The following is an 81,559-nucleotide window of genomic DNA, read 5'->3' on the forward strand; positions in this document are numbered from 1 at the left end:
CCCGCTACGACAAACGCGCCCGCCACTACCAAGCCCTGGTCACCCTCGCCTGCCTACGACTGTGGCTACCCTGACTTTGCGGACACGCCCTAGGGGCCTGCCGCCCCTCAGACCCCGGGGCGAGGGGCGCGGCGCGCCCCTCAGAACCGCCGCGACGGCGCGCGACCACGACGGCGCGGACCGGCGGTGCCGAACCCACCGCACCCCCGACGACACGCCAAAATCAAGCACCGCACGCGGCCGAAGATCGCGGAAGCGATCACACGTGCTGGTAGGCCACCAGCGAGATCCCCACGTAGTGCACGGCGAACGCCACCAGCGTGAACGAGTGGAAGACCTCGTGGAAGCCGAACCACCGCGGCGACGGATTCGGCCGTTTGATGCCGTAGACCACGCCGCCCGCGCTGTAGAGCAGCCCGCCCACGACCACGCAGACCAGCACGGCGATACCGCCCGCCCGCAGGAAGTCGGGGAGGAAGAAGACGGCCGCCCACCCCATCGCGATGTAGCAGGGGGTGTAGAGCCAGCGCGGCGCACCCACCCAGAACACCCGGAACACGATCCCGGCCGCGGCGGCGCCCCATATGCCCCACAGCAGCCAGGTGCCCTTGGAGTTCGGCAGCAGCAGCATCGTCAGCGGCGTGTAGGTGCCCGCGATGATCAGGAAGATATTGGCGTGGTCGAGCCGGCGCAGGATGCCGTTGGCCCGCGGCGACCAGTTCCCCCGGTGGTATATCGCGCTCACGCCGAACAGCAGACAGGCCGTCAGCACGTAGATCCCACAGGCTATGCGCCCGCGCGGGGAGTCGGCGAGTGCGGTGAGCATCAGCCCCGCGGCGAGCACGGCAGGGAACATCCCGGCGTGCAGCCACCCGCGGAGCTTCGGTTTGACATGCGGCAGCACACGTGCGGCGGCGGCGAGCGGCTGGCCGGGCAGTGCACGGCCCGCGTCGGCCGTGACGGAGGACGGCTCCGGGGACGCCATGGCGTCCGGGGGTACGTCGGGGACGGGCGCGGTCATGGGCGGCATGGTAGCGGCGTACTGATAAGCCACAGATCAGAGCGGCCGCACCACACCGCCCCCGCCCCATGAACCACACCACCCCCACCCACGAGAGACCGGCACCGGCACCGGAGACACCAGCCCCAGGAACACGGCTCGCGCTGCCCGGCAGCGTGCTCACGGCCGCGTTCCGCGACCGGCTCCACGTCGGCGGGCTGCCCGCGGCGCTCGCCGGGCGGGCGACCCCGATGCCTCGGCGCCCGAGGCCACGGCACATCCGGGCGGCGGCGTCCGAGCCGGGCGGCGCGGAAACATGCCCCGTACAACCGGTGTGGTCGCGGACATGGCCCGGGCGTGTGCCGGTGGCGGACAATGAACCGTATGACGTCCCCGCGTACCCCCGCTCCCGCGCCCGCCCCGGGGCGCGACCAACCCGTCGGCCTGCGTGAACGCAAGAAGATCAAGACCAGGATCGCGATCCGCGACGCGACCTACCGGCTGATCGACGAGCAGGGCTACGAGGCCACCACCGTCGAGCGGATCGCCGAGCTGGCGGAGGTCTCCCCGAGCACCGTCTTCCGCTACTTCCCCACCAAGGAGGACATCGTCATCTCGGACGAGTTCGACCCGCTGCTCGAAGAGCAGTTGTTGAACCGGCCCTCCGACGAGTCCGTCTTCGACTCGCTGCGCGCCGTGATGCGCCAGGCGCTCCCCCTCGGCTTCCACGAGGAACCCGAGATCACCAAGCTGCGCACCCAGCTCATGCTGGAGGTCGCCTCCGTGCGCTCCAGGATGCTGGAGAGCATGTCGCTGACCGGCCGCATGATCTGCCGGGCGCTGGCCGAGCGCACCGGCCGCGCGGAGGACGACCTGGAGGTCAGGGCGTTCGCGATGGGCATCGTCGCCGGCCTCCTGGAGACCACCCTCTACTGGGCGGAGCGCGGGCACCGCGACGACCTGACAGACCTGGTCGAGCGCACCCTGACCGCCTTCGAGAACGGCCTCGGCCTCTAGGAAACGGGCCCCGGAACCGTGCGGCGCCCACCCGCCCGGCGCGGCGGGCCGTCCGACGCGTGGACGCCGCGCACGAGGCCACGGACACACGAGGCCACGGACATCGGACGACCCGGCGCTCGCCATGCGCCCGTACGACGTGTTCGCCCAGTGCAGGGCCCTGCGGACGGGTGTACTGGCGGGGCGCGCACCAGGCCAGTCCCGACCGGATCGTGGCCCGGGCCGTGGCGGAGTCTCGGCCCCGCGACGGGGTGACCCGCCGCACGCCGGGGCGACCGGCCCCGCCACCGGGGGTGCAAGGCCGCCCCGCCGCTCCCCCGGTGGGGCCCCTCACTCCATCCGGCTGCCCGCCTTCGCCGCGAGGTCGGCGGGGTCCGTGGTCGGCGCGTCGCAGACGAAACCGCGGCAGACGTACGCCGTGGCACGGCCGTCCCTGAGCGGGCGGTCGGCGAGCAGCGGCAGCTCGCCCGAGCCCTCCGTGCCGAGCGCGAGGACCGCGCCGGGCGCGGTGGCCAGCAGCGCGGTGCGCCGCAGGGGGTCGTCCGCCGTGCCGTCGGCGGGTGTGACGACGGCGATCTCGCGGGGCCCGTCGAGCGCGGCCTCCGCGACCGCGAGGCCCCAGCCGACGAACCGCGGCACCCGCGGGCCCAGCGCCTTCACCACCCCGAGCGCCTCCTCGGCGGCCGTGCGGTGCTCGGCGCTCCCGGTGGCCGCGGCGTAGGAGAGCAGGGCGCCCGCCGCCGCGTTCCAGCCGGAGGGGGTGGCGTTGTCCGCGGGGTCCTGGGGGCGGCGGATAAGGCGCTCCGCGTCGGACGCGGTGTCGTACAGCGTGCCGCCCGGGCCCCTGAAGCGGGTCATCACATGCCCGAGGAGCAGCCCGGCGAAGTCCAGCCACGCGCCCTCGCCGGTGACCGAGGCCAGCGCGAGGAAGCCCTCGGCGACATCGGCGTAGTCCTCAAGGACGCCGGGGTTGGCGCCGGGCACGGCGTCGCGCGAGGTGCGGGTGAGGCCGCCCCCGGCCCGCTCCGCCGGCTCTTCCAGGTGGACACGGACCAGCAGGTCGGCCGCGGCGACCGCGGCGTCCAGCAGGTCGGGCCGTTCGAAGAGGGCGCCGATCTCGGCGAGCGCGGCGACGGCGAGGCCGTTCCACGCGGCGACGACCTTGTCGTCCCTGTCGGGCGCGGCACGCCCGCCGCGGGCCGCGAGCAGCCGCCGCCGCACGTCCGCGAACCGTTCGGCCTCGGGGCCCTCGGGGGTGCGCGGGAGCTGGAGCACGGAGGCGCCCTCCTCGAAGGTGCCCTCGTCGGTCACGGCCAGCAGCCCGGCCGCGAACTCGCCGTCGTCCTCGCCGAGGACGGCGGCGAGCTGCCGCGGCGTCCAGACGTAGTACGCGCCCTCGACGTGCCGCCCGGTGCCGTCGGCGTGCTCGGGGCTGTCGGCGTCGAGCGCGGAGGCGAAGCCGCCGTCCGCGGTGCCGAGGTCGCGCACCAGGAACTCGGCGGTCTCCAGCGCGACCCGGCGCGCCTCCGGTGAACCGGTGGCCCGCCAGAGGTGCGCGTAGACCCGGGCGAGAAGGGCGTTGTCGTAGAGCATCTTCTCGAAGTGCGGGACCAGGGGCCCGCCGGGGCGCTGGCGCAGGACGTAGCGGTGGAAGCCGCCGCCGAGCTGGTCGTAGAGGCTGGAGCGCGCCATGGCGGCGCAGATGCCCTCCGCCATGTCGAGGGCGCCCTGGGAGGCGGTGCGTGCGTGGTGCCGCAGCAGGAACTCGACGGCCATACTGGGCGGGAAGAGGGTGTCGCCGCCGCCGAGCCAGCCGGTCGCGGGGTCGTAGTCACGGGTGAGGCCGAGCAGCGCCTGCGCGAGTTCCGCCTCGCCCGGCATACCGCCCTCGCCCCGGTCGAGTTCGCGGGCGGCCAGATCCCGGGTGATCTTCGAGGCGACCTCGCCGACCTCGCCGCGCCGGTCCGCCCACGCCGCCCGTACGCCGTCGAGGACCTGGCGGAACGAGGGCATGCCCTGGCGGGGCGCGGGCGGGAAGTACGTGCCGAAGTAGAACGGCTCACCCTCCGGTGTCATGAACACCGACATGGGCCAGCCGCCGCGCCCGGTGGCGGCCTGCACCGCCTCCATGTAGACGGCGTCGACGTCGGGCCGCTCCTCCCGGTCGACCTTCACGGAGACGAAGTGCTCGTTCATGAACGCCGCGGTCTCCTCGTCCTCGAAACTCTCGTGGGCGAGAACGTGGCACCAGTGAATTCACGGAAGCCATAAGTGGCAGGACGCATAGCCCACACTCAAGAAAATGGGCACGTCCCGCCGCTCGGCTTCCTTCATCGCCTCCTCTCCCCATGGCCACCAGTCCACAGGATTGGAGGCGTGCTGGAGGAGGTAGGGCGACTGCTCATCGGCAAGTCGGTTCATGTCGACATCGTCGCACGTTCCTGGCCCGCCCCCGCCGAGGGCCCCGCGCCCTCGGCGGCCGGTCGGCGCGGCCTGGTCCCGCTCCCGCGCCCGGGCCGGAGGGTGCGGGGCTACTGGGTGACCTGCACCATCTTGCGGTTGAGGAACTCTCCGATGCCGAGTTCGGCCAGTTCGCGGCCGTATCCGGAGTTCTTGACGCCGCCGAAGGGCAGGCTCGGCGAGTCGGCGAAGCAGGAGTTGATGTACACCATCCCGGACTCGATACGGGCGGCCACCTGCCGGGCGTGGTCGACGTCGGCGTCGAAGACGTAGCCGCCCAGGCCGAAGCGGGTGGCGTTGGCGAGCCGGACGGCCTCCTCCTCGCTGTCCACGACGTAGAAGGACAGCACGGGCCCGAAGGCTTCCTCGTGGAAGAGCGGGTTGGCCTCGGTGAGGTCGGTGATGATCGTGGGTTCGAGGTAGAAGCCGGGCCGGTCGACCCGGTTGCCGCCGTGCACGATGCGGCCGCCGGCCTCCTCGGCCTCCTGGATCTGCCGGAGCAGTCCGTCCAGGGCGCGCTCGCTCGACAGCGGGCCGACCTGGGTCTCCTCGTCCTTGGGGTCGCCGACCTTGATCCCGGCGAAGCGCTCCTTCAGCGCGGCGAGCATCCGCTCGCCCCGTTCCCTGCCGACCACGATGACGCGCTTGATGTTGACGCAGCCCTGGCCCGAGTTGTAAGTGCGGCCCATGACGACCTGCTCGACCGCGTGGTCGAGCGGCGCGCCCTCCAGGATCAGCGCCGGGTCGCTGCCGCCCAGCTCCAGGACCACCTTCTTGAGGTTGCGTCCCGCGCGCTCGGCGACCGAGGCGCCCGCCCGCTCGCTGCCGGTGAGGGTGACGCCCCGTACCCGGAAGTCGTCGATCAGCGCGCCGATCTGCTCGATGCCGCAGAAGAGGTTCGTGTACGCGCCCTCGGGGGCGCCGGCCTCCTCGAAGAGCCTGGCGAAGGCCAGGGCGGACTGCGGGACGCTCTCGGCGTGCTTCATCAGGACCACGTTGCCCGCGACGAGTTGGGACGCGGCGACCCTGGCGAGCTGGTAGTAGGGGAAGTTCCACGGCTCGATCGCCAGGATGACGCCGATCGGTTCGGTGATCAGCCGGGCGCCGGGCTCGCCCGGCAGTTCCTGTTCCGCGAGGAACCGCTCCCCGTGCTCGGCGTAGTAGTCGAGGATGTCGGCGACGAGATCGACCTCGAAGTAGCCGAAGCGGGTGACCTTGCCCATTTCGAGGGTCAGGTACTCCGTGTACTCGTCCCGCTTCTCGCGCAGGATCTGCGCCGCGCGGGCGACGATACGGGCGCGTTCCGCGACCGGCCGGAACTTCCAGTCCTCGCGGTAGCGCCGGTCCGCGGTCTCCAGGGCCGCGAAGACCTCGTCGTCCGACTGGAGCGGGAATTCCTTCACCAGTTCACCGGTGGCCGGATTGATCGTCTGAAAACTCATGGGGCCCTGCCTTCTTGTGCGTGGCTTTTCTGTACGTGGATTTCTTGTGCGTGGGGAAATCGCGCCTGTCGGGGGCGGGGTTCCCGTGGGCGCTGCCCCTACTTCGCGTCGCCGGGGAACTGTGCGCGCCCCTCGCCCGGCTTGACCCAGTCCTGGGCGCGGCGCCGCCACACCTCGGCGGAGGGTTCGAGGCCCGTGGTGTCGTCGAGGGTGCCGGCCTTCACGATCATGAGATCGGGCCGCTCGTGCAGGACGGTGAGGATCGGCGTGCCGCAGTCCCCGCAGAAGAGCCGGTCGCGCAGGTCGCCGTTCTCCGCCCCCGTGGTCCGGTACGACCTCGGCGCTCCCTCGATGTCCAGGGAGTCGCGCGCCACCAGGACGTTCGCGGAGAACGCGGACCCGGTGTGGCGCTGGCAGTGGCCGCAGTGACACAGGACGACCGCCTCGGGCTGCGCGTCGAAGCGGTAGCTGATCGCGCCGCACAGGCAGTGGCCGGTTCGGGTGCGGGGGGTGGATGCCGGGTCGGTGGTGCTCATGCCGTGTGTCACTTTCGTTTGCTTGCCGGGTTTGTTCGTATCGAGGCGGTGTGTGTCGCGGCGTCAGCCGTTCGGCGGGAAGGCGTGCCGCCTGCCGCCGATGACGGTGGCGGCAGCGGCGACGAGGAGTGCCAGGGCCGCCCAGGTCAGCGAGGCGGTGCCCGGGCCGGCGAGCAGCAGCCCGCCGAGGAGGCTGCCCGCGGCGATGGAGGCGGAGAAGACGGTGATGGTGATCGACTGGGCGACGTCGGCGGCGTCCCTGGTGGCGTCGATGGCCGCCCCCACGAACAGGCTCGGGGAGCCGCCGAACGCGAAGCCCCACCCGGCGACCGCGGCGTACACCAGGACCGGCGCCCCGGACGGCGCGCCGAGGACGAGGACCCCGGCGCCGAACAGCACGGTGCTGCCCACCGTGAGCCCGCGCAGGTGCCGGTCGATGTGCGCGCCGACGCCCAGCACGCCGAGCACGGAGGTGACGCCGAAGGTGAACAGGACCCGGCCCGTCCGGGCGGCCATCCCCACGGAGGAGAGCAGGTCCGTGACGAAGCGGAGCACCATGGTCAGCGTGTAGTCACCGGACAGCGCGGTGAGCGCGTTCGTGACGGCGACGACGGCCAGCGCGAGCTGGAGGACGTGCTTGCGCCGCCAGGTGGCCGTCGCCCTGGCCAGCGGAATCGCGCCCAGGGCCGTGGCGAGCGCGTAGAGGGTGACGGTCTGGCCGGTCAGCGAGACGCTGGTGCCGAGCGTCTCGCTCATCTTCGGCAGCAGACCGGCCGGAAGGCACCCGGTGAGGATGCTGACGAACCCGGCCAGGAAAAGGCCGACAAGGGCCCTGACCGGGAGGCGGTCCTGGCGCGCGGGTGTGGGGAGGGATTCCGGGGCCTGGGAGGTGCTGACGGTGACGGTCATGGCGTTTTCCAAAGGCGGTGTGGGAGCCCTGCCGGGCGGTGTGGTGCCTGAGGGGTGGGGAAGTCGCCGATCAGGACGGTTCGAGAGTCCGCCGGGCGCGCGGGGTTAGCCAGACACCCACTTCTTCTATGTCCGGTGGAGCTATCACCGGCAGGGAGAGGCACCGCTGTGGGGACCGGGCAATACTCGGCATACGCCAAGGCCGGGGACGTGGTGGGGCAACTGCGGCTGTCCGCGGGCCTGCACCCGGACGACGCGGAGCCCGCCTCGCTGGGCGGCGAACTCTCCATGAAGAGCGGGGAGTTCCGCACGCCAGGGGCCGCGCACGACGTCAGGAGGCCGACGCGGCCCGGGACCGCTCCCCCGCCGGACTTTGCGGCGCCCCCAATGCAGGTCAACCCCGGTCAACCCAGGGCAGCGCGGGTCAGCCCGGCGTCCCCGCCCCCACCGCGGGCAGCAGTTGCAGCTTCTCGTGGCTCTCGCTGCCGGGGACGGCCGTGTAGACGAGCAGGAAGTGGGGCTGGTCCGGGTCGAGCAGGGTCTGGCAGGCCAGTTCCAGGGCGCCGAGTTCCGGGTGGACGAAGTGCTTCATCTCGCGGGGCCTGACGCCGATCTCGTGCTCGTCCCACACCCGGCGGAACTCCTCGCTCCGCGCGAGCAGCAGATCGGCGTACTGGGCCGCGCGGGAACCGGGGCCCCGCAGCGTCGCCGCCCCACGCAGCCCCGAGACGAACACGCGGGAGAGGAACGCATGGTCGTCGGGGGCGTAGCGCCGCCGGGTGGCGGGGTCGGTGAACCAGCGGTAGCCGAGGCTGCGGGCCGGACCGCTGAAGCCGGTCAGGTCGCCGGTGAGCGCGGTGCCGAGCGGGGTCTGCCGCAGCGTCTCGCCGAGTTCCGTGACGACCTCCGCGGGGGTGTCGTGCAGCCGGTCGAGGATGCGCAGCAGCCCCGGGCTGATGTGCTCGCTGTCCGCGCCGCGCGGCGGCGGGCTCTGCCCGGCCAGTCTGAAGAGGTGGTCGCGCTCGTCGAGGGAGAGGTGGAGGCCCTGCGCGATGGAGGCGATCATCTGCTCGGACGGCCGGGGGCCACGCTCCCTTTCGAGCCGCGCGTAGTAGTCGGCCGACATATGGCACAGCGCGGCCACCTCCTCCCGCCGCAACCCGCTCGTCCTGCGGCGCTGCCCGCGCGGGAGGCCGACGTCCTCGGGTTGCAGCGACTCCCTGCGGTGCCGGAGGAACGCCGCGAGTCCCGGCCTGTCGAGCGTCGTACGCGCCTTCGTCACCGTGCGTGGTTCTGGGACTGCGCGTGGTTCCGTCACCGTGCGTACCTCCTTCTCCGCCCCTTTGTACCGCCGGGGCGGCGCGGCAGCCACGGATCGTCGATCCGCCCCTGAGGGCCGCACCGGCCGCCGCCCCGACGACACGGGCCATGGCACGGTGCCGGTGGGTCCCTAAGCCGGGCCCCGGAGCCAGGACCTCCCGATCAGTGGATCGAGCGGCCCTGAACGGCGCCGCCGTACTCCCCGAGGGTGGTGGGGACGATCCGACCCGGGAGTGAGCACATGCCACGCAAACCCATCGACATCACCCTCCCCGACCTGTCCGGCAGGCGCGCCCTCGTCACCGGGGCGAGCGACGGCATCGGGCTCGGCCTCGCGACGAGGCTCGCCGCGGCGGGGGCCGACGTGCTGCTGCCCGTCCGCAACCTGCGCAAGGGCAAGGCCGCGCTCGCCGCGATCCGCCGGGCGGCCCCGCAGGCGAGGGTGTCGCTCCACGACCTCGACCTGGCCTCGCTCGCCTCCGTCAGGGCCCTCGGCGGGACCCTGCGCGAGGCGGGCCTGCCGATCCACCTCCTCGTCAACAACGCCGGGGTGATGACCCCGCCGGCCCGGCAGACGACCGCGGACGGCTTCGAGCTTCAGTTCGGCACCAACCACCTCGGCCACTTCGCGCTGGTGGCCCAACTGCTGCCGCTGCTGCGCGCCGGGCACGCGCGCGTGACCTCACAGCTCAGCGTCGCGGCCAACCAGGGCGCCGTCAACTGGGACGACCTCCAGTGGGAGCGCTCGTACGACGGCATGAAGGCGTACAGCCAGTCGAAGATCGCGTTCGGGCTCTTCGGCCTCGAACTCGACCGGCGCAGCAGGGCCCACGGCTGGGGCGTCACGAGCAACCTCTCCCACCCGGGGGTCGCGCCGACGAGCCTGCTCGCCGCCCGCCCCGAGGTCGGACGCGACCGGGACACCAGGAGCGTGCGCCTCATCCGGGCGCTGTCGGCACGCGGCATCCTCGTCGGGACGGTCCACACCGCCCAGCTCCCCGCCCTCTACGCCGCCACCTCCCCCGACGCCGAGCGCGGCGCCTTCTACGGGCCACGCGGCCCGGGACACACGGGCGGCCCTCCCGGCCGGCAGAAGCTCTACTCACGCCTCCGCGACCCCGAGCAGGCCCGCCGCATCTGGCACGTCTCGCAGGAGCTGACGGGGGCGGCTTTCCCCGAGAGCTGAGGGGTCGGGGCGCTGAGGGGCCGAGGGGGCCGCGAGGCCCCCTCATTTCCGCCGCGACGGCGCCCGACCACAAGGCACCGATCCGGCGGTGCCGAGCCCACCCCGGCCCCGGCGACACGACGCACCCGCCCCGAGGCCCGTAACGAAGCTCAAGCCCACCCCGGGGCGACGGCCCCGAACGCGCCCGCGGCCCGGGGACAGCACCCAGCCACCCCCGGCCGCACCGGGACCCGGAATCCGCGGCTCACCCCCCAGAAAACCCGCAGGCGCTACCGCCTGCCCCCCGATCCCCCCTTCCCGGCGGCAGCCGCAGCCCCACCGGAGCCTTCAACACCCCCGGCACCCCCGCCGTCCCCGGCACCTGAGGCGCCTTCGGCGCCCTCACGGCTCTCCGCCGGGGCGTCCTTCTCCTTGAACTCCACCCTGCCCATATGCCGGTTCATCGACTTCATCAGGGCCCACACGGCCACCGCCATCACCGCGAAGACGATGAAGCCGAGGACCCCGGGGGTCACCTTGTTCTCGTCGACCTCCTTGGCCAGCGGGGCCAGAGGGGCGAGGTGCGTCAGTGCCAGGCTTGCGGTCATGTCATGCATTGTCGCGGACGCCCGCGAAGAGGTCGTCCTCGGGGATGCTCGTCTCGACCAGGGAGCGCGCCAGTTCGTACTCCTCGGTGGGCCAGACCTCCTTCTGGATGTCCATCGGCACCCGGAACCAGCCCCCGTCGGGGTCGATCTGGGTGGCGTGCGCGATCAGCGCCTTGTCACGGATCTCGTAGAAGTCGGCGCACGGCACGTGCGTGGTGAGCGTGCGCTCCATGCGCTCGAACTCGTCCCACCGCTTCAGCCAGTCCGCGTACGGCGACTCAAGGCCGCGCGCGAGCAGCGCCTCGTGCAGCGCCTCCGTGCGGGGGCGGTTGAAACCCTGGTTGTAGTAGAGCTTCTGCGGCTGGTACGCGGGGCCGTACTCGGCCTCCGGGTACTTCTCGGTGTCCGCGGCACCCTCGAAGGCCACGATGCTGATCTTGTGGGTCATGATGTGGTCGGGATGCGGATAGCCCCCGTTCTCGTCGTAGGTCGTGATGACCTGCGGCCTGAAGGAGCGGATGGAGCGCACCAGACGGCCCGCCGCCTTGTCCAGGTCCTCCAGCGCGAAGCAGCCCTCGGGCAGCGGCGGCAGCGGGTCGCCCTCGGGCAGCCCGGAGTCGACGAACCCCAGCCATTCCTGCTGCACACCGAGGATCTCGCGCGCCTCGTCCATCTCCTTCTTGCGCACCTCGTGGATGTGCTCCTGCACATACGGGTCGCCCTGGAGCTTGGGGTTGAGGATGGAGCCGCGCTCGCCACCCGTGCAGGTCACGACCAGCACGTCCACCCCCTCGGACACGTACTTGGCCATCGTGGCCGCGCCCTTGCTCGACTCGTCGTCGGGGTGGGCGTGAACGGCCATCAGTCGTAGCTGCTCAGTCAAGGTCGATCCTCATTGATTCGTCGCGGAAAGCGGCTTCTATAGTGACCGAATCGGGGGGCGAATTAATCCCGGGACCGGGTCCCGGACTCCGGCCGGGAGGCGATCATGAGCGCGGTGCGCGAGGAGGTGCCCAAGGACCGTTACGGACGGTCCCGGGACCGCCACGCCGATCGGCGGCTGCGGGCGGTGGGCGCGGTGCTCGGGGTCGCGCTCCTCGCCCTGGTGGGCTGGCTCGGCTACCACTACGTGGCGGGCCAGAAGGTGTCGGGCGAGGTGATCGCCTTCAAGGTCACCTCGGACAGCGCCGTCGACGTCCACCTGGAGGTCCGCAAGGACGCGGACACGCACGGTTACTGCACGCTGCGTTCGCGCTCGGCGGACGGCACCGAGGTCGGCCGCGCCGACTTCCGCTTCGACCAGGACTCCGGGCGGGTGGACAAGGTGGTGACCCTGCGCACGACGGCGCGCGGCACCAGCGCCGAGCTGGTCGGCTGCCACGCCGACTGAGCCGCCGCGCGCCCGCTCGCACCCCCCTCGCACTCCGCCCCCGTTCCCCGCACGCCCCGCGCACGCCGCGCTCACGCCCCTCACGCCCCATTCTTCGAGCCCCACGGTCAGTGCCAGGCCGTGGCCAGGAACACCGGCCTGGGCTGGGCTGACGCAATTCTGATCGGTTATGTCCTCCCCCTTCGGCTTCGCAATTGTTAGGCTCGTGGTTTCGCCCACCCGTGAGGGAACATGCTTCCGGGTAGGGCGATGCTTTGTATTCCCAGTACCTACGAGGAGCACCTGTGACCCAGACCAGCGAGAACGTCACCTGGCTGACCCAGGAGGCGTACAACCAGCTCAAGGCGGAGCTGGAGTACCTGTCTGGTCCCGCGCGCATCGAGATCGCCAAGAAGATCGAGGCGGCGCGCGAGGAGGGCGACCTGCGCGAGAACGGCGGGTACCACGCGGCCAAGGAGGAGCAGGGCAAGCAGGAGCTACGGGTGCGCCAGCTCACTCAGCTCCTGGAGAACGCGAAGGTCGGCGAGCCCCCCGCGGACGACGGTGTGGTGGAGCCCGGCATGGTCGTCACCATCGCCTTCGACGGCGACGAGGACGACACCCTGACGTTCCTCATGGCCTCCCGCGAGTACGCCAGCTCCGAGATCGACACGTACTCACCGCAGTCCCCGCTGGGGGTCGGTGTGAACGGCAAGAAGGTCGGCCAGGACGCCGAGTACGAGCTGCCGAACGGCAAGACCGCCTCGGTGCGCATCCTGGCGGCCAAGCCGTACACCGGCTGAGCCGTACACCGGCCGACCGCCCTCAGGACGGCACCTCCCGCACCCGGGCCGCCGGGCCCGCCCCGCAGCCGCGGAACGGACCCGGCGGCCGTGTCATGCCCCGGCCCCGCGCGCCGCGCGTCCCCCCGCGGCCCGCGTCACCCCTCGGCCCTGCGGTACTTGCGGACCGCGAGGGTGCGGAAGACGACGAGGATCAACAGCGAGTAGAGCAGCGACGCCCACACCGGGTGCTGCATCGGCCAGGCGCTCGACGGGGACACCCCGGGGTCGCCGAAGAGCGTGCGGCACGCCTGCACAGTGGCGCTGAACGGGTTCCACTCGGCGATGTGGCGCAGCCAGGGCGTCATCTGGCTGGAGTCGACGAACGCGTTCGAGATGAACGTCACCGGGAAGAGCCAGACCAGGCCGCCCGAGGTCGCCGCCTCCGGGGTGCGCACGGAGAGCCCGATGAGCGCGCCGATCCAGGTGAAGGCGTAGCCGAGCAGCAGCAGGAGCCCGAAGCCGCCCAGAATCTCGCCGATGTTGACCGACTTCGCCGACCCCGGGCGCCAGCCCACGAGCAGCGCGACGACCGCGAGGACCAGCAGCGTGAGGGCCGTCTGCACGAGGTCCGCGACGGTGCGCCCGGTGAGGACCGCGCCCCTGGTCATGGGCAGCGAGCGGAAGCGGTCCACGAGGCCCTTGTGCATGTCCTCGGCGATACCGGCGCTCGCGCCCGCGGTCGCGAAGGTGACGGTCTGGGCGAAGATCCCGGCCATCAGGAAGTTCTTGTACACCCCCGCGCTCGTGGTGCCGCCGACCTGGATGGACCCGCCGAAGACGTAGGTGAACAGGATGACGAACATGACCGGCTGGATCAGGCCGAACAGCACGACCTCGGGAATCCTGGTCATCCGCAGCAGGTTGCGCCGGGCGATGACGAGGGAGTCCCGCACGGACTGGGCGAGCCGCCCGCCCTGCGCCCTGGGGGCCCCGGTGCCCGCGGTCTCGGTGGCGGCGCTCACTGGTCGTTCTCCTTGTCGTCACGCGTTCCGCTGTCGCTGTGCGTCCCGCTGTCGCTGTGCGTTCCGCCGATGGCGTCTTCTCCGCCGTCCGGGCCGTCCGGGCCGTCCGGGTCGTCGGCCGCGCCCGCGGTGGTGCCGTCCTCGGCGGCGTGGCCGGTCAGGGAGATGAACACGTCGTCGAGGGTGGGGCGGCGAAGGCCGATGTCGTCGATCTCGATGCCCCGGGCGTCGAGGTCCCTGATGATCTCCGCGAGCAGCTTGGCGCCGCCGGTGACGGGGACCGTGAGCCTGCGGGTGTGGGTGTCCACCGTGGTGTCGCCCTTGCCGTAGCCGCGCAGCAGTTCGTCGGCGGTGGGGATGTGCTCGCTCTCGTGCACCACGACCTCGACGCGCTCGCCCCCGATACGGGCCTTGAGCTGGTCGGAGGTGCCGCGGGCGATGACGCGCCCGTGGTCGACGACGGCGATGTCGTGCGCGAGGCGGTCGGCCTCCTCCAGGTACTGCGTGGTCAGCAGCAGGGTGGTGCCGGAGGCGACCAGCTCCTGGATGACCTCCCAGAGGGCCTGCCTGTTGCGCGGGTCGAGCCCTGTGGTGGGCTCGTCCATGAACATGACGGGCGGCGAGACCACGAGGGCCGCCGCCAGGTCGAGCCTGCGGCGCATGCCGCCCGAGTAGGTCTTGGCCGTACGGTCGGCGGCGTCGGCGAGCCCGAAACGTTCCAGCAGCTCGTCGGCGCGGGCCTTGGCCGCCTTCGAACGCATCTGGTAGAGCTGGCCGACCATGTGCAGGTTCTCCCGGCCCGTCAGGTACTCGTCGACGGCCGCGAACTGGCCGGAGAGGCCGATGGAGCGGCGCACCTCGGTCGGGTTGGCGAGGACGTCGACGCCCGCGACGAACGCCTTGCCGCTGTCGGGACGCAGCAGGGTCGTCAGGCAGCGCACTGCGGTGGTCTTCCCGGCGCCGTTGGGGCCGAGCAGGCCGAGGACGGTGCCCTCGGGGACGTCGAGATCGACTCCGTCCAGCGCTCTGACGTCGCCGAAGGTCTTCACCAGAGCCTCGGCGTAGATGGCGCCTGGCATGAGTTCTCCAAGTGTTCGGGTCGCCCCGCGTGGGGTGACTTCCTACGAAACCGCGGACATGCGGGACTCGCCCGCGGTGGGGGGCCGAGCGAGCCGAGAGGGCACAGAGTATCGCGATGTATCGCGTTTCCTCAATGCGGTGGGGCGCGTGGGCGCCAGGGTGTTCCCGTGGGGGTGGGACGGCGCCGCGGAACCCGCCGTGCGGGCAGCCCCGAGGGGCCGGCAGGTGGTCCTTTCGTACCTTGGAGGGGGCGCAAGCCCGCTCCTAGCATGGCGTTCATGACGGAAATCGAGCCCTTTCCTGTGCGCCTGCCCGAGAGCGATCTTGAGGACCTGAGGGAGCGGCTCGCCCGCGTGCGGCTTCCGGAAGCGGAGACGGTGCGCGACGGTACGCAGGGCATCGATGCCGAACGGCTGCGGAGCCTGCTGGACGCCTGGCGGCAGCACGACTGGCGCTCCCTGGAGGCGCGCTGGAACGCGATACCGCACTTCCGCACCGAACTCGACGGCCTGGACATCGCGTTCTGGCATGTGCGCTCGCCCGAGCCCGACGCCTTTCCGCTCGTGCTGACCCACGGCTGGCCCGGCTCGGTGCTGGAGTTCGAGACGGTGGTCGGGCCGCTGACCGACCCGGTGGCGCACGGCGGCTCCGCCGCAGACGCCTTCGACGTCGTCGTACCGGCGCTGCCCGGCTTCGGCTTCAGCGGGCGGCCGGGGGAGCGCGGCTGGAACCCGGGCCGCACCGCACGCGCCTGGGCCGAGCTGATGACCAGGCTCGGCTACGAGCGCTTCGGGGCGCACGGCGGCGACTGGGGCGCGTTCATCGGCACGGAGCTGGCGCGCCTCGCGCCCGACAGGGTCGCCGCCCTGCATCTGACCATGCCGATCGCGTCGCCGTTGCCCGAGGACCTGGCCACCGCCGACGAGGCCGAGAAACGCATGATCGCCAGGCGGGACGCGTTCATGCGGACGGGACCCACCCATGTGATCGCCCAGGGGATGCTCCCCCAGACGCTGGGCTACTCGCTGCTCGACTCCCCCGCGGGGCTCGCCGCCTGGCTGGCCCAGGCGCTGGTCGGCTTCTCGGACACCCGTCCGGAGGCGGGCGGCGGCGTCACCCTGGAACAGCAGGTGGACGACATCGCCCTGTACTGGTTCACCCGTACCGGCGCCTCCGCCGCCCGCTGGTACTGGGAGGCCCTGCGCTGGACGCCACGCGGTGCCGAGGCGGAGAACGCGCTGCCGGTGACCGTGCCCACGGCCTGCACGCTCTTTCCCGGCGAGCCCTTCCCCGTCGCCCGGCGCTGGGCGGAGCGCCGCTACCGCGACCTCATCGGCTGGCACGAGATGGAGTACGGCGGGCACTACCCGGGCCTTGAGCAGCCAGGCCCGCTGGTCGACGAGGTCAGGAACGCCTTCCGGCAGGCCCGCGCCGACTGACCGCCAGGACGCGGGGCAGCGCTGCCGCCGCGCCGCGGGTCCGTGCGGCTGTCGGGTCGTCTCCATGCCGCCGGAACCTAACACCGACCTCTGACAACGGCGGGAACGCCGGCCGTCGCGCCGAGGCGGAGGACAGCGCTCCGGCCCCCGCCGACAGGGCGCAGGAACGGGGGGCCTATCCGGTGACCCGGTACCCGGCCGCCCGCAGCGCCCCGCCGACCTCCGCGCAGTGCTCGGGTCCCTTGGTCTCCAGATGGACCTCCACCTCCGCCTCCGTCAGGCCGAGCCTGGGGTCGGTCCTGACGTGGCTGACGTCCAGGACGTTGGCGTCCGTCGCCGAGAGCACCGCGAGCAGCGTGGCGAGGGCGCCCGGACGGTCGGTGAGGCGGAGCCTGACCGCCAGGTAGCGGCCCGCCGCCGACATGCCGTGCCGCAGGATGCGCTGGAGCAGCAGCGGGTCGACGTTGCCGCCGGAGAGCAGCGCCACCACCGGGCCCTCGAACGCGCCGGGGTCGCCGAGCAGCGCCGCGACGGGGCTCGCACCGGCCGGCTCCACGACGAGCTTGCCGCGCTCCAGGCAGTGCAGCAGGGCGCTGGAGAGTTCGTCCTCGGTGACCGTGCGCACCTCGTCGAGCAGGTCGGCGATGATCCGGAACGGCGCCTCGCCAGGACGCCCCACCTTGATCCCGTCCGCCATGGTCGCCCCGGCCTCCACCGACACCGGACGCCCGGCGCGCAGCGACGGCGGGTACGCCGCGGCTGCGGCCGCCTGCACCCCCACGATCCGCACGTCGGGCCGCAGGGTCTTGACCGCGATGGCGACCCCCGCGGCGAGCCCCCCGCCGCCGACCCCGACGACGATGGTGCGCACCTCGGGGCACTGCTCCAGGATCTCCAGGCCGACCGTGCCCTGCCCCGCGATGATGTCGGGGTGGTCGAAGGGGTGGATGAAGACCGCGCCGGTGCGCTCCGCGTACTCCTGCGCGGCGGCCAGGGTCTCGTCCACCACCTGCCCGTGCAGCCGTACGTCCGCGCCGTACTCGCGGGTGGCCGCGACCTTGGGCAGCGGGGCGCCGACCGGCATGAAGACGGTGGAGCGCACCCCGAGCAGCGAGGAGGCGTGCGCGACGCCCTGCGCGTGGTTGCCCGCGCTGGCCGCGACGACGCCCGCGGCGCGCTGCTCGGGCAGCAGCCCCGCGATGCGCACGTACGCGCCGCGTACCTTGAAGGAGCCGGTCCGCTGGAGGTTCTCGCACTTGAAGTGGACCGGGGCGCCGACGAGGGCGGACAGGTGCCTGCTGCCTTCGAGGGCGGTGACCCTGGCCACCCCCGAGAGCATCTTCCTGGCGCCGCGTACGTCGTCGAGGGTGACCTGGGAAGGCGATCCGGCGAGGCGGTAGTTCATGGCGACCAGTCTGGCAGCTCGCCGCGGCCGCGGCCCGCGGCGGCCTCCCGGCCGCGGCCGCCGGGCGGCGCCCGCGTACCCGTCCGGGTTTGCACCGGTCCGGTACACCCCGCACCGCGGCCGCGTACCCTGTCCTGCAACCATCAGGCACCATCAGTCTTCGCACGAAGTGAGCCCCGGCCATGCCCACAACACAGGAAATGTCGATGGACATGACGACTGCCGGAGACACCGGCCTTCTCGACACCCTCCAGCACCAGGTGGCGCTGTTCGCGCGCCGCGCGGAACAGACCCGGCTCGGCGGGGTGGGACAACTGCGGGGCACCATGGACCGCGCCGCGTACCTGCTGCTCAACCGACTCGACAACGAGGGCCCCATGGGGGTCAAGGCGCTCGCCGCGAGCATGGGCATCGACTCCTCGACGGTGACCCGCCAGGTGGCGCCGCTGGTCGACGCGGGGCTGGTGAAGCGGACCTCGCACCCCGAGGACGGCAGGGCGGTCGTGCTCGAACTGTCGCCGCGCGGCCTGGAGCGCCTGGAAGAGGTGCGCTCCTCGCGGCGCACCCTGATGGCGCAGCTCACCGAGGACTGGGAGCAGGAGGAGCGCGCCCAGTTCTGCGCGCTGCTCACCCGCTTCAACGCCGCCCTCTCCGCCCGCCAGGGCGCCGCCGCGCCGCCCCAGCAGGACGCGACGGACACGGCAGGCGCGGCGGGCACCACGGGAGAAGCGGGCTCGTCGCGGCAGCAGGTGGCGCCGTCCGGCTCCTGACCGCGACCGGCCTCGTACGGACGCCTCGTACGGACCCCGGCGTCCGGCCCCCCGACGCCCCTCGGGGCCGAACCCCGCGTCCGTCCCGCCGACTTGTGCCGCGCCCCTTGACCGGACGTCCCCTTCTGGCCTGAGATTGCGGGAAGTTTCTGTACGTTGCCTCTCCCCCGGTGCCCCGAGCGTCCCGGGCGGAGAAGTTCCCCCGTACGGGCGACGGAGGCGTGGTGAGCGGACGGCGCGCGTCCCAGGACGCCCGCCGGGCCCGGGAGTTCGAGGCGTACGTCGCGGGCGCGGCAGGGCGGCTGCTGCATGCCGCCACGCTGCTCACGGCGGAGGTGCCGGGCCGGGCGCCGCGCGCGACCGCGCTGCTGACGGGCGCGCTCGCCGCCACCATGGCGGCCTGGGACCGGCTGCGCGGCGAGGACCCGTACGACCACACCAGGCGGCAGCTCACGCAGCGCTACACGCGCGGCGCCTGGCGCGACCTGCTGCCCGCGCCGCGCGGCGCCGACGGCGCGGGGCGCGGCGTGCTCTTCCGGCTCGGCCCACGGCAGCGGCTGATCCTGGTGCTGCGGCTCTACGAGGGCGTGGCGGAGGAGCAGACCGCGGCCCTGGTGGGCCTGGCGCCCGAGCGCGTACGGGCGCTGTACGAGCGGGCGCTCACGACGGTGCTCGACCCGCCCGCCGCCGCCCCCGGGCTCGCGAAGGTGGTGCCGTCGTGAGCCGCGCGGAGCGGCGGGAGGCGGCGGTGCGGACGCTGCTTGACGCGGGCGGGCCCGCGGCGGTGCCGCCGGGGCTCGGCGACGCGGCGGCGCGCCGCGGCGAGCGGCTGCTGCGCCGTCGCAGGGCCGCCCGCCGGGTGCTGTTCGCGCTGCTGTGCCTCGCGGCGGTGGCGTTCGCCGTGTGGGCGCTGTGGGCGCGCCCCTGGGAGGGACCGCCGCCGTCCGACGTCACGCCGCCGCTGACCGGCTGGTGAGGCACCGGCCGGGCGGCATCGGCCGGTGCGCGGCTCAGTCGAGGGCCTGCTTGAGGTCGGCCATCAGGTCGTCGGCGGACTCGATGCCCACCGAGAGCCGCACCAGGTCCGCGGGGACTTCGAGGGCGGAGCCGCTGACGGAGGCGTGCGTCATCCGTCCCGGGTGCTCGATCAGCGACTCGACGCCGCCGAGCGACTCGCCGAGGGTGAAGACACGGGCCCGGTCGCAGACCCGCACCGCCGCCTCCTCGCCGCCCTCGACCTGGAACGACACCATCCCCCCGAAGCCCTTCATCTGCTTGGCGGCGGTCTCGTGCCCCGGGTGCTCGGGCAGGCCGGGGTACAGGACGCGGGTGACGCGCGGGTGGCGGGTCAGCATGTCGGCGACGCGCGACGCGTTCTCGCCGTGCCGGTCCATGCGCACCGGCAGGGTCTTGATGCCGCGCAGCACCAGCCAGGAGTCGAAGGGCCCGGCGACGGCGCCCATCGCGTTCTGGTGGTAGGCGAGTTCGTCCCCGAGCGCGGTGTCCGCGACGACGAGGGCGCCGCCGACCACGTCGGAGTGGCCGCCCATGTACTTCGTCATGGAGTGCACGACGATGTCGGCGCCGAGCGCCAGCGGCTGCTGGAGGTAGGGGCTCGCGAAGGTGTTGTCCACCACGAGGCGCACCCCGGCGGAGCGCGCGACCTCGGCGAGCGCCGCGATGTCGGTGATGCCGAGGAGCGGGTTCGACGGCGTCTCCACCCAGATCAGCCGGGTGCGCTCGGTGATCGAGGCGCGCACGGCGGCCGGGTCCGAGGTGTCGGCGACCGACCACTCGACGCCCCAGCGCGAGACGACCTTCGCGAAGAGCCTGAAGGTGCCGCCGTACGCGTCGTTGGGGATGACGACGTGGTCGCCGGGGGCCAGCAGGGTGCGCAGCAGGCAGTCCTCGGCGGCGAGCCCCGAGGCGAAGGCCACGGCCCTGCGGCCGCCTTCGAGCGCGGCGAGGTTGGTCTCAAGGGCGGTGCGCGTGGGGTTGCCGCTGCGGCTGTACTCGTAGCCCTCGCGGAGCCCGCCCACGCCGTCCTGCTTGTACGTGGAGACCTGGTAGATCGGCGGGACCACCGCCCCGGTGCGCGGGTCGGCGGTGTTGCCCGCGTGGATCGCCACGGTCTCGAAGCCGTGCCCGGTGTGGATGTCGGTCATGGGGCCGAGGGTACTTGCTGTGACACGGTGCGCAGCGACGGGTGAGGCCGTCGCGGGGCGGGCGGTTCGCCAATTGTCGGACCGGTCTGGTTCGCTGGTGTCATGGAGATTGTGTGGGTGCTGATCGCGTTCGTGATGCTGGGAGCGGTCCTCACGCCGGTGCTGCGGCGCGGCCGGGGCGGAATCCGGCTCGCGGTCCCCGGCTCGCCCGACGCCGCGGACCCCGCGGACTACGGCTTCGCCCGCCAGGAGGAGCTTGACATCCGGGTGCCGGGCCCCGACCAGGACCTGATGGACACGCTCGACCTGGTGCAGCGCACTGGCGACTACCGCGGCGCCGCCCAGTTGCTCGCGGGCACCGACGCGGGGAGCGAGACCCGCTGGCAGCGGGTGCAGGCGTTCGCGGGCGCCGCCTCGCTCGAACTGGCCGGGCGGCCCGGCGGGGTCAGCGAGACCCCGGGCGGCCAGTGGCTGCGGGTGTGGCGCCTCGAAGCGCCGAAGGACGCGGGCGCCGCGGCGGTGCACGCGGAGTTCCTGGTCCAGCAGGCGTGGCGGTCGGGCTCCGCCGGTACGGACGAGTTCCGCATCACGCTGGAGGAGGCGGCGCGGGCGTGCGGCGAGGCGGCGCTGCTCGCGCCGGGGGACCCGGTGCCGTATCTCGTCGAGCTGTCGGTGGCGCGCGGGCTCGGGTATCCGCGCGAGCGGTTCGAGCAGCTCTGGCTGAAGATCCTGGACCGTGCGCCCGCCCACATGGGGGCGCATCTCGCGGCGCTGCACTACTGGTGCGAGAAGTGGCACGGCTCCAAGCAGCTCGCCGACTCCTTCGCGCAGGCCGCCGCGGCGCGCGCGCCGCGCGGCTCGCTGCTGGCCGCGCTCCCGCTGTTCGCGGTGCACGAGCATCTGCCGGACGTGAACCTGGTGCGCACGTTCTACCGGAGCGAGGACGTCACCAAGGCCGTCGAGGGCGCCCTGTACGCGGTGCACTCGGCACGCTCCGACGACCCGATGCTGGCGCACGTCCGCCATATGCTGCTGTTCTTCCTGGTCCGCTCGGAGCGCTGGAGCGAGGCGATGGACCAGGTCATCCACATCGACGGCCACGTGGGCGCCCTCCCCTGGACCCTCGACGAGGACCCGGCCGCAAGCTACGCGGTCTACCGCGCCCTGGCGGTCGCGGGCTACGAGGCCAACGGCGGAAGCCCGGCGACGCTGCCGCGGTAGGGGGCGAGGGGGGCCGCGCCCCCCTCGATCGCCGCAACGGCGAGCAACCACGACGCCGAGGGCCCGGCGGAATCAACGACTCCCCGGCCCAGGACGGGGTGCAGGGCAGGGGGCCGAAGGCCCCCACCCGAAAACACACCCCTGTCAGATCGTCGCCACGTCAATGACGAACCGATACCGCACATCACTGGCCAACACCCGGTCATAAGCCTCATTGATCTGCGAGGCCCCGATCACCTCGATCTCCGAACCGAGCCCGCGCTCCGCACAGAAATCAAGCATCTCCTGGGTCTCCGCGATCCCCCCGATCGCCGACCCCGCCAGGGTCTTGCGGCCGCCGAGCAGCGAGAACAGGTTGAGCGACACGGGCTCCTCCGGCGCCCCCACGTTCACCAGCGCCCCGTCCGTCTTCAGCATCCCGAGGAACGCCCCGAGGTCGAGCGGCGCCGAGACGGTGGAGACGATCAGGTCGAAGGTGCCACGAAGCTGCTCGAAGGTGGCCTCGTCACCGGTGGCGTAGTAGTGGTCGGCGCCGAGCCGCAGCCCGTCGTCCTTCTTGCGCAGCGACTGGCTGAGCACGGTCACCTCGGCGCCGAGCGCGTGGGCGGTCTTGACGGCCATGTGCCCGAGGCCGCCGAGGCCGATCACGGCGACCTTCTTGCCGGGGCCCGCGTTCCAGTGCCGCAGCGGGGAGTACGTGGTGATGCCCGCGCACAGCAGCGGTGCGGCCACGTCGAGTGAGAGGCCGTCCGGAATGCGCACGACGAAGTTCTCGTCGACGACGATGTGGGTGGAGTAGCCGCCGTAGGTGACGTCGCCGTTGCGGTCGACGGCGTTGTAGGTGGCGGTGTTGCCCCTGAGGCAGTACTGCTCGTGGCCGGCCAGGCAGTTCTCGCACTCGCGGCAGGAGTCGACCATGCAGCCGACGCCCACCCGGTCGCCGACCCGGTGGCGGGTGACGCCGGGGCCGGCCTCGGTGACGATGCCGGTGATCTCGTGGCCAGGCACCAGGGGGAAGATGCTGCCGCCCCAGCCGTCGTGCGCCTGGTGGATGTCGGAGTGGCAGATGCCGGCGTACTTGATGTCGATCAGCACGTCGAACTCGCCCGTCGCCCGGCGCTCGATGGTGGTGCGCTCCAGCGGGGCCTTCGCTGCGGGTGCGGCGTAAGCCGCGACGGTGGTCATGGAGAGGGGTCTCCTCGGAACTGGGAGTAGCTGGATCGGGCCCCCGGCCGGCTCCGGCCGGGCACCGTCCTCACGGTCCCTCGCCTCCCGACGGCCACCAAGACCCCCGTTTCGCCTACGAACGCCGTGCGTACCACCGCCGGGGTCAGGCTGGTACGCGTACCACGGCGGATACTGGAAGCATGAGCGACCACCCCGACCTGCCCCTCGACCGGCGTGCCGAGCTGGGCGAGTTCCTGCGCACCCGCCGGGCCAGGCTGAAGCCGTCGGACGTGGGCCTGACCGAGTACGGACGCATCCGCAGGGTGCCGGGGCTGCGCAGGGAGGAGCTGGCCCGGCTCGCCGGGGTGTCGGTGGCGTACTACACCCGGCTCGAACAGGGCAACGGGAACAACGTCTCGGCCGAGGTGCTCGAAGCGATCTCCCGGGCGCTGCGACTGACCGACGCCGAGCGCGCGCATCTGACGCATCTGGCGCAGCCGACCCGGCACAAGAAGCAGCGCGTCCCGCAGCGTGAGCACGTACGGCCGTCGCTCCAGCAGTTGCTCGACACGCTGACGGGCGTGCCCGCGTACGTGGTCGGCAGGCGCTCCGACGTGCTGGCGTGGAACCGTCCTGCCGCCGCGCTGTTCTGCGACTGGGCGTCGAAGCCGCCGCGGGACCGCAACTGGGCGCGGATGGTCTTCCTCTGCGACGGCTCGCGCGACCTGTTCGTCGAGTGGGAGCAGAAGGCCGCCGACGTGGTGGGGCACCTGCGGATGGACGCGGGCCGGCACGAGAACGATCCGGTACTGAACGCGCTCATCGGGGAGCTGTCGGTGAAGAGCCCCGACTTCCGTCGGCTGTGGGCGGCGCACGACGTGCGGGAGAAGGCGTACGGCACGAAGGCGCTGCGGCATCCGCTGGTCGGTGAGATGACGCTGCACTACGAGACGTTCTGGCTGTCGACGGACGAGGGGCAGGCGCTGGTGACGTACCAGGCGGAGCCGGACACCGCGTCGGCGGAGGCGCTGCGGTTGCTCATCAGTTGGGGCGCTGACGCCGCTTCGGCGCTCGACAGCAAGTCGCTCTGAGGGGCGGTGGGGCGTGTCCTGAAGGGCCTGCGGCCCTTCGACCCGCCGGGGAGTATCCGGCAAAGTCCGGCACCGCCGGAACGCACCGCGGTGGTTTCTCGCCGTTGCGGCGGAGAGTGAAGGGCCTGCCGGCCCTCCGACCGGGCGGAGGAAAGTTCGGCACCGCCGGAACGCACCGCGGTGGTTTCTCGCCGTTGCGGCGGAAATGGAGGGCCAGGCCCAGCGGCCCTCCCCTCCCCTGCCCTCCCCTCAACCGGGGGCCGAGGGGGCCGCGCCCCTCGGAACCGCCGCGACGGCGCGCAACCGCCACGGACCTGCTCGGCGGTGCCGAACCCCCCTCAGCCCCCTGAAGCAACAAACTCCCGCGTAACTCGCCGTAACGGCGAAAACCCGCCCCAGCCAGGCCCGGCGACGTACACCGGGCCCCGCCGGAGCGGGTGGAAGGGCCGCAGGCCCTTCACGGAAGTGGTCGGGTGCGGCCGTCAGGCCGCGGAGCCGGCGACCCAGTCCTGCCAGCTCAGGTTCCAGCCGTTCAGCCCGTTGTCGGGCTGCACGGTCTTGTCGCCGGTGTTCTGGACGACGACCACGTCACCGGTCAGCGAGTGGTTGTAGAACCAGGCGGCGGGGGTGTCGGGGTCGTTCGCCCCCTTGGCGTCCTGGAGGCCGACACAGCCGTGGCTGGTGTTGACGCTGCCGAAGATGCCGGAGCCGCCCCAGTAGTTGCCGTGGATGAAGGTGCCGGAGCTGGAAAGACGCATGGCGTGCGGCACGTCCTTGATGTCGTACTCGCCCTTGCCGTCGTCATCGGTGAAACCGACCGTCGCCCCGTCCATCCGGGTCTCCTTGAACTTCTCGGAGATCACCATCTGGCCCTCGTACGTCTTGTTGTCGGGCGAGCCCGCCGAGATCGGGATGGTCTTGATGACCTTGCCGTCCTGGGTGACGTTCATGGTCTTCTTCTTGGCGTCGACAAACGACACCTGATTACGACCGATCTTGAACGTCACCGTCTTCTGCTGCACGCCGTAGACGCCCTTGGCGCCCTCCACCCCGTCCAGGGCGAGCTTGAGGGTGACCGTGGAGCCGGACTTCCAGTAGTCCTTGGGGCGGAAGTCGAGGCGGTTGCCGCCGAACCAGTGGCCGACGACCTCCTGGCCGCTGCTCGACGAGACCGTGATGCCCTTCTGCACGGCGGCCTTGTCGGTGATCGCCTTGTCGAAGTTGATCGACACCGGCATGCCCACGCCGACGGTCGAGTTGGCCTCGGGGGTGAAGTTGCCGATGAAGCTGTTGCTCTGCGAGACCGTGGTGAAGGACGCGTTCTCGTGCGCGGCGCGGCCCGCGGAGTCCTCCGCGGTGGCCGTGAGCTTGTAGGCGGTGGCGCGCTCAAGCTGTGCGCTGGGCGCCCAGCTCTTCTTGTCGGCCGATATCTGCCCCGCCACGGAGTCGCCGTCGGAGCTGGTCAGCTTGACGTCGGTGAGCGTGCCCTTGGCCACGCTCACCTTGGCGGCGTTGTTGATGCTGGCGTTGGTGGAGCCGTTCTTGGGGCTGACGGTGATCTGCGCCTCGGACGCCTTCTTGGCCGCCGCGTCGTCGGCCTGCGCCTGCGAGCTGTCACCGCCGGGGTGGCCGGAGCCCTTGCCGTCGTCGTCGCCTCCGCTACAGGCGGAGAGGACGAGCACCCCGCCGAGCAGTGCGGACACGACGGTGAGCCGCCTGCGCCGCTTGCTGTCCGTCATCACACGCTTCTCCATCGTTGCCGAATCCCCAGAAAGCCCGAAGTCCCGTACGCCTCTGCGCCTGTTCACCGTGCCGGCCGTCCGCCGCCATCATCCCCGGCCGGACCCCGCGGAGGCGAATCGCCCCGCGCTCGTGGGGCGCGGGCTCGGTGTGCTCCGGTCGAGTACGTCATGGGCGGGCAGGTCCCGGACACCGTGGCGCACACGAGAAACACCAAAAATTCATGATATCTCCTGCTGGTACGACCATAGGTCTCGGGTTCCCCCGCACACAAAGAGGATGCGGAGGGGCCGCCGCCGGTTCCCGTGACTATCCCGAGACCCGTCGCGTTCATTAGCATCGGTCTCGATTCGCACGCCAATTCGCCCGCACCCCAAGGGGATCGATAGTCCGTGACCACCGCACGCCGCACGCTGCTGACCGCCGCCATCGCGGGGGTGCTCCTGGGTGCCCTGTGGTTCGTCCCCACCGTGAAGGCGAACGCCGCCGCGACGTCCGCCGCCTCCCACGGCGCCCCCATCACCCCCGGCGACCAGGGGACTTCCGGCGTACGCGGCCCGGCGCCCGCGGCGTACTCGGACGGCACGGGCGAGCTGCCGGAGACCGGCGCCTTCAACACCAAGCCGTATCTGATCGGCGGCGCGGTGTTCCTCGTACTGGGCGCGGGCATCGTGGCGTACTCGCTGTACCGCGGGCGCGAGGAGCTGTACGAGGGCCCGGAGGAGGAGTCCTGAACTCCCCTCCGCACGCCCGCCATCGGCCCCACCACCACCCCGCAGCCCTCCTCACGGCCGCCCCGCGGCCACCGTCGCGGTCCCGTACGGGCGCCGGGGACGCTTCGTCTCAGCCGCCCCACCCGAAGTGACACATCTCACACGCCCCGGCCCGTCACGCCGCCCCGCGCGGGCGGACCTCAGGCGAGCGGCCCCGTGACGGTCTCGACGGCACGCACCAGCGACCCGTCCCGTACGAACTCCTCGGCCGCCGCGAGGTCGGGCGCGAGGAAGCGGTCGGGGCCCGCCCCGGCGACGCCCGCGGCCCGCACCGCGTCCAGTACGGCGCGGGTGGCGGGGGCCGGCTCAAGGCCGGTGCGCAGCTCGACGGCGCGGGTCGCCGCGTACATCTCGACGGCCACGACGCGCGTGAGGTGGCCGACGGCGGTGCGCAGCTTGCGCGCGGCCGACCAGCCCATGGAGACGTGGTCCTCCTGCATCGCGGACGACGGGATGGAGTCCACGGAGGCCGGGACGGCGAGCCGCTTCATCTCGCTGACCAGGGCGGCCTGGGTGTACTGGGCGATCATCAGACCGGAGTCGACGCCGGGGTCGTCGGCGAGGAACGGGGGCAGCCCGTGCGAGCGGTTCTTGTCGAGCAGCCGGTCGGTGCGGCGCTCGGCGATGGAGGCGAGGTCGGCGGCGGCGATGGCGAGGAAGTCCAGTACGTAACCGACGGGGGCGCCATGGAAGTTCCCGTTGGACTCGACCCGTCCCCGGCCGCCCTCGACGCCGCCCGGTTCGGCGAAGAGCAGTACCGGGTTGTCGACGGCGGCGGCGAGTTCGCGCTCGGCGACCGTCCTGGCGTGCGCCACGGTGTCCCGGCCCGCGCCCGCCACCTGCGGCGCGCAGCGCACCGAGTACGCGTCCTGGACCCGGGGCGCGTCGTCCTGGTGGTGCCCGGTGAGCCCGGAGCCCTTCAGCACCGCGAGCATGTTGGCGGCGGCGGCCGCCTGGCCCGGGTGGGGGCGGATGGCGTGCAGTTCTGGCGCGAGCACCCGGTCGCTGCCGAGCAGCGCCTCCAGGGTGAGCGCGGCGGTGATGTCGGCGGCCCGGTGCAGCGCCTCCAGGTCGTCGATGGCCATGATCAGCATGCCGAGCATCCCGTCGGTGCCGTTGAGCAGCGCGAGGCCCTCCTTCTCGCGCAGCTCCACCGGCTCGATGCCCTGCTCGGCGAGCAGTTCGGCGGCGGGGCGCACGGTGCCGTCGGGGCCCTCCGCCTCGCCCTCCCCCATGAGCGCCAGGGCGCAGTGGCTGAGCGGGGCCAGGTCGCCCGAGCAGCCGAGGGAGCCGTGCTCGTGGACGACGGGGGTGATGCCCGCGTTCAGCACGGCGGCCATGGTCTCGGCGACGGAGGGGCGTACGCCGGTGTGCCCCGAGCAGACGGTCTTCAGCCGCAGGAACATCAGCGCCCGCACCACCTCACGCTCCACCCGCGGCCCCATGCCCGCGGCGTGCGAGCGGACGATGTTGCGCTGGAGCGCGGTGCGCAGGCCGGGGCCGATGTGGCGGGTGGCGAGCGCCCCGAAGCCGGTGGTGACGCCGTACACCGGCTCGGGCGAGGCGGCGAGGGCGTCGACGGTGTCCCGCGCCGCCGCCAGGGTGGTGACGGCCTCCGGCGCCAGCACCACCGCGGCACCGTGCCGTGCGACGGCGACAACCTCGGCGGTGGTGGCACCCCTGGTCCCCACCGTCACGCTGTGCATATTCATATTCAAGACCCTACGCACTGAATCATTCAGTGTCACGGGGGGTTGGGGGGCGGGGACCGGGGGCGGGGTCCTGGTGAGCCGAGGGGGCGGGGTCCGTGGGCCACGCTGCGCGGCGGCTTCGAGTGGGGGGCTGGCGGCTTCGCCTGTCGACAGGGCGGCCTGGACGTGTGCACCGGATTCTTCGGGACGACCGAGTTCGCGGGAGACACGGGCCAGGTTCAGGAGCCCGCCGCATTCGAGTCGGGTGTCTCCCCCGGCCGCGCGCAGGGCATGCCCGCCTCGTGAGACGAGCAGGACAAGAAAGACGAGTCAACCGAAGCCTTCACACCGGCTGGTAGTCACCGTGCGGAAGCGCAAGTGGCCATACGGCTTCGAAGGATTCACGGCACATCTTGATCACTTCGGGCTCCGTAGAGGCCAGTTGGTCCGACGCGAGCCCGTTCCCCGTACAGGTCAGGAACACCACGAGGCGATCGTCGAACACGTAGTAGTCATTTCCCGGGAATACCAGGGAGGAGACCGGTCGACGAGGCGCCCGGCGGATGTCTTCGCCGGCCCGCACCATGGGATGGGCGATGCTGTGGGACCAGATGGCCTCACGCTCGAAACCGGTCAGCAGCTCGCCGAATTCGTCCGCGGCGATCGACCTCGTTGACTTCCCTGCTCGAAGAGCCCACCCCTGCACCACCCACGTTCCACGGTCCGTGCGGTAAATCGTCGGGGGGCCGACTGTGGCGCCGGTTACTGCTTCCTGGCTGTCGGCGGCGTGCGGCGGCATGCCTCAGTTGGTGATGCGGCCGCCGCTGACGTCCACCGTGAGGCCGGTCAGCCAGGCGGCGGCGTCGGATGCCAGGAACAGGGCCGTCTGGGCGACGTCCTCTGTCGTACCCATGCGGCCGAGCGGATGCATGGCCGCGACCTTCTGCTGGATGTCGCCGGCATAGTGACTTCGACCTTCTCGGTGCGGATGGACGACGGCGCGATGGAGTTGACGCGGACTCCGCGGGGGCCGATCTCGGCGGCCAGGTGCCGGGTGAGCATGACCAGTCCGGCATTGGCGACGCCGTAGGCGAGGTTGGCCCGGCTGGGCCGGCGCCCGGCGGCCGAGGACATGGTGATGATCGAGCCGCGGCCGCGTTCGAGCATGCCCGGCAGGAACGCCTGGATGGTCAGGAACGCGGAGGTGAGGTCGGAGTCGAGGACCTCGTGCCAGCGCTGTTCGGTCAGTTCCGTGGAGGCGGTGGGGCGCCCCTGGCCTCCGGCGAAGGCGGCGAGGATATCGACCGGGCCGAGGTGGGACTCGGCCTGTCGGCGCACGCGGTCGAGCGCTGCCGAGTCGGTGACGTCGGCGACGACGGAGAGGGCCGTTCCGCCCTGGTCGGTGATGTCGGCGACGACCGCGTCCAGGGCCTCTTGGTCTCGTCCGACCGCGCAGATCGTGGCGCCCTGGGCAGCGAAGGCCCGCGCGGTACGCGCGCCGATGCCGCGTGACGCGCCGGTGACGACGGCGGTCTTGCCCTGTAGGTCCGGGTAGGTGCTGAGCATGTGAGGGGCTCCTTGTAGGCGGGCGGCGGCAGGGGCCCGTGCGGGTCTTTACCGGTGCGGCGTGCGTCGGGTCCGCGGCATCAGGACCGCGACGACCACCAGCCACACGGTGCCGCCGAAGCGCACGACGGGAAGGAGATAGCTGAAGCCGAACGCCAGCAGGGTGAGCGTGGAGACCATCCCGACGGCGGCGAGCACCAGTCCGCTCCACGCCACGGCACGCGGCAGCAGGCCGACCAGCAGGCCCGGCACCGAGACTCCGGCGATGAGCAAGGCGAACATCACCACGTACGCGGGGCCGCCGGACAGGAACGACAGGTCGGCCAGGGCGCGTGCGAGACCGGAACTCGCGTCCGCGGGCAGTCGGCCTGTGGTCCAGGCGAACATGGCGCTGGCCGTCAGTGAGCCCGCCGCCAATACCCCTCCGACCAGGGTGATCGCCGAACCTGGCGCGGCGATGCCCAGCGCGCGCAGTCGGCGGTAGAGCACCGCTGCCGAGATCGCCAGGGGCACCGCGGAGGAGAACAGCAGGAAGGCACCGGCCTTGATTGTGGTGCCGTGCGCCTGGGCGTGGTCCAGGACCGCGAGGCCCGAAGCCTCGGGGTGCGGAGTGGAGCGGTTGGCGACGACGTACGCGACGGTCAGCACGGCGAATGCCAGGACGGGGACCAGCAGGGGTGGGCCTGACTGCCGGCGGCGTGCGGCGGTTTCGGGGGGCTGCGGGGCAGGGGCGGTGGTCATGGGGTGCTCCTCGATCGTTTCTATACCCACGATAATGATTACAAAGCGAAATGATTGTCAAGGAGCTATGGTGTCACCATGAGTGCGAATCGTGAGGATGGCGGGTCCAGGCCCGAGGGAGGCGCGGCCTTCCTACTGGCCCAGCTCGGAGCGCACGCGGCCGCCCGGTTCGCGGAACGGATTGCCGGGCTAGATCTGACCCCCGCACAGGCAGGGGTCTTGCGCCTGCTGGCCGGCGCTCCAGGGCGCAGCCAGCGCGAACTCGCCGACCAGCTCGGGATGCCGCCAAGCCGGTTCGTCTCGTTCGCCGACGAGCTGGAGGAACGCGGGTTGATCGAGCGCCGCAGGAATCCCAGCGACCGGCGCTTGCACGCACTGCACCTGACCGACGCGGGCGTCACGCTGTTGTCCGAGCTGAGAGAGGTCGCCACAGCTCACGAGCAGCAGACCTGCCAGGCACTGACCCCCGACGAGCACAAGCAGTTGCGCGCGCTGCTCCATCGCCTGGCGGCGCAGCAGGGACTCAGCCCCGGAATCCACCCCGGCTACCGATGGATCAAGCCCGACCGCATGCCCCGCTCTCGCGTACAGCTCCCCCCCGAGGAATCACCCACCCCGGGCCAGAGCGGAACCGACTGAAACCGGCCGGATGTGAGGAAGCCGCTTCGGGAAACGGCCGCCCCCACATGCAATCGCGTTCGACGAACCAGGAAGCTCGACATGTCAGAAATCACCCAGCGCACCCTCATGGTCAACGGCATCGGCATGCATCTGGCGGAGGCCGGGGAGGGGCCTGCGGTCGTGCTGCTGCACGGCTTTCCGGAGCTCGCGTACTCCTGGCGGCATCAACTGACTGCCCTGGCGGCAGCCGGGTATCGGGCCATCGCCCCCGATATCCGCGGTCACGGACGCACCGACGCCCCCGCGGAGGTGGAGGCGTACGGCATGCGCACGATGATGGCCGACATCACCGGCCTGATGGACGCGCTGGAGGTGGCCGAAGCAGTAGTCGCCGGTCACGATCAAGGCGCACTGCTGGCATGGGCGCTGGCCGAGGCGCACCCGGAGCGGGTGAGGGCCATCGCCGCGCTCGGTGTGCCGTACCACCCAAGGCCGCCGATGCCGCTCACGCGGGCGCTGGCCGCCCACCGCCAGGGCACATTCAACGTCGTGACCTACTTCCAGCAGCCGCACATCCCGGAACGGGAGCTGGAGGCGGATGTGCGCGACACGCTGCTGCGGGTGTTCGCCGCACAGTCCGGCGACGCCGACCCGGATCTGGTGCCGACCTGGCTCACGGGCACCCCGGAGGGTGCGGGATTCCTCGACGTGCTTCCGAAGCCGGACCGGCTGCCGTACTGGCTGAGCGAGGCCGACTTGAGCCATTACACGGCGGAGTACGGGCGCACCGGCTTCACCGGCACCCTCAACCGCTACCGCAGCGTCGACGCCGACTGGTCGGACGTGCCCGAACTCGGCACCGGCACCCTCACCCAGCCCGCCGTCTACATCACCGGCGACATGGACTCCGCCTACCGGCTCGGCACGCTGGAACCGATGAAGGCCCGGCTCACGGAGCTACGCGCGATCGTCATCCTGCCCGGCTGCGGCCACTGGACCCAACAAGAGCGGCCCCACGAGGTGAACGATCAGCTGATCGCCTTCCTCAACGGCCTGAACCGGACGCGGTAGCCCCCCCCCGGCCCACAGCTTCCCCAGGAGAGCCCCGCAGACAACAGGCGAGACGAGTTGACCGGCCGAACGCAGGCCGCATCGAACAAGAGGAGCAGTCGATGTCGTACCCGCCCGCTCGATATCACGGTACCGGTGGCAGGATCAGCGCCGCCTACCGAGTCGCCCGGCAACCGCCTGAGCTGCCGATGAAGGCAGGCACCGCGAGCTACCTGTATTGACCACGAGCGTTATTGACAGGGATGGGTGCCCGTGACGCAGCTGAAGCATGGACTCAGAAGCGGGGCGGCTTGGAACCGCCCCCTATCGCCTACCGCCGTCCTGGCGCGCGATGTTGAGAAGCGAAAGCTTGCGGTCGAGATGTTGCGGTGGGCACCCGTGGGGCCGTGCCGCAGGATCAGCCGGCACGAAGACCCGCAAGATGGATGCGGACGAAACGGCGCCAGGGGCCGTCATCTCCGTCCGGTGAAGCGGCGACCACCCCGCGTATCGCCAGGATGAGGTCCTTGATGTCATCCGCTGTCACAGCCTGCGCCAGATACCCCGACTCGACCGCATTCTGCGTCAGCTGCCGGACGCGGTCCGCGGTTCGCGCGCTCACGTCGTCGTCACGGGGCACGCGGTCGGTCAGGGAGGTCGCGTAGCGGCGCTTCTCCGCGTTGAAGGTCCCTACGAAGTCCAGAAACCGCTCAAGGCCGGCTGCGGGATCGGGATCTTCAAGCGCAGTCGCTGCGGCCCGGTCCATTTCCTCGACGAAGAGCCGCGCGATGGCATCGAGGAGAGCGTCCTTGCCCGCGAACCGCCGGTAGATCGTGCCGACGCCCAGACCGGCACGGGCGGCAATGGCCTCCATGCTCGCCTGCGGTCCCTGCTCGGCAAAGACCGCACGTGCGGCGTTGACGACGATCGCATCGTTGCGCAGCGCGTCCCGGCGGGGGCTGCGAGGGGTGGCCGAAGGGCTGGTTCGTGGGCTCACCGGCCCGAGTGTACTCAAAACGGAATCAGGATTCCGACCCGTGTTAAAGTGAATATAGATTCCGTTTTGATGAGGAGAACCTGCTCATGAGGACCACGACCGGCTGGCAGAGCCTTGACCCGACCAGCAACGCACTGACCCGCGTCACCTTTGAGCGGCGTGATCTGCGCTCGGATGACATCGCCGTGCGGATCGACCACTGCGGCGTCTGCCACAGCGACCTGCACCGCATTCACGGGATGCTCGGCGAGAAGGACCTCATCCCCGGCCACGAAGCCACCGGTGTCGTCGTCGCCGTGGGCCAGGCCGTCACCGGATTCGCCGTGGGCGATCGGCTCGCCATCGGCACGATCGTCGACTCGTGCGGCGAGTGCACCATGTGCGAGACCGGGCAGGAGAACTACTGCTACAACCGCCCGACCACCACCTACGGCGGCACCGACCGCATCGACGGCACCCCGACCAAGGGCGCCTACAGCCGCGAGTACGTCCTGCGCGAGAAGTTCGCCTTCCATCTGCCCGACGCGCTCGACCCCGCCGCCGCGGCGCCGCTCTTGTGCGCCGGCGTCAGCGTCTGGGAGCCGCTGCGGGCCGCTGGTGTCGGCCCCGGCAGCCGGGTAGCTGTCGCCGGGCTCGGCGGGCTCGGCCACATCGCGGTCAAGCTCGCCGCCGCGCTGGGAGCCGAAGTCACCGTCCTCAGCCGCAGCACGGCCAAGGAGCAGGACGCTCGGAGCCTGGGGGCCGGCGGACTGCTCGTGACCGCCGACGAGGCACGGGTCGCCGCCGCCCGAGGCCGTTTCGATTTCATCCTCGACACCATCTCGGCCGACCATGAGCTCTCACCGCTCATCGGCATGCTGGGCCTCGACGGAACCCTGTGCGTCCTCGGAAACCCCCTGCTGGCCGGGCCGAAGCTCTGGGAACTGGGAGCGGGCCGCAAGAAGCTCACCTCCTCCGGCACGGCAGGGCTGCGGCAGACCGTGGAGATGCTCGGGTTCTGTGCCGAGCACGGCATCACAGCTGACGTCGAAACCCTTCCCTCAAGCGAGATCGAAACCGCCCTGGACCGCCTTGCCGCCGGCGATGTCCGCTACCGGTTCGTGCTGGACATGTCCGACCTCGACAAGTAGGCGACCCCCGTGAGGCCAGAGCCCGAGGCAGAGTACGGCCTGGCTCTGGCCTCGCCTTTTGCTCCCCAAGAGATGCTGCATGTGTCCCATCCCAATGCACGGTTGACCGTCTATGGCAGACGCCTCTTGATCAAGCGAGTCCGCGCCGGCAGGCCCGTCGCCCATGTCGCCGACGAGATGGGCCTCTCCCGCACCACCGCTCACAAGTGGGTCCGGCGCTGGCGAGCCGAGGGCGACGCGGGCTTGTATGACCGCTCCAGTCGCCCCCTGTCGACACCCCACCGCACCCCCACCGACGTTGAGACACGGATCTGCGAGCTGCGGTGCGAGCGCAAGCTCGGCCCCGCACGCATCGGTCCGATCCTGGCCATGCCTGCCTCGACGGTCCATCGCGTTCTGGCCCGCCACCAGCTGAACCGACTGCGATGGATGGACCGGCCCACCGGCCAGGTCATTCGCCGTCACGAACGCGAGCATCCGGGCGAACTGGTCCACGTCGACATCAAGAAGCCCGGCAACATCCCCGACGGCGGCGGCCACCGGATCATGTCCCGCCCGCAGGCCGCCACAAACCGGCAGGTCACGACCGGCGCACGCAGGGGCGGCAGCCCCGTCATCGGCTACAGCTTCGTCCACACCGCCATCGACGATCACTCCCGGCTCGCCTACAGCGAGGTTCTGACCGACGAACGCAAGGAGACCGCGGCGTCCTTCTGGGAACGAGCGAACGCCTTCTTCTCCGCGCACGGCATCACTGTCGAGCGTGTCCTCACCGATAACGGCTCCTGCTACCGATCCCAGATGTTCGCCCAGACTCTCAACGCCGCTGGGATCGCCCATAAGCGCACGCGACCCTCTCGCCCGCAGACCAACGGCAAGGTCGAGCGCCTGAATCGCACTCTGCTCGACGAATGGGCGTACGTGCGCCCCTACTCCAGCAACGCCGAACGCACCGAGGCTCTGGCGGCCTTCCTGCACACCTACAACTACCACCGGTGCCACACCGCACTCGAAGGCCAGCCACCGATCAGCCGTGTGAACAACCCTGCGGGTCAATACAGCCACCTCGCCACCGGCGCCAGCAGCCATGGCCAATTCGGCCTGTACCGATGGGACTTCACCGATGCCCCCAGCGGCCCGGCACCGCACTACCACCGATCCATCTCGGAGTCGTTCTTCATACTCGCCGGCACGGTACGGCTGTTCGACGGCAACCACTGGATCGACGCGACACCAGGCGACTTCCTCTACGTACCCGAGGGCGGCGTGCACGCCTTCCGAAACGATTCCGGTCAGCCCGCCTCCATGCTTCTGCTGTTCGCGCCTGGAGCGCCGCGCGAGGCGTACTTCGAGGGCCTCGCCGGCCTCGGCGAGTTGACGGAGGACGAGAAGGCCGAGTTCTTCCTGCGCCACGACACCCACTGGCTCTGACTCGCCGGGACGATCCGCGCCACCGAGCCCCCGGAACCGCCCGCGCGGGCCCCACAGCCATCGACCGGCTGCTGACCCGCACGATCACCGTCTTGTCCTCGGAGAAGAAGGAGGTGTGGCCGAAGCTGGTCGCTACAAGCGCCTCCTCAAGTTGACTCGGCGGGCTTCGCGGGTGCCCGTTCCCCCGCCCGTGGAGCCCGCGTGCCGGCGCGCACCGCCGTCACCCCCCACGTCGTATAGCGCACAGTGGCCGTGCCGCCCTGGGTGGTGACCATGGTGGTCAGGGGGGTGAGGACTTCTGTTGCCCTGTCAGGGGGGAGGCTGGTGAGGCCGCCCGAGGTGCGCAGGAGGTCGAGCAGATGGGAGGCGGTGTAGGTGTGTTGCCAGTCGTGGCGCCACACTTCGGGCTCCTCGAAGCCGCCCGCCTCGCGGATTCCGTCGGCGGCCCTGTCGTAGAGCCCCCGGTAGGCGTCGAGGATCGAGGTGTCGGACCCGTGCCCGCCCGCCGCGGGGGAGTCGGGGGCGGCCTTGCGCACGGCCGCGGCGAGGGCCTTCGCCAGCGGCGGCGGCAGCTCGAAGACATGTCCGAACGGGGCCAGTACGCCGCCCGGCCGCAGCACCCGTGCCGCCTTGGCCGCGCCTGCGACCGGGTCGACCCAGTGCCAGGCCGTGCCGGAGACGACCGCGTCGAAGGTGCGCCCTGCCGGGTCCCACTCCTCGAAGGTGGCGGTCTCGGCCTCGACGCCGCCGCGCCGCGCGAAGTCGGCCATCCGCGGATCGGGCTCGACGCCGAGCACCGTGCGCCCCGCCGCAAGGAACTGGCGGGCCACGATGCCGGTGCCGCAGCCGACGTCGAGGATGCGGGTGCCGCGGGCGGCCGCCAGGACGCGGTCGACCACGGCCTGGGGGTACGGGGCCCTCGCCCGGTCGTACCGTGCGGGGTCGACGCCGAAGGACTCCGCCATGCGGCGGTGGAGGTGGGGTTCCGGGGCTGGTGACGACGGTATAGTGACCATGCGCCCACTCTAGTGGGCAGGCGCCCACTAAAACCCGCGGCGTTCGCTCGCGGCGAAAGGAGAGGATGCGCGGTGCCCACCGGCGTAGCGCTCCGCGACCCGCGTCGGCAGCTCTTCGACGCGGCGGAACGCGTCCTGGCCCGGGACGGGGCCACCGGCCTGACCAGCAGGACGGTCACCACGGAGGCGGGTGTCGCGAAGGGCGTCCTGCACCGGCACTTCGCCGACTTCGACGCCTTCCTCACCGAGTTGGTGCTCGACCGCATCGCGGGGGTCGAGGCGAGCGCTGCGGTGCTGCGGGAGCGCGCCGGGACCGGCAGTGTCACAGGCAACGTGACCGACGCGCTGGTCACCGGCTTCGGGCCCGCCATGGTGTCGATCGTGACCCTCGTCATCGCCCGCGACGAGCTGCGCAGACGGCTGCGTGCGGCGGGCACCGCCCGGTTCCCGCTGGTCGGGGAGGGCGCGGCCGTGATCTCCGGGTACCTGACCGCGGAGCGCGACCTCGGCAGGCTCGCGCCCGACGCCGACGTCGACACCCTCGCGCCCACCGTGATCGGCGCGGTGCACCTGCTGTTCACCGAGCGGAAGGACGCCCCGCCGGACCCGGAGGCGGTACGGAAGGTCGTGGCCACGGTGCTGGCAGGCGCCCTGCTCTGACCGGGGGCGGAGGGGCGGGAGCCGCGCCGGTGCGGGGCGGAAACGACAAAGGCGAGGAGTCGGTTCTCCTCGCCACTCTCAACGTATAGCGCACCCGGGGGCTTGCCACAAGGCCCCCTCGGCGAGGGAGTATCTGCCGCCGGTACACCGCTGAGCTGGAAGAACGGGGTTGCGAAGGTGCGTGTTGTGTTGACGACCTACGGGTCGCGGGGGGATGTCGAGCCGGTGGCGGCGCTTGCGGCGGCGGTGCGGGGGCTCGGGGGCGAGGCGCGGGTGTGCGCGCCGCCCGACGAGGAGTTCGCGGCGCTGCTCGATCGGGCGGGGGTGCCGCTCGTGCCGCTCGGGCCCCCGGTGCGCTCGGTGGTGAGCGGGCCGAAGCCGCCGGACGCGCGGGACGCGTTCCGGCTGGCCCCGGCGCTCGTCGCCGCGCGGTTCGAGACGCTGATGGCGGCGGCCGAGGGCTGTGACGCGCTGCTGGCGACCGGGCTGATGCCCGCGGGCGCCAGGGACGTGGCCGAGAAGCTGGGCATCCGCTATGTGCTGGCGTGCTTCCATGTCTTCGGGCTGCCCTCGCGGCACTTCCCGCCGGGCGCGCGCCCCGGCGCGCAGTCCCCGGCGGACGAGAAGGACAACCGGGTGCTGTGGCGGCACGACGCCGAGCGGGTGAACGCGCTGTATGGCGAGGCGGTCAACAGCGGTCGCGCGGCGATCGGTCTGCCGCCGGTGGAGAACGTCCGTGACCACGTCCTGACGGACCGGCCGTGGCTCGCGGCGGACGAGACGCTGTGCCCGGGGCGCGGCATGACGGACCTGGACGTGGTGCAGACCGGCGCCTGGCTCCTGCCCGACGAACGCCCGCTTCCGGCCGGTCTCGAAGCGTTCCTCGGCGCGGGCGAGCCGCCGGTGTACGTGGGCTTCGGCAGCATGGCCGCGTACGCGCCGAGGGACGTCGCCAGGGTCGCGGTCGAGACGGCGCGGGCGCTCGGCCGCCGGGTGGTCCTCGCCCGCGGCTGGGCGGGGCTGACCCCGGTCGACGGCGCCGACGACTGCTTCGCCGTCGGCGAGGTCAACCAGCAGGCGCTGTTTCGCCGGGTGGCGGCGGTCGTGCACCACGGCGGCGCGGGCACCACGACGGCGGCGGCGCGCGCCGGGGCGCCGCAGGTGGTGGTCCCGCAGATCGCGGACCAGCCGTACTGGGCCCGCCGGATGGCCGAGTTGGGCGTCGGCGCCGCGCACGACGGCAGGACGCCCACCGTCGAATCCCTGACCGCCGCGCTCGCCACCGCCCTGGCCCCCGCGACCCGCGAACGTGCCGCAGCCGTGGCCGCCCGGGTACGCCCCGACGGCGCCACGGTGGCCGCGAAGCTGCTCCTCGACGGGGCGTGAGGGGCGGGCAGGCAGCGGTGCCCCTCGTTCCCTGCGCCTCCGGCCCGGCGACCGGCGCCCCCGCCCGCGCAACCGGCCCGGCGCCCGGCGGCCACGTGAGCGGTCCGTCGGGAGAGCCCGTCTAGGGCCTGACCATGCGGTCCTGGTCCCGCGGTGGTGTGCCGCCGTGCCAGTCGAGCGGCTCGCCGAAGCGGACCAGTTGGCCGTACAGGGCGGGGTCGACATGCTCGGCGAGGATCAGGTCGAGCAGTGGCCCGGCGGCCTCGGCCGGTGGCTTCGCGCCGCTGTAGTCGCTGAACCAGGGCCGTGAGGTGGGGGTGTCGACCATGCCGGGGCAGACGGCCGCGACCAGGGTGCCGTCGGCGAGGTCGGCGGCGCGGCGGCGGGCGGCGACGGCGCGCACGGCCGCGACCTGGGCCACCTTGGAGGGCACGTTCAGCCAGAGCGGCCAGCCCGCCTCGCGCGCCGTGCCGTCGTGCACGGCGCGGCGCCACGAGGCGACGGCGTCCTCGACCTGGTCGAGGCTCGCGCCGTCGAACAGGGAGTGCAGCCGGGGGTCGAGACGGCCGAGGGTGCCCAGGCTGCTGGCCACGACGAGCAGCCGCCCGCCGGGGCGCAGCACGGGCCCGAAGGAGCGCAGGACGGCGTGGGTCGCGGTGTTCGAGACGTCGATGAACTCGTCGGCCCGCTCGGCCTGCGAGTCCTCGGGCAGCAGCCGCGCGACCGCGTTGGACACGACGACGTCGACGCCGCCGTACCGGGCGCGCAGGTCGGCGGCGAAGCGCGCGATGGCGCCGGTGTCCGTGACGTCGAGGACCGCGGCCTCGACACGGGCGCGCGTCCCGGGCAGCCGCGCGGCCTCGTCGGCCGCGCGCGCCACCCGCTCCTTGTCGCGCCCGGTGACCAGGACCAGGTCGTCCTCGTTCATACGGGCCGCGAGCCCCTCGGCGACGGCGCGTCCGAGCCCCTGGTTGGCCCCGGTCACCAGGGCGATGCGTGAGACGTTCATGGGGACCACGCTAGGAACGCCCGTATCCATGAGTCCAACGAAAGTCACACATGGGTGGTATGCGTAAACGTCATGGACTTCACGGATGTGTCGCTGACCGCGCTGCGGGTCTTCCGGGCGGTGGCCGAGCAGGGGACGTTCACCGCTGCCGCCGGGTCGCTGGGCTATACGCAGTCGGCGGTCTCCCGGCAGATCGCGGCCGTCGAGCGGGTGGCGGGCGCGGAGCTGCTGGAGCGACGGCGCGACGGGGTGCGTCTTACGGCGGCCGGGCGGGTCGTGATGCGCAGGGCGACGGTCGTGCTCGACGAGATCGAGGCGGCCGCGAGGGAGCTGTCCGGGCTGCCGGGGCAGGCGGGGACGGTCCGCCTCGGCTGGTTCCCCAGCGCGGGCGCCATCCTCGTCCCCCGCGCCCTGGAAGCGCTGCGCCGTACGGACCCGGGTCTGCGGGTCGTCGGCCGCGAGGGCGGCACCCCCGCGCTGGTGCGCGCCCTGCGCGCGGGCAGCCTCGACATCGCCCTGCTCGCCTCGGCGCCGCCGTTTCGCGCGCCGGACACGGAGTCGCCGCCGCTGGCGGTGCGGACGCTCACCGAGCGCGCCCTGTGTCTGGCGCTGCCCGCCGCGCACCCGCTGGCCAGGGGCGACTTCGTGGACGTGGCCGATCTGCGCGGACAGCGCTGGATCGCCGGGTCCACCTCGGGCGAGGACGGTCTGATGGGGGTGTGGCCGGGCCTCGACGAGCGGCCCGAGATCGTCTGCACCGCCCGCGACTGGCTCGCCAAGCTCCGCCTCGTCGCCGCCGGGTACGGGCTGACCACCGTGCCCTCCGTCCTCGCGTCCGAGGCGCCGCCGGGCGTGCGCATCCTGCCGGTGCGCGGCGGCCCCCAGGAACAGCGGCGGCTGCTGCTGGCCCGGCTCCCCCACCCGCCGGCCGAGCCGGTACTGCGGGTGGCGGCCGCCCTGCGGGACGTCGCCGTCGAGACGGCGGGCGCCCCGGGCGGCGCGCCGGAACCCGTCACGCCGGGGCCGCCGCCAGGCTGAGGAAGCAGGGGCGGAGCAGGTCGATGACGTCGTCGGGGGCGGCGTCCGCGAGGTGGGTGAGGCGCAGCAGGTACCGCTCGGCGACGACGCCGTGGACGATCGCGCCGAGCAGGCTCGCGCGCAGGTCGGCGACCGGGGCGCCCCTGCACCAGCGGGTCATCGCCGTGCTCCGGGTCAGGGACGGCCTCGTCGTCTCGTACCGCGACTACATCGACCCCCTGGTACTTGCCGAGGCCCTGGAAGGGGTCGGCGGGACGCCCGGGTAGCGCGCCCGCGCCCCTCCCACGGGCCGCCGCCCCCCTCGCGCGCGGGGGCGGCGGCGGGTCCGGGCCCGTTCAGACGCCGAGCAGCCGGGCCGGGTTGGTCGCGGCGGCCAGGCGCACGTCGTCCTCCGACAGTCCCGCGTCGTGGAGCACGCCGAGGAACACCCGCAGCAGGTCGGCGGGCAGCGGGTTGTTCCCTCCGAAGAAGTCGCTGGTCAGGACGGTGCGTGCGGCGCCGACCTCTTGGATCAGGGAGACGACCTCGGCCGGGTCGTGCCTGCCGGGCGACACGGTGGGCCAGCAGAACTCGACGAACGCGCCGAGCCCGGCCGCCCTGTGCACCAACTCCCTGGACGCTCCCACGGAGTTCGACAGCGGATGGCCGAACACGACTCGTTCGTATCCGATCCGGTGCGCTTCCTCCGCGACGGCGAGCGCTTCGCGTGGCGAGCTGTGACCGGTGCTGAGCATGACGTCGTGGTGCCGGGCCAGCCGCAGGATCTCGTGGGCCGGTGCTGTGAGCCCGCCGTCGTCGTCGACCAGCGACAGGGTGCCGAGGCGGGCGCCGTCGAAGTGCTCGAAGGCCGCGTCGAGGCGGCGGCCGAAACCTCCCCGTACGTAGTCGTTGCGGGAGCCCCAGGTGGGCAGGAAGACGGCGCGCGCCCCCATGTGGACGGCCGCCTCGACGGCGAAGGGGTCGAGGCCCCCGGCGAGCGGGTTGAGGGTGATGCTGCCGTGCACCTGGACGGGGCCCTTGTACAGCTCCTTGATGAAGGGCAGCGCCGAGACGGTCGGCCACAGGTGGGACTTGAGCGAGACGGCCCTCATTCCGGCCCGTTCCGCGTGCGGCAGCCACTCCCACTCGGGCGCGGCCTTGCGGAAGAGGGTCGTGGAGAACTCGACGTCGATATGGCAGTGCAGGTCGACGGCGCCCCGGACGAGTCGGTCGTAGACGGTTTCCATCGCCACCTCAGTGCATGTGCGTGCCGCCATCAACGACCAGGGTCTGGCCGGTGATGAAGTCACTGTCGGGAGAGAGGAAGAAGGAGACGGCACCTGCCAGGTCGGCGGGGAGCTGGACGCGCGGCAGCGCCCGGTCGGTGACCCGCGACTGGCGGTACTCGATCGTCTTCTCGTCCGGGTCCTCCTCGCTCAGCGTGCTGCCGGGCGCGACACAGTTCACACGGACGCCCTTGGCCCCCACCTCCTTGGCGAGGGTCTTGGTGAAGCTGACGATGGCGCCCTTGGACGAGACGTAGTGGATGCGGCTCGCGGAGCCCTTCAGCGCGGTGCCCGAGCTGATGTTGACGATCTTCCCGTAGCCGTTCTCTGCCATGTGCGGGACGACGGCCTTGCACACCTGCCAGGTGCCCCGCACGTTCACCCGGAACATCAGGTCCCACTCGTCGAGTTCGATGTCGCCGAAGGGGGCGCGCGACATCGGCACGACGGAGAACACCGCGGCGTTGTTCACCAGTCCCGCGATCGTGCCGAACGTCTTCAGCGTGGCGTCGACCATCGCCGCGATCTCGTCCTCCTTGGAGATGTCGACGCGCACCGCAAGCGCCCTGCCGCCGTCCGCGGTGAGCTGCTGGACCTTCTTGTGCGCCGCCTCGTAGTCGAGGTCGGCGACGACGACGCTCCAGCCGTCCCGCACGAGGCGGTCCGCGTACTCGGCGCCGATGCCGTGGGCGGCTCCGGTGACGATGACCGCGCCGGGCTTCTCGCTGCTCATTCGGGTGTGCTCCTCACTGCTCTGGCGTGATGTGCGGGTTGCGTCATTCAGTCGAGCGTGACGGTGACGGACTGCTCCCGGCCGTAGCTGAGGAGTTCGTCGAGCCCGCTCTCCTTGCCGATGCCGCTGCTCTTGAAGCCGCCGAAGGGCGATCCCGTGGGCCGCTTGCCGGCGCTGTTGACCGAGATGTAGCCGGACTCGATGCGGCGGGCGGTGCGCAGCGCGAGGCTGATGTCCTTCGTCCACACGTTGCCGGTGAGCCCGAACGGCAGCATGTTGACCTCGTCGATCATGGTCTCGTAGTCGTCCCAGTCGAGGATCGACATGACGGGCCCGAAGATCTCCTCCCGGGCGATGGTCATGTCCATGGACACGTCCGCGAAGACGGTCGGCTCGACGAAGAAGCCCTTGTCGAGGCCGGTGGGGCGGCCGCCGCCGAAGAGGAGGTCCGCGCCCTCCTTCCTGCCGGTCTCGATATAGCCGGTCACCTTCTCGTAGTGGGCGCGGAAGGCGATCGGGCCCATGTCGGTGCGCTCGTCGAGCGGGTCGCCGACGCGCAGCTCGCCGACCCGCGTGACGAGCGCGGCCAGGAACTCCTCCTTCACGTCCCGGTGGACGAACACCCGCGAGGACGAGCCGCAGGACTGCCCCATGGAGCGTGCGAGGTTCATCGCGGCGACCGAGGCGCGCGCGGCCCTCACGGGGTCGGCGTCGGGGAAGACGATCAGCGGGTTCTTGCCGCCCAGTTCGAGCGAGTGGTGCTTGATCGTGGGGGCGCCCGCGGCCATGATGCGCGCGCCCGTGGGGACGCTGCCCGTGAAGGCGACCCGTGGCACGTCCGGGTGGCTGGACAGGGCGTGCCCGGCGCGCGCGCCGGAGCCCGTGACGATGTTGAGCACCCCGGCGGGGAACACGTCGCGTACCAGCTCGGCGAGGCGGAGCGCGGACAGCGACGTCTGCTCCCCCGGCTTGGCGACGACGGGCGCGCCCGCCGCGAGCGCGGCGGAGACCTTCGCCGCGATGAACTTGACGGGGTGGTTGAACGGGACGATGCGCGCGACCACGGGGTAGGGCACGAACTCCGTGTACGTCAGCGCGTCGGGGCCGCTCGGGATCGTCCTGCCCTTGGTCTCCCCCGCGATGCCCGCGAAGTAGCGGATCTCGCCCGCCGCGCCGCGGACGTCGGCGCGCATGCTGGTCAGGGGCAGGCCGCCGTCGATCGCGTCCAGCCTGGCGAGTTCTTCAAGGTTGTCCTCAAGGACGGCGGCGTAGGCGTGGAGGACCTTGGCGCGTTCGGCCCAGGGGGTCGCCGCCCACGCGGGGCCCGCCCGCCGTGCGGCCTTGACCGCGCGGTCGACGTCCTCGGGTGTGGCGTCGGGGAGTTCGCCGGCGGTCTCCTCGGTCGTGGGGTTCTCCGCAGGCAGGACGGCCCCGTCCGACGCGGGCACCAGTTCGCCGTCGATCAGCATGCCCCGCGGGGGCACGGTCGGGTTCTCAGCCACAGCACGATCACCTTTCTGGAAAGGGACACAGGGAGAGGAGGCGGGAGGAGGCGGGAGGAGGCGCGGGGAGGGACACGGAAGGGGGGCGGGCGCCCGTCGGACGGCGGTCGGCCGCGTCAGATTTCGAGGCTCCGGCCTCGTCGGGCGTTGAACCAGATGAGGCCGCCCATGACGACGAGCAGCACCCCGACCCAGAGCACACCGATGGTGGCGACCTGTGTGGTCTGGCCGTTGGTCCACAACTGGTACATCTCGACGGACATGGTTTCCTGCCCTGGCGCGGCGAGCATGACGGCCATCGCGAGTTCCTTGCTCGCCATCAGGAAGACGAAGACGGCGCCCGACACCAGCGAGGGGCGGACCAGCGGGAGGACGACCCTGCGGAAGGTGGTCCAGCGCGGCGCGCCGCTGATGTCCGCGGCCTCTTCGAGGCTCGCGTGGATCTGGAGCATGCCCGCGGAGGCGTAGCGGACGCCGTAGGGCATATAGCGGACCGCGTAGCCGATCATCAGGATCGTCAGGGTGCCGTAGATCGGGAGCGGGACGTTCAGATAGAACGCGACCAGCGAGAACCCGAGGATCGCGCCGGGGATGACCAGCGGCATCATCGCCAGTTGCTCGAAGACCCAGCCGCCGGAGACTCTGACCCGCAGGTGCAGCCAGATGCCGACGGCCGAGATCGCCATGATCGCGACGGCGGCCACCGCGCCGACGATGACGGTGTGCTCCACCGACGGCAGGAAGGACTTGAGGCCGAGCACATGCGCGTAGTTGCTGCCGGTGAGCAGCTTGAGCTTGCTCCAGCTCGGCGCGGAGTAGTACGGGACGAGCGAGGCCCACAGGATGATCCCGACCGGGGCGATGAGCGCCACCACGCCGTAGACGGCGATCGCCGCGGTGCCGAGCCACCGCCTGGCCCCCAGGTCGGCCCTGCGCGGCCTGGTCAGCTTGCCGCCGATCCCGGCGAACGCGGCGGCGCGCCTGTTGACGCGGTGGGTCAGGTAGAGGAGGACGACGACCCCGAGCATGAGGACGATCGCGTAGGCGCCCGCCATCCCGTAGTCGGGCGGGAAGCCCTGGGTGTCGAGGAAGATCGACGTGGTCATGACACGTACACGTCCCGGCAGGCCGATCAGGGCCGGGATCTCGAACGCCTCCAGTGTGCGGACGAAGATCAGCAGGGCCACCCCCACGACCGCGGGCATCGCGAGCGGGCCCGTCACCTTCCTGAAGACCTGGAAGGTGCTCGCGCCGGAGACGGCCGCGGACTCCTCAAGGGAGGCGTCCTGGGTGCGCAGGACCGCGCCGAGGAAGAGGAAGGCGAGCGGGGCGCCGATCAGGCCCTCGACCAGGATCATCGCCGTGAGGCTGTGGGCGTCGATCAGATGGCCGACCCCGAGCAGTGTCCGCCCTGCCGAGTTCACCGGGCCGTCGGGCCCGAGGAGCATGATCCAGGCGATGGAGTAGAGGATGTACGGGATCGCCAGCGAGAGCAGCATCACCACCCGGCACAGCGCGGCGCCCGGGGCGTTGGTCCGCTCGACCACCCAGGCCAGTACGCCGCCGATCACCAGCGCGACCGCCGTGGCCCCCGCGGTACTGATCAGCGTGTTCCTGACAACGGTCAGCAGTTCGTTCTGGCCGAAGAGGTCGGTGTAGTTCGCCAGGGTCGCGGCGCCCGGCTCGCCGAGCGGCGTCGTGCTCGTGAAGCTCCGTACGATCACGCTGTACAGCGAGGGCAGGACCAGCACGGCCACCAGCAGGCAGAGCAGGATCAGCGGTATCCGGCCACCGCCGGCGGCCGGCTTCCCCGCCTCGGCCGTGACGGGTGCGGTCGGCCGCGTCGTCTCACGCGTTGCGAGGGCCATCGCGTCACCCGACGAAGTTCTGCTTGTAGATCTCGGACCACTGGGTGGTCTGCTTGAAGGTCGTGTCCGGGTCCATGTACTGGGCCTTGAAGCCGCCCTTCTCGGGCTTCAGCTTCGGCACCTCGGCGTCGACCCCGGGCTTGCCGGGAATGCCGCCACCGGCCTGGATGATCTTCTGTCCCGCCTCGCTGAACATGAAGTCGAGGAAGAGCATGGCGGCGTTCGGGTGCGGGGGCTGCTTCACGAGGGAGATCCGGGAGAGCTGCGCCGTCACCGGGTTGAGCGGTACCCAGTCGACGGGGGCTCCCTTGGCCTTGCTCACCTCGACCTGGTCGTTGAAGACTTCGAGCGCGATCGGCTGCTGTCCGCTGACGACCTGGTCGATCACCGCGCGGCCCGAGGAGTCCAGGTTGGCGATCTTCTGTCCGGCGAGCTTGTGGATATAGGCGTCGGCCTTGGTCTTGCCCCAGGCGTCGATGAGGTTGCCGAGGAAGAGCGGCCCGCCCGAGGTGTCGCTGGTGCTCCAGGCCATCTTGCCCTTCCAGCGCGGGTCGAGCAGGTCCTCGTAGGTCTTGGGCGCCTCGCTCGGCTTGACGCTCTTCGTGTTGTACGCGAGCGCCATGAAGTACTGGAGTTCGGTGCCCCAGTAGCCGTCGGACGCCTTGAGGTCGGCGGGGTAGTCGGCGAGCTGCGGCGACTTGAAGGGCTGGAGGACCCCGGCCTCCTTCAGCAGCGACGACGTCCCGGTGCCGTCGACGAGGTCGACCTTGTAGCGGCGGGACTTGTACTCCTGGACGGTCTTCTGGGCGACGTCCGTGGAGTTGCCGCGGTAGTAGTCGACCTTGATGTACGGGTACTTCGCCTCGAACGCCTTGACCAGCGGTTCCACGAGCTGGTCGGGGATCATCGTGGTGTACCAGAGGAGGTGCTTCTCCTTCTTGGCACCGGCCGTGAGCGCCTTCGTGCGGTCGGACCCGGTCTGCATGGCGATCTTCGCGCTGTCCCCGGAGTTACCCGTTCCGCCGGCGCCGCCGCATCCGGCGAGAGCGAGGGTGGCCATCGCGACGCCCGCCGCCGTGACTCTCGATCGATACTTCATCCATCGGCTCCTCATCGTTGGTGACCACGTCAGGGCCCACGTGTGAGTGGCGTCACGGACCGTAGCTCACTTTGGTATAACCATTCAATGGAATGGCATGGATTTACCTTTTGCATATTCAAGGTGACGTACCGGCCACATCCATGGGCAGCACTCCTGGGCGCCCCCACGGCTGTGTGCGGACGCGAACATCGGCACCGCGCCCCACAGGTCGGTTTCACGCCACCGAGTTAGGCTCTTCGCGCCGGTTGGCGAGGAAGCGCGCCTTCTTCTGGCGATTCCCGCACGTACCCATGTCGCACCATTTGCGAGTGCGACTCCGACTGGTGTCGAAGAAGGCGGCCCGGCAGGTCGGCGAGGCACACAGGGCCAGCCTTCCGTCCCGCTCGCCCGCGAGGACGGCGATCGCGTCGGCGGCGATCACACCGAGGGCGTCCTCCACTCCGGAAGCCGACCCGAGCCGCCACCGCCGCTCGCCCTCGGGCGTCAGGAGCGCCGCGGCCCGCCCCTCGGCGCTGCGGTCGTTGATGACGCGGACGGCGGAGGCGGGCAGCGCTTCCCCCATCGCGGCCGCCGTCGCGGCGGCATGGATGGACTCCCTCAGCTCCCGGGCGAGATCGAGCTGGGCCGGGGTGCAGGAGTCCACGGCGAGGCCGTTCACCGCCAGCCAGTCGACGAGCCGCCGCGGCGCCGGGATGCGCTCCACGGCGTTGCCGTGACGCTCCGAAAGGGTCCCCGTGAAGCTCGTCGCCAGCACGCTGCCGAGGCGGAAGTCGGGGAACGCGGTGCGCATGGAACCACCTTAGCCGGTTGCAAGGCGGCTCTGGGAGCTGCTAGAACCGTCTTAGCCGGTTCACGGCAGGTCGTGGCCGGTCCCGCGAAGGCCAGGAGGTCCCATGCCAGGTCCGACCAGCGACGTACAGGACGTACAGGAGTTCGAAGCTCACGCCACGGACGCCGACCTCGACGAGCTGCGCGCGCGACTGGCGGCGGCGCGGCTGCCGGAGGCCGAGACGGTCCGTGGCGCCGCGCCCGGCCCCCGCCGGTGGGAACAGGGCGTTCCGCTCGCCGACCTCGTCGACCTCGTGCACTACTGGCGCACCGCGTACGACTGGCGGTCGTTCGAAGCGCGGCTCAACCGGATCGGCCAGTTCCGTACGACCATTGACGACTTGGGAATCCACTTCCTGCACCGCCGTTCCGCGCGCGCGGACGCCACTCCCCTGGTCCTGACGCACGGCTGGCCGGACAGCGTCGCCCGGTTCGTGGACGTGGTGGACGAGCTGGCAGATCCGAAGGACGCGGACGCACCGGCGTTCCACGTCGTGGTCCCCTCGCTGCCGGGCTTCGGCTACAGCGACAGGCCGACCACCACCGGGTGGGGGACCGAGAAGATCGCGGCCGCCTGGGTGGAGCTGATGGGAAGGCTCGGCTACCACAGGTTCGCAGCCCACGGCGGCGACTGGGGAGGCAATATCACCACGGTCCTCGGCGGCAGGTTCCCGGCGCACGTCCTCGGCATCCACACGACGTTCGCCGAGGGGCCGCCCGGGCTGACGACGGACGGGCTGACGCCGGTCGAGCGCGAATGGGTCGAGGAGACCCGCCGTTTCTGGAGTCACCGCGCGGCCTACGCGAAACAGCAGGCGACCCGCCCGCAGACCATCGGCTATGCGCTCGTCGACTCGCCGGTCGGGCTACTCGCCTGGATACTCGACAAGTTCGCCGAGTGGTCGGACACCGGGGACAGCCCGTTCGAGACGATGTCCAGGGACCGCGTTCTCGACGACGTCACCCTGTACTGGCTGACGCGGACCGGCGCGTCGGCGGCCCGTATCTACTACGAGAGCCACAACGCACTGGACCCGGAACTCCGGGTCGACGTCCCGTCCGCCATCAGCGCCTATCCCCACGACACCGAGAAGTGCCCGCGCCCCTGGGCACGGGAGCGGTACCGGCGGATCGTCCGGTGGAGCGTGGCAGAGGCCGGGGGCCATTTCCCGTCGCTCGAAGTGCCCGGGTATTTCGTCAAAGACCTGCGAGAGGGGCTCGCGGCGGTACTGGCGGCCGCCCGGTGAACGCGGCCGGGAGCCGACCGGACACCGCTTTCCGGGAAAGTTCCCCTCTTGCCATAATCACCGGCGTGCACCATGACCGTTCCGACCATGCCGACCGGCCCTTTCGTTCTGACTGGCCCGCGTACGCCGCCTTCTGGGTCGGGCTGCTCTACGCGGCCGTCAGCGCGTACTGGGGGGCGGGCGGCACCGCGGGGCTCGGGACCGTCGGCGGTGAGATCGCCAGGTCGGCGCGGGAACGCGACCCGGGGATGTTCGTGGTGCTGTGGCTCACCGTCGGGCTGAAAATCGTCGGCGCCCTGCTGGGCCCCGCGCTCGTGCCCCACCGGCGGCTGCGACGGCTGCCGCGCCGTCCCGTGCTGGTCCTCTCCTGGGTCGCCGCCGCCGTACTCACCCTGTACGGAGGCGCGTTGGTCGTCGGGCAGGCGCTGGTGAAGGCGGGGGCCGTGGCGGCGTCGGCCGACATGGACCGGAGGGCCTTCGACTGGCACCTGTTCCTGTGGGACCCGTGGTTCCTCGTCTGGGGCCTGCTGCTGGGCGCGGCGGTCCTGCGCACCCGCGGAGCGCGGCCGAAGCCGTGAGGTGAACGGGCCGCGGGGCGGGGCGGGTTGATGCCGGGGTTCCGCGTCGGCCGACGTGGCCTCAGATGCGGCGCCCCCGTACATGGCGGCGGTCCGTGGGGCTCTGGGCGGGGGCGTCCGCGAGCCTGAGCACCGGGTCGTCGGGGCCCTCGCGGCCCGCGACGACCGGGCCCGTGGCGCGGGCCGCCTTCGCGCGGTACTGGGCCGCGTCCGCGAGCCTGAACAGCCGCCTCGCCGACCTGAGCGGGCCGATCGGATCGTCCGTGGACGCCACCCCGCAGGCCACACCGTCGCCGATGCGCAGTTCGAGCGCGCGGCGGCAGACCTCGGCCGCGACCCGCACCACGTCGTCCGCGGGCGGCCCCACCGCGAGCAGACAGAACTCGTCCCCGCCGAGCCGCGCCACCAGCGCCCCCGGCAGCCGGGCGCCGCACACCGAGAGCACCGTGCCGAAGCGCTCAAGCAGGCGGTCGCCCGCCGCGTGGCCCTGGCTGTCGTTGACCCGCTTGAGGCCGTTGAGGTCGCAGACCGCGAGGCTGACCACGGCGCCCTCCGCACGGTGCCGCTCCACCGCCTCGTCGAGCCGCATGTCGACCGCGCGGCGGTTGGCAAGCCCGGTCAGCGGGTCGGTGAACGCCAGCCGCCTGGCCTCCTCAAGCCGCTCCGTCTGGGCGAGGCCCGCCGCGACCACGCTGGCGAGCACCGTCGCGAACGCCGCCTCCCGGTGGTCGAAGACGGGGGCGCCGACCGGGCGCGCCACATACAGCTCGCCCCACGCCCGGCGGTCGAGCACGATCGGCGCCACCACACAGCAGCCGCGCCCCCTGCGGCGCAGCGCCGCGGTCCTGGCCAGGGCCGCGGCGCGCGGGGCGCCCGGGTGGCAGTAGCCCGCCAGGCCCTCGGGCACGGCGTCGGCGGTGGCCACCCAGGCGCCGGGGGCGCCGCCACCGGCCCAGCGGTCGTGCAGGAACTCGGTGATCTCGGGGAAATCGTCGACCGGATACGCCTCGTCCTCGGGGAACGCGCTCTCCTCGCCCGCGTACTCGCCGACGTTCGCCAGCACCCGCAGCCGGCCGCGCTCGCGCTCCCACACCGAGAGCGCGGCGAAGGACGCGGAGAGCGCCCGGCGCGCGCCGTCCGCCGCCGCGCTCCAGGACTCACGCGGTGTCGACGCGGCGGCCATGCCCCGCGCAAGCTCCACCACGGCCCGCAGCCGCACGTCCTCGCCCATTGGTCCAGATTATGGAGATACGTTCGGCTCGCGCGCCGGGGCGCACACTCCGGCACACACCGGGCACGGCTCCCCGGAGGCACCGGGAGGCACCGGGAGGGGCGGCGGGGGCTAGAGCCCGGGCCAGCGGGGCGCCCGCTTCTCGTTGAAGGCGGCCACGCCCTCCGCCCGGTCGCCCGAGAAGGCCACCGTGCGCCAGGCCGCGTCCTCGATGTCGAGCCCGGTGCGCAGGTCGAGGCCGTGCCCGAGGCGCAGCGCCCGCTTCGCGGCGCGCAGCCCGACAGGCGAGTTCGCGGCGATCCTGGCGGCCAGCGCCAGCGCCTCCGCGCGGTCCTCGCCCTCCGGTACGAGGATGTCGACGAGGCCCTTCTCCGCGGCCTCGGCGGCGGGCACCCGGGCCGCCGTGAAGATCAGCTCGGCGGCGCGCGCCGCGCCCACCCTGCGGGGCAGCAACTGCGTACCGCCGCCGCCCGGCACCACCCCCACCGACACCTCGGGCAGCCCCACCACGGCGGTGGCGTCGGCCAGGATCAGATCGCAGGAGAGGGCCAGCTCGTAGCCGCCGCCGAGGGCGAAGCCGTGCACGGCGGCCACGGTGGGCATCGGCAGTTCGAGCACGGCGGTGTAGGCGGCTCGGGTGACGGGGCGCTGGCGGCCCAGCTCGGCGTCGCCGAGGGAGCCCCGCTCCTTCAGGTCGGCGCCGACACAGAACGCCCGCTCGTGCGTGGAGGTCAGCACCGTGGCCCTGACGTCCGCGCCGTCCCCTCCGTCCGCGCCCGCGAGCGCCGCACACGCGGCGGTCAGGGAGCGCGCCACCTCGGTGGAGATGGCGTTCATGGCCGCGGGCCTGTCCAGCACCAGCTCGGCCACATGCCCCTCGCGCCGCACGCGGACGAAGTCGCCGTACCGCGTCTCGGCCGTCCGGCCCGTCCCGCCGGTCCCGTCCGTCCTGCCGGTCTCGCCCGTCTCGTCCGTCTCGCCCATGGCCCGTGCCTCCCTGGCTCCCGGTGTCACACGTCCCCGCGTCCCTGCCCGCACGCCACACGGCGCACACGCGGCGGACACCGTCCCGGATCATCCCAGCGGCAGCGGGGCACCGGGCTCCGGGGGGGCGGGGCCGCGGTTGCGCGGGGGCGCCGGGGTCAGCCGCGGCGGGTGAGGAGCCAGGGCTCCACCACGCCGAGCCCCCGCACCGGGCGCTGCCACATCGGCTGGAGCGCGAAGCGGTACACCGGCGGCTCCCGGCCCTCCTTCTCCGCCTCGGCCTCGGCGCGCGCCGCCTCCTCCTCGGACTCGGGGGCCTGGCCCGTCCTGGTCAGCTCGGCGGCGAAGGCGCCGTCCACCAGGACCGCGTCCCGGGGCGCGATCGAGGTGAGGCGGCTTGCCAGGTTGACCGTGGTGCCGAAGACATCGCCCATCCGGGTGGTGACGGTGCCGAAGGCGATGCCGACCCGCAGCTCCGGCATCGTCTGGTCGTTCGCCATGGTCTCTATCAGCAGCAGCGCGATGTCCGCCGCCGTACCGGCGTCGTCGGCCGCGTACAGGACCTCGTCGCCGAGGGTCTTGATCAGCCGCCCGCCGCGGGCCGCGACCAGGTCGGCCGCGGTCGTCTCGAACGCCTCGACCAGCTCGCCCAGCTCCTCCTCCTCCATCCGGCGGGTCAGCCGGGTGAAGCCCACGAGGTCGGCGAAGCCGACGGCCAGCCTGCGGTCGACCATCTCGTCGTCGTCGGCGGCCTGCACCACCCGCCCGGTGGCCGCCGCGAGCTGCCGCCGCCACACGTAGACGAGGAACTCCTCAAGCTCCGGCAGCAACAGCTCGACCAGCGGATACGTGACCTCGGTACGGGTCATGCCGGGCTCGGGCGGCTCGGTGAGACCTTCGAGGAACGAGTCGATCTGCCACTCGGCGAGCCGCGCGGTGGTCTGCCCCGTGGAGCGCGCCACCTGCACCGCCATCGCCTCGCTGAGCAGCCCGGCCTCCACGAGGCCCGCGAGCCGCCGCAGCGCCAGTACGTCCGCCTCGGTCAGCGCCCTGGCCTGGCCGATGTCGGCGAAGCCCATGGCGCGCCAGAAGCGGGACGCCAGCTCCATCGAGACCCCGGCGCTGCGGGCCGCCTGGAAGGGCGTGTAACGGCGCTCGGCGCCCAGGATGAGCCCTTCGAGGCGCAGCGCCAGGGGGTCGTCGCCCTCCTCGGGGTCGCCCGCGCCCGGCCCGTCGATCCGGTCGGCGGCGGGCTCACCCGCGTGACCGCCCCCGTGCCCACCGGTCGGCGCGGGGCGCCGGGAGGCACCGGGGGACGGGGTCGCACCGGGGGACGGAGCCGTGCCCGGGGCCGGGTCCGGGGTCTCACCGGGAGACGGGGCGTCATCGGGGGCCGGGGTTTCACCGGAGGGATCGGCCTCGCCAGGAGACGGGGTCTCACCGGGGGCCGGGGTTTCACCGGAAGGCGCGGCTTCGCCGGGAGACGGGGTCTCACCGGGCTCCCGCCCCCGCGGCGTGAAACCGCCCGGATCAGGGCCCTCCGCTTCGCCGTCGCGCGGCGCCGGGCGCTCCCCGCCCCGGCCCTCGCCACCGGCCCCCACGGGACCTTCGGGGGTCCCCCGCCCGTCGCCGGGTACGGGGGTTCCCGCGCCCGAGCCCGAGTCGTCGACGGTCACGCCAGTTGCCCTTCCGATCTGCCGGGGTGGGGGGTGGTGCTGGAGCCCCAACCCTACTGAGACACCTCCGGGGGTCGGCGACGGACCCGCGTCCTACCTGCTCTTTCCGGCCGCGCCCCCGCTGCGTGGCCACCCGGCCGCACCGGGCCGCCGCCCGGGAGCCGCCCGGGAAATACAGTACGACAGGTGTGCCCTGGGTCACTTCCGCGTCGGCGCAAGGCCACCCGTAACTCCCACGGGCCCCCCTCCCTCCGAGGGGGCGCACCCCGCCCGCACGGGCCATGCGGGCATGCCGAAACCGCGCCCCGGCCGCCGCCGGGAGCCGCGCGGGCGGGGCGTGACTACTCGGCGGCGCCGCGCAGATGCACGATGTCGCCCGCCGACACCGGCTGCTGCACCCCGTCCGCGGTGGCCAGAACCAGTCGCCCCTCGCCGTCGAGCGCGACGGCCTCCCCGGTCGTCGAGCCGCCGCCGGGCAGTTCGGCGCGCACGGTGCGGCCGAGGGTGGCGCAGCCCGCCGCGTACGTCTCCTGGAGCCGGGAGACCGCCGCGTCGCCGTCGGCCGCGCCCCAGTCCCCGTACCAGTCCTCGACCGCGCGCAGCACGGCACGCAGCAGCACCTCGCGGTCGGTGGCGCGGGCCCCGGCGAGGGCGAGGGAACCTGCGGTGGGCACGGGCAGTTCGGCCTCGCGCAGGGTCACGTTGAGCCCGATGCCGACGATGACGGCGTCCCCCGCGCGCTCGGCGAGGATGCCGCCGGTCTTGCGCTCCTCGCCCCCGATAGTCACCAGGATGTCGTTGGGCCACTTCAGCGCGGTGTCCACGCCCGCCTCCCTGGAGAGCGCGGAGGCGGTCGCGACCCCGGCGAGCAGCGGGAGCCAGCCCCAGTGCCGCTCCGGCACGTCGGGCCTGAGCAGCACCGAGAAGAAGAGCCCGGAGCGCGGGGGCGCCGTCCACTGCCGGTCGAGCCTGCCGCGGCCCGCGGTCTGCTCCTCGGCCACGAGGACGGCGCCCTCCGGCAGGTCCGCGGCGCGTGCCCTGAGGTCGGAGTTGGTGGACCCGGTGGCGGTGACCACGTCGAGGGAGGTCCACAGCGCGCCGGGCCGCACCAGCGCGCGGCGCAGCGAGTCGGCGTGGAGCGGCGGCCGGTCGAGGTCGGACCAGCGGCTTCCGGAAGGATCGGACGTCATGGTCGCCACCCTAGGTCGGAAATTGCCCCCGCCCCAGGGCCCCCGACGTCCGTCGGGCGGCCGTGTGGTCAACACCGCACCGCCGGGCAGAAGGGGCGCCGATACCCTACGTTCGAGTAACCGCCCGTCCCGCACGTTCCAGCAGTCACGCCCGCCCGCAGGGAGCCGCGCCACGATGTCCGAGCAGTCCCAGCAGCAGCAAGACCCCGCCGAGCCCGCCCAGCCGCCCGCGGCGCACACCACGGCGGGCAGGCTCGACGACCTGCGCCGCCGTATCGACGAGGCGGTGCACGCCGGTTCTGCGCGCGCGGTGGAGAAGCAGCACGCCAAGGGGAAACTGACGGCGCGTGAGCGGGTGCTGATGCTGCTCGACGAGGACTCCTTCGTGGAACTCGACGAGTTCGCCAGGCACCGCTCGACCAACTTCGGCCTCGACGCCAACCGCCCGTACGGCGACGGCGTGGTGACCGGGTACGGCACCGTCGACGGCCGCCCCGTCGCGGTGTTCTCGCAGGACTTCACCGTGTTCGGCGGGGCGCTCGGCGAGGTGTACGGGCAGAAGATCATCAAGGTGATGGACTTCGCGCTGAAGACCGGCTGCCCCGTCATCGGCATCAACGACTCGGGCGGCGCCCGCATCCAGGAGGGCGTCAGCGCGCTCGGGATGTACGGCGAGATCTTCCGCCGCAACACCCACGCCTCCGGGGTGATCCCCCAGATCAGCCTGGTCGTCGGGCCCTGCGCGGGCGGCGCGGTGTACTCCCCCGCGATCACCGACTTCACCGTGATGGTGGACCAGACCTCGCACATGTTCATCACGGGCCCCGACGTCATCAAGACGGTGACGGGCGAGGACGTCGGCTTCGAGGAACTGGGCGGCGCCCGCACCCACAACGCCACCTCGGGCGTGGCCCACCACATGGCGGGCGGCGAGAAGGACGCCGTCGAGTACGTGAAGTCGCTGCTGTCCTACCTGCCGTCGAACAACCTCAGCGACCCGCCCGCCTTCCCCGAGGAGGCCGACCTCGCCGTCACCGACGAGGACCGCGAACTCGACACGCTGGTGCCGGACAGCGCGGGACAGCCATACGACATGCACACCGTCGTCGAACACATCCTGGACGACGCCGAGTTCTTCGAGACCCAGCCGCTGTTCGCGCCGAACATCCTCACCGGCTTCGGCCGGGTCGAGGGCCACCCGGTGGGCATCGTCGCCAACCAGCCCCTCCAGTTCGCCGGCTGCCTCGACATCGCCGCGAGCGAGAAGGCCGCCCGCTTCGTGCGGACCTGCGACGCGTTCAACGTGCCGGTGCTCACCTTCGTCGACGTGCCAGGATTCCTGCCCGGAGTGGATCAGGAGCACTCCGGGATCATCAGGCGCGGCGCCAAGCTGATCTACGCGTACGCGGAGGCGACGGTGCCGCTGATCACCGTGATCACCCGCAAGGCGTTCGGCGGCGCGTACGACGTGATGGGCTCCAAGCACCTCGGCGCCGACCTCAACCTCGCCTGGCCCACCGCCCAGATCGCCGTCATGGGCGCCCAGGGCGCGGTGAACATCCTGCACCGCAGGACCATCGCGGGCACCCCCGAGGACGCGCGCGAGCCGCTGCGCGAACGGCTCATCCAGGAGTACGAGGACGCCCTGCTCAACCCCTACACGGCCGCAGAGCGCGGCTATGTCGACGCGGTGGTGCTGCCCTCCGACACCCGCCGCCATATCGTCCGCGGGCTGCGGCAGCTCCGCACCAAGCGGGAGAGCCTGCCGCCGAAGAAGCACGGGAACATTCCCCTGTAGCCGCCGCGCGCGCGTCCGTGGGCGCGGCGCGCGCGTCGCACGCGTTGCCGAGCGAGTTGCCGAGCGAGGAGCCGAGTGGTGATCAAGGTGGTGCGGGGCAATCCGACCCCGGAGGAGCTGGCGGCCGCGGTCACGGTGGTACGGGCCGCGGCGGCGCGGCGCGCTCCCGCGCGGGAGCGGGCCGCGGCGCCCGGCGCCTGGTCGGACCCGGCGCGCGTCGCCCGCGGCACCCTCCCGGCGCCCGGGCCGGGGGCCTGGGGGCGCACGTACTGGCCCGTGTGACACCCCGGCGCCGCCGGTGCGGGAGCGGGTGACGGCCGGTGCGCCGCCCGCGCCTCCAGATGAGTACGCGTACTCAGGCCAGGCGCGGCCGGGGGCCGCAGGATCGTAGGCATGCTGTGGTCGGACCCCGCGGACGAGCCGCCGCGCGAACTGCGAGACGCGCAGCGCAAACTGCGCCGCGGCGGGGTCCTGGTGGCCGTGTGCATGGTGCTGATGATGCTGTTGATCGGGGTGCTGTAGCCCGCCGCCCGATCGGTGCGGCGTGGCGTCCGATGGCGGACCGCACGGGGGTCCCGCGGTGGGCGGGTCGCCCGGACGGCAGGCCCTAAGCTGCGCGTATGAGTGAATCCCGGCGGCGCCTCGTGCTGGCCTCACAGTCCCCTGCCCGGCTCGGGCTGCTGCGGTCCGCGGGCTTCGCGCCCGAGGTCGTCGTCAGCGGCTTCGACGAGGACACGGTCAGCGCCCCGACCCCGGCGGAGCTGGCGCTGAAGCTCGCCGAGGCGAAGGCGTCCGTGGTGGCCGCGCGGCCCGACGTGGTACGCGGCGGCGCGCTCGTCGTCGGCTGCGACTCGGTGCTCGACATCGAGGGGCGGGCGTACGGCAAGCCCGCGGACGCGGAGGAGGCCACGGCACGCTGGAAGGCGATGCGGGGCCGCTCGGGCACGCTCCAGACCGGGCACTGCGTGTACGACACCGCGAGCGGACGGCACGCCCGCGCCACCGCGTCCACGGTGGTCCACTTCGGGGAGCCCACCGACGCGGAGATCGCCGCCTACGTCGCCTCCGGCGAACCCCTGCGGGTGGCGGGCGCGTTCACGCTCGACGGCCGCTCCGCCCCGTTCGTCGACGGCATCGAGGGCGACCACGGCAACGTCATCGGCCTGTCCCTGCCCCTGCTGCGCACCCTCCTGCGCGACCTGGGCGTCAGCGTCACGGAGCTGTGGGCCTGACCCCGCCCCTGGCGCGCCGGGCCCGCACCCCGGCCTGACGGGACGGCAGCCTCCGTACTCTCCACCACTCTCCGCCCGCCAAAGCCCCTCGGGCACTCCCGCCCGCCGGAGCCCCTCAGCCCGCGGGCGCGGCGGCCGGTGGCTCGCCGGGGCCCGGCTCGGCCTCGCGCGGTCCGCGCGGCTCGCGCGCCGCCGGCGGGTACGCCACCAGGACCAGCACCACGAGGCCGAGCACCACCACCATCGCGGCGAACGCGCCCCAGCCCACAATGCCCACGCAGAACGCGCCGAGCACCCCGTGCACCACCGCCACGCTGATCAGCAGCAGCCTGGCCACCCGGCCTGGCGGCAGGTTCCGTATCGCTATCCGTATCAGCAGCGCGGCGCACAGCAGCAGATAGAGCGCGGCGAGGACGCCCGCCGCCCAGGACGACACCTTCATCACGTCCGGGTCGAGCCCGGCGAGCGACATCCGCTGCTCGTCGACGACGAGCCCGAGGAACCAGTTGAGCAGCCCCGCGCCGACCGCCTCGACGAGCAGCACGATCGCGGCCACCCAGGCCACAGGTCGCCCGGCCATGGCGCCCACCCCCTCTGTCTGCTTCTCGCCTGTCTCGCCTGTCTCGCCGGTCTCCCCGGCTCGCCCGCCTTGTTACCGAAGGTACGTTCGGCCTGGCGAGCAGGCTACTCAGGCGTAAACGCCGGGACAAGAGCCCGCGCACCCCTGGTCGGCACCGCCTGTAAAGGGGGAAAAGGGACACATGGCGCCTGTAAAAATCCGGGGGTTCCCTAGTGGGAACCCCACAAAGAAAGTCGACGAGGCGCAGCGCCCCATTACAGAGACCACAGCCGTGTCAGCGGGCTAAAGTGCGGTGAGGGGGGTCCGCATACCAGGCAGGACAAGGGCTTTCGAGCATCGAGTGTTACCCGCTGCACGCTCTGAGTGGGCAAGCTCACCCTTGGGGATGAGTCCTAGACCCGTGTCGGCAGTCCCTAAACTCAGCTTGTTTCAAGGAGGAAGCCATCGTGCGCAAGGTGCTGATCGCCAACCGGGGCGAGATCGCGGTCCGGGTGGCCCGGGCGTGCCGGGACGCGGGCCTGACGAGTGTCGCCGTCTACGCGGAGCCCGACAGGGACGCGCTGCACGTGCGGGCCGCGGACGAGGCGTTCGCCCTGGGCGGTGACACCCCGGCCGCGAGCTATCTCGACATGGCGAAGGTGCTGCGCGCCGCGGCGGACTCGGGCGCGGACGCCGTGCACCCCGGCTACGGGTTCCTCTCGGAGAACGCGGAGTTCGCCCAGGCCGTGCTCGACGCGGGCCTCACCTGGATCGGCCCGCCGCCGCACGCGATCAGGGACCTCGGCGACAAGGTGGCGGCGCGGCACATCGCGCAGCGCGCCGGCGCCCCGCTGGTGGCCGGCACGCCCGACCCGGTGGCGGACGCGGACGAGGTCGTCGAGTTCGCCCGTGAGCACGGCCTGCCGGTGGCGATCAAGGCGGCGTTCGGCGGCGGCGGCCGCGGCCTGAAGGTGGCAAGGACGCTGGAGGAGATCCCGGGTCTCTACGAGTCCGCGGTGCGCGAGGCGGTCGCCGCCTTCGGCCGCGGCGAGTGCTTCGTCGAGCGCTACCTCGACCAGCCGCGGCACGTGGAGACGCAGTGCCTCGCGGACCGGCACGGGCATGTCGTGGTGGTCTCCACCCGTGACTGCTCGCTCCAGCGCCGCCACCAGAAGCTGGTCGAGGAGGCCCCGGCGCCCTTCCTCTCCGACGAGCAGAACGCCCGGCTCTACGCCGCGTCCAAGGCCATCCTGAAGGAGGCCGGCTATGTGGGCGCGGGCACGGTCGAGTTCCTGGTGGGCAAGGACGGCACGATCTCCTTCCTCGAAGTGAACACCAGGCTCCAGGTCGAGCACCCGGTCACCGAGGAGGTCTCGGGCATCGACCTGGTGCGCGAGATGTTCCGTATCGCCGAGGGCGAAGAACTGGGCTACGACGACCCGAAGTTGCGCGGGCACGCCTTCGAGTTCCGGATCAACGGCGAGGACCCGGGCCGCAACTTCCTGCCCGCCCCCGGCACCGTGACCACCTTCGCGCCGCCCTCGGGCCCCGGTGTCCGGCTCGACGCGGGCGTGGAGTCGGGCTCCGTCATCGGCCCCGCGTGGGACTCGTTGCTGGCGAAGCTGATCGTGGTCGGCGCCACCCGCAGGCAGGCCCTGGAGCGGGCCGCGCGGGCGCTGGACGAGTTCCGTGTCGAGGGGATGGCGACGGCGCTGCCGTTCCACCGCGTCGTGGTACGGGACCAGGCGTTCGCGCCCGAGCTGTCCGGCTCCGCCGACCCGTTCACCGTCCATACCCGGTGGATCGAGACCGGGTTCAAGAACGAGATCCCCCCGTTCACCGCCCCCGGCGCCGAGGCCGACAGCGACGACGACTCCAACCGCGAGACCGTCGTCGTCGAGGTCGGCGGCAAGCGCCTCGAAGTGTCGCTGCCCGCGAGCCTCGGCATGTCGCTGGCGCGCACCGGCCTCGCGGCGGGCGCCAAGCCCAAGCGGCGCGCGGTGAAGAAGTCGGGCCCCGCCGTCACCGGCGACTCGCTGGCCTCCCCGATGCAGGGCACCATCGTCAAGGTCGCCGTCGAGGAGGGCCAGGAGGTCAAGGAGGGCGACCTCGTGGTGGTCCTGGAGGCCATGAAGATGGAGCAGCCGCTCAACGCGCACCGCGGCGGCACCATCAAGGCCCTCAGCGCCGAGATCGGCGCCTCGGTCAGCTCCGGCGCGGTCATCTGCGAGATCAAGGACTGACCGCGCGCGCAGGACCCCACGGGCACCGTCACCCGGCCCGGCCGAATCGCTCGGCCGGGCCCCCGCGCGTTGCGGGCGCGCTACCGTGAACACGGGAGCGACCGCTCGAACACCCGCGCCGCCTCCCGCCGCGCGCGCTCACCCGCGCGAGACCCCTTCGACCGAGGAACCCCACGGTGAACGACCAGCGCCGCGCCGATGACACCACCGGAGCGGTGAGCCACGCCCCCGCCCCGGCTCACGGCACCGGTGGCGCGCGCCGCTGCGGCTGCCGCTCCGAGGCCGAAGGAGGCACCGCCGCGACCGCCGTGCTCGACGGCGCCGGGGACTCGGCCGTGCCCGGCGGTACGGACCTGGGCGGGCAGCCCGAGGTGCCCGCGCCGCGGCGCCGCGCGGACGCCCGCCGCAACTATGGGCGGCTGCTCTCGGAGGCCCGCCGCACCTTCGCGGAACAGGGCACCGACGCGCCCCTCGAAGAGGTGGCGCGCCGCGCCGGGGTCGGCATCGGCACGCTCTACCGGCACTTCCCCAACCGGGAGGCGCTGATGAGCGCGGTGTTCGCGGACGCCGTCAGCGATCTGCTGGAGCGCTCGGGCGCACTGCGCGAGTCCCCCGAGCCCTGCACGGCGCTCGTTACCTGGCTGCGCGCCCTTATCACCCATGCGAGTGAATATCGGGGGCTGTCCCGGAGCCTTATGACGGCGTGCCACGACAGTACGTCGGCGCTCGCCCGGTGCAGCGACCCCATCCACGCGGCGGGGGCCGCGCTGCTGGAACGGGCCCAGGAGGCGGGCGCCGTACGGCAGGAGGTGTCGATCACCGACCTGATGCAGCTCACCAACGCGATCGCGCTGGCCGCGGAGGAGACCCCCTGCGAGCCCGACCTGGCGGACCGCCTGCTCCGGCTCACCCTGCGGGGCCTGAAGGGCGCGTGAGCGCAGCCTGACGGCGGCCGTGGTCCGCCAGGGCCGGAAGACCCTGAACACCGCAGGTCCCGGCGGACCCGGCAAACTCCGGCACGGCGGGCCCGGCGCGGACACCGTCCTTCAAGGCAGGACGCCTACCGCCCGCAAGACCCGCAGAGGTCCACCCGCCCCGCGGCGCGCCCCAGCGGCGCTCCCGTGGCACGGCTCCAGGGCCCGGCCCTCCGGCGGCCCCGAGGCGTATCCCCGGGCCCGCCCCGGCGGAGCGCCCGGCGCCCTACCGGCGGCGCAGGTCCGCGACTCTCGCGCGTTCCCCTGGCCCCTCGCCCGCCAGTATGGCGGCGCCTCTGAGCGCGGGCCCCGCGACCTGGCGGCGCGGCCCCGGCAGCGGCATCTCCCGGCGGCCGGGCGGCTCCACGGACGCGGGCGCGTCGTCGGAGCCGCCGCTGACGGTGATCTGGACGCCCTGGTCGGCCAGTGCCTGAAGCTCGGCGCCCGCACGGTCGTCGTGCCCGGGCGGGGCGTCGGTGACGAGGCGGGAGATCACGTCGGTCGGCACCGTCTGGAACATGGTGTCGGAGCCCAGCTTGGTGTGGTCGGCGAGCACCACCACCTCGGCGGCCGCCTGCACCAGCGCCCGGTCCACGCTCGCGGAGAGCATGTTGGACGTGGACAGGCCGCGCTCGGCGGTCAGACCACTGCCGGAGAGGAAGGCGCGGGACACCCTGAGGCCCTGGAGCGACTGCTCGGCACCGCTGCCGACCAGCGCGTAGTTGGAACCGCGCAGGGTGCCGCCGGTCATGACGACCTCCACGCGGTTGGCGTGGGCGAGCGCCTGGGCCACCAGCAGTGAGTTGGTGACGACGGTGAGCCCTGGCACCCGGGCGAGGCGGCGGGCCAGCTCCTGGGTGGTGGTGCCCGCGCCCACCACGATGGCCTCCCCCTCCTCCACGAGGCCCGCGGCGACATCGGCGATGGCGGTCTTCTCCGCGGTGGCCAGGTGCGACTTCTGCGGGAACCCGGACTCCCGGGTGAACCCGCCCGGCAGCACCGCACCGCCGTGCCTGCGGTCGAGGAGTCCTTCTGCCTCCAGCGCGCGCACGTCCCGCCGTACGGTCACTTCGGAGGTCTGGACGACGCGGGCGAGCTCCCGGAGCGACACGGCTCCGTTGGCCCGCACCATTTCAAGGATCAATTGGCGACGTTCTGCAGCGAACACGGAACCGACAGTAATGCCGTCGACCGTCAGCTTTCAGCAGTTTGCGCCGAAAAACAGAAGTTGTACGCAGCGGGCGTCAGAAGGTGGTATACGCGGTGCACGGGCCACCGTGGTGCCTCGGCCGCGCCCCCGCCACGCCCCGGTCAGGCCCCCGGCGGCACCCCGGCCGCGCCCTCGCGCGGCCGGGCCACGCGCCCGCTCAGACCGCGGCGTCCTTGCGGGTGTGGAGCTGGCGCGCCACCTCCGCGAGTGAACCGGAGAGCGACGGATAGACGGTGAAGGCGTTGGCGATCTGCTCCACCGTCAGGTTGTTGTCCACCGCGAGCGAGATCGGGTGGATCAGCTCGGAGGCGCGCGGCGACACCACCACCCCGCCGACGACCGTGCCCATCCCGGGGCGGCACAGCAGCTTCACGAAGCCGTCCCTGATGCCCTGCATCTTGGCGCGCGGGTTGCGCAGCAGCGGCAGCTTGACGACCCGGGCGTCGATACGGCCCGCGTCGATGTCGGCCTGGGTGTAGCCGACGGTGGCGATCTCCGGGTCGGTGAAGACGTTCGACGAGACCGTCTTCAGGTTGAGCGGCGCCACCGCGTCGCCCAGGAAGTGATACATCGCGATGCGGCCCTGCATCGCCGCGACGGACGCGAGCGCGAAGATCCCGGTGACGTCCCCGGCCGCGTACACCCCGGGCGCGGAGGTGCGCGACACCTTGTCGGTCTTGATGTGCCCGGAGTCCGTCAGCCGTACCCCGGCCTCCTCAAGACCCATCCCCGAGGTGTTGGGGATGGCGCCGACCGCCATCAGGCAGTGTGTGCCGGAGATGACGCGGCCGTCGGCGAGCGTCACCTCCACCCGGTCGCCGGCCCGCTCGGCCGACTGGGCGCGGGAGCGGGCCATCACGTTCATGCCGCGGCGCCTGAACACGTCCTCGAGCACGCCCGCCGCGTCCGGGTCCTCGCCCGGCAGCACCCGGTCCCGGCTGGAGACCAGCGTCACCCGGGAGCCGAGCGCCTGGTACGCGCCCGCGAACTCGGCGCCCGTGACGCCGGAGCCGACCACGATCAGCTCGCTGGGCAGCTCGTCCAGTTCGTAGACCTGCGTCCAGTTGAGGATGCGCTCGCCGTCGGGGCGGGCGTCGGGCAGCTCCCTCGGGTGGCCGCCGGTGGCGATCAGCACCGCGTCGGCGGTGAGGGTCTTCTCCTCGCCCTCCTGGTCGCGCACGACGACCTCGCGCGAGCCGTCGAGCGCCTGGCCGCCGCAGAGCCGGGCGAAGCCGCGCAGCACCCGGGCGCCCGCGCGGGTGACGGAGGCGGCGATGTCGTGGGACTGGGCGAGCGCGAGGCGCTTCACCCTGCGGTTCACCTTGCCGAGGTCGACGCCGACCACCCGGGCCGCCTGCTCAAGCGGCGGGGTGTCGTCGGCGACGATGATGCCCAGCTCCTCGTACGAGGAGTCGAACGTGGTCATCACCTCCGCGGTGGCGATCAGCGTCTTCGACGGTACGCAGTCGGTCAGCACCGATGCCCCGCCGAGACCGTCGCGGTCCACGACGGTCACCTCCGCCCCCAGTTGCGCGGCGACCAGGGCCGCCTCGTATCCGCCGGGTCCGCCACCGATGATCACGATCCTCGTCACACGCCCCATTGTCCCGTACTCCTCGGGCCGCGCCGCCCCGGGGGGCGAACGCCCGTGCCACTGCGCACGCGCGCAGCGCCGGGCGCACCGCCCAGGCCGCCCGGGCGGCGGACGAAGTCCCGGCACGAGTCACTGCCGTACCCTCGACCCCATGTCGCTCTACGCCGCGTACGCGGGCAATCTCGACGCCCGGCTCATGTCCCGCCGCGCACCGCACTCGCCGCTGCGCGCCACCGGATGGCTGAACGGCTGGCGGCTGACCTTCGGCGGCGAACACATGGGCTGGGAGGGCGCACTTGCCACCCTGGTCGAGGACATCGACCCGAGCGGGCAGGTGTTCGTCGCGCTGTACGACCTCGCGCCCATGGACGAGGACTCCATGGACCGCTGGGAGGGCGTCGGGCTCGGCATCTACCGCAGGACCAGGGTGCGGGTGCACACGCTCGACGGCGAGGAGACGGCGTGGACGTACGTGCTCGACGGGTACGAGGGCGGACTGCCCTCGGCCCGCTATCTGGGTGAGATCGCGGACGCGGCGGAGTCCGCGGGCGCTCCGTACGACTATGTGATGGAACTGCGCAAAAGGCCCTGCTGACGGGGCACGCCAAGGAGCACAACAAGACAGCGCAGGAGACAACAAGACAACAATCACACTTCTGCGCCTGTTCCATCTACGCGCGTAGGCGTATACGGGCTACCCTCGGGCACGTGAACGCATCTCTTCTTCCGGACGACATCCAGGGCGATCCGGGCGCCGCCGCCGACGCGGCCGCCACGCGCCTGCGCGGCCTCACCGGCGCCGGTACCCACGACGTCGCCCTCGTGATGGGCTCCGGCTGGGCGCCGGCGTCCGACGCCCTGGGCGAGGCAGAGTACGACTTTCCCGTCACCGAACTGCCCGGCTTCACGCCGCCGGGGGTCGCGGGCCACGGCGGCCGGGTCCGCTCGTACCGCCTCGGCGGGAAACGCGCGCTCGTCTTCCTCGGCCGCACGCACTACTACGAGGGCCGCGGCGTCGCCGCCGTCGCCCACGGCGTGCGCACCGCGGCCGCGGCGGGCTGCAAGACGGTCGTGCTCACCAACGGCTGCGGGGGCCTGCGCGAAGGGATGCGCCCGGGACAGGCCGTGCTGATCAGCGACCACCTGAACCTGACCGCCGCCTCCCCTCTGGTCGGCCCGCGCTTCGTCGACCTCACCGACCTCTACTCCCCGCGGCTGCGCGCCCTGTGCAGGGAGATCGACCCCACCCTCGAAGAGGGCGTGTACGCCCAGTTCCCCGGGCCGCACTACGAGACCCCGGCGGAGATCCGCATGGCCCGGGTCCTCGGCGCCGACCTGGTCGGCATGTCCACTGTCCTGGAAGCGATCGCCGCCCGCGACGTGGGCGCGGAGGTACTCGGCATCTCCCTGGTGACCAACCTGGCCGCGGGCATGACGGGTGAGCCCCTGAGCCACGAGGAGGTCCTGCAGGCGGGCCGCGACGCGGCGACCCGCATGGGCGGCCTGCTCGGAAAGGTCCTGCCGAGACTGTGAGCAAGCCGCGCACCGCGCGGAAGCAGCCGCCCCCGAGCCACCCACGACGCACCCCGAGCCGAACCCCCGCCACCGCACCCCCGAGGGCCCCCGTGACAAACCCCCTCCTCACCCAGGCCCGAGCCTGGGCCGCAGAAGACCCCGACCCCGAGACCCGCGCCGAACTCACCACCCTGATCACCACAGCCGACACGGAAGAGTTGGCGTCCCGCTTCTCCGGCCCGCTCCAGTTCGGCACGGCGGGCCTCAGGGCCCGCCTCGGCGCGGGCCCCGCCCGTATGAACCGCTCCGTGGTCATCCGCGCGGCCTCCGGCCTCGCCACGTACCTCCGCCAGGACCCCGCCACCCGCGACGGCCTCGTCGTCATCGGCTACGACGCCCGCCACAAGTCCGACGTCTTCGCCACGGACACCGCGGCCGTCATGACGGGCGCGGGCCTGCGCGCGGCCGTGCTGCCAGGGCCCCTGCCGACCCCCGTGCTCGCCTTCGCCATCCGCAGCCTCGGCGCGGTCGCGGGCGTCATGGTGACGGCCAGCCACAACCCCCCGCAGGACAACGGCTACAAGGTCTACCTGGGCGACGGCGCCCAGATCGTGTCCCCGGTCGACCAGGACATCGCGGCGCTGATCGCGGCCGTCGGACCGCTCGCTGACGTACCGCGCCCGGACGGCGGCTGGCAGACGCTCGACGGGTCGATCGTCGAGGCGTACCTGGAGCGCACGGACGCGGCACTCCCGTCCGGGTCCGGAGGCCCCCGCACCGCCCGTACGGTGTACACCGCGATGCACGGCGTCGGCACCAGCACCCTGCTCGCCGCGTTCGCGCGCGCGGGCTTCCCCACGCCCGCGCTGGTGGCGGAACAGGCCGCGCCCGACCCGGACTTCCCCACGGTCGCGTTCCCCAACCCGGAGGAGCCGGGCGCGATGGACCTGGCGTTCGCTGCCGCGCGCGAGCACTCCCCCGACCTGGTCATCGCCAACGACCCGGACGCCGACCGGCTGGCCGTCGGGGTGCCGGACGCAGCGGCGGACGGCGGCTGGCGGATGCTGCGCGGCGACGAGGTGGGCGCCCTGCTCGCGGCGCACCTGGTGCGCGGCGGCGTACGCGCCGGAGCGGACGGGGGCGCGGACGCCGTGTTCGCCACGTCCATCGTGTCCTCGTCGCTGCTCGCCAGGATCGCCGCTGCGGCCGGGGTGGGGCACGAGGAGACGCTGACCGGCTTCAAGTGGCTGGCCCGGGTGAAGGGGCTGCGCTACGGCTACGAGGAGGCGCTCGGCTACTGCGTGGACCCGGAGGGGGTGCGCGACAAGGACGGGATCACGGCAGCGCTGCTGATGGCGGAGCTTGCGTCGGCGCTGAAGGCGCAGGGGCGCGGCGCGGCGGACCTGCTTGACGACCTCGCCATGGAGCACGGGCTGCACGCGACCGACCAGTTGTCGGTGCGGGTGGAGGACCTTGCGGTGATCGCGCACGCGATGCGGCGGCTGCGCGAGGCGCCGCCGGAAGCGCTCGGCGGGCTGCGGGTGACCGGCACGGAGGACCTGGCGGACGGCGCGGGGGGCCTGCCGCCGACGGAGGGGCTGCGGTACGCGCTGGAGGGCGAGGCGGCCCGCGGCCGGGTCGTCGTACGGCCGAGCGGTACGGAGCCCAAGCTGAAGTGCTACCTGGAGGTGGTCACGGAGGTCCCGTCGAGGGACCGGCTCGACGGGGCACGCGCGCGGGCCGCGGACCTGCTCGGGGCCCTCAAGCGGGACCTCGCGCGCAGCGCGGGCCTGTGAGTCGGCCGCGGGAAGGGGGCGACCGGTAGAGTGGTGCGGCGCGGGGGCCCGTACCCCAGCAGGCTAGAGGGCGCCGGTTTAGGTCCGGTGTGTCGTGGGTTCGAGTCCCACCGGGCCCACTCAAGAGATGCGCTCGAAGAACGCTCGGTCGGCGATGCGGCGCAGGGAGTCATCGCGGCCAGGTAGATGGCGTGGGCGTGGTCGGCCGAGGCCAAGCAGTCCTCCTGGTGCGCCTCGGCCCGGTCGGTCGCGCCGCAGGCCCCGGGTTCACGCCGTGGCGGTCTGTTCCAGTTCGTCGATGAAGGACTGCCAGCCGGCGAGCAAGCCTTCTTTCTGCTCCGGGGAGAAGCCGGGGGCCTCCTGGGTGAAGTGCATGCGGGTGCCGTCGGCGGTGGCCGTCAGTTCGACGACGATCCTGGCCCGGCCCGGCTCGGCCGGGCGGTCCGTCATCGTGAACACGAGCCGCTCGTCGGGGGTGACCTCGATGAACTCTCCGGTCCAGTCGATGGTGTTGCCGTCGGGCAGGACCATGCGGGCGCTCCAGGTGCGTCCGGGCTCCGCGATGAATTCGAGACTGTCCAGCGGCACCTGGACGTCTTTCCCGCCGAACCACCGCGCGAAGTGCTGCGGCGTCGTCCAGGCGGCGAACACCGCGGCAGGCGGCGCGGCGAAGCTGCGGTCCAGCTCGATGCCGTCGGCGGTGATTCCGGTCATTGCTGCTCCTTGCTCAGTGTGGTCAGGTGCTCGTCCAGGGCGGCGAAGCTGTCCGTCCAGAAACGCTCGTAGTCGTCGATCCAGGCCGCTGCCGCGCGAAGGGGACGCGCGTCCAAGGCTGCCGGACGATATTGAGCGTTGCGCTGCCGACGGACGAGCCCGGCAGCCTCCAGAACTCGCAGGTGCTTGGACACGGCGGCGAACGTCATCGCGAACGGCTCGGCCAGCTCACCCACGGCGCACGGCCCCTGCACCAGTCGGGCGAGCAGCGCCCGACGCGTCGGATCTGCCAGCGCGGCAAACGTGCGGCTCAGCTCGTCGCTCTGCTGCATCTCTCCGCTCCCCTCTACTATTCAACCTATCAGTATTATACCGCGTGGTTGAATAGCCAGCTCAAGGCGGGCGGCGGAGCGATACCCCTGTCCGGTGATGGTGCTCGACGAGGGGACGTCAACCGCAACGCCATGCCACGGGATTCGCCGCGCGAACGCGGAGACTGCGACCCCGTCGGCGGAGACAGCGCCTTGACCGGGATGGCACGTTCGACGAAGTCATTCGCAAGACAGGTCTTGGGGCATGGCGTCAGCCGCCCGACGTCCGGTAGCGATCGGCCATCGTGGTGAGGATGCGGGCAACCTCCTCACGTAGCGCGGGTGGCGCGAGGACCTCGGCCTCGGTGCCGAGCTTGAGGAGCTGGGGGATCGTGTGGGCGAAGGACTCCGTCGGCACGATCGCACGTACCCAGCCGTCGGCATCCGGCGCGGTCGCCGTGCGTTCGGCGCTGGCGGCGAGGGCGGGCTCCCACAGATCTGTCAGACGTTCCAGGGCGGCCGGTGAGATCCGCAGGACGGCCTCGCCGGTGTGCCGTCGTGCGTCGAAGTCGTCCAAGGACTCCTGCCAGTGCGCCGCGAGGACGAATCCGGTGGGACGCTCGAAGACCTCTTCCAGGACGTCGAGGCCGAGGATGCGCGAGACGCGGTAGCTGCGGATCTTCTGCTCGTGGCGTGCGACGAGATACCAGTGACCGGACTTCAGCACGAGGCCCAGCGGCTCGACGGCGCGGGTGATCTCGCGGGGCTCGGCCCATCGCTCGTAGCGAATCCGCACCGCGTGGTCGGTCCAGACCGCGTCGGCGATCTCGATGAGGAAGGGGGTCTCGTCGGCATCGCGGTACCAGCCGGGGGCGTCGAGGTGGAAGCGGGCGGTGATCCGGGCCGCCCTGTCCCGGAAGTCGGGGGGAAGGGCGGCCATCAGCTTCAATTGGGCTGCCGTCGTCAGGGCCCCGAGACCAAGATCGGCTGCGGGCCCCGACAGGCCGGTGAGGAAGAGCGTCTCGGCCTCGCCCGAGGTGAGGCCCGTCAGACGGGTGCGATACCCGTCGATGAGCTGATATCCGCCGTCCTGACCCGGCTCGCCGTACAGCGGAACACCGGCCGCGCGCAGGGCTTCCATGTCCCGGTAGACGGTGCGCACCGAGACCTCCAGCTCGTCGGCCAGCTCCTGAGCCGTCATCCGCCCACGGTTCTGCAACAGCATCAGGGCGGAGACGAGACGGCTGGCACGCATAGGGAGACTCTCTCAGAGCCCACTGACAAAGGGTGTCAGTGAAGGCGCCTTAGCGTGCTTCTCGACGAACACGATCTTGCGGGCGAATCGCATCTGCGACGGCAGGCCGGCACGGGTTCGTGCTCCCTTGCCCGCCGATTTTTCTTGGAGGATCGATCCCTCGTGCCGCCCCGTGCTCGCCTTCTTCTGCTCGCGCTCGGCATGTTCGCCCTGGGAACCGACGGCTACGTCATCGCCGGGCTGCTGCCCGCCATCGCCACCGACCTCGGGGTGAGCGTCAGCGCGGCCGGTCAGCTCGTGATCGTGTTCTCGCTCTCCTATGCGATCGGCGCTCCCGTGCTCGGCGTCGCGACCGCGGGGCTTCCTCGGCGCCCCGTGCTCGTGGCAAGCCTCGCCGTGTTCGCGCTCGCCAACTTCGCCGCGGCCGCCGTCGGGTCCTATGCCGGGCTGCTGCTCCTGCGGGTGCTGGCCGCGCTTGCCGCCGGGACCTTCGCACCCGCGGCGGCCGCAGCAGCGGCCTCGCTCGCGTCTCCCGAGCGACGCGGTCGGGCGCTCGCGCTGGTCGGCGGCGGCATCACCGTCGCCAACGCGGTGGGGGTGCCGATCGGCCTGATCATCGGCGGAACGCTGGGGTGGCGTGCCACGTTCCTCACCGTCGCCGTCATCGGCGCGGTCGCGGCGATCGGCCTCACGGTCCTGCTGCCTGCCATCCACGCGCCCCGCCCGCCGGGCCTGCGCGACCGGCTCGCCGTCGTCCGGCTGCGCGGGATGCCGCGCGGGATGCTCCTCAGCGGCCTCTGGATCGCCGGCGCGTTCGCGCTGTTGACCTACATCAGCCCCGTCCTCGACGCCGTCGGCCGCGTCCACGGGAGCGCCCTGAGCATCTGGCTGTTCGTCTTCGGCCTGGCCGCCACCGCCGGCAACTCGCTCGGCGGCAGGGCAGCGGACCGGCATCCCGCGAGGTGGCTGACCGCCATCAGCACCGGCGGCCTCATGTGCGTCCTCGCCGGATTCGGACTCCTCGCCACGCTGCATGTCCCCGCGGTCACCGGCGCCGTCGCCGCGGCCGTGCTGCTCGGAGCATGGGGCGTCTTCGGCTGGTCCTTCGCACCCATCCAGCAGAACTGCCTCATCGCGATCCGGCCCGAGCGCGCCGGCATCATCCTTTCCCTCAACACCAGCGCGGTCTACCTCGGCATGTCCCTCGGCGGCCTCATCGGCTCCGCAGCCCTCAGCTCCTCGGGCCCCGCCGCCGTGGGCTGGACCGCCGCCGCCATCGAATCACTCGCACTCCTGGCGGCTTTGACCGGCGCAAGAAGCAGGCAGACCGCCGACGCACACCTCACCCAGGACGCTCCTCTGGCAGAGCGCCTCAAGGAGGGGTGACAGCGGCGCGCGGCGGCAAGAGTCGTCGTTCGCGCAGCTCGTGGCACGGTGGCGGCGGTCCGTCACGGGCGGCCGCGGTAGTGGTCGGCGAGGGCCGTGAAGGCGGCCTTGGGCTCCCACGGCATGTCCGGGTAGGTGTCGCCGTTGCGGTCCTCGAAAACCTTGACGATGCCGAGTCCTGCCAGGTCCAGGTCGCGGCGGGGGTCGTCGGGGCGGTGCGGGTAGTTGTAGAGCGCGAAGAGGTACACGAACGCGGCGTCGACGCCTTCGGTGTCGAAGATCTCCAGCAGTTCCAGCAGGTAGGCGGCCTGGCCCTGCTCGTCGCGCTCGTAGTCGCCGTCCAGCCCGACCGGGCGGCCCGACTCGTCGTGTTCGACGATCTCCATGCTGCGCGGTGCCACGTCGGCGGAGCCCCGCCAGCCCGCCGTGCCGAAGCCGGTGACGGCGACGGGCTTGCCCTGGGCGACCAGGGCGCGCACTCCGTCGCGGAACCGGTCGGCGACCTCGGCGGAGCGGATCAGTTCGACCGACATGATGTCGAAGAGCGTCCAGTCGACCCGCTCGACCGGTACGCAGGCGTAGGTGACCTGCCCGCGGAAGTGGTCGCGGACGGCGGTGACCGCGTCCCCGAGGAAGGCGTTGAGGCGCGCACTCGCCTCCGCGAGCCTCACGGCCCGCCCGTCGGGCTCGTCCAGCAGCAGGGCGAGCCGTTCCTCAAGGGTGTCGCCCGGCAGGAAGCCGTGGTTCATGATGCTCAGCTCGACGCCGGTGACGAACACGACGTCGGCGCCCGCCCGCCTGACCCGCTCCGCGCGCCGGGCGCAGTCGGCGAACAGCGACAGGATCTCGGCGGGCGTCAGATCCAACGGGTAGGGCGAGAACCAGACTTCGAGCCCGAGTTCGGCCGCGCAGCGGGCCGCCAACTCCAGCCGCTCCGGGTCGCCTCCGACGAGGTGGACGGCGTTGCAGTGCAGGTCGTCACGGATGATGGCGAGTTCCCGCCGCACCATGTCGGGTTCGAGGCTCCGGCGGGAGATCTCGCCGCCGTGCAGGAAACCGGTGTCGTACGCGATGCCCCTGGCCCTCATGGGTCCCGTCCTCTCGTCGTCGTGGCTGACGCGTCGGACGCTAGAGAGAAAAGTGCGTGCACGCAAGTTTGCGTACGCGCAATCCGATGGGGATACTGGGGCCGTGACGGCGACACGGCGTACGGGGCTGCGCGAGCAGAAGAAGCAGGCCACGAAGGAGGCGCTGCGTGCGGCGGCGCTGCGTCTCGCCCTGACGCGCGGTCCTGAGAACGTGCGCGTGGACGACATCGCCGAGGCCGCCGGGGTCTCGCCGCGGACCTACAACAACTACTTCTCCAGCCGCGAGCAGGCGATCGTCGCCGCGGTCACGGCCGACAGGGAGGCACGGGTCGCGGCGGCCGTGGCGAGCCCGCGGCCCGGTGTCGGGCTCGCCGAGGCGGTGGTCGAGGCGGTCGTGGAGCAGTACACCGACCCCGGCGAGCGGCACCGCGACGCGCTGCTGCTGATCACCACCCGCCCGGCGCTGCGCGCCGCGTTCCTCGACACGACCGGTGAACTGGAGAGTCCACTCGCCGATGCGATCGCGGGGCGCCTCGGGGACGGCGGCGCGCTCACCGCCCTCGTGCTCGCGGCGAGCGTGGCCGCCGCGGTCAGGGTCGCGCTCCAGCAGTGGACACGGCCGGTCGCGGGCTCGTCCACCGGACTCGTCGTCACGTCGGGCCCGCTGCCCGACCTGCTGCGCACCGCGCTCGCACCGCTCGCACCCGCCCTGGACGCGGCCGGGGAACGGACGGGGGGAAGCGGCTCGCCCCGGGGCTGACCCGAGCCGGGCGCCACGCGTGCACCGGATCGCCGGGGTGTGGTGCGCGAAGTGGCGGCGGGCTCAGAGGAGTTCGCGGATCAGGGGCACCAGGGCGCGGAACGCCTTCCCCCGGTGGCTGATCGCGTTCTTCTCCTCGGCGCTCAACTCGGCGCAGGTGCGGCTCTCGCCGTCGGGCTGGAGCACCGGGTCGTAGCCGAAGCCGCCGGTGCCCTCGGGGATGTGGCGCAGGGTGCCCCTGAGGGTGCCATGGACGACGCGCTCGGTGCCGTCGGGCAGCGCGAGGGCCGCCGCGCAGGCGAAGTGGGCGGCGCGGTGCGGGGCGTCGATGTCGCCGAGCTGGGCGAGGAGCAGGTCCAGGTTGGCCTTGTCGTCGCCGTGCCGGCCGGCCCAGCGGGCGGAGAAGATGCCGGGGGCGCCGCCGAGTACGTCCACACACAGGCCCGAGTCGTCGGCGACCGCGGGCAGCCCGGTGGCCCCGGCCAGGGCGTGCGCCTTCAGCAGGGCGTTCTCGGCGAAGGTGACACCGGTCTCCTTGACGTCGGGCACATCGGGGAAGGCGTCAGCGCCGAGCAGTTCACCCGGCACCTCCTCCGCGGCCAGGATCGCCCGGAGTTCGGCGATCTTTCCGACGTTACGGGTGGCGAGGATCAGGCGGCTCATACGCCCAGTATCGGGGCCGCGGCCCGCGCCACAGAACCGGGTGCCGCCCGCGCCCGCGCCCATGACTGGGGCACTGGCTGAGTAGGAACGCGGATGTGGGGCCCGCCGTGGGTTCGTAGCGTCGTCGGTATGAAGAGCACACTGACGGATGACGACGCGCCGCTTGAGCTGTCCGGCGCGGGGCAGACGCGTCGGCCGTCCCCGGGCGACCTGGCGTGGCGGGCGTTCCTCGCCGTGCTGGTCATGGCCTTCGGCTGGTTCGTGGGCGTGGTCGGACCGTTGTTCGCCATCGCCTGCACCAGTTGCCAGGACGGGGTACGCGACCCGCGCTTCTACGGGGCGTTGACGACTCTCGCCTGGTACGTGGTGCCGCTCACCGTCGTGGGCACGGTCGTGGGCCTCTTCCTCCCCAGGGCGGGCGCCCGGGCGGGGTGGACCGGCACCGGCGTGCTCTTCGTGCTGCTGATCGCGATCGTGGCCCTGGGGCAGGCACCGGCCTGACGAGAGGGCCCGTGGGGCGGCGGTCGCACACCGCGGCGGGGGCGGCGGCCTAGGGGGTGCAGACCTTGGTCAGTTCGCCGGCCGCGTCCGTGACGGGGGTGAGGTCGGGGGTTTTGTCGCCGTCGTCGATGGCGTCCCGGACGCTGTCGACCGCGTCGCCGAGGTGGTCCACGGCCTTGTTGACGTCCGTGTCGTCCGTGCGGTCGCCGATCTTGTCCAGCTTGTCGCCGATGGCGTCGATGGCGTCGCGCGCGTGCGCGGAGTCGTCGGCGCCCTCGACCGCCTGCTGGAGGTCGGTGACGCTGTCGGCTATCGAGTCGGCGGTGCTGAGGCAGTCGAGCGCTCTGTCGACGGCCCCGCACCCCGTCATCAGCGGCACGGCGAGTGCCAGGCCCGCCACTGCGGCGGCGAACGTGCTACGGCGGCCCCGAACCATGTCTGCGGTCCCCTTCCAGGAGTCGCCGCGGGGACCCCGGAAGGCCCCCGCGACCCGTACTCCTAAGAACGCCAGCGGCGCCGCCCTTGGTTGCTTCTTTACCCGATGTTCGGCGCCGTCCGAGGGGGCGCACGGGTGCCCGGGGGAGCGCTCACCGCGGACGAGGGGGCGCTCGCCCGGGGCGGCCCGGGTGCAGCGGGGCGGCGGGCGGGCGGTGGGTCAGACGGCTTCCGTGGCGAGCACCGCGCGCTGGACCTCGGCGAGTTCCGAGCAGCCGCCGACGGCCAGGTCGAGCAGGGCGTTCAGCTCCTTGCGGGCGAACGGCTCGGCCTCCGCGGTGCCCTGGACCTCGACGAAGCGACCGTCGCCGGTGCAGACGACGTTCATGTCGGTGTCGGCGCGCACATCCTCCTCGTAGCAGAGGTCGAGCAGCGGCTCGCCGCCGACGATGCCGACGGAGACGGCGGAGACGGTGCCGGTCAGCGGGGCGCGCCCGGCCTTCACCAGCTTCTTGCCGCGCGCCCAGGCCACGGCGTCGGCGAGCGCCACGTAGGCGCCGGTGATGGCGGCGGTACGGGTGCCGCCGTCGGCCTGGAGGACGTCGCAGTCGAGGACGACGGTGTTCTCGCCGAGCGCCTTGTAGTCGATCACGGCGCGCAGTGAGCGGCCGATGAGCCGGGAGATCTCGTGCGTACGGCCGCCGATCCTGCCGCGCACGGACTCGCGGTCGCCGCGGGTGTTGGTGGCCCGGGGCAGCATCGCGTACTCCGCCGTGACCCAGCCCTCGCCGCTGCCCTTGCGCCAGCGCGGCACGCCCTCGGTGACCGAGGCGGTGCACAGGACTCTGGTGTCGCCGAAGGAGACGAGGACGGAGCCCTCGGCGTGCTTGCTCCACCCCCGGTCGATGGTGACGGGGCGGAGCTGGTCGGGGGTACGGCCGTCGTTACGAGACATGGGCCGACCCTATCGAGCGCGGCCGTCTGCTCCTATCGGGCGGGCGGCCGCGACCGCGGGGGCGCCGGTGCGGGTACGGACCCCTCCCGGCGCCGCGCGCCCCGCCGCGCGCCCCCGCGCCGCGCCCCACGCCCCGTTCCCAGGCCCAGGCCCCGCGGCTACATCATGTCCTGGATGTCCGCCGCGACCGGGTCGGCGTCGGTGCCGATGACGACCTGGACGGCGTTGCCCATCTTGACGACGCCGTGCGCGCCCGCCGCCTTCAGCGCCGCCTCGTCCACCTTCCCGGGGTCGGCGACCTCCGTACGGAGGCGGGTGATGCAGCCCTCGACCTCCTCGATGTTGTCGATGCCGCCGAGCCCGGCAACGATCTTCTCCGCCTTGCTTGCCATGCTTCCTCCCTCGTCGGGGCGGCTCCACCACGTACGCCCGCTCTGTCTCGTTAAACCACGGTTGGCCCATCTTCGCGAGCGCCCGCCGCACCCGTACCGAAGGATGGCGGTCACGGACGGCGATCGCGGCAGCGGACGGCGGCGTGGCGCGACCGGTCGGCGGCCACCCGCGTGGCGGCCGGGTGAGCAGGGAGGCGGATGCGATGAGCGCCGACAGCGCGACGGCGGCGGGAGCGGGGGCGGGCGGGAGCCGGTGGGGGCGGATGTTCCAGGGCCTCCAGAAGATGGGCCGCAGTCTCCAGCTCCCGATCGCCGTGCTGCCCGCCGCGGGCATCCTCAACCGTCTCGGCCAGCCGGACGTGTTCGGCGACGACGGGCTCGGCTGGACGAACGTCGCCAAGGTCTTCGCGGCGGCGGGCGGCGCGCTGCTCGACTCGGCGCTCGGGCTGCCGCTGCTGTTCTGCGTCGGTGTCGCCATCGGCATGGCCCGCAGGTCCGACGGCTCCACCGCGCTCGCCGCGGTCACCGGGTTCCTCGTGTACTTCGCGGTGCTGCACGCGTTCCCGGTGGACTGCCCGAGCGGGTCGGTCTTCGCGGCCGGGGGCATGTGGGGCGGGGCCTGTGTGCCGAAGGCGGGCGACGCGGCCCCGGCGACGTACCAGAACCCCGGGGTGTTCGGCGGCATCGTGCTCGGCTACGTCACGGCGCGGGTGTGGCAGCGGTTCCACAGGACCCGGCTCGTGGACTGGCTCGGGTTCTTCAACGGCCGCCGGCTCGTGCCGATCATCATGGCGTTCATCGGGCTGCTCTTCGCGGCGCTGTGCGTGTGGGTGTGGCAGCCGATCGGGGACGGGCTCACCTCGTTCTCGAAGTGGCTCAGTGACCTGGGGGCCTGGGGCTCCGGCATCTTCGGCGTGGCGAACCGCGCGCTGCTGACGGTGGGCCTCCACCAGTTCCTGAACACGTTCCTGTGGTTCCAGTTCGGCGACTACACGAGGCCGGACGGCACCGTGGTGCACGGCGACATCAACCGCTTCCTCGCGGGGGACCCGAGCGCGGGGCAGTTCACCACCGGCTTCTTCCCGATCATGATGTTCGCGCTGCCCGCGGCGGCGCTGGCGATCACGCACTGCGCGCGCCCCGAGCGGCGCAAGGTCGTCGGCGGTCTGATGCTCTCGGTCGGTCTCACGTCGTTCGTCACGGGGATCACGGAACCGATCGAGTACTCGTTCCTGTTCATCGCCCCTGCGCTGTTCGCCGTCCACGCGGTGCTGACCGGTGTGTCCATGGCCGTGAGCTGGGCGCTCGGGGTGAAGGACGGGTTCAGCTTCTCCGCGGGGCTCATCGACTACGTGATCAACTGGAGCCTCGCGACGAAACCGTGGCTGATCATCCCCATCGGGCTCTGCTTCGCGGCGGTGTACTACGCCCTCTTCCGCTTCGCCATCCTCAAGTTCGATCTGCACACGCCCGGCCGGGAGCCGGAAGAGGAGGCGGAGGAGCGAGAGCGCGACAACGTGAAGTGAGGCGCGGCCCCCGGCCGCCTCAGATCTCGTAGACCGCGCTCGGTGCCGCCAGCTCCGCCGGGCCCTCGTACACCTCGCGCGCGTCGACGAGGTTGCCGACCGGGTCGGTCCACGGCGGGATGTGGGTCAGGACGAGCCGCCGCGCCCGCGCCTCCTGCGCCGCGGTACCGGCCTCGCGCCCGTTGAGGTGCAGGTCCGGGATGTTCTCCTTGCCGTAGGTGAACGCCGCCTCGCACAGGAACAGGTCGGTGTCCGCGGCGAGTTCGGTGAGTTCCTTCGACGGTCCCGTGTCCCCCGAGTACGTGAGCGAGCGGCCCGCGTGCTCGACCCGTACGGCGTACGCCTCCACGGGGTGGCGCACCTTCTCCGTGCGCACGGTGAACGGGCCGACGTCGTAGCTGCCCGGCTTGACGGTGTGGAAGTCGAAGACCTCGCTCATCGAGGACGCCGAGGGGGTGTCCGCGTACGCCGTGGTGAGCCGGTGCTCGGTCCCCTCGGGGCCGTAGACCGGCAGCGCGGGGCAGCGCCCGCCCTCGTGGCGGTAGTAGCGCGCGACGAAGTAGGCGCACATGTCGATGCAGTGGTCGGCGTGGAGATGGCTGAGGACGATGGCGTCGAGGTCGTAGAGACCGCAGTGGCGCTGCAACTCGCCCAGGGCGCCGTTGCCCATGTCGAGGAGCAGCCGGTAGCCGTCGGCCTCTACGAGGTAGCTCGAACAGGCCGATTCCGCGGAGGGGAACGACCCCGAGCAGCCGACGACGGTGAGCTTCATTGGAGCTGGAACCTCCGCGCGGGCAGGACGGACGGGGCATCGTGCGGTCCGACGAGCGTAAGGCGCGAGGCCACGGGGCGCTCCTCCGTCGCGGGCCGTTGTGGGGGAACTCACCTGCGGTGTCACCGGTTCGGCGGGCTTCGGGGCACCGAGCGGCGCGGCGGCGTGAAATCGCCCCCGGCGCATGAGAGTGAACGGCCGCGCCATGGGCGGGCAAAGCGGCGCTCGCGGCCCCGGTGACGCGGGTAGCGTCGGGGCATGGACGAGAGGTCGTGGTGGCTCGCGCTGGGGGGCGTGATGCTGCTCGCCCTGGTCGTGACCCTGGTGGACGGCTGGGGCCGCAGCGGGCGCAGACCACGCGGCGCCCCGCGCGCCGACGGCACGGGCGGCGAGCGGCCGCGCCCGGGCGAGATCTGGTGGACCCGGGAGCCGCGCCCGCCGGAGGGCACCGGCGGGCAGCGGGAGCATGAGGAGCGGGGGCACGACGGGGAGCGGTCGCGCGGGGAGCAGTCGCGCGGGGAGCAGGGGCGCGGCGAGTACGGGCCTGGCGAAGATGGGCCCGGCGGGCCGGAGGACGGGGGCCCGGAAGACGAGGCGGGGGGTCGCGGCGGGCAGGGCCGCGGGGCCGGTTCAGGGGGCGCGGCGGGACGGGGCTCGTCGCCCGGCGCCGGTCACTCCTGGGACGCGGGGACCGCGGACGGCGGGGCGCACGAGGCGCCGTGCGTGGTTCTGTCGCTGCGGGGCGACGAGGTGTGGGTGGTACGGATCACCGGGCGCAGGGACAAGGCGCGCAGCGGGGTGATAGCGCTGCCGCCGGGCGCGGTCCCGGGCGCCGGGGGCCGCGCGGGCTTCGTCGAGACGGACGCGCCGCACCCCGTGGCGCTGCGCCGCTTCCGGCGCCGCGCCGGGGTGGTGGACCCGGCCCTGTGGGACCAGATCCGCCACCTCGCCGACCCGGGCCACCAGTGAGCGGCGGCGCCCCCTGAGCGCGTTGATATGCACTTGCGTGTAATGGCCAGGTGTTCGTGCACACCGGTGCGCGAACCGGCGATGCTGCGCGTGCTGTCGATCGCCTGGGGTGAACCGTCGGTACTCGGAGGATCGCATGGACCAGTCTCTTCCCCCTGTACCGTCGGAGGTAGGGATCGCGCGGCTGTACGGGCTTACAGGAGAACCGGACCACCCTGCCCTGGTCCAACCCGGCCTCCTCCCCGGGCGCCCAAGGAAGGGCGCGCCCGACTGGGAAAAGACAGCCCGCCACCGCCTTCACAATTTACTCAAACCCGACCATACGAACGCCGTGGGCGGCCAGGAGAGGGCGGACGCCTTTCGCTGCGCGGCTGATGGTCATGGCGGTGGTGTTGAAGAGCTGCGCGGGTGTCGTGGTCGGTTCCGATGCTGACTCAGCCGGTGTTCGCGGCCACGTCGTAGATTCCGTACGGGACCGCTTTCTCGGCCTGGCCGGAAACGTCGTGTGTCTTGACCTTCACGGGCTGCCCTGCGGGCCGCCATTCCTGCCCGACGTTCTTGTAGCCGCCGATCAGCTTCTTCTTGCTGTCCACGCTGGTCACCGGGTCACCGGGTCACCGGGGCACCGGCATCCCGGTGCCGGTGTGCCTGCGTGCCTGCTCGTTGAGGTAACGGAACTGGGCACCCCTGTCGGGATGGTGAGTGCCTTCGATGGTCTCGGCGTTGACCTGCAGGCTGAAGCCTTCTTCCCGCAGCAGGTCGGTAACCGAGTCGGCGGAGCCCCGGTGCCCCTGCCGGGTCAGCTCCGCTGCCGGCTTCCGGGTCGGCTTCGTCGTCCACCGCAGCGGCGACATCGGGGCACCCCGCTCGTCGGGCTCGACCATCGCAAGCAGCGCCGACCGCAGCCCCGGATCAAGGACCACAGCCCTCTTGCGGCCACCGCCAGGACGGCCGAGTCGTCCCAACAGAGTTTGTCCCGACCGCGGTCCGGCCGCTCCGCGAGAGACTGTGCCCTCCTGGGCCCCGGCCGCGGCAGCGACGAGCCTGATCCCACCATGGCCCAGCGACAGTGCCTCCGCACTTACGGCCAGCCGACGCTGACGCTCGTCCAGATGCGGCAACAGCACCTGGAACTTCGCAGACAGAAGGGCCTCGATCCCCACCGGTCTCCCAGTACCGGGACAACGGGCCCCACCCCTGGAAGCCACGACTTGTTTCCCGGCAAGTTCTCAAGGTCCTGTTCAGCGCCTGGCTTTTGTCGACGGGGGTGGTGTGTTGGGCCGGGTGGCCGCCAGGTGGGCTGCCGGAGCGATGGGAGCACCGCTGCCGCTGGTGAGGGTGGTGGACGGGCCGGGGTTGGAGGGGGCCGATGCCAGATACGGACCCACCGGATTGGACACGCCGGGAAAAGCATCAGCCGGCTGCTGCGCACCAGCCCTGTGCCGCGTAGCCCGCGCTACTCCGGGGTTGATGCGGAAGCCCGGGTGCTTGCCCCGGGACTGCAGGGGCAGTTCCGCATCGCGCAGCACCGCCTCCTCAGCAGCACTCGCCCTACGGTCGGGCTGGAGCAGACCGTGAAGGCGCTGGCGGGCTGCCTTTTCCCAGTCGGGCGCGCCCTGCCTGATGGACTGGGGGAGAAGGCCGCGTTGGACCAGGCCGGGGTGGTCCGGTTCTCCTGTAAGCCCGTACAGCCGCGCGATCCCTGTGGCCGACTCGACAGCCAAGCCGGCACGGGCGTCTTTACTGGCCCGCGCTACTCCGGGGTTGATGTGGAAGCCCTGGTGCTCGCCCCGGGACTGCAGGGGCACTTCCGCATCGCGCAGCACCGCCTCCTCAGCAACACTCGCCCTGTTCTGGGGGTGGAGCAGACCGTGAAGGCGGCGGCGG

At 72.3% G+C, this 81,559-nt stretch carries 77 protein-coding genes, 1 tRNA gene and 6 pseudogenes; 38 read left to right on the top strand and 46 right to left on the bottom strand.

The annotated features are described in order from the left end of the window. Positions 1-259: 259 nt before the first annotated feature. Positions 260-1,030 (bottom strand): hemolysin III family protein, encoded by a 771-nt coding sequence (locus tag ACIBIW_RS28375; RefSeq protein WP_399339956.1) that lies wholly within the window; start codon positions 1,028-1,030, stop codon positions 260-262. Between the two features lie 354 nt (positions 1,031-1,384). Between ACIBIW_RS28375 and ACIBIW_RS28380 the strand changes: the two genes are divergently transcribed. Then, positions 1,385-2,017, top strand: coding sequence for a TetR/AcrR family transcriptional regulator (locus tag ACIBIW_RS28380; RefSeq protein WP_399339958.1), 633 nt, complete (start codon positions 1,385-1,387; stop codon positions 2,015-2,017). Positions 2,018-2,347: 330 nt separating this feature from the next. Here the strand turns inward: ACIBIW_RS28380 and ACIBIW_RS28385 are convergent. From ACIBIW_RS28385 to ACIBIW_RS28400, 4 genes and pseudogenes are all read right to left on the bottom strand, one after another. Next, positions 2,348-4,438 (bottom strand): annotated as a pseudogene (locus ACIBIW_RS28385) (thioredoxin domain-containing protein). Between the two features lie 110 nt (positions 4,439-4,548). Next, entirely contained in the window at positions 4,549-5,919 is a 1,371-nt protein-coding gene (locus tag ACIBIW_RS28390; protein WP_399339960.1) for an NAD-dependent succinate-semialdehyde dehydrogenase, read from the bottom strand. Positions 5,920-6,017: 98 nt separating this feature from the next. After that, positions 6,018-6,455, bottom strand: coding sequence for a GFA family protein (locus ACIBIW_RS28395; protein ID WP_399339962.1), 438 nt, complete (start codon positions 6,453-6,455; stop codon positions 6,018-6,020). Between the two features lie 63 nt (positions 6,456-6,518). Continuing rightward, a complete protein-coding gene (locus ACIBIW_RS28400) occupies positions 6,519-7,364 on the bottom strand; it encodes an MFS transporter (protein ID WP_399339964.1) in 846 nt (281 codons plus the stop codon). 213 nt (positions 7,365-7,577) lie between these two features. Here ACIBIW_RS28400 and ACIBIW_RS28405 point away from each other — a divergent pair. Continuing rightward, a pseudogene (locus ACIBIW_RS28405) lies at positions 7,578-7,700 on the top strand (transcriptional regulator); the annotation flags it as partial. Between the two features lie 88 nt (positions 7,701-7,788). Here the strand turns inward: ACIBIW_RS28405 and ACIBIW_RS28410 are convergent. Further along, positions 7,789-8,682 (bottom strand): helix-turn-helix transcriptional regulator, encoded by an 894-nt coding sequence (locus ACIBIW_RS28410; RefSeq protein ID WP_399339965.1) that lies wholly within the window; start codon positions 8,680-8,682, stop codon positions 7,789-7,791. Between the two features lie 243 nt (positions 8,683-8,925). Here ACIBIW_RS28410 and ACIBIW_RS28415 point away from each other — a divergent pair, with 243 nt between their 5' ends. Beyond that, positions 8,926-9,870 carry an SDR family oxidoreductase gene (locus ACIBIW_RS28415; RefSeq protein ID WP_399339967.1) on the top strand — a complete coding sequence of 315 codons (945 nt, stop codon included), beginning with the start codon at positions 8,926-8,928 and terminating at the stop codon, positions 9,868-9,870. A 269-nt stretch (positions 9,871-10,139) separates the two neighbouring features. Here ACIBIW_RS28415 and ACIBIW_RS28420 read toward each other — a convergent pair whose 3' ends face one another. Both ACIBIW_RS28420 and mca read right to left on the bottom strand, forming a co-directional pair. Then, on the bottom strand, positions 10,140-10,457 hold the full coding sequence (locus ACIBIW_RS28420) for a hypothetical protein (protein WP_399339968.1): 318 nt from the start codon (positions 10,455-10,457) through the stop codon (positions 10,140-10,142). Position 10,458: 1 nt separating this feature from the next. Further along, positions 10,459-11,340: a mycothiol conjugate amidase Mca gene (mca, locus tag ACIBIW_RS28425; protein ID WP_399339970.1), complete on the bottom strand. Its 882-nt coding sequence runs from the start codon at positions 11,338-11,340 to the stop codon at positions 10,459-10,461. 105 nt (positions 11,341-11,445) lie between these two features. On the opposite strand from mca, the gene ACIBIW_RS28430 reads away from it, so the two are divergent. Both ACIBIW_RS28430 and greA read left to right on the top strand, forming a co-directional pair. Continuing rightward, on the top strand, positions 11,446-11,847 hold the full coding sequence (locus tag ACIBIW_RS28430) for a DUF4307 domain-containing protein (protein ID WP_399339972.1): 402 nt from the start codon (positions 11,446-11,448) through the stop codon (positions 11,845-11,847). A 284-nt stretch (positions 11,848-12,131) separates the two neighbouring features. Beyond that, on the top strand, positions 12,132-12,629 hold the full coding sequence (gene greA, locus ACIBIW_RS28435; protein WP_399339974.1) for a transcription elongation factor GreA: 498 nt from the start codon (positions 12,132-12,134) through the stop codon (positions 12,627-12,629). Positions 12,630-12,766: 137 nt separating this feature from the next. Here greA and ACIBIW_RS28440 read toward each other — a convergent pair whose 3' ends face one another. Both ACIBIW_RS28440 and ACIBIW_RS28445 read right to left on the bottom strand, forming a co-directional pair. Continuing rightward, positions 12,767-13,633 carry an ABC transporter permease gene (locus ACIBIW_RS28440; protein WP_399339976.1) on the bottom strand — a complete coding sequence of 289 codons (867 nt, stop codon included), beginning with the start codon at positions 13,631-13,633 and terminating at the stop codon, positions 12,767-12,769. Then, entirely contained in the window at positions 13,630-14,712 is a 1,083-nt protein-coding gene (locus tag ACIBIW_RS28445) for an ATP-binding cassette domain-containing protein (RefSeq protein WP_399339978.1), read from the bottom strand. Before ACIBIW_RS28445 ends, ACIBIW_RS28440 begins: the two co-directional genes overlap by 4 nt. Positions 14,713-14,991: 279 nt before the next feature. Between ACIBIW_RS28445 and ACIBIW_RS28450 the strand changes: the two genes are divergently transcribed. Continuing rightward, complete coding sequence (locus ACIBIW_RS28450; protein ID WP_399339980.1) at positions 14,992-16,152, top strand: epoxide hydrolase family protein; 1,161 nt, start codon at positions 14,992-14,994, stop codon at positions 16,150-16,152. A 175-nt stretch (positions 16,153-16,327) separates the two neighbouring features. On the opposite strand, the gene ilvA is transcribed toward ACIBIW_RS28450, so the two are convergent. Further along, on the bottom strand, positions 16,328-17,557 hold the full coding sequence (ilvA, locus tag ACIBIW_RS28455; RefSeq protein ID WP_399339982.1) for a threonine ammonia-lyase: 1,230 nt from the start codon (positions 17,555-17,557) through the stop codon (positions 16,328-16,330). 200 nt (positions 17,558-17,757) lie between these two features. Here ilvA and ACIBIW_RS28460 point away from each other — a divergent pair, with 200 nt between their 5' ends. The 3 genes from ACIBIW_RS28460 (at position 17,758) to ACIBIW_RS28470 (ending at position 19,303) form a co-directional block, all read left to right on the top strand. Then, complete coding sequence (locus ACIBIW_RS28460) at positions 17,758-18,327, top strand: MarR family winged helix-turn-helix transcriptional regulator (protein WP_399340276.1); 570 nt, start codon at positions 17,758-17,760, stop codon at positions 18,325-18,327. Positions 18,328-18,551: 224 nt separating this feature from the next. Beyond that, positions 18,552-19,049 (top strand): sigma factor-like helix-turn-helix DNA-binding protein, encoded by a 498-nt coding sequence (locus ACIBIW_RS28465; protein ID WP_399339984.1) that lies wholly within the window; start codon positions 18,552-18,554, stop codon positions 19,047-19,049. Next, complete coding sequence (locus ACIBIW_RS28470) at positions 19,046-19,303, top strand: hypothetical protein (protein ID WP_399339986.1); 258 nt, start codon at positions 19,046-19,048, stop codon at positions 19,301-19,303. Before ACIBIW_RS28465 ends, ACIBIW_RS28470 begins: the two co-directional genes overlap by 4 nt. A 34-nt stretch (positions 19,304-19,337) precedes the next feature. On the opposite strand, the gene ACIBIW_RS28475 is transcribed toward ACIBIW_RS28470, so the two are convergent. Then, complete coding sequence (locus ACIBIW_RS28475) at positions 19,338-20,492, bottom strand: cystathionine gamma-synthase (RefSeq protein WP_399339988.1); 1,155 nt, start codon at positions 20,490-20,492, stop codon at positions 19,338-19,340. Between the two features lie 102 nt (positions 20,493-20,594). Here ACIBIW_RS28475 and ACIBIW_RS28480 point away from each other — a divergent pair, with 102 nt between their 5' ends. After that, entirely contained in the window at positions 20,595-21,713 is a 1,119-nt protein-coding gene (locus tag ACIBIW_RS28480; RefSeq protein WP_399339990.1) for a hypothetical protein, read from the top strand. 144 nt (positions 21,714-21,857) lie between these two features. Here the strand turns inward: ACIBIW_RS28480 and ACIBIW_RS28485 are convergent, their stop codons facing one another. Beyond that, the gene (locus ACIBIW_RS28485; protein ID WP_399339992.1) at positions 21,858-22,898 is read right to left on the bottom strand and encodes an NAD(P)-dependent alcohol dehydrogenase; all 1,041 of its coding nucleotides are present in this window, start codon (positions 22,896-22,898) and stop codon (positions 21,858-21,860) included. Positions 22,899-23,080: 182 nt separating this feature from the next. Between ACIBIW_RS28485 and ACIBIW_RS28490 the strand changes: the two genes are divergently transcribed. Beyond that, positions 23,081-23,971 (top strand): helix-turn-helix transcriptional regulator, encoded by an 891-nt coding sequence (locus tag ACIBIW_RS28490; RefSeq protein WP_399339994.1) that lies wholly within the window; start codon positions 23,081-23,083, stop codon positions 23,969-23,971. A gap of 482 nt (positions 23,972-24,453) precedes the next feature. Here the strand turns inward: ACIBIW_RS28490 and ACIBIW_RS28495 are convergent, their stop codons facing one another. Next, a complete protein-coding gene (locus ACIBIW_RS28495; protein WP_399339996.1) occupies positions 24,454-25,710 on the bottom strand; it encodes an Ig-like domain-containing protein in 1,257 nt (418 codons plus the stop codon). A 393-nt stretch (positions 25,711-26,103) separates the two neighbouring features. Between ACIBIW_RS28495 and ACIBIW_RS28500 the strand changes: the two genes are divergently transcribed. Further along, a complete protein-coding gene (locus ACIBIW_RS28500; RefSeq protein WP_399339998.1) occupies positions 26,104-26,445 on the top strand; it encodes an LPXTG cell wall anchor domain-containing protein in 342 nt (113 codons plus the stop codon). 179 nt (positions 26,446-26,624) lie between these two features. Here ACIBIW_RS28500 and hutH read toward each other — a convergent pair whose 3' ends face one another. From hutH to ACIBIW_RS28525, 5 genes and pseudogenes are all read right to left on the bottom strand, one after another. Continuing rightward, positions 26,625-28,190, bottom strand: a complete 1,566-nt coding sequence (gene hutH, locus ACIBIW_RS28505; RefSeq protein WP_399340278.1) for a histidine ammonia-lyase — start codon at positions 28,188-28,190, stop codon at positions 26,625-26,627. 328 nt (positions 28,191-28,518) lie between these two features. Continuing rightward, on the bottom strand, positions 28,519-28,974 hold the full coding sequence (locus tag ACIBIW_RS28510; protein WP_399340000.1) for a DUF6879 family protein: 456 nt from the start codon (positions 28,972-28,974) through the stop codon (positions 28,519-28,521). Positions 28,975-28,977: 3 nt separating this feature from the next. Next, a complete protein-coding gene (locus ACIBIW_RS28515; RefSeq protein ID WP_399340001.1) occupies positions 28,978-29,106 on the bottom strand; it encodes an SDR family oxidoreductase in 129 nt (42 codons plus the stop codon). A 98-nt stretch (positions 29,107-29,204) separates the two neighbouring features. Next, a pseudogene (locus ACIBIW_RS28520) lies at positions 29,205-29,741 on the bottom strand (SDR family NAD(P)-dependent oxidoreductase); the annotation flags it as partial. A gap of 48 nt (positions 29,742-29,789) precedes the next feature. Then, on the bottom strand, positions 29,790-30,482 hold the full coding sequence (locus ACIBIW_RS28525) for a DUF4386 domain-containing protein (protein ID WP_399340003.1): 693 nt from the start codon (positions 30,480-30,482) through the stop codon (positions 29,790-29,792). A gap of 78 nt (positions 30,483-30,560) precedes the next feature. Between ACIBIW_RS28525 and ACIBIW_RS28530 the strand changes: the two genes are divergently transcribed. Continuing rightward, positions 30,561-31,121, top strand: a complete 561-nt coding sequence (locus ACIBIW_RS28530; RefSeq protein ID WP_399340005.1) for a MarR family winged helix-turn-helix transcriptional regulator — start codon at positions 30,561-30,563, stop codon at positions 31,119-31,121. A gap of 81 nt (positions 31,122-31,202) precedes the next feature. After that, on the top strand, positions 31,203-32,174 hold the full coding sequence (locus tag ACIBIW_RS28535) for an alpha/beta fold hydrolase (RefSeq protein WP_399340007.1): 972 nt from the start codon (positions 31,203-31,205) through the stop codon (positions 32,172-32,174). Positions 32,175-32,571: 397 nt separating this feature from the next. Here the strand turns inward: ACIBIW_RS28535 and ACIBIW_RS28540 are convergent, their stop codons facing one another. Next, positions 32,572-33,150: a TetR/AcrR family transcriptional regulator gene (locus tag ACIBIW_RS28540; protein WP_399340009.1), complete on the bottom strand. Its 579-nt coding sequence runs from the start codon at positions 33,148-33,150 to the stop codon at positions 32,572-32,574. 86 nt (positions 33,151-33,236) lie between these two features. Between ACIBIW_RS28540 and ACIBIW_RS28545 the strand changes: the two genes are divergently transcribed. The 3 genes and pseudogenes from ACIBIW_RS28545 to ACIBIW_RS28555 form a co-directional block, all read left to right on the top strand. Continuing rightward, a complete protein-coding gene (locus tag ACIBIW_RS28545) occupies positions 33,237-34,280 on the top strand; it encodes an NAD(P)-dependent alcohol dehydrogenase (RefSeq protein ID WP_399340011.1) in 1,044 nt (347 codons plus the stop codon). An 81-nt stretch (positions 34,281-34,361) separates the two neighbouring features. Continuing rightward, a pseudogene (locus ACIBIW_RS28550) lies at positions 34,362-35,342 on the top strand (IS481 family transposase); the annotation flags it as partial. 33 nt (positions 35,343-35,375) lie between these two features. Next, positions 35,376-35,711 (top strand): annotated as a pseudogene (locus ACIBIW_RS28555) (cupin domain-containing protein); the annotation flags it as partial. A 146-nt stretch (positions 35,712-35,857) separates the two neighbouring features. Here the strand turns inward: ACIBIW_RS28555 and ACIBIW_RS28560 are convergent. After that, positions 35,858-36,727: a class I SAM-dependent methyltransferase gene (locus ACIBIW_RS28560; protein ID WP_399340013.1), complete on the bottom strand. Its 870-nt coding sequence runs from the start codon at positions 36,725-36,727 to the stop codon at positions 35,858-35,860. Positions 36,728-36,799: 72 nt separating this feature from the next. Between ACIBIW_RS28560 and ACIBIW_RS28565 the strand changes: the two genes are divergently transcribed. Both ACIBIW_RS28565 and ACIBIW_RS28570 read left to right on the top strand, forming a co-directional pair. Further along, positions 36,800-37,387: a TetR/AcrR family transcriptional regulator gene (locus ACIBIW_RS28565; RefSeq protein ID WP_399340015.1), complete on the top strand. Its 588-nt coding sequence runs from the start codon at positions 36,800-36,802 to the stop codon at positions 37,385-37,387. A gap of 177 nt (positions 37,388-37,564) precedes the next feature. Next, on the top strand, positions 37,565-38,773 hold the full coding sequence (locus tag ACIBIW_RS28570) for a glycosyltransferase (RefSeq protein ID WP_399340017.1): 1,209 nt from the start codon (positions 37,565-37,567) through the stop codon (positions 38,771-38,773). A gap of 121 nt (positions 38,774-38,894) precedes the next feature. Here ACIBIW_RS28570 and ACIBIW_RS28575 read toward each other — a convergent pair whose 3' ends face one another. Continuing rightward, positions 38,895-39,782: an SDR family NAD(P)-dependent oxidoreductase gene (locus ACIBIW_RS28575; RefSeq protein WP_399340019.1), complete on the bottom strand. Its 888-nt coding sequence runs from the start codon at positions 39,780-39,782 to the stop codon at positions 38,895-38,897. Between the two features lie 72 nt (positions 39,783-39,854). Between ACIBIW_RS28575 and ACIBIW_RS28580 the strand changes: the two genes are divergently transcribed. Beyond that, entirely contained in the window at positions 39,855-40,820 is a 966-nt protein-coding gene (locus ACIBIW_RS28580; RefSeq protein WP_399340021.1) for a LysR family transcriptional regulator, read from the top strand. Here the strand turns inward: ACIBIW_RS28580 and ACIBIW_RS28585 are convergent. The 7 genes from ACIBIW_RS28585 to ACIBIW_RS28615 all read right to left on the bottom strand — a co-directional run bounded on the left by ACIBIW_RS28585 (position 40,795) and on the right by ACIBIW_RS28615 (position 48,080). Continuing rightward, positions 40,795-40,980, bottom strand: a complete 186-nt coding sequence (locus tag ACIBIW_RS28585; protein ID WP_399340022.1) for a hypothetical protein — start codon at positions 40,978-40,980, stop codon at positions 40,795-40,797. The genes ACIBIW_RS28580 and ACIBIW_RS28585 overlap by 26 nt on opposite strands. A gap of 175 nt (positions 40,981-41,155) precedes the next feature. Then, positions 41,156-42,046, bottom strand: a complete 891-nt coding sequence (locus ACIBIW_RS28590) for a DUF6282 family protein (RefSeq protein WP_399340025.1) — start codon at positions 42,044-42,046, stop codon at positions 41,156-41,158. Between the two features lie 7 nt (positions 42,047-42,053). Further along, entirely contained in the window at positions 42,054-42,818 is a 765-nt protein-coding gene (locus ACIBIW_RS28595; protein WP_399340027.1) for an SDR family NAD(P)-dependent oxidoreductase, read from the bottom strand. 47 nt (positions 42,819-42,865) lie between these two features. After that, a complete protein-coding gene (locus ACIBIW_RS28600) occupies positions 42,866-44,320 on the bottom strand; it encodes an aldehyde dehydrogenase family protein (RefSeq protein ID WP_399340029.1) in 1,455 nt (484 codons plus the stop codon). Positions 44,321-44,436: 116 nt separating this feature from the next. Continuing rightward, positions 44,437-46,188 (bottom strand): ABC transporter permease, encoded by a 1,752-nt coding sequence (locus tag ACIBIW_RS28605; protein WP_399340031.1) that lies wholly within the window; start codon positions 46,186-46,188, stop codon positions 44,437-44,439. 4 nt (positions 46,189-46,192) lie between these two features. After that, positions 46,193-47,287 carry an ABC transporter substrate-binding protein gene (locus tag ACIBIW_RS28610; protein WP_399340032.1) on the bottom strand — a complete coding sequence of 365 codons (1,095 nt, stop codon included), beginning with the start codon at positions 47,285-47,287 and terminating at the stop codon, positions 46,193-46,195. A 217-nt stretch (positions 47,288-47,504) separates the two neighbouring features. After that, entirely contained in the window at positions 47,505-48,080 is a 576-nt protein-coding gene (locus ACIBIW_RS28615; protein ID WP_399340033.1) for a CGNR zinc finger domain-containing protein, read from the bottom strand. A 103-nt stretch (positions 48,081-48,183) separates the two neighbouring features. On the opposite strand from ACIBIW_RS28615, the gene ACIBIW_RS28620 reads away from it, so the two are divergent. Then, on the top strand, positions 48,184-49,365 hold the full coding sequence (locus ACIBIW_RS28620; protein WP_399340035.1) for an epoxide hydrolase family protein: 1,182 nt from the start codon (positions 48,184-48,186) through the stop codon (positions 49,363-49,365). A gap of 65 nt (positions 49,366-49,430) precedes the next feature. Then, entirely contained in the window at positions 49,431-49,943 is a 513-nt protein-coding gene (locus ACIBIW_RS28625; protein WP_399340036.1) for a DUF3995 domain-containing protein, read from the top strand. Positions 49,944-50,004: 61 nt separating this feature from the next. Here ACIBIW_RS28625 and ACIBIW_RS28630 read toward each other — a convergent pair whose 3' ends face one another. The 4 genes from ACIBIW_RS28630 to ACIBIW_RS28645 all read right to left on the bottom strand — a co-directional run bounded on the left by ACIBIW_RS28630 (position 50,005) and on the right by ACIBIW_RS28645 (position 55,024). Further along, positions 50,005-51,174 carry a diguanylate cyclase domain-containing protein gene (locus ACIBIW_RS28630; protein WP_399340038.1) on the bottom strand — a complete coding sequence of 390 codons (1,170 nt, stop codon included), beginning with the start codon at positions 51,172-51,174 and terminating at the stop codon, positions 50,005-50,007. Positions 51,175-51,285: 111 nt separating this feature from the next. Next, positions 51,286-52,158 carry an enoyl-CoA hydratase/isomerase family protein gene (locus ACIBIW_RS28635; protein WP_399340040.1) on the bottom strand — a complete coding sequence of 291 codons (873 nt, stop codon included), beginning with the start codon at positions 52,156-52,158 and terminating at the stop codon, positions 51,286-51,288. 158 nt (positions 52,159-52,316) lie between these two features. Further along, on the bottom strand, positions 52,317-53,396 hold the full coding sequence (locus tag ACIBIW_RS28640) for an adenylate/guanylate cyclase domain-containing protein (RefSeq protein WP_399340280.1): 1,080 nt from the start codon (positions 53,394-53,396) through the stop codon (positions 52,317-52,319). Positions 53,397-54,175: 779 nt separating this feature from the next. After that, positions 54,176-55,024: a biotin--[acetyl-CoA-carboxylase] ligase gene (locus ACIBIW_RS28645; RefSeq protein WP_399340042.1), complete on the bottom strand. Its 849-nt coding sequence runs from the start codon at positions 55,022-55,024 to the stop codon at positions 54,176-54,178. A 175-nt stretch (positions 55,025-55,199) separates the two neighbouring features. Here ACIBIW_RS28645 and ACIBIW_RS28650 point away from each other — a divergent pair, with 175 nt between their 5' ends. From ACIBIW_RS28650 to ACIBIW_RS28665, 4 genes are all read left to right on the top strand, one after another. Continuing rightward, positions 55,200-56,822, top strand: a complete 1,623-nt coding sequence (locus ACIBIW_RS28650; RefSeq protein ID WP_399340043.1) for an acyl-CoA carboxylase subunit beta — start codon at positions 55,200-55,202, stop codon at positions 56,820-56,822. 75 nt (positions 56,823-56,897) lie between these two features. After that, positions 56,898-57,104 (top strand): acyl-CoA carboxylase subunit epsilon, encoded by a 207-nt coding sequence (locus ACIBIW_RS28655; RefSeq protein WP_399340045.1) that lies wholly within the window; start codon positions 56,898-56,900, stop codon positions 57,102-57,104. A 111-nt stretch (positions 57,105-57,215) separates the two neighbouring features. Then, positions 57,216-57,344: a morphogenic membrane protein MmpB gene (gene mmpB / locus ACIBIW_RS28660; protein WP_399340047.1), complete on the top strand. Its 129-nt coding sequence runs from the start codon at positions 57,216-57,218 to the stop codon at positions 57,342-57,344. 98 nt (positions 57,345-57,442) lie between these two features. Then, positions 57,443-58,054 carry a nucleoside triphosphate pyrophosphatase gene (locus ACIBIW_RS28665; RefSeq protein ID WP_399340048.1) on the top strand — a complete coding sequence of 204 codons (612 nt, stop codon included), beginning with the start codon at positions 57,443-57,445 and terminating at the stop codon, positions 58,052-58,054. Between the two features lie 115 nt (positions 58,055-58,169). Here ACIBIW_RS28665 and ACIBIW_RS28670 read toward each other — a convergent pair whose 3' ends face one another. Continuing rightward, complete coding sequence (locus tag ACIBIW_RS28670; RefSeq protein ID WP_399340049.1) at positions 58,170-58,634, bottom strand: hypothetical protein; 465 nt, start codon at positions 58,632-58,634, stop codon at positions 58,170-58,172. Positions 58,635-59,080: 446 nt separating this feature from the next. Between ACIBIW_RS28670 and ACIBIW_RS28675 the strand changes: the two genes are divergently transcribed. Both ACIBIW_RS28675 and ACIBIW_RS28680 read left to right on the top strand, forming a co-directional pair. Further along, positions 59,081-60,856, top strand: coding sequence for an acetyl/propionyl/methylcrotonyl-CoA carboxylase subunit alpha (locus tag ACIBIW_RS28675; RefSeq protein WP_399340051.1), 1,776 nt, complete (start codon positions 59,081-59,083; stop codon positions 60,854-60,856). A 353-nt stretch (positions 60,857-61,209) separates the two neighbouring features. Beyond that, positions 61,210-61,791: a TetR/AcrR family transcriptional regulator gene (locus ACIBIW_RS28680; RefSeq protein WP_399340282.1), complete on the top strand. Its 582-nt coding sequence runs from the start codon at positions 61,210-61,212 to the stop codon at positions 61,789-61,791. Positions 61,792-62,056: 265 nt separating this feature from the next. Here ACIBIW_RS28680 and ACIBIW_RS28685 read toward each other — a convergent pair whose 3' ends face one another. Together ACIBIW_RS28685 and ACIBIW_RS28690 are read right to left on the bottom strand one after the other, a co-directional pair. Further along, the gene (locus ACIBIW_RS28685) at positions 62,057-62,998 is read right to left on the bottom strand and encodes a DeoR/GlpR family DNA-binding transcription regulator (protein WP_399340053.1); all 942 of its coding nucleotides are present in this window, start codon (positions 62,996-62,998) and stop codon (positions 62,057-62,059) included. A gap of 199 nt (positions 62,999-63,197) precedes the next feature. Then, complete coding sequence (locus ACIBIW_RS28690) at positions 63,198-64,643, bottom strand: NAD(P)H-quinone dehydrogenase (protein ID WP_399340054.1); 1,446 nt, start codon at positions 64,641-64,643, stop codon at positions 63,198-63,200. Between the two features lie 142 nt (positions 64,644-64,785). On the opposite strand from ACIBIW_RS28690, the gene ACIBIW_RS28695 reads away from it, so the two are divergent. From ACIBIW_RS28695 to ACIBIW_RS28710, 4 genes are all read left to right on the top strand, one after another. Further along, positions 64,786-65,229 carry a gamma-glutamylcyclotransferase gene (locus ACIBIW_RS28695; RefSeq protein WP_399340056.1) on the top strand — a complete coding sequence of 148 codons (444 nt, stop codon included), beginning with the start codon at positions 64,786-64,788 and terminating at the stop codon, positions 65,227-65,229. A gap of 113 nt (positions 65,230-65,342) precedes the next feature. Then, positions 65,343-66,167: a purine-nucleoside phosphorylase gene (locus tag ACIBIW_RS28700; RefSeq protein WP_399340058.1), complete on the top strand. Its 825-nt coding sequence runs from the start codon at positions 65,343-65,345 to the stop codon at positions 66,165-66,167. Between the two features lie 92 nt (positions 66,168-66,259). Further along, complete coding sequence (locus tag ACIBIW_RS28705) at positions 66,260-67,945, top strand: phospho-sugar mutase (RefSeq protein WP_399340060.1); 1,686 nt, start codon at positions 66,260-66,262, stop codon at positions 67,943-67,945. Between the two features lie 44 nt (positions 67,946-67,989). Beyond that, positions 67,990-68,064: transfer RNA gene (locus ACIBIW_RS28710), tRNA-Leu, on the top strand. Positions 68,065-68,212: 148 nt separating this feature from the next. Here the strand turns inward: ACIBIW_RS28710 and ACIBIW_RS28715 are convergent. The 3 genes from ACIBIW_RS28715 to ACIBIW_RS28725 all read right to left on the bottom strand — a co-directional run bounded on the left by ACIBIW_RS28715 (position 68,213) and on the right by ACIBIW_RS28725 (position 70,225). Then, positions 68,213-68,659: an SRPBCC domain-containing protein gene (locus tag ACIBIW_RS28715; protein ID WP_399340061.1), complete on the bottom strand. Its 447-nt coding sequence runs from the start codon at positions 68,657-68,659 to the stop codon at positions 68,213-68,215. Continuing rightward, positions 68,656-68,991 carry an ArsR/SmtB family transcription factor gene (locus ACIBIW_RS28720; protein WP_399340063.1) on the bottom strand — a complete coding sequence of 112 codons (336 nt, stop codon included), beginning with the start codon at positions 68,989-68,991 and terminating at the stop codon, positions 68,656-68,658. The genes ACIBIW_RS28715 and ACIBIW_RS28720 overlap by 4 nt, the downstream gene beginning before the upstream one ends. A 250-nt stretch (positions 68,992-69,241) precedes the next feature. Beyond that, positions 69,242-70,225: a helix-turn-helix transcriptional regulator gene (locus tag ACIBIW_RS28725; protein ID WP_399340065.1), complete on the bottom strand. Its 984-nt coding sequence runs from the start codon at positions 70,223-70,225 to the stop codon at positions 69,242-69,244. A 162-nt stretch (positions 70,226-70,387) separates the two neighbouring features. Here ACIBIW_RS28725 and ACIBIW_RS28730 point away from each other — a divergent pair, with 162 nt between their 5' ends. After that, on the top strand, positions 70,388-71,611 hold the full coding sequence (locus ACIBIW_RS28730) for an MFS transporter (protein ID WP_399340067.1): 1,224 nt from the start codon (positions 70,388-70,390) through the stop codon (positions 71,609-71,611). A gap of 62 nt (positions 71,612-71,673) precedes the next feature. Here the strand turns inward: ACIBIW_RS28730 and ACIBIW_RS28735 are convergent, their stop codons facing one another. After that, a complete protein-coding gene (locus tag ACIBIW_RS28735; RefSeq protein ID WP_399340069.1) occupies positions 71,674-72,699 on the bottom strand; it encodes a hypothetical protein in 1,026 nt (341 codons plus the stop codon). Between the two features lie 103 nt (positions 72,700-72,802). On the opposite strand from ACIBIW_RS28735, the gene ACIBIW_RS28740 reads away from it, so the two are divergent. Next, complete coding sequence (locus tag ACIBIW_RS28740; RefSeq protein WP_399340070.1) at positions 72,803-73,459, top strand: TetR/AcrR family transcriptional regulator; 657 nt, start codon at positions 72,803-72,805, stop codon at positions 73,457-73,459. Between the two features lie 63 nt (positions 73,460-73,522). On the opposite strand, the gene rdgB is transcribed toward ACIBIW_RS28740, so the two are convergent. Continuing rightward, positions 73,523-74,122, bottom strand: a complete 600-nt coding sequence (gene rdgB / locus ACIBIW_RS28745; protein ID WP_399340072.1) for an RdgB/HAM1 family non-canonical purine NTP pyrophosphatase — start codon at positions 74,120-74,122, stop codon at positions 73,523-73,525. A gap of 129 nt (positions 74,123-74,251) precedes the next feature. Here rdgB and ACIBIW_RS28750 point away from each other — a divergent pair, with 129 nt between their 5' ends. Next, on the top strand, positions 74,252-74,623 hold the full coding sequence (locus tag ACIBIW_RS28750; protein ID WP_399340074.1) for a hypothetical protein: 372 nt from the start codon (positions 74,252-74,254) through the stop codon (positions 74,621-74,623). Positions 74,624-74,672: 49 nt separating this feature from the next. Here ACIBIW_RS28750 and ACIBIW_RS28755 read toward each other — a convergent pair whose 3' ends face one another. From ACIBIW_RS28755 to ACIBIW_RS28765, 3 genes are all read right to left on the bottom strand, one after another. Further along, positions 74,673-75,059, bottom strand: a complete 387-nt coding sequence (locus ACIBIW_RS28755) for a hypothetical protein (protein WP_399340075.1) — start codon at positions 75,057-75,059, stop codon at positions 74,673-74,675. A 219-nt stretch (positions 75,060-75,278) separates the two neighbouring features. Beyond that, the gene (rph, locus tag ACIBIW_RS28760) at positions 75,279-76,013 is read right to left on the bottom strand and encodes a ribonuclease PH (protein ID WP_399340077.1); all 735 of its coding nucleotides are present in this window, start codon (positions 76,011-76,013) and stop codon (positions 75,279-75,281) included. 158 nt (positions 76,014-76,171) lie between these two features. Further along, on the bottom strand, positions 76,172-76,405 hold the full coding sequence (locus tag ACIBIW_RS28765) for a glucose PTS transporter subunit EIIB (RefSeq protein ID WP_399340079.1): 234 nt from the start codon (positions 76,403-76,405) through the stop codon (positions 76,172-76,174). 203 nt (positions 76,406-76,608) lie between these two features. Between ACIBIW_RS28765 and ACIBIW_RS28770 the strand changes: the two genes are divergently transcribed. Beyond that, complete coding sequence (locus ACIBIW_RS28770; protein WP_399340081.1) at positions 76,609-77,931, top strand: PTS transporter subunit EIIC; 1,323 nt, start codon at positions 76,609-76,611, stop codon at positions 77,929-77,931. A gap of 19 nt (positions 77,932-77,950) precedes the next feature. Here ACIBIW_RS28770 and ACIBIW_RS28775 read toward each other — a convergent pair whose 3' ends face one another. Further along, positions 77,951-78,703: an MBL fold metallo-hydrolase gene (locus ACIBIW_RS28775; RefSeq protein ID WP_399340082.1), complete on the bottom strand. Its 753-nt coding sequence runs from the start codon at positions 78,701-78,703 to the stop codon at positions 77,951-77,953. 258 nt (positions 78,704-78,961) lie between these two features. Between ACIBIW_RS28775 and ACIBIW_RS28780 the strand changes: the two genes are divergently transcribed. Next, complete coding sequence (locus ACIBIW_RS28780) at positions 78,962-79,672, top strand: hypothetical protein (RefSeq protein WP_399340084.1); 711 nt, start codon at positions 78,962-78,964, stop codon at positions 79,670-79,672. A gap of 437 nt (positions 79,673-80,109) precedes the next feature. Here the strand turns inward: ACIBIW_RS28780 and ACIBIW_RS28785 are convergent. After that, positions 80,110-80,817: pseudogene (locus tag ACIBIW_RS28785) on the bottom strand (ISAzo13 family transposase); the annotation flags it as partial. A gap of 429 nt (positions 80,818-81,246) precedes the next feature. On the opposite strand from ACIBIW_RS28785, the gene ACIBIW_RS28790 reads away from it, so the two are divergent. Continuing rightward, on the top strand, positions 81,247-81,559 hold a 313-nt coding region (locus tag ACIBIW_RS28790; RefSeq protein ID WP_399340086.1), incomplete at its 3' end, for a hypothetical protein.

The sequence above is a fragment of the Streptomyces sp. NPDC050560 genome (assembly GCF_044457285.1).
Taxonomy (GTDB): domain Bacteria; phylum Actinomycetota; class Actinomycetes; order Streptomycetales; family Streptomycetaceae; genus Streptomyces.

Excerpts from the sequence above, each read along its gene's own strand:
- ACIBIW_RS28375 (WP_399339956.1), bottom strand. The coding sequence starts at position 1,030 with ATGCCGCCCATGACCGCGCCCGTCCCCGACGTACCCCCGGACGCCATG.
- ACIBIW_RS28380 (WP_399339958.1), top strand. The coding sequence starts at position 1,385 with ATGACGTCCCCGCGTACCCCCGCTCCCGCGCCCGCCCCGGGGCGCGAC.
- ACIBIW_RS28390 (WP_399339960.1), bottom strand. The coding sequence starts at position 5,919 with ATGAGTTTTCAGACGATCAATCCGGCCACCGGTGAACTGGTGAAGGAA.
- ACIBIW_RS28395 (WP_399339962.1), bottom strand. The coding sequence starts at position 6,455 with ATGAGCACCACCGACCCGGCATCCACCCCCCGCACCCGAACCGGCCAC.
- ACIBIW_RS28400 (WP_399339964.1), bottom strand. The coding sequence starts at position 7,364 with ATGACCGTCACCGTCAGCACCTCCCAGGCCCCGGAATCCCTCCCCACA.
- ACIBIW_RS28415 (WP_399339967.1), top strand. The coding sequence starts at position 8,926 with ATGCCACGCAAACCCATCGACATCACCCTCCCCGACCTGTCCGGCAGG.
- ACIBIW_RS28420 (WP_399339968.1), bottom strand. The coding sequence starts at position 10,457 with ATGACCGCAAGCCTGGCACTGACGCACCTCGCCCCTCTGGCCCCGCTG.
- ACIBIW_RS28430 (WP_399339972.1), top strand. The coding sequence starts at position 11,446 with ATGAGCGCGGTGCGCGAGGAGGTGCCCAAGGACCGTTACGGACGGTCC.
- ACIBIW_RS28445 (WP_399339978.1), bottom strand. The coding sequence starts at position 14,712 with ATGCCAGGCGCCATCTACGCCGAGGCTCTGGTGAAGACCTTCGGCGAC.
- ACIBIW_RS28450 (WP_399339980.1), top strand. The coding sequence starts at position 14,992 with ATGACGGAAATCGAGCCCTTTCCTGTGCGCCTGCCCGAGAGCGATCTT.
- ilvA (WP_399339982.1), bottom strand. The coding sequence starts at position 17,557 with ATGAACTACCGCCTCGCCGGATCGCCTTCCCAGGTCACCCTCGACGAC.
- ACIBIW_RS28460 (WP_399340276.1), top strand. The coding sequence starts at position 17,758 with ATGTCGATGGACATGACGACTGCCGGAGACACCGGCCTTCTCGACACC.
- ACIBIW_RS28475 (WP_399339988.1), bottom strand. The coding sequence starts at position 20,492 with ATGACCGACATCCACACCGGGCACGGCTTCGAGACCGTGGCGATCCAC.
- ACIBIW_RS28480 (WP_399339990.1), top strand. The coding sequence starts at position 20,595 with ATGGAGATTGTGTGGGTGCTGATCGCGTTCGTGATGCTGGGAGCGGTC.
- ACIBIW_RS28485 (WP_399339992.1), bottom strand. The coding sequence starts at position 22,898 with ATGACCACCGTCGCGGCTTACGCCGCACCCGCAGCGAAGGCCCCGCTG.
- ACIBIW_RS28490 (WP_399339994.1), top strand. The coding sequence starts at position 23,081 with ATGAGCGACCACCCCGACCTGCCCCTCGACCGGCGTGCCGAGCTGGGC.
- ACIBIW_RS28495 (WP_399339996.1), bottom strand. The coding sequence starts at position 25,710 with ATGACGGACAGCAAGCGGCGCAGGCGGCTCACCGTCGTGTCCGCACTG.
- hutH (WP_399340278.1), bottom strand. The coding sequence starts at position 28,190 with ATGCACAGCGTGACGGTGGGGACCAGGGGTGCCACCACCGCCGAGGTT.
- ACIBIW_RS28510 (WP_399340000.1), bottom strand. The coding sequence starts at position 28,974 with ATGCCGCCGCACGCCGCCGACAGCCAGGAAGCAGTAACCGGCGCCACA.
- ACIBIW_RS28515 (WP_399340001.1), bottom strand. The coding sequence starts at position 29,106 with ATGCATCCGCTCGGCCGCATGGGTACGACAGAGGACGTCGCCCAGACG.
- ACIBIW_RS28525 (WP_399340003.1), bottom strand. The coding sequence starts at position 30,482 with ATGACCACCGCCCCTGCCCCGCAGCCCCCCGAAACCGCCGCACGCCGC.
- ACIBIW_RS28530 (WP_399340005.1), top strand. The coding sequence starts at position 30,561 with ATGAGTGCGAATCGTGAGGATGGCGGGTCCAGGCCCGAGGGAGGCGCG.
- ACIBIW_RS28535 (WP_399340007.1), top strand. The coding sequence starts at position 31,203 with ATGTCAGAAATCACCCAGCGCACCCTCATGGTCAACGGCATCGGCATG.
- ACIBIW_RS28545 (WP_399340011.1), top strand. The coding sequence starts at position 33,237 with ATGAGGACCACGACCGGCTGGCAGAGCCTTGACCCGACCAGCAACGCA.
- ACIBIW_RS28560 (WP_399340013.1), bottom strand. The coding sequence starts at position 36,727 with ATGGTCACTATACCGTCGTCACCAGCCCCGGAACCCCACCTCCACCGC.
- ACIBIW_RS28575 (WP_399340019.1), bottom strand. The coding sequence starts at position 39,782 with ATGAACGTCTCACGCATCGCCCTGGTGACCGGGGCCAACCAGGGGCTC.
- ACIBIW_RS28580 (WP_399340021.1), top strand. The coding sequence starts at position 39,855 with ATGGACTTCACGGATGTGTCGCTGACCGCGCTGCGGGTCTTCCGGGCG.
- ACIBIW_RS28585 (WP_399340022.1), bottom strand. The coding sequence starts at position 40,980 with ATGACCCGCTGGTGCAGGGGCGCCCCGGTCGCCGACCTGCGCGCGAGC.
- ACIBIW_RS28590 (WP_399340025.1), bottom strand. The coding sequence starts at position 42,046 with ATGGAAACCGTCTACGACCGACTCGTCCGGGGCGCCGTCGACCTGCAC.
- ACIBIW_RS28595 (WP_399340027.1), bottom strand. The coding sequence starts at position 42,818 with ATGAGCAGCGAGAAGCCCGGCGCGGTCATCGTCACCGGAGCCGCCCAC.
- ACIBIW_RS28605 (WP_399340031.1), bottom strand. The coding sequence starts at position 46,188 with ATGGCCCTCGCAACGCGTGAGACGACGCGGCCGACCGCACCCGTCACG.
- ACIBIW_RS28610 (WP_399340032.1), bottom strand. The coding sequence starts at position 47,287 with ATGAAGTATCGATCGAGAGTCACGGCGGCGGGCGTCGCGATGGCCACC.
- ACIBIW_RS28615 (WP_399340033.1), bottom strand. The coding sequence starts at position 48,080 with ATGCGCACCGCGTTCCCCGACTTCCGCCTCGGCAGCGTGCTGGCGACG.
- ACIBIW_RS28620 (WP_399340035.1), top strand. The coding sequence starts at position 48,184 with ATGCCAGGTCCGACCAGCGACGTACAGGACGTACAGGAGTTCGAAGCT.
- ACIBIW_RS28630 (WP_399340038.1), bottom strand. The coding sequence starts at position 51,174 with ATGGGCGAGGACGTGCGGCTGCGGGCCGTGGTGGAGCTTGCGCGGGGC.
- ACIBIW_RS28635 (WP_399340040.1), bottom strand. The coding sequence starts at position 52,158 with ATGGGCGAGACGGACGAGACGGGCGAGACCGGCAGGACGGACGGGACC.
- ACIBIW_RS28645 (WP_399340042.1), bottom strand. The coding sequence starts at position 55,024 with ATGACGTCCGATCCTTCCGGAAGCCGCTGGTCCGACCTCGACCGGCCG.
- ACIBIW_RS28650 (WP_399340043.1), top strand. The coding sequence starts at position 55,200 with ATGTCCGAGCAGTCCCAGCAGCAGCAAGACCCCGCCGAGCCCGCCCAG.
- mmpB (WP_399340047.1), top strand. The coding sequence starts at position 57,216 with ATGCTGTGGTCGGACCCCGCGGACGAGCCGCCGCGCGAACTGCGAGAC.
- ACIBIW_RS28665 (WP_399340048.1), top strand. The coding sequence starts at position 57,443 with ATGAGTGAATCCCGGCGGCGCCTCGTGCTGGCCTCACAGTCCCCTGCC.
- ACIBIW_RS28670 (WP_399340049.1), bottom strand. The coding sequence starts at position 58,634 with ATGGCCGGGCGACCTGTGGCCTGGGTGGCCGCGATCGTGCTGCTCGTC.
- ACIBIW_RS28690 (WP_399340054.1), bottom strand. The coding sequence starts at position 64,643 with ATGGGGCGTGTGACGAGGATCGTGATCATCGGTGGCGGACCCGGCGGA.
- ACIBIW_RS28695 (WP_399340056.1), top strand. The coding sequence starts at position 64,786 with ATGTCGCTCTACGCCGCGTACGCGGGCAATCTCGACGCCCGGCTCATG.
- ACIBIW_RS28715 (WP_399340061.1), bottom strand. The coding sequence starts at position 68,659 with ATGACCGGAATCACCGCCGACGGCATCGAGCTGGACCGCAGCTTCGCC.
- ACIBIW_RS28720 (WP_399340063.1), bottom strand. The coding sequence starts at position 68,991 with ATGCAGCAGAGCGACGAGCTGAGCCGCACGTTTGCCGCGCTGGCAGAT.
- ACIBIW_RS28725 (WP_399340065.1), bottom strand. The coding sequence starts at position 70,225 with ATGCGTGCCAGCCGTCTCGTCTCCGCCCTGATGCTGTTGCAGAACCGT.
- ACIBIW_RS28735 (WP_399340069.1), bottom strand. The coding sequence starts at position 72,699 with ATGAGGGCCAGGGGCATCGCGTACGACACCGGTTTCCTGCACGGCGGC.
- rdgB (WP_399340072.1), bottom strand. The coding sequence starts at position 74,122 with ATGAGCCGCCTGATCCTCGCCACCCGTAACGTCGGAAAGATCGCCGAA.
- ACIBIW_RS28750 (WP_399340074.1), top strand. The coding sequence starts at position 74,252 with ATGAAGAGCACACTGACGGATGACGACGCGCCGCTTGAGCTGTCCGGC.
- ACIBIW_RS28755 (WP_399340075.1), bottom strand. The coding sequence starts at position 75,059 with ATGGTTCGGGGCCGCCGTAGCACGTTCGCCGCCGCAGTGGCGGGCCTG.
- rph (WP_399340077.1), bottom strand. The coding sequence starts at position 76,013 with ATGTCTCGTAACGACGGCCGTACCCCCGACCAGCTCCGCCCCGTCACC.
- ACIBIW_RS28765 (WP_399340079.1), bottom strand. The coding sequence starts at position 76,405 with ATGGCAAGCAAGGCGGAGAAGATCGTTGCCGGGCTCGGCGGCATCGAC.
- ACIBIW_RS28770 (WP_399340081.1), top strand. The coding sequence starts at position 76,609 with ATGAGCGCCGACAGCGCGACGGCGGCGGGAGCGGGGGCGGGCGGGAGC.
- ACIBIW_RS28775 (WP_399340082.1), bottom strand. The coding sequence starts at position 78,703 with ATGAAGCTCACCGTCGTCGGCTGCTCGGGGTCGTTCCCCTCCGCGGAA.
- ACIBIW_RS28780 (WP_399340084.1), top strand. The coding sequence starts at position 78,962 with ATGGACGAGAGGTCGTGGTGGCTCGCGCTGGGGGGCGTGATGCTGCTC.